At 47.2% G+C, this 115,343-nt stretch carries 111 protein-coding genes, 1 riboswitch and 1 other annotated feature (1 of these 113 running past the window's edge); of the genes, 74 read left to right on the top strand and 37 right to left on the bottom strand.

The genetic code is table 11. The features are described 5' to 3' along the window. From IEW26_RS19215 to IEW26_RS19180, 8 genes are all read left to right on the top strand, one after another. A protein-coding gene (locus IEW26_RS19215; protein WP_111273194.1) for a PspA/IM30 family protein crosses the window boundary here: on the top strand, positions 1 to 163 show its final stretch. It extends 545 nt beyond the left edge of the window; 163 of the gene's 708 nt are visible here — the last part of the coding sequence; its start codon lies off the left edge, out of view; it ends in the stop codon at positions 161 to 163. 148 nt (positions 164 to 311) lie between these two features. Further along, positions 312 to 959, top strand: a complete 648-nt coding sequence (gene liaF / locus IEW26_RS19210; RefSeq protein ID WP_188593493.1) for a cell wall-active antibiotics response protein LiaF — start codon at positions 312 to 314, stop codon at positions 957 to 959. A gap of 35 nt (positions 960 to 994) precedes the next feature. Next, entirely contained in the window at positions 995 to 2,110 is a 1,116-nt protein-coding gene (locus IEW26_RS19205; protein WP_111273192.1) for a sensor histidine kinase, read from the top strand. Next, positions 2,052 to 2,720, top strand: coding sequence for a response regulator (locus IEW26_RS19200; RefSeq protein ID WP_111273191.1), 669 nt, complete (start codon positions 2,052 to 2,054; stop codon positions 2,718 to 2,720). The genes IEW26_RS19205 and IEW26_RS19200 overlap by 59 nt, the downstream gene beginning before the upstream one ends. Positions 2,721 to 2,989: 269 nt before the next feature. Next, the gene (locus IEW26_RS19195) at positions 2,990 to 3,853 is read left to right on the top strand and encodes a YwmB family TATA-box binding protein (protein WP_188593492.1); all 864 of its coding nucleotides are present in this window, start codon (positions 2,990 to 2,992) and stop codon (positions 3,851 to 3,853) included. Positions 3,854 to 4,030: 177 nt separating this feature from the next. Continuing rightward, positions 4,031 to 5,581, top strand: a complete 1,551-nt coding sequence (zwf, locus tag IEW26_RS19190; RefSeq protein ID WP_188593491.1) for a glucose-6-phosphate dehydrogenase — start codon at positions 4,031 to 4,033, stop codon at positions 5,579 to 5,581. A gap of 477 nt (positions 5,582 to 6,058) precedes the next feature. Then, positions 6,059 to 6,457 carry a DoxX family protein gene (locus IEW26_RS19185; RefSeq protein ID WP_111273203.1) on the top strand — a complete coding sequence of 133 codons (399 nt, stop codon included), beginning with the start codon at positions 6,059 to 6,061 and terminating at the stop codon, positions 6,455 to 6,457. Positions 6,458 to 6,831: 374 nt separating this feature from the next. Then, positions 6,832 to 8,415, top strand: coding sequence for a peptide chain release factor 3 (locus tag IEW26_RS19180; RefSeq protein ID WP_188593490.1), 1,584 nt, complete (start codon positions 6,832 to 6,834; stop codon positions 8,413 to 8,415). Between the two features lie 197 nt (positions 8,416 to 8,612). On the opposite strand, the gene sspI is transcribed toward IEW26_RS19180, so the two are convergent. Continuing rightward, positions 8,613 to 8,846 (bottom strand): small acid-soluble spore protein SspI, encoded by a 234-nt coding sequence (sspI, locus tag IEW26_RS19175; protein WP_036673259.1) that lies wholly within the window; start codon positions 8,844 to 8,846, stop codon positions 8,613 to 8,615. A 168-nt stretch (positions 8,847 to 9,014) separates the two neighbouring features. Between sspI and IEW26_RS19170 the strand changes: the two genes are divergently transcribed. From IEW26_RS19170 to IEW26_RS19145, 5 genes are all read left to right on the top strand, one after another. Then, positions 9,015 to 9,677: a potassium channel family protein gene (locus tag IEW26_RS19170; RefSeq protein WP_145406545.1), complete on the top strand. Its 663-nt coding sequence runs from the start codon at positions 9,015 to 9,017 to the stop codon at positions 9,675 to 9,677. Between the two features lie 26 nt (positions 9,678 to 9,703). Then, positions 9,704 to 10,492, top strand: a complete 789-nt coding sequence (locus IEW26_RS19165; protein WP_188593489.1) for a TrmH family RNA methyltransferase — start codon at positions 9,704 to 9,706, stop codon at positions 10,490 to 10,492. A gap of 462 nt (positions 10,493 to 10,954) precedes the next feature. After that, positions 10,955 to 13,459 carry an S-layer homology domain-containing protein gene (locus tag IEW26_RS19155; RefSeq protein WP_188593487.1) on the top strand — a complete coding sequence of 835 codons (2,505 nt, stop codon included), beginning with the start codon at positions 10,955 to 10,957 and terminating at the stop codon, positions 13,457 to 13,459. Positions 13,460 to 13,634: 175 nt separating this feature from the next. Next, on the top strand, positions 13,635 to 14,228 hold the full coding sequence (locus IEW26_RS19150) for a sigma-70 family RNA polymerase sigma factor (RefSeq protein WP_188593486.1): 594 nt from the start codon (positions 13,635 to 13,637) through the stop codon (positions 14,226 to 14,228). Beyond that, on the top strand, positions 14,215 to 14,982 hold the full coding sequence (locus IEW26_RS19145; RefSeq protein WP_188593485.1) for a DUF3600 domain-containing protein: 768 nt from the start codon (positions 14,215 to 14,217) through the stop codon (positions 14,980 to 14,982). Before IEW26_RS19150 ends, IEW26_RS19145 begins: the two co-directional genes overlap by 14 nt. A gap of 94 nt (positions 14,983 to 15,076) precedes the next feature. On the opposite strand, the gene IEW26_RS19140 is transcribed toward IEW26_RS19145, so the two are convergent. Next, a complete protein-coding gene (locus IEW26_RS19140) occupies positions 15,077 to 15,958 on the bottom strand; it encodes an AraC family transcriptional regulator (RefSeq protein ID WP_188593484.1) in 882 nt (293 codons plus the stop codon). 112 nt (positions 15,959 to 16,070) lie between these two features. Here IEW26_RS19140 and IEW26_RS19135 point away from each other — a divergent pair, with 112 nt between their 5' ends. Next, positions 16,071 to 17,237, top strand: a complete 1,167-nt coding sequence (locus IEW26_RS19135) for a Gfo/Idh/MocA family protein (RefSeq protein ID WP_188593483.1) — start codon at positions 16,071 to 16,073, stop codon at positions 17,235 to 17,237. A 191-nt stretch (positions 17,238 to 17,428) separates the two neighbouring features. On the opposite strand, the gene IEW26_RS19130 is transcribed toward IEW26_RS19135, so the two are convergent. Beyond that, entirely contained in the window at positions 17,429 to 17,860 is a 432-nt protein-coding gene (locus IEW26_RS19130) for a hypothetical protein (protein WP_188593482.1), read from the bottom strand. A 313-nt stretch (positions 17,861 to 18,173) separates the two neighbouring features. Then, entirely contained in the window at positions 18,174 to 18,494 is a 321-nt protein-coding gene (locus IEW26_RS19125; protein WP_110897317.1) for a winged helix-turn-helix transcriptional regulator, read from the bottom strand. Between the two features lie 438 nt (positions 18,495 to 18,932). On the opposite strand from IEW26_RS19125, the gene zwf (IEW26_RS19120) reads away from it, so the two are divergent. Both zwf (IEW26_RS19120) and gnd read left to right on the top strand, forming a co-directional pair. After that, positions 18,933 to 20,387, top strand: a complete 1,455-nt coding sequence (gene zwf, locus IEW26_RS19120; RefSeq protein WP_188593481.1) for a glucose-6-phosphate dehydrogenase — start codon at positions 18,933 to 18,935, stop codon at positions 20,385 to 20,387. A gap of 385 nt (positions 20,388 to 20,772) precedes the next feature. Beyond that, entirely contained in the window at positions 20,773 to 21,666 is an 894-nt protein-coding gene (gene gnd, locus IEW26_RS19115) for a phosphogluconate dehydrogenase (NAD(+)-dependent, decarboxylating) (RefSeq protein ID WP_111269543.1), read from the top strand. Between the two features lie 124 nt (positions 21,667 to 21,790). On the opposite strand, the gene IEW26_RS19110 is transcribed toward gnd, so the two are convergent. Continuing rightward, positions 21,791 to 21,940, bottom strand: a complete 150-nt coding sequence (locus tag IEW26_RS19110; protein WP_188593480.1) for a hypothetical protein — start codon at positions 21,938 to 21,940, stop codon at positions 21,791 to 21,793. Between the two features lie 44 nt (positions 21,941 to 21,984). Here IEW26_RS19110 and yunB point away from each other — a divergent pair, with 44 nt between their 5' ends. Further along, a complete protein-coding gene (gene yunB / locus IEW26_RS19105; protein ID WP_188593479.1) occupies positions 21,985 to 22,923 on the top strand; it encodes a sporulation protein YunB in 939 nt (312 codons plus the stop codon). Between the two features lie 188 nt (positions 22,924 to 23,111). Here the strand turns inward: yunB and IEW26_RS19100 are convergent, their stop codons facing one another. Continuing rightward, positions 23,112 to 24,185, bottom strand: a complete 1,074-nt coding sequence (locus IEW26_RS19100) for a M23 family metallopeptidase (RefSeq protein ID WP_145405416.1) — start codon at positions 24,183 to 24,185, stop codon at positions 23,112 to 23,114. A gap of 201 nt (positions 24,186 to 24,386) precedes the next feature. Between IEW26_RS19100 and lipA the strand changes: the two genes are divergently transcribed. Together lipA and IEW26_RS19090 are read left to right on the top strand one after the other, a co-directional pair. Next, positions 24,387 to 25,286 carry a lipoyl synthase gene (lipA, locus tag IEW26_RS19095; protein ID WP_111269540.1) on the top strand — a complete coding sequence of 300 codons (900 nt, stop codon included), beginning with the start codon at positions 24,387 to 24,389 and terminating at the stop codon, positions 25,284 to 25,286. After that, on the top strand, positions 25,283 to 25,702 hold the full coding sequence (locus IEW26_RS19090; protein WP_229729928.1) for a YutD family protein: 420 nt from the start codon (positions 25,283 to 25,285) through the stop codon (positions 25,700 to 25,702). The genes lipA and IEW26_RS19090 overlap by 4 nt, the downstream gene beginning before the upstream one ends. A 70-nt stretch (positions 25,703 to 25,772) precedes the next feature. Here the strand turns inward: IEW26_RS19090 and IEW26_RS19085 are convergent, their stop codons facing one another. Together IEW26_RS19085 and spoVV are read right to left on the bottom strand one after the other, a co-directional pair. Beyond that, positions 25,773 to 26,576 carry an NAD kinase gene (locus tag IEW26_RS19085; protein WP_111269539.1) on the bottom strand — a complete coding sequence of 268 codons (804 nt, stop codon included), beginning with the start codon at positions 26,574 to 26,576 and terminating at the stop codon, positions 25,773 to 25,775. Between the two features lie 101 nt (positions 26,577 to 26,677). Next, entirely contained in the window at positions 26,678 to 27,916 is a 1,239-nt protein-coding gene (gene spoVV, locus IEW26_RS19080) for a dipicolinic acid transporter SpoVV (protein ID WP_188593520.1), read from the bottom strand. Positions 27,917 to 28,392: 476 nt separating this feature from the next. Here spoVV and IEW26_RS19075 point away from each other — a divergent pair, with 476 nt between their 5' ends. Further along, positions 28,393 to 28,770, top strand: a complete 378-nt coding sequence (locus IEW26_RS19075) for a globin domain-containing protein (RefSeq protein ID WP_145405414.1) — start codon at positions 28,393 to 28,395, stop codon at positions 28,768 to 28,770. Positions 28,771 to 28,812: 42 nt separating this feature from the next. Beyond that, positions 28,813 to 29,544, top strand: a complete 732-nt coding sequence (locus tag IEW26_RS19070) for a DUF2225 domain-containing protein (RefSeq protein WP_188593519.1) — start codon at positions 28,813 to 28,815, stop codon at positions 29,542 to 29,544. A 17-nt stretch (positions 29,545 to 29,561) separates the two neighbouring features. Here IEW26_RS19070 and IEW26_RS30405 read toward each other — a convergent pair whose 3' ends face one another. Both IEW26_RS30405 and IEW26_RS19065 read right to left on the bottom strand, forming a co-directional pair. Continuing rightward, the gene (locus IEW26_RS30405; protein WP_111269535.1) at positions 29,562 to 29,792 is read right to left on the bottom strand and encodes a hypothetical protein; all 231 of its coding nucleotides are present in this window, start codon (positions 29,790 to 29,792) and stop codon (positions 29,562 to 29,564) included. Next, positions 29,789 to 29,959, bottom strand: a complete 171-nt coding sequence (locus tag IEW26_RS19065) for a YycC family protein (RefSeq protein ID WP_188593478.1) — start codon at positions 29,957 to 29,959, stop codon at positions 29,789 to 29,791. The genes IEW26_RS30405 and IEW26_RS19065 overlap by 4 nt, the downstream gene beginning before the upstream one ends. Positions 29,960 to 30,078: 119 nt before the next feature. On the opposite strand from IEW26_RS19065, the gene IEW26_RS19060 reads away from it, so the two are divergent. Then, positions 30,079 to 31,878, top strand: a complete 1,800-nt coding sequence (locus IEW26_RS19060) for a M3 family oligoendopeptidase (RefSeq protein WP_188593477.1) — start codon at positions 30,079 to 30,081, stop codon at positions 31,876 to 31,878. Positions 31,879 to 32,158: 280 nt separating this feature from the next. After that, positions 32,159 to 32,569 (top strand): O-methyltransferase, encoded by a 411-nt coding sequence (locus tag IEW26_RS19055; protein WP_188593518.1) that lies wholly within the window; start codon positions 32,159 to 32,161, stop codon positions 32,567 to 32,569. Positions 32,570 to 32,646: 77 nt separating this feature from the next. On the opposite strand, the gene IEW26_RS19050 is transcribed toward IEW26_RS19055, so the two are convergent. Together IEW26_RS19050 and IEW26_RS19045 are read right to left on the bottom strand one after the other, a co-directional pair. Then, positions 32,647 to 32,880 (bottom strand): alpha/beta-type small acid-soluble spore protein, encoded by a 234-nt coding sequence (locus IEW26_RS19050; protein ID WP_111269531.1) that lies wholly within the window; start codon positions 32,878 to 32,880, stop codon positions 32,647 to 32,649. Positions 32,881 to 33,281: 401 nt separating this feature from the next. After that, positions 33,282 to 34,259, bottom strand: a complete 978-nt coding sequence (locus IEW26_RS19045) for an aldose 1-epimerase (protein ID WP_188593476.1) — start codon at positions 34,257 to 34,259, stop codon at positions 33,282 to 33,284. Between the two features lie 252 nt (positions 34,260 to 34,511). Further along, positions 34,512 to 34,772 (top strand) — a binding site (T-box leader). A 95-nt stretch (positions 34,773 to 34,867) separates the two neighbouring features. On the opposite strand from IEW26_RS19045, the gene trpS reads away from it, so the two are divergent. Continuing rightward, the gene (trpS, locus tag IEW26_RS19040) at positions 34,868 to 35,860 is read left to right on the top strand and encodes a tryptophan--tRNA ligase (RefSeq protein ID WP_188593475.1); all 993 of its coding nucleotides are present in this window, start codon (positions 34,868 to 34,870) and stop codon (positions 35,858 to 35,860) included. A 112-nt stretch (positions 35,861 to 35,972) separates the two neighbouring features. Here trpS and IEW26_RS19035 read toward each other — a convergent pair whose 3' ends face one another. Next, on the bottom strand, positions 35,973 to 36,170 hold the full coding sequence (locus tag IEW26_RS19035) for a hypothetical protein (RefSeq protein WP_188593474.1): 198 nt from the start codon (positions 36,168 to 36,170) through the stop codon (positions 35,973 to 35,975). A 119-nt stretch (positions 36,171 to 36,289) separates the two neighbouring features. Between IEW26_RS19035 and IEW26_RS19030 the strand changes: the two genes are divergently transcribed. Continuing rightward, complete coding sequence (locus IEW26_RS19030; protein ID WP_056702318.1) at positions 36,290 to 36,511, top strand: alpha/beta-type small acid-soluble spore protein; 222 nt, start codon at positions 36,290 to 36,292, stop codon at positions 36,509 to 36,511. 99 nt (positions 36,512 to 36,610) lie between these two features. Here IEW26_RS19030 and IEW26_RS19025 read toward each other — a convergent pair whose 3' ends face one another. Next, a complete protein-coding gene (locus tag IEW26_RS19025) occupies positions 36,611 to 37,591 on the bottom strand; it encodes a metal-dependent hydrolase (RefSeq protein ID WP_188593473.1) in 981 nt (326 codons plus the stop codon). A gap of 400 nt (positions 37,592 to 37,991) precedes the next feature. Between IEW26_RS19025 and IEW26_RS19020 the strand changes: the two genes are divergently transcribed. After that, positions 37,992 to 38,609, top strand: a complete 618-nt coding sequence (locus IEW26_RS19020) for an SCO family protein (RefSeq protein ID WP_188593472.1) — start codon at positions 37,992 to 37,994, stop codon at positions 38,607 to 38,609. Between the two features lie 104 nt (positions 38,610 to 38,713). Here IEW26_RS19020 and IEW26_RS19015 read toward each other — a convergent pair whose 3' ends face one another. Both IEW26_RS19015 and IEW26_RS19010 read right to left on the bottom strand, forming a co-directional pair. Then, positions 38,714 to 39,061 (bottom strand): toprim domain-containing protein, encoded by a 348-nt coding sequence (locus IEW26_RS19015; RefSeq protein ID WP_111269526.1) that lies wholly within the window; start codon positions 39,059 to 39,061, stop codon positions 38,714 to 38,716. Between the two features lie 343 nt (positions 39,062 to 39,404). Beyond that, complete coding sequence (locus IEW26_RS19010; protein WP_188593471.1) at positions 39,405 to 40,622, bottom strand: MFS transporter; 1,218 nt, start codon at positions 40,620 to 40,622, stop codon at positions 39,405 to 39,407. A gap of 215 nt (positions 40,623 to 40,837) precedes the next feature. Here IEW26_RS19010 and IEW26_RS19005 point away from each other — a divergent pair, with 215 nt between their 5' ends. From IEW26_RS19005 to IEW26_RS18955, 11 genes are all read left to right on the top strand, one after another. Beyond that, positions 40,838 to 41,293, top strand: coding sequence for an ATPase (locus IEW26_RS19005; RefSeq protein WP_111269524.1), 456 nt, complete (start codon positions 40,838 to 40,840; stop codon positions 41,291 to 41,293). 19 nt (positions 41,294 to 41,312) lie between these two features. Continuing rightward, positions 41,313 to 42,458: a transglutaminase domain-containing protein gene (locus IEW26_RS19000; RefSeq protein ID WP_188593470.1), complete on the top strand. Its 1,146-nt coding sequence runs from the start codon at positions 41,313 to 41,315 to the stop codon at positions 42,456 to 42,458. A 105-nt stretch (positions 42,459 to 42,563) separates the two neighbouring features. After that, on the top strand, positions 42,564 to 44,594 hold the full coding sequence (locus IEW26_RS18995) for a peptidoglycan D,D-transpeptidase FtsI family protein (protein ID WP_188593469.1): 2,031 nt from the start codon (positions 42,564 to 42,566) through the stop codon (positions 44,592 to 44,594). Between the two features lie 330 nt (positions 44,595 to 44,924). After that, positions 44,925 to 46,898 (top strand): peptidoglycan D,D-transpeptidase FtsI family protein, encoded by a 1,974-nt coding sequence (locus IEW26_RS18990; RefSeq protein ID WP_188593468.1) that lies wholly within the window; start codon positions 44,925 to 44,927, stop codon positions 46,896 to 46,898. Between the two features lie 289 nt (positions 46,899 to 47,187). After that, on the top strand, positions 47,188 to 48,105 hold the full coding sequence (locus IEW26_RS18985) for a metal ABC transporter solute-binding protein, Zn/Mn family (protein ID WP_188593517.1): 918 nt from the start codon (positions 47,188 to 47,190) through the stop codon (positions 48,103 to 48,105). A gap of 87 nt (positions 48,106 to 48,192) precedes the next feature. Further along, positions 48,193 to 48,987 carry a metal ABC transporter ATP-binding protein gene (locus IEW26_RS18980; RefSeq protein ID WP_188593516.1) on the top strand — a complete coding sequence of 265 codons (795 nt, stop codon included), beginning with the start codon at positions 48,193 to 48,195 and terminating at the stop codon, positions 48,985 to 48,987. A gap of 3 nt (positions 48,988 to 48,990) precedes the next feature. Beyond that, positions 48,991 to 49,950, top strand: a complete 960-nt coding sequence (locus IEW26_RS18975; RefSeq protein ID WP_111269520.1) for a metal ABC transporter permease — start codon at positions 48,991 to 48,993, stop codon at positions 49,948 to 49,950. Continuing rightward, a complete protein-coding gene (locus IEW26_RS18970) occupies positions 49,951 to 50,823 on the top strand; it encodes a metal ABC transporter permease (protein WP_188593467.1) in 873 nt (290 codons plus the stop codon). A 285-nt stretch (positions 50,824 to 51,108) separates the two neighbouring features. Next, positions 51,109 to 51,858: a Cof-type HAD-IIB family hydrolase gene (locus IEW26_RS18965; protein WP_184182858.1), complete on the top strand. Its 750-nt coding sequence runs from the start codon at positions 51,109 to 51,111 to the stop codon at positions 51,856 to 51,858. Positions 51,859 to 51,861: 3 nt separating this feature from the next. Next, complete coding sequence (locus IEW26_RS18960; RefSeq protein ID WP_505845731.1) at positions 51,862 to 52,353, top strand: DUF456 domain-containing protein; 492 nt, start codon at positions 51,862 to 51,864, stop codon at positions 52,351 to 52,353. Positions 52,354 to 52,419: 66 nt separating this feature from the next. Then, a complete protein-coding gene (locus IEW26_RS18955; RefSeq protein ID WP_188593466.1) occupies positions 52,420 to 54,048 on the top strand; it encodes a putative polysaccharide biosynthesis protein in 1,629 nt (542 codons plus the stop codon). Between the two features lie 157 nt (positions 54,049 to 54,205). On the opposite strand, the gene IEW26_RS18950 is transcribed toward IEW26_RS18955, so the two are convergent. Beyond that, complete coding sequence (locus tag IEW26_RS18950) at positions 54,206 to 55,495, bottom strand: DUF2515 family protein (RefSeq protein WP_188593465.1); 1,290 nt, start codon at positions 55,493 to 55,495, stop codon at positions 54,206 to 54,208. Between the two features lie 140 nt (positions 55,496 to 55,635). On the opposite strand from IEW26_RS18950, the gene IEW26_RS18945 reads away from it, so the two are divergent. The 6 genes from IEW26_RS18945 (at position 55,636) to IEW26_RS18920 (ending at position 62,207) form a co-directional block, all read left to right on the top strand. After that, positions 55,636 to 55,980: a thioredoxin family protein gene (locus tag IEW26_RS18945; RefSeq protein ID WP_188593464.1), complete on the top strand. Its 345-nt coding sequence runs from the start codon at positions 55,636 to 55,638 to the stop codon at positions 55,978 to 55,980. Positions 55,981 to 57,193: 1,213 nt separating this feature from the next. Beyond that, the gene (locus IEW26_RS18940; RefSeq protein ID WP_188593463.1) at positions 57,194 to 58,132 is read left to right on the top strand and encodes a COX15/CtaA family protein; all 939 of its coding nucleotides are present in this window, start codon (positions 57,194 to 57,196) and stop codon (positions 58,130 to 58,132) included. A 272-nt stretch (positions 58,133 to 58,404) separates the two neighbouring features. Further along, positions 58,405 to 59,124, top strand: coding sequence for a Cthe_2314 family HEPN domain-containing protein (locus IEW26_RS18935; RefSeq protein ID WP_188593462.1), 720 nt, complete (start codon positions 58,405 to 58,407; stop codon positions 59,122 to 59,124). Positions 59,125 to 59,376: 252 nt separating this feature from the next. Next, a riboswitch (SAM riboswitch) is annotated at positions 59,377 to 59,516 on the top strand. A 121-nt stretch (positions 59,517 to 59,637) separates the two neighbouring features. Then, positions 59,638 to 60,672 (top strand): methionine ABC transporter ATP-binding protein, encoded by a 1,035-nt coding sequence (locus tag IEW26_RS18930; protein WP_111269557.1) that lies wholly within the window; start codon positions 59,638 to 59,640, stop codon positions 60,670 to 60,672. Further along, positions 60,672 to 61,331, top strand: coding sequence for a methionine ABC transporter permease (locus IEW26_RS18925; protein WP_111269513.1), 660 nt, complete (start codon positions 60,672 to 60,674; stop codon positions 61,329 to 61,331). The genes IEW26_RS18930 and IEW26_RS18925 overlap by 1 nt, the downstream gene beginning before the upstream one ends. Before the next feature lie 39 nt (positions 61,332 to 61,370). Beyond that, positions 61,371 to 62,207 (top strand): MetQ/NlpA family ABC transporter substrate-binding protein, encoded by an 837-nt coding sequence (locus IEW26_RS18920; RefSeq protein WP_111269512.1) that lies wholly within the window; start codon positions 61,371 to 61,373, stop codon positions 62,205 to 62,207. Positions 62,208 to 62,361: 154 nt separating this feature from the next. On the opposite strand, the gene IEW26_RS18915 is transcribed toward IEW26_RS18920, so the two are convergent. After that, the gene (locus tag IEW26_RS18915) at positions 62,362 to 63,360 is read right to left on the bottom strand and encodes a DUF2167 domain-containing protein (RefSeq protein ID WP_188593461.1); all 999 of its coding nucleotides are present in this window, start codon (positions 63,358 to 63,360) and stop codon (positions 62,362 to 62,364) included. A gap of 319 nt (positions 63,361 to 63,679) precedes the next feature. Between IEW26_RS18915 and IEW26_RS18910 the strand changes: the two genes are divergently transcribed. Continuing rightward, positions 63,680 to 64,444: an SDR family oxidoreductase gene (locus IEW26_RS18910; RefSeq protein WP_145405392.1), complete on the top strand. Its 765-nt coding sequence runs from the start codon at positions 63,680 to 63,682 to the stop codon at positions 64,442 to 64,444. Positions 64,445 to 64,518: 74 nt separating this feature from the next. Here IEW26_RS18910 and IEW26_RS18905 read toward each other — a convergent pair whose 3' ends face one another. Next, a complete protein-coding gene (locus tag IEW26_RS18905) occupies positions 64,519 to 64,764 on the bottom strand; it encodes a NifU family protein (protein ID WP_053783253.1) in 246 nt (81 codons plus the stop codon). 79 nt (positions 64,765 to 64,843) lie between these two features. Between IEW26_RS18905 and IEW26_RS18900 the strand changes: the two genes are divergently transcribed. After that, a complete protein-coding gene (locus tag IEW26_RS18900; protein ID WP_111269509.1) occupies positions 64,844 to 65,098 on the top strand; it encodes a YuzB family protein in 255 nt (84 codons plus the stop codon). Here the strand turns inward: IEW26_RS18900 and IEW26_RS18895 are convergent. Continuing rightward, positions 65,095 to 66,156 carry an NAD(P)/FAD-dependent oxidoreductase gene (locus IEW26_RS18895; RefSeq protein ID WP_111269508.1) on the bottom strand — a complete coding sequence of 354 codons (1,062 nt, stop codon included), beginning with the start codon at positions 66,154 to 66,156 and terminating at the stop codon, positions 65,095 to 65,097. The two genes, IEW26_RS18900 and IEW26_RS18895, sit on opposite strands and share 4 nt — an antisense overlap. Before the next feature lie 269 nt (positions 66,157 to 66,425). Continuing rightward, positions 66,426 to 67,532 carry an aminofutalosine synthase MqnE gene (gene mqnE, locus IEW26_RS18890; RefSeq protein ID WP_111269507.1) on the bottom strand — a complete coding sequence of 369 codons (1,107 nt, stop codon included), beginning with the start codon at positions 67,530 to 67,532 and terminating at the stop codon, positions 66,426 to 66,428. A gap of 451 nt (positions 67,533 to 67,983) precedes the next feature. Between mqnE and IEW26_RS18885 the strand changes: the two genes are divergently transcribed. Then, entirely contained in the window at positions 67,984 to 68,340 is a 357-nt protein-coding gene (locus tag IEW26_RS18885; protein WP_123064700.1) for a HesB/IscA family protein, read from the top strand. Between the two features lie 185 nt (positions 68,341 to 68,525). On the opposite strand, the gene IEW26_RS18880 is transcribed toward IEW26_RS18885, so the two are convergent. Genes IEW26_RS18880 through IEW26_RS18870 form a run of 3 tightly spaced genes read right to left on the bottom strand, consistent with a single transcriptional unit; the run spans position 68,526 to position 70,617 of the window. Continuing rightward, entirely contained in the window at positions 68,526 to 69,545 is a 1,020-nt protein-coding gene (locus IEW26_RS18880; RefSeq protein ID WP_188593460.1) for an alpha/beta hydrolase, read from the bottom strand. A 56-nt stretch (positions 69,546 to 69,601) separates the two neighbouring features. Further along, the gene (locus IEW26_RS18875; RefSeq protein ID WP_188593459.1) at positions 69,602 to 69,979 is read right to left on the bottom strand and encodes a hypothetical protein; all 378 of its coding nucleotides are present in this window, start codon (positions 69,977 to 69,979) and stop codon (positions 69,602 to 69,604) included. Then, entirely contained in the window at positions 69,976 to 70,617 is a 642-nt protein-coding gene (locus IEW26_RS18870; RefSeq protein ID WP_188593458.1) for a PadR family transcriptional regulator, read from the bottom strand. Before IEW26_RS18870 ends, IEW26_RS18875 begins: the two co-directional genes overlap by 4 nt. Before the next feature lie 402 nt (positions 70,618 to 71,019). Here IEW26_RS18870 and IEW26_RS18865 point away from each other — a divergent pair, with 402 nt between their 5' ends. After that, the gene (locus tag IEW26_RS18865) at positions 71,020 to 71,661 is read left to right on the top strand and encodes an NAD(P)-dependent oxidoreductase (RefSeq protein ID WP_188593457.1); all 642 of its coding nucleotides are present in this window, start codon (positions 71,020 to 71,022) and stop codon (positions 71,659 to 71,661) included. 417 nt (positions 71,662 to 72,078) lie between these two features. Here the strand turns inward: IEW26_RS18865 and IEW26_RS30785 are convergent, their stop codons facing one another. Continuing rightward, a complete protein-coding gene (locus IEW26_RS30785; protein ID WP_373288506.1) occupies positions 72,079 to 72,162 on the bottom strand; it encodes a putative holin-like toxin in 84 nt (27 codons plus the stop codon). A gap of 342 nt (positions 72,163 to 72,504) precedes the next feature. Then, entirely contained in the window at positions 72,505 to 72,711 is a 207-nt protein-coding gene (locus IEW26_RS30650; RefSeq protein ID WP_308423500.1) for a hypothetical protein, read from the bottom strand. A gap of 234 nt (positions 72,712 to 72,945) precedes the next feature. Here IEW26_RS30650 and rarD point away from each other — a divergent pair, with 234 nt between their 5' ends. From rarD to IEW26_RS18840, 4 genes are all read left to right on the top strand, one after another. Then, positions 72,946 to 73,824, top strand: coding sequence for an EamA family transporter RarD (rarD, locus tag IEW26_RS18855; RefSeq protein WP_145405384.1), 879 nt, complete (start codon positions 72,946 to 72,948; stop codon positions 73,822 to 73,824). Between the two features lie 256 nt (positions 73,825 to 74,080). Further along, positions 74,081 to 74,536, top strand: a complete 456-nt coding sequence (locus IEW26_RS18850) for an NUDIX hydrolase (RefSeq protein ID WP_188593456.1) — start codon at positions 74,081 to 74,083, stop codon at positions 74,534 to 74,536. Between the two features lie 18 nt (positions 74,537 to 74,554). Then, complete coding sequence (locus tag IEW26_RS18845) at positions 74,555 to 75,835, top strand: MFS transporter (protein WP_188593455.1); 1,281 nt, start codon at positions 74,555 to 74,557, stop codon at positions 75,833 to 75,835. Positions 75,836 to 75,891: 56 nt separating this feature from the next. Beyond that, the gene (locus tag IEW26_RS18840; RefSeq protein ID WP_229729927.1) at positions 75,892 to 76,197 is read left to right on the top strand and encodes a hypothetical protein; all 306 of its coding nucleotides are present in this window, start codon (positions 75,892 to 75,894) and stop codon (positions 76,195 to 76,197) included. 42 nt (positions 76,198 to 76,239) lie between these two features. Here IEW26_RS18840 and IEW26_RS18835 read toward each other — a convergent pair whose 3' ends face one another. The 3 genes from IEW26_RS18835 to IEW26_RS18825 all read right to left on the bottom strand — a co-directional run bounded on the left by IEW26_RS18835 (position 76,240) and on the right by IEW26_RS18825 (position 78,801). After that, positions 76,240 to 76,734: a hypothetical protein gene (locus tag IEW26_RS18835; protein ID WP_188593453.1), complete on the bottom strand. Its 495-nt coding sequence runs from the start codon at positions 76,732 to 76,734 to the stop codon at positions 76,240 to 76,242. 389 nt (positions 76,735 to 77,123) lie between these two features. Next, positions 77,124 to 78,179 carry a glycoside hydrolase family 53 protein gene (locus IEW26_RS18830; protein ID WP_373288502.1) on the bottom strand — a complete coding sequence of 352 codons (1,056 nt, stop codon included), beginning with the start codon at positions 78,177 to 78,179 and terminating at the stop codon, positions 77,124 to 77,126. Between the two features lie 394 nt (positions 78,180 to 78,573). Continuing rightward, complete coding sequence (locus IEW26_RS18825) at positions 78,574 to 78,801, bottom strand: hypothetical protein (protein WP_111269498.1); 228 nt, start codon at positions 78,799 to 78,801, stop codon at positions 78,574 to 78,576. A gap of 247 nt (positions 78,802 to 79,048) precedes the next feature. On the opposite strand from IEW26_RS18825, the gene ppk1 reads away from it, so the two are divergent. Then, entirely contained in the window at positions 79,049 to 81,130 is a 2,082-nt protein-coding gene (gene ppk1 / locus IEW26_RS18820) for a polyphosphate kinase 1 (RefSeq protein ID WP_188593452.1), read from the top strand. Here ppk1 and IEW26_RS18815 read toward each other — a convergent pair. After that, complete coding sequence (locus IEW26_RS18815; RefSeq protein WP_188593451.1) at positions 81,090 to 82,616, bottom strand: Ppx/GppA phosphatase family protein; 1,527 nt, start codon at positions 82,614 to 82,616, stop codon at positions 81,090 to 81,092. The two genes, ppk1 and IEW26_RS18815, sit on opposite strands and share 41 nt — an antisense overlap. A gap of 26 nt (positions 82,617 to 82,642) precedes the next feature. After that, positions 82,643 to 82,897 (bottom strand): hypothetical protein, encoded by a 255-nt coding sequence (locus IEW26_RS18810; protein WP_111269495.1) that lies wholly within the window; start codon positions 82,895 to 82,897, stop codon positions 82,643 to 82,645. A gap of 235 nt (positions 82,898 to 83,132) precedes the next feature. Here IEW26_RS18810 and IEW26_RS18805 point away from each other — a divergent pair, with 235 nt between their 5' ends. Together IEW26_RS18805 and IEW26_RS18800 are read left to right on the top strand one after the other, a co-directional pair. Continuing rightward, positions 83,133 to 83,792: a YheC/YheD family protein gene (locus IEW26_RS18805; protein WP_188593450.1), complete on the top strand. Its 660-nt coding sequence runs from the start codon at positions 83,133 to 83,135 to the stop codon at positions 83,790 to 83,792. A 356-nt stretch (positions 83,793 to 84,148) separates the two neighbouring features. Next, positions 84,149 to 84,292 carry a sporulation histidine kinase inhibitor Sda gene (locus tag IEW26_RS18800; protein WP_111269493.1) on the top strand — a complete coding sequence of 48 codons (144 nt, stop codon included), beginning with the start codon at positions 84,149 to 84,151 and terminating at the stop codon, positions 84,290 to 84,292. 21 nt (positions 84,293 to 84,313) lie between these two features. Here IEW26_RS18800 and IEW26_RS18795 read toward each other — a convergent pair whose 3' ends face one another. After that, a complete protein-coding gene (locus IEW26_RS18795; RefSeq protein WP_188593449.1) occupies positions 84,314 to 84,565 on the bottom strand; it encodes a hypothetical protein in 252 nt (83 codons plus the stop codon). 100 nt (positions 84,566 to 84,665) lie between these two features. Next, positions 84,666 to 85,667, bottom strand: a complete 1,002-nt coding sequence (locus IEW26_RS18790) for an NAD(P)/FAD-dependent oxidoreductase (RefSeq protein WP_111269492.1) — start codon at positions 85,665 to 85,667, stop codon at positions 84,666 to 84,668. 518 nt (positions 85,668 to 86,185) lie between these two features. On the opposite strand from IEW26_RS18790, the gene IEW26_RS18785 reads away from it, so the two are divergent. Beyond that, a complete protein-coding gene (locus tag IEW26_RS18785; RefSeq protein WP_111269491.1) occupies positions 86,186 to 87,379 on the top strand; it encodes an NAD(P)/FAD-dependent oxidoreductase in 1,194 nt (397 codons plus the stop codon). Then, positions 87,376 to 87,630, top strand: coding sequence for a hypothetical protein (locus IEW26_RS18780; protein ID WP_111269490.1), 255 nt, complete (start codon positions 87,376 to 87,378; stop codon positions 87,628 to 87,630). Before IEW26_RS18785 ends, IEW26_RS18780 begins: the two co-directional genes overlap by 4 nt. A 370-nt stretch (positions 87,631 to 88,000) precedes the next feature. Here IEW26_RS18780 and hemQ read toward each other — a convergent pair whose 3' ends face one another. After that, positions 88,001 to 88,747, bottom strand: a complete 747-nt coding sequence (gene hemQ, locus IEW26_RS18775) for a hydrogen peroxide-dependent heme synthase (RefSeq protein ID WP_111269489.1) — start codon at positions 88,745 to 88,747, stop codon at positions 88,001 to 88,003. A gap of 227 nt (positions 88,748 to 88,974) precedes the next feature. Between hemQ and IEW26_RS18770 the strand changes: the two genes are divergently transcribed. The 9 genes from IEW26_RS18770 to dnaI all read left to right on the top strand — a co-directional run bounded on the left by IEW26_RS18770 (position 88,975) and on the right by dnaI (position 100,543). Beyond that, complete coding sequence (locus IEW26_RS18770) at positions 88,975 to 89,268, top strand: YuiB family protein (RefSeq protein ID WP_111269556.1); 294 nt, start codon at positions 88,975 to 88,977, stop codon at positions 89,266 to 89,268. 416 nt (positions 89,269 to 89,684) lie between these two features. Continuing rightward, positions 89,685 to 91,220, top strand: coding sequence for a replication initiation and membrane attachment family protein (locus tag IEW26_RS18765; protein ID WP_188593448.1), 1,536 nt, complete (start codon positions 89,685 to 89,687; stop codon positions 91,218 to 91,220). Positions 91,221 to 91,320: 100 nt separating this feature from the next. Then, entirely contained in the window at positions 91,321 to 92,235 is a 915-nt protein-coding gene (locus IEW26_RS18760; RefSeq protein ID WP_188593447.1) for a CDC27 family protein, read from the top strand. Between the two features lie 203 nt (positions 92,236 to 92,438). Beyond that, positions 92,439 to 94,262, top strand: a complete 1,824-nt coding sequence (locus IEW26_RS18755) for a sensor histidine kinase (protein WP_444543964.1) — start codon at positions 92,439 to 92,441, stop codon at positions 94,260 to 94,262. Positions 94,263 to 94,354: 92 nt separating this feature from the next. Beyond that, a complete protein-coding gene (locus IEW26_RS18750) occupies positions 94,355 to 95,887 on the top strand; it encodes a response regulator transcription factor (RefSeq protein WP_188593446.1) in 1,533 nt (510 codons plus the stop codon). Between the two features lie 146 nt (positions 95,888 to 96,033). Next, entirely contained in the window at positions 96,034 to 97,506 is a 1,473-nt protein-coding gene (locus IEW26_RS18745) for an ABC transporter substrate-binding protein (protein WP_188593445.1), read from the top strand. A gap of 79 nt (positions 97,507 to 97,585) precedes the next feature. Beyond that, positions 97,586 to 98,515: an ABC transporter permease gene (locus tag IEW26_RS18740; RefSeq protein WP_188593444.1), complete on the top strand. Its 930-nt coding sequence runs from the start codon at positions 97,586 to 97,588 to the stop codon at positions 98,513 to 98,515. A 25-nt stretch (positions 98,516 to 98,540) separates the two neighbouring features. Further along, positions 98,541 to 99,461 (top strand): carbohydrate ABC transporter permease, encoded by a 921-nt coding sequence (locus tag IEW26_RS18735; RefSeq protein ID WP_188593443.1) that lies wholly within the window; start codon positions 98,541 to 98,543, stop codon positions 99,459 to 99,461. Positions 99,462 to 99,592: 131 nt separating this feature from the next. Continuing rightward, the gene (dnaI, locus tag IEW26_RS18730) at positions 99,593 to 100,543 is read left to right on the top strand and encodes a primosomal protein DnaI (protein WP_111269482.1); all 951 of its coding nucleotides are present in this window, start codon (positions 99,593 to 99,595) and stop codon (positions 100,541 to 100,543) included. A 101-nt stretch (positions 100,544 to 100,644) separates the two neighbouring features. Here dnaI and IEW26_RS18725 read toward each other — a convergent pair whose 3' ends face one another. Next, positions 100,645 to 100,800, bottom strand: a complete 156-nt coding sequence (locus IEW26_RS18725; RefSeq protein ID WP_110897381.1) for a YqzM family protein — start codon at positions 100,798 to 100,800, stop codon at positions 100,645 to 100,647. Between the two features lie 267 nt (positions 100,801 to 101,067). Between IEW26_RS18725 and trxA the strand changes: the two genes are divergently transcribed. Both trxA and uvrC read left to right on the top strand, forming a co-directional pair. After that, on the top strand, positions 101,068 to 101,385 hold the full coding sequence (gene trxA, locus IEW26_RS18720) for a thioredoxin (protein WP_110897382.1): 318 nt from the start codon (positions 101,068 to 101,070) through the stop codon (positions 101,383 to 101,385). Positions 101,386 to 101,777: 392 nt separating this feature from the next. Continuing rightward, a complete protein-coding gene (gene uvrC / locus IEW26_RS18715) occupies positions 101,778 to 103,883 on the top strand; it encodes an excinuclease ABC subunit UvrC (RefSeq protein ID WP_188593442.1) in 2,106 nt (701 codons plus the stop codon). On the opposite strand, the gene IEW26_RS18710 is transcribed toward uvrC, so the two are convergent. Continuing rightward, a complete protein-coding gene (locus IEW26_RS18710; RefSeq protein ID WP_188593441.1) occupies positions 103,852 to 105,549 on the bottom strand; it encodes a CPBP family intramembrane glutamic endopeptidase in 1,698 nt (565 codons plus the stop codon). The two genes, uvrC and IEW26_RS18710, sit on opposite strands and share 32 nt — an antisense overlap. A 526-nt stretch (positions 105,550 to 106,075) precedes the next feature. Between IEW26_RS18710 and IEW26_RS18705 the strand changes: the two genes are divergently transcribed. Together IEW26_RS18705 and IEW26_RS18700 are read left to right on the top strand one after the other, a co-directional pair. Next, positions 106,076 to 107,395 carry a TrkH family potassium uptake protein gene (locus tag IEW26_RS18705; protein ID WP_373288505.1) on the top strand — a complete coding sequence of 440 codons (1,320 nt, stop codon included), beginning with the start codon at positions 106,076 to 106,078 and terminating at the stop codon, positions 107,393 to 107,395. 160 nt (positions 107,396 to 107,555) lie between these two features. Continuing rightward, positions 107,556 to 108,227: a potassium channel family protein gene (locus IEW26_RS18700; RefSeq protein ID WP_111269478.1), complete on the top strand. Its 672-nt coding sequence runs from the start codon at positions 107,556 to 107,558 to the stop codon at positions 108,225 to 108,227. A gap of 45 nt (positions 108,228 to 108,272) precedes the next feature. Here IEW26_RS18700 and IEW26_RS18695 read toward each other — a convergent pair whose 3' ends face one another. Then, the gene (locus IEW26_RS18695; RefSeq protein ID WP_145405364.1) at positions 108,273 to 109,196 is read right to left on the bottom strand and encodes a LysR family transcriptional regulator; all 924 of its coding nucleotides are present in this window, start codon (positions 109,194 to 109,196) and stop codon (positions 108,273 to 108,275) included. A 328-nt stretch (positions 109,197 to 109,524) separates the two neighbouring features. On the opposite strand from IEW26_RS18695, the gene IEW26_RS18690 reads away from it, so the two are divergent. The 5 genes from IEW26_RS18690 to IEW26_RS18670 all read left to right on the top strand — a co-directional run bounded on the left by IEW26_RS18690 (position 109,525) and on the right by IEW26_RS18670 (position 115,234). Further along, entirely contained in the window at positions 109,525 to 110,193 is a 669-nt protein-coding gene (locus IEW26_RS18690; RefSeq protein ID WP_111269476.1) for a succinate dehydrogenase cytochrome b558 subunit, read from the top strand. Positions 110,194 to 110,288: 95 nt separating this feature from the next. Beyond that, a complete protein-coding gene (gene sdhA, locus IEW26_RS18685; protein WP_111269475.1) occupies positions 110,289 to 112,031 on the top strand; it encodes a succinate dehydrogenase flavoprotein subunit in 1,743 nt (580 codons plus the stop codon). Positions 112,032 to 112,516: 485 nt separating this feature from the next. After that, positions 112,517 to 113,281 (top strand): succinate dehydrogenase iron-sulfur subunit, encoded by a 765-nt coding sequence (sdhB, locus tag IEW26_RS18680; protein ID WP_145405362.1) that lies wholly within the window; start codon positions 112,517 to 112,519, stop codon positions 113,279 to 113,281. Positions 113,282 to 113,475: 194 nt separating this feature from the next. Continuing rightward, positions 113,476 to 114,435, top strand: coding sequence for a metallophosphoesterase (locus IEW26_RS18675; protein ID WP_188593440.1), 960 nt, complete (start codon positions 113,476 to 113,478; stop codon positions 114,433 to 114,435). 67 nt (positions 114,436 to 114,502) lie between these two features. Further along, complete coding sequence (locus tag IEW26_RS18670) at positions 114,503 to 115,234, top strand: metallophosphoesterase family protein (protein ID WP_188593439.1); 732 nt, start codon at positions 114,503 to 114,505, stop codon at positions 115,232 to 115,234. The last annotated feature ends 109 nt before the right edge of the window (positions 115,235 to 115,343 follow it).

Here is a 115,343-nt window from a genome sequence, read left to right as displayed (position 1 = left end):
TGAAGCCGATGTAGCACGTGCACCATACCGCAACACAGGTTCTACGTATACCAATCCGGTTGATGTGGAAAAGCAATTCAAAGTAGATCAGCAATTGCAGGCTTTGAAAAACAAAATGGGTAATGCCGCCAAAAATGAATCGAGCAATTCTGCTAAAGAATAACTGTTCGCATGATGGACAATATGATATTCTATAGATCGTGTGTACTTTACGAATCGTAGAACAAAAGTTAAGCCATACAGGACTTGATTGCCTGCTATGGCTTTTCCGACGAAACAAGAAAAATGACTTGCAGAGGAGGTGCGGCAGCATGAACAGAAAAAGCCAGTGGCTTGCGATTATTATTATTATAGTGGGTATGCTGATGCTGTTTAATCGGCATATGAATTTGCTGACCGCTGCTGCACTGATCCTGTTAACAGTGGGTATGCTTCAAATTCGCAAAGGGGATACCCATAAAGGTTATCGTTATTTAGGAATAGGTGCAGCCCTGCTGCTGCTGGATAACTTGATGATTGTTTTTTTGATTGTACTTGCCTCATTAGCGTATTTTTATTCGAAAAATAAAAAGATTCATTTTCATGATTATGTATGGAAAAAACAGAATTTCATGGCACGTTACTACTGGGATCAATCCTCCTGGAGGCTGCGAAGCATGAGTCTGTGGCACGCTATTGGCGAAGTTAATGCCGATCTTTCTCTCTCGATTCCGGAGGAGAAGCAGACCATTGTGCTGCTGCAGGGTGTTATGGGGAATGTACGATTGACTCTGCCTGAGGATTATGGTGTCGAGATTGAAGCGTCAGTGCTGTTTGGCAGAATCAATCTGCTTGACGAGCAGGACAGCGGTATGATGAACAAATTAGTATGGAGAACCCCTGGGTACGAATCCAGTGAACATAAAGTAAAATTCGTTATTTCTTATATTGTTGGCGACTTAAACATTCGTAATCCGTAGTAAATAGAATAAATGAAGAAAAGGAGGAATCCCGATTGAAGAACAGAAAACATACTGACATGGTTACCCGAAGTATGCGCGAAGGGGTCCTCCTTGTTTTCATTGTGCTTGCTGTTGTTTTATATGTATTGTATACATATGGATATCTGGCTCCGTTTAAAGGCTGGAGTCATCTGATTCAATCCGGGCTCGCATTGCTGTTGCTGCTGATTGGCATTGGTGCCATTTTCGGATTTTATCAGAGCTACAGGGTCAAACGCAGGCTTGAATTGTTAACGGAAACCTTGCTGCAATGGGAAAAGGGATCACTATCCCGTACCGTGCCCGATCTCGGTGAGGATGATGTGGGGCGGCTAAGTGAGCAGCTTGGCCGGATCGGCAAAAAGTGGGAGGATCAGGTATCCTCCCTTCAAAGGTTGTCCACCAACAATGCGCAGCTGGCAGAACAGGCCAGAATTACAGCCATTGTAGAAGAGCGCCAGCGGCTCGCACGTGAGCTGCATGATGCGGTGTCACAGCAGTTATTTGCAATTTCGATGACAGCAACGGCGGTAGGCCGGAAGATGGAGAAGGATTTTGAAAGGGCACAGCGTCAGGTCGCTTTGATTGAAGAGATGGCTTCGGTTGCCCAATCCGAGATGAGAGCATTGCTGCTGCATCTGCGTCCGGTTTATCTGGAGGGGAAACATCTGGAACAGGGTCTGCGTGATCTCGTAATGGAGCTGAAAACCAAAGTGCCGATGGAGATTGTGCTGGAGATGGACGAAGATATCCACCTGGTTAAAGGAATCGAGAACCATCTGTTCCGAATCATTCAGGAAGCCATGTCGAATACACTGCGCCATGCGAAGGCTGAAAAAATGGAAATTCGTCTGCAGCGCAGAATGGATGCGGTTCGTGTGTTGATTCGGGATGACGGGCAGGGCTTTGATCTGGATGAGCAGAAGCAGGCTTCATATGGCTTGGCAAATATGCGGGAACGGGTGACAGAGATTGGTGGGGCTATCCAGTTTGTGACGGCTCCTGGCAAAGGAACACGAATTGAGATCACGATCCCTGTGATGAACGATGAAAGCGAGGTAGAAGATGTCAATGGAACCGGAAGTCGAAACGGAGACGGAATCGTCGATCAGAGTATTGCTCGTGGATGATCATGAGATGGTGCGTATCGGTCTTGCTGCTGTGCTTGATACCGAGGATGGCATCGAGGTCATCGGTGAAGCAGGAAGTGGAGAGGAAGGCATTCGGCTTGCACAGGAGTATAAGCCTGACGTAGTGCTGATGGACCTTGTCATGGAAGGCATGGATGGTATCGAAGCTACACGTCAGGTGCTCAAGATCAACCCGGAATGCAAGGTTATTGTGTTGACCAGTTATCTGGATGATGAAAAGATGTATCCGGTCATTGAAGCCGGAGCTTTCAGTTATTTGCTGAAAACGTCCAGAGCCAATGAAGTTGCTGACGCCATTCGTGCAGCTGCCCGCGGTCAGTCCGTGCTGGAGTCACAGGTAGCATCCAAAATGATGAATCGGTTTAGACAGCCACAAGCGGCTGCGCCTTTGCACGAGGAGCTTACCGATCGGGAGATGGATGTTCTGCGCCTGCTCGCTCAAGGCAAGTCCAATCAGGATATTGCGGATGAACTGATTATCGGCATCAAAACGGTGAAGTTTCATGTAACCAATTTGCTTGCCAAGCTTGGAGTAGACGACCGGACACAGGCAGCAATCTATGCGTACAAAAATGGTTTAGCCGAGTAAAACGCAGTATGTGAAATGGTAGGAGATTCATCCGTATCGGGAATGTTGGAATATGCAAAAGCAAGATGATCATGAAGCTTGATTATAACAGGAAGCTCAGTCTGCCTTTACGTGGCAGAGGGGCTTTTTTTGTTTTGCCATGGAAAATAAGATGCTAGGAGTGAAGGACAAAGGGGAAGTCCTCGCTCAGGCTGTATAATCCCGTCTGAAAGAGGGTATGCTGGTTGATAGATTCATAGAATGGGAAGAAAGAAACAGGGGGAATTCAATTGTTGAATCGTTGGATGACGACAGGCATTATTGCAGTGGCAATTATTATTTTAATCAGTGTTACACATGCACAGGTATATGCGGAAAATATGACGGCAGCAAAGCCTTTATCCGAAACAGCGGCTCTGGAGAAATTGCTGCATACAGCAGATTCGATGATCGATCGTACGGATCGCTTGGTGATCAAGTGGCAGGCTGGGGGGAAGGGGAACGCTCAGGAGCATGCGATGAAGCTGGCTCTGGAGCTCGGACTCGCGGCACCAGTACAGATGTGGCAAAACGGACATCAGGTGTATCGCAGTGAGGGTACAGTCGGAGCTGAAACATCCGGGCAAAGCACCCGGGTGCTGCTCAACGCAGTGAATACGGATGATGAAGGCTACTACATTATTGTGCAGCTGTCTGAAGGAAGGAAGCTGGACCGTGATGCATTGTTAACATGGCATGGGCAGATGGCAGAAGTGATGGAGAAGCTGGGCATGAAGGCGAGCTGGAATATGTCGGTGCAGGGTATGGTGAATGAAGCTCATTTAAAGGATACAAAGAACACAATGGACACAACTAATGCAACAGATGAAATAAATAAAACGAATGCAATGGATGTGTTCGTGACAGGCATGAACAAGACGACCGCACAACTCGCAGTGATGGAAGCCAAGCTTTCCCGTACAATGAAGATGAGGGCTGTGGAGCGGTATGAGGATGAAGCAACAGCAAGCATTTCCTATCAGGCGGCTGACTTGCCTCTGGAAATTCAAAGCGGTACACATCGATTAAATATGCAGCTTGCGGTGCATCAAGTGAGTGGGCAGCAGGCTGCTCGAGTTACGGTAGGTTTTCCACTCATCACGATTGAATATTGAATAGTGAAGGTAATGAAGTATAGTGCATCCGGCGAGGTGATATGCTAAAATGGCATCACATCCAGGAAGAAACTGGATGGTCGATGTCAGATGCCTGTCAGAAGCAGAGCAGATGAACACTATTACATAGCTCGGGAAGCAGACTAAGAAGAGTCCTCCCGGAAGAAAGAGGAGCCTATGGATAATAAACAGATGCAAAATGAAGTGCAGACACCAGGTGCAGTGTTTTTCATTTTTGGAGCGACGGGCGATCTGGCCCGCCGGAAGCTGTTTCCGGCCATCTATAGTTTATACCGTGAGGGCAAGCTTGCCGAGGATTTTGCGGTCATTGGCGTAGCCCGACGTCCGAGGTCACAGGAGCAGTTTCGGGACGATCTTCTTGAATCCATTCAGGAGTTCTGCCGTTATCCGGCAGAAGAGCCTGAGGAATGGAATGCTTTTGCCGAGCATTTTGAATACAAATCACTCGATATTAACAACGTAGACGGGTTTCGTGAGCTGCGGGAGCAGACGGAGCAGCTGGAAGCCAAATTCAAAACACCAGGCAACCGCTTGTTCTATCTGGCGCTGGCTCCTGAGCTGTTCGGTAGTGTGTCGTACAGCTTGAGAGATGGCGGAATGCTGGAGGGCAGAGGATGGAATCGTCTGGTGATTGAGAAGCCGTTTGGATACGATCTGCCATCAGCGGAGAAGCTGAACGAGCAGATTCGCGAAGTGTTCAAGGAAGAGGAAATCTACCGGATTGACCATTACCTGGGCAAGGAAATGGTGCAGAACATCGAGGTCATTCGCTTCGGCAATGCGTTCTTTGAGCCGCTGTGGAATAACAAACATATTGCTAACGTGCAGATTACGCTGGGTGAGACGGTAGGTGTGGAAGAGCGTGGCGGTTATTATGACCATTCTGGTGCTCTCCGCGATATGGGACAGAACCATATGCTGCAGATGCTGACGATGATTGCGATGGAGCCGCCAAGCCGTCTGTTCCCGGAGGATATCCGCGATGAGAAGGTGAAGGTGCTTCGTTCCCTGCGGGAGTTTACGTCAGATGAAGATGTACGAAACAATGTGGTGCGAGCTCAGTATACAGAAGGAGAGTACCGTGGGAAACAGCTTCCGGGGTATCGCCAGGAGGACAAGGTTGATCCGGAGTCCAATACAGAAACGTACTTTGCTGCGCGTGTATTTGTAGACAATTTCCGCTGGGCAGGTGTGCCGTTCTATATTCGGACAGGCAAACGCCTGCCGGTAAAAACGACGGAGATTGTCGTTGAGTTCAAATCAATGCCGAATAACGTATATCTCGGTAAAAAATATAAGCTGGAGCCGAATCTGCTGGTCATTCGGGTGAATCCGATGGAGGGCATTTATATCAAAATCAATGCCAAGAAACCGGGCTCGGATTCCGAGATTCAGCCGCTGGCAATGGACTTCTGCCAGAGCTGCATGATCGGAATCAACTCGCCCGAGGCTTATGAGCGCCTGCTGCACGATGCAGCAGAAGGCGATTCCACGTATTTCACCCGCTGGGATGAAGTGGCGACGGCCTGGTCTTTCGTGGATCGCATCGCTGCTGCGTGGGGGCGGAATCAGGGCGAGCTGCACACGTATCCGGCAGGCACTTGGGGACCAGAGGCGACAGGCAAGTTGCTGGAGCAGGATGGTTTCCATTGGTGGCCGGTGAACGGACAGGATGAGGACAGTGTCATTTGGCATGTAAATGGTTAAGGTCATGAGCATGTGAAGATAAGGATGTATATGTGATTAAACAGAGTTCAGCAGCTTGAGGGAAAGCAACTGGAATCAAATCAGTACAGGTTAGTGTCAAAGAGATGGTTATTCAAGCCCGGAAGATCGCAAGAAAGATGCGGTGTTTTCGGGCTTTTTTTTCGGTTGAGATCAAAGGGGAAAGAGGCGCAGAGAGGCAGCTCCATCATAAGGAAATAAATAATTAAAATTAAGTAGTTGACAAAAAGTAAGTATGTAACTTATACTCAACACATGAGTTAAAGAGTTACGCAAATGACCTGCTGCATTCGGGCCACACAAAAATACAATATTCCGAGTCAGGGGAGCATTCATGAGATAAAAGGTAAACCAGCTGAAGGGGTTTGCGGCACGACCAAATCATGAAAAAAATTTGGCATAATATCTTTAATCTAAGAATACTATTTTGTAATTATCGAATGGAGGAAAAAGAAGATGATGTTGGATCTAGGGTTGTTGTTAATTCGTTTGGTGATTGGTTTGTCGTTTATGGCCCATGGGGCACAAAAGCTGTTTGGATGGTTCGGAGGTTACGGTATTAAAGGGACTGGCGGCTGGTTTGAATCGATCGGCATGAAGCCGGGCGCACTGCTTGCTCTGCTCGCAGGACTTGCGGAATTTGGTGGCGGCTTGCTGCTGGCGCTGGGTCTGCTCACACCGGTAGGCGGCATTCTGATTGCACTGACTATGGTGATCGCTATTGTGAAAGTGCATGGTGCTAACGGCTACTGGTCTACACAGAACGGATTCGAATACAATCTGGCGATTCTCGTACTGGGCGTAGCCCTTGCTCTGACAGGCGGCGGGCAATATGCGCTGGATGCACTGATTTTCTAAAATCGAATAATCTGCAAGGAATGAGAGGACCCGGATGCCAGCAGTATGGCAGAAGGGTTCTTTTTTTGCGAAGAAAAGTGTAGAAGTTGGGGAAGGTAATCGGTTATTTTCGGCACAGATTATGGTACAATAGGAGAGTTGAATTGAGAACGAGTGAAGAAACAGGAATGGAAGCGCCCAATCTGAAAGGATGAACTCCATTGTAAATGTGTAAAATGAATTTATCGTGTACTTCCAATTATGAGGACGACATGTGAATGAATAGACAACCGGCTTCGCCGGGTGGCATAAGTTTACCAAGGTTTGGCTACTTGCAATAATGGACCGGCATATGCCGGATTAACGTGAATGAACGGACGAAAGGGATAGACGCTATGAGCAAAGCTGCAAACAACATTCTGCAACAGGAAGTGGACAAACGCCGGACGTTTGCCATTATCTCTCACCCGGATGCGGGTAAAACGACTTTAACGGAAAAGCTGCTGTTGTTCGGGGGCGCGATTCGTCTTGCGGGAACAGTAAAGGCTCGGAAAGCCAGCAAACACGCGACAAGTGACTGGATGGAAATTGAGAAACAGCGGGGGATCTCGGTCACATCCTCTGTGATGCAGTTCGACTACCTCGATCATCGGATTAACATTTTGGATACACCAGGTCACCAGGACTTCAGTGAAGATACGTATCGTACGCTGACGGCTGCCGACAGCGCGGTCATGCTGATTGACGTGGCAAAGGGTGTCGAGGCACAGACGATTAAATTGTTCCAGGTGTGTGCGAAGCGCGGCATTCCAATCTTTACGTTTATTAACAAGCTGGATCGTGAAGGACAAAGCCCGTTTGATCTGATGGAGGAGCTGGAGAACGTACTGGGTATCCGCTCTGTGCCAATGAACTGGCCGATCGGAACAGGACGCGATCTGTGCGGCGTATACGACCGGATGAAAAATCAGGTGGAGCTGTTCCAGGGTGACGATCACTCCACTATTAAAGTGCAGAAGGTTGAAAGCTACAAAGATCCGATTATCCGTGAGATGGCGGGTGAATACCTGCATGAGCAGCTGTGTCAGGAGCTTGAGCTTCTGGATGTCGCAGGTGATCCGTTTGATATGGAAAAGGTACAGCGTGGTGAACTGACGCCGATTTTCTTCGGCAGTGCGATTAACAATTTTGGTGTGCAGACGTTCCTGGAGAACTTTCTGGAGCTGGCTCCCAAGCCAGAGCCGCGCAGTAGTACAGCAGGTGAAATTGAACCGACCAATGAGAAATTCAGCGGATATGTATTCAAAATTCAAGCAAATATGAACCCGGCACACCGCGACCGTATTGCGTTCCTGCGCATTGTATCCGGCAAGTTCGAGCGCGGCATGAGCGTGAAGCATAATCGTGTGGGCAAAGAAATCAAGCTGTCCCAGCCGCAACAGTTTCTGGCACAGGATCGGGATATTGTCGAAGAGGCGTATGCAGGCGACATTATCGGTCTGTTTGACCCGGGGATTTTCCGAATTGGAGATTCCTTGAGCCAAGGCAGTGAAGTGGTATTTGACGAGCTGCCAACGTTCTCGCCAGAGATTTTTGCCAAAGTCACGGTTAAAAATGCGTTGAAGCACAAACAATATCAAAAAGGGATTGACCAGCTGACAGAGGAAGGCACGATCCAGGTATTTAACACGGTGAGCTTTGATGAGACCATTCTGGGCGTAGTGGGTCAGCTCCAGTTCGAGGTATTTGAATACCGGATGAAGGGTGAATACGGGGTAGATGTGCAGCTGCAGCGGATGCCGTATCAGTTTGCCCGCTGGATTGTAGATGAGAATCTGGACCCGAGCAAATTCCGGATTAACTCCGCGCTGGTTAAGGATAAAAAAGGAAACTACGTCGTTCTGTTCGAGAACGAATATGCGATGAGAACGGCTATCGACAAAAATCCGACCGCGAAGTTCCTCGAAACTGCGCCTTAATTGGAAAATAGATTGTCTGTGCGACGTATGAATAACGCATACAGGCTTAAATAATTCAATCCCTCCGCCGGTTTGGTGGAGGGATTGTTGCTTTACCCTTACCTTCAAGGCAGGTATGAAACTGCCGATCAGGGAGAGTTTTTTTCGCAGACAGAACAAACGGTTTGATGGTTTCCCTTCGTCCGCCAGTGCTTCGGTTAGCGAAGCGGCTGAACGGGAATGGTGTGCAGATGCTCCTGCGCGATCTGAATCAGTTCCTCCTGCTTGGCAGGTTCGGTGTTCTTCCAGATCATTTCGAAAATGGCGCCAAGTCCGGGCAGTGCTGCTTCAGGTCCGTCCACTGAACCTTCGATCATCTCTCGTAGTTGGTCATCACTTTTGTCATGAACCTTATGAACAATCGCTTCACGCAGGCTTAATGTAATGGGCATCGCATTTCCCTCCTCGTATTATTCGGCTGCTGTATTACTGTTCCCTGTGGAGGGTGAGCGCATTCAAGTTTCTCCGCCTTTGTGGTATACTACGAAGGATTATTTACGTTGGCATCGTACCGGAAGAGGTGCGTCATGCCGTAATGCAGCGGGAGGTTAAAGACCCTGATGGCAAAGAAACAATATGCTGTAATTGGCATGGGACGGTTCGGGTCCAGTGTGGCTAATGCACTGAGCGGTATGGGATTTGACGTGCTGGCGATTGATGCGAACGAGCAGCGGACGCAGGAAATGTCTAATGTGGTGACTCATGCGGTATCGGCAGACTCAACGGATGAAGAAGCGCTGCGTGCGCTGGGCATTCGCAATTTCGATGTAGTTGTTGTTGCGATTGGCGAGGATATTCAGGCCAGCATTCTGACAACGCTGATTTTGAAGGACATGGGTGTACCGGTGCTGATTGTAAAAGCTCAGAATGAGCTGCATGGCAAGGTGCTGCAGAAGATTGGTGCGGACAAGGTAATCTACCCGGAACGGGATATGGGGCTGCGTGTAGCGCATCACCTGACATCCCCGAACATTCTGGATTATATTGAGTTATCCGAGGATTACAGCATTCTGGAAATGAAGGCATCGGAGCAGATGATTGGCAAAAACCTGCTGGAGCTGAACATCCGGGCACGATTTGGCTGTAACGTCATGGCGATCAAGAGTGGGGGATCGATGAACATCTCTCCATATGCCGAGGATCGGATTGTAGATGGAGATGTGCTGGTTATTGTAGGGCACAAGGATCATCTCACCAAGCTGGAGCTGGCTTATCCGAAATGAAATGGGAATTCGGGAAGGATGGAACGATGGATATTGTATCACCGCAAAATACACGTGTAAAAGAATGGGCCCAGCTGCTGGAGAAAAAGCATCGGACCCGTCAGCATAAATATATTATCGAGGGCATTCATCTTGTACAGGAAGCGCTGCGCGCCGGAGCTGATCTGGAGTGCATCGTATACGATGGAGAGCAGGGGGTGCCGGTGGAGCTCGTTGGCTTGGAAAATCCGTTGAAACGAGTAGAGTGGATTAGTGTGTCTCCTGCGGTTATCGCTAAATGTACGGATACGATGACACCTCAGCCGGTATTTGCGATTGTGCGGAAAAGCACAGAGCCGCTGCAGAGTCTGATTGCGGAGCGTTCAGGTCTTGTTGTTGTTTTGGACGGGGTTCAGGACCCGGGCAACGTGGGTACCATTATTCGCAGTGCGGATGCCGCCGGAGCGGCAGGTGTCGTGCTTGGTGCTGGCTGTGCGGATGTATATAACCCCAAAACGATTCGTTCGACGATGGGTTCATTGTTCCATTTGCCTATTGTAGAGGGAGAGTTGGGGGCGCTGCTGCCTGAAGCGAAGTCCTCCGGTGTGAGGCTGGTCAGCACCTCGCTGCAAGCAGAATATTCGTGCTACAGCTATGATTTTACACAGCCTGTATGGCTTGTCATTGGAAACGAAGGCAAAGGCATCTCTGACACGACAGCACAGCTTGTAGATGACGCAATTACGATTCCCATGCAGGGCCAAGCCGAGTCCCTTAATGCTGCGATGGCGGCAACGATTTTGCTGTTTGAGGCGATGCGGCAGCGGATGGGCTGAATGAAAATCTGTCCAACAAATCTCGAATAATTGATCCATAGTCATAATAACTGTCCAGAAAGCTCAAGACTGAGAAATAAAGCGTATCTAAACGCTGATTTCCCAGTCTTTTTGTTCTCTTTTTTCGAGTTTCAATTAGGGAAAAGATATTACTTGTTAAAGTAAAGCAGATAATGAAATGCAATGCTCCAGAAGTAAAATAATGAAAATAAAAAATTGTAGTAATAGGAAGAAAACTCTGTCTTTATACAAGGAAGCAAGGAACAAGGCTGTAGCGAACCCTCAAAGTCTGGTGCAAGATGGATTAGGGGAATTATGGGTTGTAAAAGAAAGAATTCAAATCTATGAAAATATTGTCCGTTTATAACATATGTGATACTCTTTTAAGGGGTTAGAACCAAAGTATTAGGTCTTTGGAATCAATGGCTCACATACATACTGACATCGGAGGGAAAAAGTATCGTGAAGAAGTGGGGAAATTTATTTCTATCAGGAGTTTTATTATTTGGAGGCATGGCTTCGTCAGTACACGCTGAATCTGTAGCAGACCCAGCAGGAGATCATGGTGAAAAATCAAGTATTTCTGTAAAAACGTTCGAGGATGTAAAAGGAAACTGGGCTCAGGAGGTCATTGAAAAATGGGCTGGCCGAGGCATCGTGCAGGGGAATGAACAAGATCTGTTTAAGCCTAAGCAGGAAGTTACACGTGCCGAATGGGCATCAATGATTAATCGTATTTTCCAGTACGAACAAGCCGGTCATACGACATTTACGGATGTATCTGAATCTGACTGGTATGCTCAAGAAGTTGCCAAAGGCATCCAAGCGGGCTATATTCAAGGCTATACGGACGGTTCATTCCATCCCAATGATAGACTAACAAGGCAGGAAGCAGCAGCAATAATATCTCGAATCTTAAACCTGCAGGGCACTGGAGAAACTCGTTTTACAGACGATAAAGATATTCAGAAATGGAGTAAAGAGGCAGTTGGTGCAGCTGCTGATAAGAACATTATTGTAGGATATAGCAATGGGGATTTTAAACCGAATAATGCAGTTACAAGAGCCGAAGCAGTGCAGATTTTAGATCGGGCTTTTAGTACATATGGAAGCTGGTACGGGCAAGAAGGAGAATATGGTCCCAAAGAAAAGAAAGAAGAAATTCAAGGAAATGTCGTCATTGGAACTTCCGGAGTAACACTTCAGAATATGAATATTACGGGTGATTTGATTATCAGCAAAGCTGTTGGTCAAGGCGATGTATTCCTTAAAAACGTAACCGTTCAAGGCAAAACATACGTATACGGCGGTGGGGAAAACAGTGTGCATCTGGAAGACTCTGTTTTGTTGACGGTTATCGTCAATAAAAAGGATGGTACGGTGCGTTTAGTAGCGACTGGAAAGACCGAAGTGCATGAAATGACTGTGCAGACCGCTGCAAATATCGAATCAAGTGAAAATGCAACAATTGATAAGCTTACACTCTCTGAAGCTCTCCCAGAGAAATCAAGAGTGTATCTTAAAGGGAATTTTGAAACAGTAGATGTTGCTGCTAAAAGTATAAATATTCAAGTTCCTTCTGGAACTTTAAATCAGCTGAACTTCGCAGCTTCTGCAACAGGAGCAGAAATAGAAATTAGTCAGGAAGCAAAAGTCATAACAGCTATTCTTAATGCGGCCGTAAAGTTAATTGGAGCCGGAAAAGTGGAACAGGCGACAGTTAATGCTGTGGGTGTATCTATGGAAAAGGCGCCGAATAAATTAAATTTAGGGTCTGCTATGCCTTCAGATACAACAGTGCAAATCAATGGTACTAATAAAGCTGTAACTGCAGTTACACCTCCGATATCTGTGTCCCCTTCATCTTCAGCTGGAGCACCTTCTGGTTCAACAGCAAGCAATATTGACGGGAATTCTGGAAATTCAGGTTCCGGAAATAGCGATACTGGAACACCCGGCTCGGGGAGTGGTGGTGTAACACCGCCTGTAACGAATGCACCTGGCAGAGAATATGGCAGTTATGATGGTGGTTCTTATTACTTCGTTGGCATTGAATCCGAAGCAATTCCTGTTACAGATTCGGTATATATTTACAGCCCGCGCAGTGGGTATGCCTATGTTTCTAAAAGTATGATTAACGAAAAAGATCCCGTTATGCTAGAAGAAGCTATCAATCAGAAGACAGCATACAGAGTCAAGATTGAAGCGAATACTCGTACAGCGCTGCCTGTAGGGGAAATCGCATCAGAGTTCAGCAGTTATTATAAGGTGTTTGCTGTAGATAATGAAAACCGCGTATCTTATATTCGAAATATTATGGTTCTGGACGTACAAGGGAAACAACTTACGAAACAGGGAATGATCCTGTCATCAGGCGGTTGGATTGATGATAAGGAATCGTATTTCATTTACTTTAATAGATTGATTAAAGCTGTAGATCCTGCTAACTTGAGAAATAAAATTGAGATTTCAACCGATACGGAGGAAGCTATTTTCCGTCCATTGAATGATGAGGATCAGGTTGAAATTGTAGGTAATGGCATCGTTCTCACTCCGAAACAGAACTACGGTAAATCAACTTATATTCGTCTCAATGCTGATGCTGTAGAGACAATGGACGGGGAATACAAAAATAAAGTCTTCACATCGACAAAGTATTCAACATTTACACGTCCAGAATTTATTGATTACCCGGACAAATGGGAAATAACGGTACCCGTTGGAACGGTTATCAAGTTTAAAGCCAACTATGGTGGGGATACGTTCTACTTTATATATAAAGATACTTACGGAACTTCAGACAGCTACGATCAAGAAGTGACAGATGGTCATGGGTATAAGCTGGATATTCCTGTGGACGGTGCTGGCGAGACATTCGAATTTGATACCAAAAATTTGCAACCTGGGGACTACAAGCTAACCGCGTTCAGATCTATGTCTCTGTATATCAAGCTAACAGCAAATTAAATATATAAATACAACTTCATTCTAATACAAATACCTTCAAGATAATGGAACCTATCACAAGATGGGAGATTATTATCTTGGAGGTGTTTTACATTTAAAATGCAAATATAAAATCAAATCGAACGATATCTCCTGCTAAAACCAATTTATAGTGTAAGAAGAAAGGGGATGGAAAATGAGTGAGGAGAACGAGTGCATACGATTGGTGAAGCTGACCTTGGCTGGAAAACATGAGGCTTACGGAGAGTTATACGAGAAGACGGTAGCGGATGTGTATCGCACGGTTCGCTTTCTGATTCGTGATGCGGCGGACGCGGAGGATTTGGTACAGGAGATTTATATCCACGCGTATCGATCCTTGGAGAAATTTGATACTGGACGGGCTTTTCGGCCATGGTTAATGGGAGTCAGCATGCGGCAGGTCAAAAGTTATCGACGCAGGAAGCTGATGCAGTTTCGATTCAAGCAGCGGATTGAACAGATGAATACCGGTACAGGCATGGAAGCTGATTTCTCTTCTCATCTCATCCATAGACTGGCGAACCGTCAATTACTGGAGCAGATACAGCATTTGCCCTATAAGTTGCAGCAGGTCGTTACTTTACACTATTTGAACGAATATACCCAAGAAGAAGTCGCTGATATTTTAGATATCCCGCTAGGTACAGTGAAATCCCGAATTCATGCAGCACTCACCAAGCTGAGACAGAAACAGCAACGGCTTTCCGAAATTGCACGAAAGGTGGATCATGCGAATGAAATTGGATGAACAGTTACGAACGGCATATCAGGAGGAAACAAAGGATTGGATGATCTCAACTCGTGTCAAACATAACGTAATGAATAGGACTCAGAAGAAAGCATCTGGTGTACAACGAATCAGAACATGGCAGGTGACTATACTACTGGCCGCAGTGCTTCTAATTCCTACTGGAGCTTATGCGGGATATACATACTTGGCTGACAGCATATACGGTTCGAAAGATCGAATTACCTCATTAGGTGGGACAACAGCAGATTACGAACGATTGGAAGCAAAACTGCAGCAGGCCAAGGCTCATTTTACGGAAAAGGAATTCGAGTTGTACATGGGGCTGCTCAAACAATTTGGACAGACGGCATTAACTCATGCAGACGCACAAGGGAAATTGAATTCAGAGAGCTGGAGTACGGCAGAACAGGAAAAGTATAAAGAATTAGTGGCTGAGCTCCAGCCGTTCTTTGATAAGCTGGAAGGATTGGAGAGCGAGTCCTATAAGGGTATACGGGTTTCACCGAGACTCATGGACGAAGAAACGTTTTGGACGGAACAATTAACAAAGGCAGAAGAGATATTTACGAAGGAGCAATATGCTGACTTCAGGTCGGTATATGAACAGATGAATAAGTACAAAGCGCTAGTGGAAGACCCGGACGGAATTTATCACATGGATCGATTGTCCAAGGATCAGAGGTCTGATCTGGATCATTTAACAGAACGGATGGGTGTATATTTGGAAAAGCTAGGGCTGGATGTGCGCTGATGCACGATACACAGAAAGACAGCTTGGGTAGGCTCGGGAATCCGGGTACTCTCAAGCTTAATTTGCTAACTATTCGCTACTAGCTAATCTCTGGCTAATCCCTTCCTCTCATTCTCAAACGATATTGATGTGGTGTGGTGCCCGTTGCTTTTCGGAATACTTTACAAAAATAAGAGGTGCTGGACATGCCTACACGATGGCCGATCTCGGGAATGGACAAGATTGAACGGCTTAGCAGTACGCAGGCGTGACGAATACGGGTGGCTTGAGCATATGCAATGATGCTGTTGCCCGTTTCTTTTTTGAACAAATGAGATAAGTGATAGACGGATAGATGAAGTTCATCTGCTATATGCTCTATACGAAAAGGCTCTGCATAGTGCTGCTCAATCCACTGCATGGCTGCCTCGGCATGGGGATTCATAAAACCTGAGCGAATTGTTGTCTGATCTGAGAAGTGCAAATGAGGGGAATGGGCTTCATTTTTCCATAAATAGCGAAGTTGCGTCAGTATATTTAGTGTGAAAAGACAGGCATCCTCCGCCGCTTCATAAGGCAATAAGTCTGGATACTGCTTACCAAAATGCTCAAGAAGCTGAACAAGTGGAGCATCAGGCATCAGAGGTAGTGGGGGTATGGATATCTGCTCATTAAGATTGTGATATGTGAAATGGTGTGTAGTGATGAAGTGCGGCCAATATTCCTGCAGCAGGTCAAGCTCTACCATAAGCACTGTGCGAATGAACGGGTGCTTGCTCGATACCTGCATCTGTACATGGTGCAGCTGGAAGGGCCGGAAAATCATGAGCATCCCCGGTTCGAGTGGAAAGGCATGGCCCTCGGTAATCAACTGTCCGTAACCATCATGAATATAGGTTAATTCTAATTGGGAATGTGCATGAAAAACCTCACGATAGGCAGTATTAGTTGTACGCCGCCACATCAAGCGGAATTGTTCATGATCGATATGAGACAAAAAAGAGCAACCTCCCGTGGAACGCAAGATAGTTCTATTTTATCACAGGATCTGCGCATAAAAGCGCTTTATTCTGATGTATTGTGAAAGAACTAAGGGAGGAGTGGAACTGATGATCAACGTAGCTGTTATTGGTGCTGGTGCAATTAGCGGGGCGCATATTGAAGCGTATATGAAGTTTCCAGAGCGATGCCAGATTGTAGCTGTGGTGGATGTGTATGTGGAAAAAGCACAAAAGCGGATTAGTGAATACAGGCTCAAGGAGGCGGTGTCGGTGGCAACTGTTCAAGAGCTGCTGCACACCGACATCGACATTGATCTTGTATCGATCTGCACACCGCCATATACGCATGCTTCCATCACTTGTGATTTCATGCGGGCGGGCAAGCATGTATTGGTTGAAAAGCCGATGGCTTCATCACTCGAGGAAGCGGATCAGATGCTGAAAGCTGCGCGAGAGAGTGGCAAACTGCTGTCTGTTGTTGCGCAGAACCGGTTTACAACCCCGATGATGAAGCTTAAAGGTGTGCTTGACAGTAAGCTCATAGGCCCGATTCTCCATGTTCAGGTGGACTCTTACTGGTGGCGGGGGCATAACTATTATGATCTGTGGTGGCGTGGGACCTGGGAAAAGGAGGGCGGTGGATGTACGCTTAATCATGCCGTGCATCACATGGATGCGATGCTCTGGATGATGGGGAAGCCGATTGAAGTGCAGGCCATGATGGCGAACACGGCACATGATAATGCCGAGGTGGAGGATATATCAATGGCCATGCTTCGATTCGGCCAGGGGGCAGTCGGCATGATTACAAGTTCCGTGGTACATCACGGAGAGGAGCAGCAGTTAATTTTTCAAGGGAAAGAAGCTCGGGTGTCTGCACCCTGGAAAGTGGTTGCATCGACCTCGCGCAGCAATGGCTTCCCTGAACCTAATCGTGAGCTTGAACAGGAGCTGCAGCTGCAGTTTGACGAACTCCCTGAAGTCATATACTCAGGTCATACGGGACAGATTGAGAATGTACTTCATGCTGTAGAGACAGGAGCTCCACTTTTGGTTGATGGCGAGAGTGGGCGAGATACCTTGGAATTAATTATCGCCATTTATAAGTCAGCAAGTACGGGGGAGAAAGTGACGTTTCCAATACCATCGAATGATGCATTTTATTCCAGAGAAAGTATGATGAAGCAAACAGTTCATTTTTATGAGAAAAAATCATCGGTCGAGAATTTCGAGGATTTGGGTATTACGCTTGGACGCAAATTGGATGCAGAGTAAAAAGAGACATTCGCCGTGAGATGGTAGAAACAATTTTAAATCTGATCTTATTAAGCATTCTGGACACATCTATCAATATATCAATCCGTCATAACAAATCCCCCTGCTCGAATAACCGAAGGGGGATTTGTCCCTAAATATGTTACTAAGGTTGGATTTATTTGAGTCTAATCATTTATGATAGAAATAAGCTAAAATGCATCTTTTAATGATGATGTTACGATTATATCAAAGACTATTTGGGTTTCATCATCAACAATAAACGCGATCATACGCACATCTTCCATATTTGGTATGGGATCATAGATTGAAATATCCTGATATGTACCATCGTTCATCTTTTTATAGTAGTATTCTACGATTCCATGTCCTCTTACTCCAGCTGAACCATATTGGTTTATAACATCGAATAAAGTACTTTTGCCCAGTACAATTCCCTTTTTCGTAAGTAGTGAAAAATCTGTATAAGTGGAATCATCCGTGTATGAGTAAATACTCCAGCCATCTAACTCTCCACTTTGGTTAAAGTGTGCATTGAATAATGGATAGTTATCATAATCAAAAATATTCTTCCCTGTAGAGTCTCCAAATTTAAGTTCTGAACTAATGCCCTGAAATGACAAAATAAAAATCCTCATCAGTGACGGGAACTGTACTGAAATCAGGAATCACCTCAGAGGAAGTACCAACCAGATCAGGCAGAAGACTGAGGTCCGTAGGGATTTTCGGTCTTTGCTTTTCTGAATTTATTGTAGCCATAGTAATTTATCGGTTTATTGTCTTATAATGTAAAGAATAGAAGTGAAAAAGCATAGGTAAAGGAGTGGCAGTAACTCCTTTACCTATGCTTTTTTAATTTCTTTTTTCTGTCATAACCAATTAATCCAACCTGTTAAATTTTTAAGCTATTGATCTTTTGTTATTTAACATTCAAACTCACAACCACTTCTCCGCCCATCGCTCCACCGCGCTTAGCGCTCGTCCTAGCTCGGTTCCTTTGCGGGACAGCATATATTCAGTTCGAACGGGACGCTCAGTAATTACATGTCTGACGACCAGTCCCTCTTCCTCTAATTCCTTCATCCGCTCATTTAATACACGTTTGCTCAAATCAGGAATATAAGCATGAATTTCACTGAAGCGTTTGGGCTCCTCCATCAATGCATGGATAATCAGGGCTACCCATTTCCGGCCAATGATCTGATAAGATAGTTCCACCTTTTCGCATAATTGCTTGGCATTCTTATCATCGTTCATAACGGTGACTCCTTTGGTTTAGTATGGCTTGTATTATCATTAGTATACTTATTGTAACCTGAATGTCCACAAGATATATGTATAAAATATCACATGCCAATTGTTATTAAACTTACCACATAAAGCGTTAACATTCAATAAAATTGTCTTTAACCCTTGGTACAGCTGGAGTTCACAGCTTAGACAAGAATATTGACGAATTGTGACGACAGGTGTAATATGAGTAACGTTAATTATTAGTGGTTACAATTTATAACCTAAGTCAAATAGTGATTCAGGTTGTGGAGAGAAGGAATGTTCCCATGGTTGGATTCAGGTCATGTTTATAACGGAGGCAAGGCGGGCGATGTACCCACTTATTCCGTCTTTTGTCATGCTTGGATTTGAACATTTTGCAACATCATATACTATACTGCACAGATCATAGGAGGCACTCCAATGGACGCAATGACATTTGTCCTGTTCGGGGCAACAGGCGATTTAGCCAAACGCAAAATTTACCCTGCATTATACAATCTGTTTGTAGATCAGAAGATGCCTAAGGCATTCTCCGTAATTGGTTTGGGACGTCGCGAGCTGTCAGATGCGGATTTCCAGGCGAATGTGGAAAAGTCACTGCATGAATTTTCCCGTCAGAAACCGGAGGAAGCATCACAAGTACGTGATTTCATCGGTGCTTTCCGTTATTGCTCGCTGAACAACACCAAGCCTGAAGATTATACACGGCTTCTTCAATTGGTGCAGCAGCGGGAGCAGGAGCTTGATATTCCTGAAAATCGCATGTTCTACATGTCGGTTGCACCTGAGTTTTTTGAACCCATTGCATTAAACATTCAAGAGAGCGGCCTGGGTAACACCAAGGGCTGGAAGAAGCTCATCATCGAGAAGCCGTTTGGACATGATTTGCAATCTGCACGTGAGCTGAATGAGAAGCTGAGCAATACGTTTGCGGAGGAAGAAATTTATCGCATCGACCATTTCCTTGGCAAACCGATGGTGCAAAATATTGAAACGTTGACGTATGCCAATCCGGTTATTCAGGCGCTGTGGTCCAATCGCTACATTGCCAATGTACAGATTACAGCGAGTGAAACTGTAGGTGTTGAGGAACGTGCAGCGTATTATGACCAGAGCGGTGCGCTTCGCGACATGTTCCAGAACCATATGCTTCAGTTGCTGATGATGATCGCATTGCATCTGCCGAAGCGCTGTACACCACAGGAAATTCAATATAAAAAGAAAAAAATTGCTGAAGCTCTGCGGCCACTAACCAAAGAGAATGTCGCTTCTGAAGTCGTTCGCGCGCAATATGGTGCGGGAGAGCTGCAAGGCTCCGCTGTAGTCGGTTATCTAGACGAGCCGGGCATTCCGGCCGGATCGCAGAATGAGACATATGTGGCTGCAAGGCTGTGGCTGGATGACCCGTTCTGGAGCGAGGTTCCGTTCTATATTCGTACAGGCAAACGCATGGCTGAGAAATCAACCCGTATCGTCATTGAATTCAAGTCACCGCTCAAAACTGGGCATGAGTCTGAAAATACGATGGCTCCGAACCTGCTGACACTTGAAATCGGCCCGGGCGAAAGCCTGTCCCTTCAATTAAATGTGAAGAATCCGCTGAACAAGGGTGAGGTTGAGCCGATGAATATGACCTTCCAATCCGGGGAGCGCAACGTTCCAGAAGCGTATGAAAACCTGATCTTTGATGCGATGCGCGGTGACGCAACGTTCTTTGCTCACTGGAATGAAGTGGAGCTGGCTTGGCAGTGGGTACAGCCGATTCAGGAAGCTTTTGTAGCCGGTTCAATTCCACTGGACACGTACAAAGCAGGATCAGATGGACCGGAATCTGCTGACCGTCTGATTGCAGAAAATGGCTTTCGCTGGTGGTAAGCCGAGCTTATTGCTAGCCACAAATTATACAGTAAGCATTGCATCATTTTTTACTAAACATTATACCGTTTCAATTTTGCATAAGCCCTTTCGACTTTCGAAGCCGAAAGGCCGCAAACAATTTCTATATAGATGGTGTTTGTTAAAAATGTTTTCGCGTGGTAGCAAAGAGAAGTGTAGGGGACGAAATCGATTCCGAAGAAGCGAAGCGTGCGCCTTTATCACCGAATTTTCCCCTCGAAATAAGAGCATCAAAAAAATTCGGGGATAACAGCGCTCGAAGGAACGATTCGTAACCGGAACGAATCATTTTGCTAGATGGTTATGAACTGGTTTTTAATAATACACTTAACACTAAATATTTGCATAACAGGAGGATTTTAATATGAAACTCGGACTTATCGGACTTGGAAAAATGGGCTTGAACCTGGGCAGAAACCTCATTGATCACAAACACGAAGTGGTTGCCTTTGACCTGAATGCAGAAGCGGTTAAAGAAATGAAAGAATACGGAGCTCAAGGCGTTTCCTCATACAAAGAAATGGTTGAATCTCTGGAATCCCCACGCGTGCTGTGGATCATGGTTCCTCACAACGTTGTAGATGCTGTACTGGCTGAAGTAAGTCCGCTGCTGTCCAAAGGTGATATCATCATCGAAGCAGGAAACTCCCACTACAAAGAGTCCATTCGCCGTTACGAAGAGCTGAAGCCACAAGGTATTCACTACATGGATGCAGGAACTTCAGGCGGTATGGAAGGTGCGCGCAACGGGGCATGTTACATGATCGGTGGAGATCCGGAGGCTTGGGCGATTGTTGAGCCTGCATTCAAAGATACTTCTGTGGAGAACGGTTATCTGTATGCCGGTAAAGCAGGTAGCGGACACTTCCTCAAAATGGTACACAACGGGATTGAGTACGGCATGATGGCTTCCATCGGTGAAGGCTTCGACGTGCTGGAGAAAAGCGGCTTTGACTTCGACTTCGAGAAAGTAGCGCGTGTATGGAACAACGGTTCCGTTATCCGTTCCTGGCTGATGGAGTTGACAGAGCGTGCCTTCTCCAAAGATGCTAACCTGGACGAAATCAAAGGAGTAATGCACTCCTCCGGCGAAGGTCGCTGGACGGTTGAAACGGCATTTGATCTGCAAACGGCAACTCCGGTTATCGCGTTGTCCCTGCTGATGCGTTACCGCTCCCTTGAAACCGATACGTTCACAGGTAAAGTCGTTGCGGCATTGCGTAACGAATTCGGTGGACATGCTGTGGAGAAAAACTAATTCATTCCAAGTTCAGCTATTGTGAAAAGTAAACCTTTCGCCTGTGCAGATGACATATCTGCTGCGGGCGGAAGGTTTTTTTATGTTGGGGCATCCTGATTTGTTCATCCTGCGGATATCAAAATCAGGATACCCCAACCCGCTTGGCAGCAGAACCGTGCAATACACGGTAAGCCTCTCTGCGTGAGGCTGCCTTGTACCGCACCAGCAGCATCGCCAAGCCGAGCATCGCAGGGCGCTGTCCTTCTTTTTCGGGACAACGCTGCATAAGCATTACATATAAGCCTATGGCTCATCCCGCAGGGGAGGGACGCTTCGATGATGCGTAAGAGATGGCGAAGCCGAAAACGGCGGCCCAAGCCGCCCAGCGGCAGACGCAAGGTGTGGTTCATTGTTTTGCTCGTGGCAGCGTTTTGTTTAATGCAGGGATTTGCATATGTGGACAAAAAGATGAAACCTCCCATTATGCACCTCGCCAAAATTCGGGTGAAGCAGATTGCAACAGAGGCAATTAACAAAGCGATTACGGCTCAGGTCGCTGAAGGCAAGACAACAGAAGGGTTGATTGATTGGAAAACGGATACGAAGGGCAAAGTATCGGGGTTCATGCTGAACTATAATGAGCATATGCGAATTACGGCAAGCACGATGAATGTGGTACAGTCTACACTTCAGAATGTGCATATGTTGAAGGAAAAAATCCCGCTAGGTCAGGCTTTGGGCAGCCCTGTGCTGGCCTCGTTTGGCCCAAGTATTCCCGTTCGGATTGAACCGCAGGGTGCAGTGAAGGTGGATCTGAATACCCGCCAGCAGAATGCAGGCATTAACATGATTCTGGTGGAGGTATATATCCACATTATTGCTGAAGTTGCTGTGGTGGTGCCTTTTGACATGGAGCCGGAGACGGTAGATACCGAAATACCTATTTCTTATCTGCTCGTGGTTGGTGATGTGCCGATGTATTATTACGATAATCAGGGCAAGCCGGTTGGCAGCAACGGCAGCAATGCTCCAGCAATCGCGCTCCCGTCAGGTCAATCAGGGGTATCCAGCGGTGGAAGTGGTCATACGGGAACGGAGAATGGTACAGGTGCTAATGGCGGGAACAGCGCCGGTGGAACATCTGGACCACTTCAGGTTCAGCCTCAGGCCCCGCAGCAAGCACCAAGCAATAGTACGCAGTCGAACGGGCTGGAGCTTGAACTGGACCCGCCTGATCTGAACGGCAATTCCTCTGGTCAGAGCGGGCATCCATAAGTGAACGGCCATAAGCAAATAAAGCAAATAAAGCAAAAGAGCAAGAAGAGCCAATAAAACCAATAAAACCAATAAAATTAATAGTATGCAAAGAAGGCCTCTCGCATTGTGCGAAGGCCTTCTTTGCATGCGGTTTGCGTACCGAAATTTTATTTTGTATACGAAGATTTTGTTGTGTTCCGGGAGATCTATTTGCTTTTTTTATTTTTCTGACTGCGTTCATCCTGCTCCCAGTGTCTGAGCAGCGGATAGGGATCGAAGGACCATTCATGCAGGCCGCTGTCCCGATATATGCCATAATGAAGATGTGGAGGAAATTTGCCTTGCGTTCCCGGTTTGCCGTAGCCAGAGCTGCCTACCCAGCCTACGACCTGACCGGGAGTAACGACATCACCGATCTTGACCCCTTTATCAAAGCCACTCAGATGAGCGTAATAGTGATAATGGTTATTCAGATCCCGAATACCTATACGCCATCCTCCAAACGGATTCCAGCCTTTGATCTCCACCATACCATAACAGGTACTTCGAACGGGCAGACCGTGAGGAGCGAAGATATCCGTTCCTTCATGGATGCGGTAGCCGCCCCAGCTGCGCTTGGTTCCCCAGGTGCTGCGGTACGAATAGTTGGTGCCCAAAGGCACAGGGAAGGCGTGTCCAAATAAATCAAGCGTGTCAAAATGCTCATATAATTTCGCGAATTGCTGTATCCGTTGAACTGCCCTGGAATTATGGTAATACTCCCACAGACCAATGGCGAAATCCTCCTGCTTGCTGCCGTACTGCTGTATGATCGAGGCCATGCTGTACAACACATCCAGATCATTGTTGGGGTCTGCTACCCCGTCTCCAGAGCCATCCCGCCCGTTTCCGTTGAAAAAAAGAATGGAGGCCGGGTGCTGGTCCGTTTCATCCGGGTTCAGCCATCCTCTCCATGCCGGAGCAGTCATAAAAATGCCGGTTAACCGTTCGGGATGCTTGCGATCCTTCGGATGGGCACGTGTGATGGTTCGCTCATATTGATCAATAGCGGCGAGTCTGTACCACGGAATTTGTGTCATCTGCCCGATACTTTCATACAGATGGCGCCTTGCGGCGAAGATATCAGCAGGTTTAGGCTCGGTAGCTTGTGCAGCAGGCGCCGTTTGATGAACAGACTCACCGTGAACATCAGCAGGCAGGAATGGGAGAAGCAGCGCGCCTGCGAGTAGTGTTTTCAAGCAAAAGCCGTAGGTGTTGCGAGTTATCCAGTGCTGTTGCACAGGGAAGCAGCCCCTTTCCGTTAAGATGATGCACATGTGCCCGATAAATCAAGCTATACCCTAGCGTTCTTCAAAAGCTCTGATTTTATCCATGTCAGCTTGAAAGCACAAGATGTGACAAATGGGGGTTTTTCCAAGCCTTTCATGGTATAATATGTTCCGAGCAACAGCCTAACTTCAGGTAGAAAGAAGGTTTATGCATTGGCTAAACGTGTGAAAGAACCGAAACCGGACTGGATTCGGATTAAATTGACAACCGGAGACAACTATCAGGAAATTAAAAACATGATGCGTTCCAAAACATTGCATACCGTATGTGAGGAAGCACGGTGCCCGAATATTTATGAATGCTGGGCGAATCGAACAGCTACTTTTATGATTTTGGGGGATATTTGTACAAGAGCCTGCCGATTCTGCGCAGTTAATACCGGTTTGCCTACAGAGCTTGATTTGCAGGAGCCGGAGCGTGTAGCAGAAGCAGCTGAGCAGATGAACCTGCAGCATTGTGTTATTACAAGTGTAGCCCGGGATGACTTGAAGGACGGAGGGGCTTCCATCTTTGCAGAGACGGTGAAGGCTGTGCGCAGACGCTTGCCGCTGTGCAGTGTAGAGGTGCTTATCCCGGATTTCATGGGAGATCGGGATTCACTGCAGATCGTTATGGATGCCAAGCCGGATATTCTGAACCATAACATTGAGACGGTTGAGCGGTTGTCAGATAAAGTGCGTGCCAAAGCAAAGTATAAACGTTCTCTGGAACTGCTTGCCCGTGCAAAAGAGATGCAGCCTAACATCCCGACGAAATCAAGCATTATGCTCGGTGTCGGTGAGGAATATAATGAAATTTTGGCAACGATGGATGATCTTCGCGCGGTGAACTGTGATATTATGACGATTGGTCAATACTTGCAGCCATCCGAGAAACATTTGTTTGTTGAAAAGTACTACCCGCCTGAAGAATTCGCAGCATTGAAGCAGGAAGGGTTGAAGCGTGGATTCAGTCACGTGGAATCCGGTCCGATGGTTCGCAGTTCTTACCATGCACATGAACAGGTGAAATCAGCGAATCAGCATGCGGAACAGGCGGCAACACACGCATGATGGAGGAGTCCGGATTGGAACAGGATAAAAATAGGGAAGAACAGCAGGACCAGCAGCAGACGCAGGAGACTGTGCAGGAAACCGTTCAGGAAAAACCTAAAGCCCCTGTCATTGTACAGGTCGGCAGCAAAAATTATGAAATTGTTCAGAACCACAAAGAGGGCTGGAATCCTGAAGTGTTTCGTGACCGGTACAGTGAAGTGCTGGAGCGGTATGACTATATTATTGGGGACTGGGGTTACAGCCAGCTGAGACTCAAGGGTTTTTACCGGGACAATCATCCCAAAGCTACCAAAGATTCAACGATTTCTTATCTGGTGGATTACATTAACGAATACTGTAACTTTGGCTGTGCCTACTTTGTGCTTCAAAAGTGCAAAGAGCAGCCTCAAGCCAAAGCAAAAAGCGGTTCCTGAGAAGGACCGCTTTTTTAATGCTTTTTCTCCATATTCAATGATAATCTCTGTCAAGCATAGTTCAGCTGAATTAATCCAGGAAGGCTGTCCGAACCCGGTTCCAGAACGGATACGGGCGAAACCGCGCGAAGCTGACCTTCTGCTGCGACACCTGACAGCGTACCGAGATCAGATCCTCAACCATCACATTGACATGATCAATCGTTAGCAGCAGACGCTGATCTTTACGTGAGAAAATGTCGCAATGATGATGCTTGGGCAAAATGACAGGTGAACCTAGTGTTCGATACACACGGTTGTTGATCGAGGCAATCTCCGCAATCTGGATCGCATCAATCGTTGGATGCACCATGGCGCCGCCAAGCGCTTTGTTGTAAGCTGTACTGCCCGATGGTGTAGATACGCAGATGCCATCGCCCCGAAACATCTCAAATGTAACGTCGTTGATGTCCACCTGCGCCACGACGGTACCGTCTACCCCTTTTAACGTAAATTCATTCAGTGCGATGTAAGAGGCGTTGCCTGACTTTTTACGAATCTCCAGCTCCAATAGAGGGTACTGCACAATACGTGGCTTGAGGAGGTCAGGATCACCTTTACCGCTCATTAATCGCACCAATTCCCTTAATTCTTCCTTCTTCCAGTCGGCATAGAAGCCGAGATGGCCTGTATGAACCCCAACAAAAGCAATGTCCGGAATGCGGTCGATGAAATTGTGAAAAGCCTGAAGCATCGTACCATCGCCTCCGATGGAGATGACGATCTCCGGCGATTCTGCATCCAGTTTGAACCCTTCTTCCTTCGCCAGCGCATGAAACTGCTGACTGAGATCAATTGATAACTGGTCTCCGCGGTCTTGAACATAGTATCTCAAGATGAAAGCTCCTTTGTGGTCATTATACTACCGATGATAATCAATTCCGCGCCAGAACACAACGTTCGATTGAACTTCCGGACAAACTATTTGCACAAAACTTATTTTTTGCCTCGCTTGAACATGAGCTTTGAACCCATCCAGGCCAGGCATAACATTAGGAAAAGTATAGAACTGAACACGCTGATTCCCGTTAAGCCGATACGTTTCCATTCTGGTGAATAGGCAGAGTACGGAGGCATAAACGCATCATTCACAAAAGCAGGTGAAGCCATGCTGCCCATCAGGAGCGGCCATAACAAAACAACAAGCAGTGGTGCAATGGCTGCATGAATTGCTCTTGCCAGTAAGAACGGTCCGTACCGCATCGGGGTGCTGCTTAACACACTCATAATCTGCGCATGTACCGACAGTCCTCCCCAGGAGAGCACGAAGGAGGCAGCAGCGACTTTGAACACTAGAGGAACGGAGGCAGCGGCAGCTCCAGCTTCCTTGGCGCCAAGTGTTACTTCAAACAAACCTCCGACAAGACTGTGAGACAGCGAAGGAGGCAAAGCGGCGAGATGCAGCCCCTGTTCTGTCAGGTTATATAAGGCGCCAAGCCATCCGGTCTGAACCATTAATTCCATAATGACGGAAAAGAATACAACAAGCCCGCCTACGATAATAATAAGGCGAAGGGAAGAGGAGACAGCATGTCTCAGCAACTCACCCAATGTCCTTCCATCTGCCTGCCTTGCTTCGTGCATCGCGTATATGGCGCGCATGAAGCGGCTGCGATGTTTTTCGTATGCGACAGGGGGCGGGGCAGAGGAGACATCCGAGCGACCGTGAAAACGCATGAGCATGCCGACAAGCACAGCAGCGGCATAATGAGATGCCACAAGAATCGGAGCAATGGACGTGTTGTGGAAAAAACCGACCGATACCGCTCCAATCATAAAGATCGGATCAGAGGAGGTTGTGAATGCGACCAGACGCTCGCCTTCCTCTCGCGTAACCAGCTTCTGCTCCCACAGTTGTGCTGTCAGCTTGGCTCCGGTTGGATAACCTGAAGCGCAGCTTACTGCAAATACAAAGCCTCCGCTTCCCGGAACACGAAAAAGGGGGCGCATAAGTGGATTAAGCAGTGTGCCGAGAAAATGTACGATACCAAAGCCGAGCAGCAGCTCGGACAATACAAGAAAGGGGAACAGTGAAGGAAACAGCACGTCCCACCAGATGGCTAAACCTCTGACGCTTGCATGCCAGGTCTCTGCCGGATATAGCGCCATCAGGGTACAGAAGATCAGGAGAGCCAGTGTAATCAGCAAGGGTATGACGCGCTGAGCAGCAGTCATGAATTTTTCTCCTTTATGGTTGAAATGAATGATCTGCAGCCGATCACGGGCTTTTGCCATCAATATATGAGAAAAAGCGGACAAACAGTACAAAATATTATAAGAAAGCGTTTGCAAAAGTGGCTGTGTTTTTAAATGATGTATGCTAAAATAGGTAAAACGCCTGAACGTCACCTAATGGTCAATAAGGTGGAATCAATAAGGATGGAGTGATGATCATGAGTCTTGTCGCCGGAGTCCTGGTCTGTGCATTTGTGTATGTTATACGTGCCTCACTGGTACGTACCGAAGAGGAAGATTGGCGAAGTTATTAATGGAATATGCGGTGCGCCAGCCTTAGGGGTGGCGCTTTTTTTGTCTTTTTTTGATAGAATGGAGATGCTGGCTTTAAGGGCTAGGTAGTTGACTTGCTGTTTACCATGTTCATGTGACGTGTATTATATTGCAAAATTCGACATCAGGAAGAGGTGAGAACCATGAATCCCAGTTTAAGCATTTATGATAATCTTGGAGGTGCTGAAGGCGTTCGTGCATTGGTTGAGGCTTTTTATCCGATTGTATTGCAGAATGAACAGCTTGCACCTCTTTTCCCGGAAGATATTCAGCCGGTAATAGACAAACAGTACATGTTTCTGTCTCAATTTTTTGGAGGACCGGCGTTGTTCTCCGAGGCTTACGGACATCCGATGATGCGTGCCCGTCATATGCATTTTGAAGTAACGGTTGAGCGAGCAGAAGCATGGCTTGCCTGCATGAATCAGGCGTTAACACAAATTGGTGTAGAGGAGCCTCTGCATTCGTTTATTTTGCAGCGTTTATCAGGGCCGGCGCATCATTTCGTGAATACGCCATAGTTCCAAATACAAGACAAGCCTGACGGGAGAGGGATGGAACAAGTGGAATTAGAGCCGCTGTATAAGGTGAAGGTGAAGTGTCATTATTGCGAGACCGAATTTGAAACCTCACGGGTAAGACCTAGCTTGAAACGGCCTTACCGGACAGATTCTGATTTTTGTGCGTATTACAAACAGGAGAATCCTGATTTTTATGTCGTTCGGATCTGTCCTTCATGCGGATTCGCTTCAACAGAAAATTCAACGAGCAGCTTGAGTGATATGCAGCGCAAGGCGTTTATGGAGCAGATTGGTAACCGCTGGCTCAAGCGGGATTATAGTGGTGCAAGAAATTTGGAACAGGCACTCGCTACATACAAACTTGGCTTGTTGTGTGCTCAGGTGATACAGGAGAAGGACCGGGTTGTTGCTGGTCTGCTGCATCATATCGCCTGGCTGTACAGATATATGGAGGATCATACACAGGAACATCGTTTCCTTGAATTCAGTCTGGAAGCATACGTCAAGGTGTTCGAACGGGAAGGTACAGGCGGTAATGAAGCGAAGCTGCTGTATTTGCTCGGGGAGCTGAATCGCAGAGTTGGACGGTTTCATGAGGCGGTCCAATGGTTTGGACGAGTTATTCATGACAAGCGCATTACGGATGCAGCCATGATCCGGGCTTCAAGGGAACAGTGGGCGCTGCTGCGTGAGCAGATGTTATCCAGCAAGATGGAGCTGCCTGAAGAAATGCTGGAGGCAGACAAAGAGGCTGCGAAGCGCAGCCCCCTTTAGTCTGATCTCATATCAAATTAGCGTATAGGCCGACTGGCCAACAGATAATCGTTATCGGTGTCAATGACGGTTATGCTGCTGTTACAGCAAGGGAAAACAAGTAATTTCTTTTTTCCTTCACGGATACGGATGAGTTCCTTGGGTTTAAGGGGTAACAGAACATTGTTTGTGTCACAGAAGGGGCACTGCTGCACGTAAATATCCCCCATAATGATGTCATATGGCCAGCTGTTCTCAAAAGGAATCATTCCGCGCTGCCTTCTTTGTCCGCAGGTTTGCTCGCTTCTTCCTTTGCGAGTTCTGCAATCTTCTGCATGAGAATATGTTGAGGCATATGCATCAGATGCTCCAGAGGCACGCCGAGAGATGCTGCTAGTTTGACGGCAGTTTCAGCCGATACTTGTAAAGGTTTCATACACTGACCTCCTGAAAAGTTGTTGCATTATTTCTCTAGTATAGAGATACGTTGCGTATAAAACCAGTTTTTAATTCAAAGTGTTACATTGAATCTGCAGAAAGAGGTGCCTTAATTAGATGAAAATGCCATTACACCCTGTGTGGGATCTGGAGTCCATCTTTAGTGGAGGTTCTTCTTCCGAAGCATTCGCCTCATATCTTAACGATCTGGACAAGGATGTACGAACATTGCAGCAAACCCTTCAGCAGATGGCTGCTCCTGCCACGTTGGAAGATGCAGCTGCTTATAAGCCTGTTCTGGAATTGCTGCAAAGCTGTTATGTGCGGATATCGGAGGGCTCTGCCTTTGTATCCTGTCTGTCAGCACAAAATCAGCAGGACAAAAAAGCGGCCCAGCTTCAAGGTGCTGTCAGCTCCATTGCAGCAATGCTGAATAGCAGCAAGTCGAAGCTGGATAACATCTTTAGCGAGACACCGGATGTTGTATGGGATCAATGGCTTCCGCAAGCTGACATACAGCCGCTGTCCTTTGTATTAAACGAAAGCCGGGCTCAGGCTAGAGACAAAATGTCACCTGAACTGGAGGGACTGGCTCTCGATCTTGGTGTCGACGGTTATCATGGCTGGGGGAAATTTTATAATACCATCGTAAGCAAAGTGAACATTCCATTTGAGCAGGATGGAGAGACGGTTATGCTGTCTGCCGGACAAGCGGCCAACAAGTTAAGTGATAGTGAGCGTGAAGTTCGTGAGCGGGTATTCAGCTCATGGGAGCAGGCCTGGACCGAGGTCGAAGATTTCTGTGCAGACACATTGAATCATCTTGCCGGTTTCCGTCTGAAGCTTTACGAGAAACGTGGCTGGCAGGATATTTTGAAGGAGCCGCTGGCGATTAATCGGATGTCACGACAGACGCTGGATGCGATGTGGGATGTTATTAATGGAACCAAGCCGGTTCTTGTGAAGTATCTGGAACGAAAAGCCAAATTGCTTGGTGTGGATAAGCTGAGCTGGAGCGACGTAGATGCGCCGGTAGGAAAGTCTGTAGGGAAAGTAACGTATGACGAAGCGGCGTTGACGATTGTAGAGCAATTTGCGAGATTTAGTCCGAAGTTGTCCAGCTTTGCGGAGATGGCGTTTGAAAAACGCTGGATCGAGGCTGAGGATCGCCCGGGGAAACGTCCAGGAGGCTTTTGTACGTCACTGCCGCTGAGCAAAGCGACTCGCATTTTCATGACGTTCTCTGGTACTGCGTCGAATGTATCCACGCTGGCTCATGAGCTTGGACATGGCTACCATCAGCACATTATGGAAGAATTGCCTGCTCTGAATCAGCGCTATGCGATGAACGTGGCTGAGACAGCTTCGACATTTGCCGAGATGATTGTAGCCGATGCTCTGGTGCAAACAGCACGTGATGAGCAGGAAAAGCTGGCGCTGCTGGAGGATAAAATCCAGCGCAGTGTTGCCTTTTTTATGAACATCCATGCTCGTTTCCTGTTTGAAACCCGTTTCTATGAGCAGCGCAAGAAAGGCCTGGTAAGTGCCGACGAGCTCAGCAGATTAATGGTAGAGGCTCAGGAAGAAGCCTTCTGTGGCGTTCTTGCTTCCACTCACCCGCATTTCTGGGCATCCAAACTTCATTTTTATTTGACGGGTGTGCCGTTCTACAACTTCCCTTATACGTTCGGATATATGTTTAGTGCGGGAATCTATGCCCGGGCTCAGCAGGAAGGCACGGCTTTTGCCGATAAATATGATGATCTGCTTCGTGATACGGGTCGGATGACCGTGGAGCAATTGGCTCAGAAACATTTGGGTGCGGATCTGACCCAAGCTGATTTCTGGCAGGCTGCAGCGAATCTGGTTATTGCTGATATAGAGCAATTTATGGAAATGACGGAGAACGTAATGTAGTTAAACAGCGTTCCCTTCATCAATCAATGGTCGTAATTTGATGTCTAAGAGACATGAATTGCGGCCTTTTTGTTGTGAAATAGTCTTTTTTATTTTAAGTTATTTTGTCGTAAATCAAGGAAAAAACTCATTTTAAGGAATGCAAATGGCAATAAATCGCGCAAAATTTAGTAATAATTACCCAAAAATGTTTTATTTTGTTGAGTATTAACATATGTTGTCATATAATGAGCCGTAAGTCCTTGTTGTATAGGACTAAAAGCATAATAGGAGGAGTGTTATCATGAAAATGGAACAGCTTTCATTAGCAAGGCAGTTAGACTTGGTGTTTAAAGAGCTTGATCAGGAGTTGGCAGGGCTGGATTCAGGGGTGGTTTTTGTGCAAATACGAAACAATATTATCGGGAAGTTTGGTGTTCGACATAATCCGATAGCTGGGCGGGATGGACAGATGGAATTGGAGGGAGCTGGCCTCACACATGCACAACGAGCTTCCTTCCGTGCGATGGCCTTGGAGACGCTGAAGTTCAAGCGCAATTGGACTCACGGTGAAATAAGTTATGACTTTACAGTTCGGCAGAATATGATTCTGGTGGATGCAACGATGGAGTCCAATTATAATATGGCGAATCTGATGATTCGATATCCCAGAACGAATACATATCCGGACTCAAACAGGGAATCATCATAACAAAATAAAGCGGCACTTCCGAAGAAGGCCGCCTTTCCGTTCAAGCTCTACTCAGGGCAGAAGCAATAATTTCGAGCTTACGAACGACCCGATAATTGCTGCTCAGCGATTTGTACCAGACGTTTGGTGATATAACCACCCAGAGAACCTGTCTCACGGGATGTGTAGTTACCGTAGTAACCATCTTGCGGGATTGTTACACCCAGCTCTTGTGCAGCTTCCATTTTCAATTGTTGCAATGCTGCTGTCGCTTGAGGAACAACCAGGTTGTTAGAGCGGCTTCCGCTACCTTGGTTTTGGCTTCCGTACATATGTCTCACCTCCTTATAGGTTGGTGATGTTAGTATGGATCGAGAAAGCGGAAATATACATGATATGGCGTAAGGGAATATATGGATAATCAAAAGGGTTCATGTCAACTTAAACAGCCGATCCATTGCGGATCGGCTGCTTTTTGTACAGGAGCATATAGATAAGTTGAACTATTTATTTACACGTGAACGGAGAGGACAGAAAAAACCTGAAAAGCGGAGCGGTCGCCTTTGTCACCAGATTTTTCCCTTTGGAAAAGGGAATCAAAAAAATCTGGGGATAACAGCGATTGGAAGGTTGTTCTGTCATCGGAGTGGATTGTGTAAAATCTTTAGTTCAACTTATATAGTTATGAAAATATTAGCCGAATGAATGGATTCATATCATCATCCAGACTTCTTCATTTATTCGTTGAAACAACTTCAATTTTTGAGGTCAACTCGACGGGCTGTTCTGGCTCAAGCCGAATCAATCCTGTGATATCGTCGGTCATGGGCAGGTTCGGTGCATCTGGCAGCCAAGTGTAGGGTTCAATGCACAAAAATTGATCTGATTCACCCTTGGTATACAAAACCCAGTGTTTGAAATAACCTTCATCCACTGAATATTTCAGTGTATATCCATCTTTTCTGCGCAAATGAGCCACCGCCGGTTTGCCTTCCGCAGCACGAAGCAGTGTATCCCAGTTCCGGCCTTGCATGTTAATGCCTTCGCCGATGGAGGACCATTCATCATGTAAAGCTTCTATTTCGCCTGTAGGCAGCTGTTCTTTATTTTGTGCGTATAGTCCGGAGACCGGGAGCTGGAGCGTCCAGTCGGCAGGCTGTCCGTCGAGCAAGAACCATGTATGATATCCCATTCCGAAAGGAGCAGGTGTTGTGCTCAGGTTAGTGACACGCAATCGTTGGGTCAGCACAGCATTTTGCAGGCTGAACGTCATTTCAAGCTTCAACGGGATGGGGAATTGCTCCATCCAGTGCTCTTCGTTTTCGGTCAATAATTCGGTTGTGATCGTGCAGCCATCTTCATCTTCCTCAATATCACTGACACACCAGGCCTGGCTGCGATGGAGACCATGAATATGGTTGCCATGCTCCGTATTTTGATCGAACTGATAACGTACACCTTCATATTCGAATTGTCCCCGGTGAATGCGTCCAGGTGGTATAAGCAGAGGAACCCCGAAGTGATATGGCTTCTGCAAATAGAAGGCCAAATCATTCTCGTCTGGACGGCGAACAATATCCCGGTTATGCACCAGATCGCGAATCGAAATGATATTATTTCCCAGACGTGGCAGCAGGGTGATTTCCAATTCACGGCTATGTAGGATATACGTGTCGTAACCATTCCATTGACCTTTGGTCACTTGTTTCATATCGATGCTCCTTTTCCCACTTGAAATCTGTCTGCATCAGTATGTGTTGCTGCACTGCTGCAGGCGTGTCATTGTTGTGTTCATTCCAGCTTGTCGTGTAGCATCCTGCAGGCTGCTTCTAAAGACATGGCAGGACGGCACTACCATCATAACAGATTTTAAACGATCGGGAAAAAAAACGCATCCCATTTTGACATTCTGGCTCCCGCGCATTAAGATGGAATTCTGAACGTTATTTATGAATTGAATGATGTCAACGCGATGACAGGGACAAGTAGGTAAGGAATATTCTCTTCAGAAAGCCAGTGGTAGATGCGAACTGGTGTGAACTCTTTGCTGAATGGACCCTTGAGTGTATAACTGAACAGGCACTGCCACTGTAAGGCGGTCTCAGTAGGTATACCGGTTATTCCACGTTAAGGAAAAATGAAGGCTTTTCTTTTGTTATGCCGATTGTCAGTATAACAGGTGAACAAGCGAATAAGGGTGGCACCACGGTCTCACGTCCCTTGCGGATGTGGGGCCTTTTTGCGTTCACAGGATGAATTAGCAAGAGCCGCAGGCCGCGAGATTATTAGTTATTGATGAAATCAGGGAGGTTTTTGATGATGAAAACAGTATTATCAGGCATTCAGCCAAGCGGTAAGCTGACATTAGGGAATTACATCGGCGCAATTAAAAATTTTGTGAAATTGCAGCATGACTACAAGTGTCATTTTATGGTTGTAGATCTGCATGCCATTACCGTGCCGCAGGAGCCGGCAGCGCTTCGCGAGCAATCCGAGGCCGTTGCTGCCTTGTTCCTTGCAGCGGGCATTGATGCATCCAAGTCAAATGTATTTCTGCAGTCCCATGTGCCACAGCACGCGGAGCTTGGCTGGTTGATGACTACGCTCACTTCGATGGGTGAGCTGGAACGTATGACACAGTTTAAGGACAAATCCTCCGGTAAAGATTCCGTTGGTGCCGGTTTGTTTGTATATCCGTCTTTGATGGCTGCAGATATTTTGCTGTATAATGCCGATCTTGTGCCTGTCGGTGAGGATCAGAAGCAGCATCTGGAATTGACTCGTGATCTGGCTGGACGCTTTAACCATCGTTATGGAGAATACTTCACCATTCCTGAGCCATATATTCCACAGGTGGGTGCGCGTGTGATGTCGCTGGATGACGCTTCCTCGAAAATGAGCAAAAGTAATCCGAATGCCGGCAGTTATATCGCTCTGTTAGACCCGCCGGATGTCATTCGCAAAAAAATCAGCCGTGCTACAACAGATTCAGGCCGTGAAGTCGTTTACGATCCGGCCAATAAACCGGAAGTCAGCAATCTGATGAGCATTTATGCAGAATGTGCAGGTATGACGCTGAATGAGGTTGCCGAGCGTTACGAAGGAAAAATGTACGGTCCGTTCAAAAAGGAGCTGGCTGAAGTGGTTGTATCTGTCATTGAACCGCTGCAAACAAGATATAATGAAATTCGCGAGTCTGGTGAACTCACAGATGTATTAGAAACTTCGGCACGCCGTGCGGAAGAGGTTGCTCAGCAAACGTTGGATGCGGTGAAAGAGCGCATGGGCTTTGTTCCTAGACGCAAGCTGTAATGGGGCAAGCCAAGCTTGTAAATTGTTTATGATGTTAAAAAAGAGGAGGCGGATGATAATTCCGTCTCCTCTTTCCTTTGCGCTGGATGATATCGTTAACGAGCCGGGAACGTTAAGAGGCTGATTCGGAAGCCGAGCGGGCTTCCTGACGCTCTTTTTTGGCACGAATGATAAATCCCCATACGATATTAGCCATAGAGAGAACAAACAGTAATGTGGCAAGCCAGCCGTTGTAAGAAATCGTGATTGCTGTAACCGTTAACAAAACGATTGATGAGAATGCGAACCATAAGGATAAACCTTTGCTCATTGGGAAAAACCTCCATGTACAAATTTAATGAATTTTCGTATAACCTGAAGCGTGCGAGCCATAATAATCTTGCAAGCTTGCAATACATTACAGACACAGATTGAAAGGAGATTTTAAATATGGCTCAAGGATCTCGCTCTTCTAACAACTTGGTGGTACCTCAAGCGACAGCAGCACTGCAACAATTGAAAATGGAGGCTGCACAGGAACTGGGTGTAACTATTCCACAAGACGGATACTATGGCAACTACACTTCCCGTGAAACCGGATCTTTGGGTGGGTATATCACCAAACGTCTGGTACAAATCGCTGAGCAGTCTCTGGCTGGGTCTGGCAAATAATTATTATACCAAAGCAGCAAAGCCCGGAGCGGATAACGCTCCGGGCTTTTCCCGCGCAATCATTCCTATATCTGATTGTGCCCCGCAATCCACACCGCGTCAAGGGCGGGCGGATAAAAGTTTTTTATCCATCTTTTCATCACTCAGCCAGCCTACATACGTATCAATGGTTTCGAAATTGCGATCCATCACTACGACGGCGACAAAAGGATACTGTTTTCGGTGTCGATATCGGACATCTGCCCAGCGAACCTTATAACCTGCGGGCAGTTCCTCTACCTCTGCCACCGCATAAGAAGTAAAGTAGAGGAACGCACTTACTTCCGGTAATTTACGTGAAGCGGCTACCGCAGCATGAGTGGATGAAGTGGCATGCAGGCTCCAGGTCAGCTCGTTTCCGTCTATTTTGCCCAGTTCATAACTGCCATCCTTATTCGTTTTTACAACGTGCCAGCGGCTCCAGGAAATGGTGGGAATGACGATATATTTGGCTGGCTCCGGGCTGTTGTCCATCAGTTTCACTTTTCGGGCTACCAGTGCGCGTGTGATCGTGCGCCAGATATAATACACTCCAATCAGAATATACAGCGAAGTGAAGAGTGGAGCAGGCTGCACCAGATCAAAGGCCCATAGCAGAATAGCAATAACATGAGTGGTGAACAGGAACGGGTCGAAAATATGAATCACGTTCCAGGCAATCCAGCGTTCTGTAAAAGGCCGTGCGGCCTGGGTTCCATACGTATTAAACAAGTCAGTGAATACATGCACGCCAACAGCGACAGCCGTCCAGAGAACGACGTGTGCAAGGGGAATTCCCCGGAAGATCAATCCGATTACGCCTGTAATCATGAGCACCCAGAGCAATAGAAACGGCAGTGAGTGGGACATCCCCCGATGATTTCGAATGTAGAGTGAATTACTTTTGAAACGCAGAGCAGTATCAATGTCCGGTGCCTGGGAGCCTGCAATGGTGCCAACCATGACCGCGGCAGCGAGCATCGGATCAGCAGCAACCACAGGATCAATATAAGCGAGCCCGGCCAGACCAATGCCCATGACAAAATGTGTAGAGGTATCCATAAACGTCTCCTTTATGAGGTGTATCGTGTTCCAGCATTATACTTCTCTATCTAGGTGATACCCATATCTAGTGTATATTATCCGCCTGTATAGATGCAAAACAGGAATAACTTTGACAGGAATCTGTCCGATTTCCAACAAATGTACGAACATTGTCAAACTATTCAGTGAATTCCTGTGATAAAATTTATATCGGATGTGATCGACAAAAGGGTCACTATTTTATACATATGTACCACTGAACCATCGCGATAACGCAAAATTTAAAGGATATGTGCTGAATCGGTTGAATCATGTGACGTTGGAAAAACACCAGGAATGCGATCAAGCTGAAGAGTATTGGTATTGATTAAAGATGTATGCGTATTCACCTTTATATTGTTGGGAGGAAAAGAAGAGGATGCAGGTCATAAAGAAATACAAATGGACTTGGATATTGCTTGGAATTGCCCTGATTATGGCGGTGTATTTAATGTGGAATACGGCGTTTGCCAGCAAGGAGAAATTACCCGAGATTCGGGAGATCCAATCGTTCTCCATGGAAAATGTAGACGGGCGCACCGTATCCCTGGCGGATACGAAAGGTAAAGTGCGATTGTTCTACTTTTATTTTACCAGCTGCCCTGATGTGTGTCCGATTACGACATTTACACTGTCTCAGGTGCAGGACTTGCTGAAAGAGGACGGTACGTTTGGAGACAAGGCGTCCTTTGTATCCATCTCTTTTGATCCAAAAGTGGATACGAGAGAGAAGATCAAAACGTTTGCCGATCGTTTCCATGCGGACTATTCCGGCTGGTATTTCCTGCGAGGTGATATGGATAAAACAAAGCAGTTCGCCAAGGAATCCTTTCAGATTCTGATTGAAGGCGAGAACAAGGATGATTTTGCCCATATGAATATGATTGGTCTGGTCGATGAAAATAACCAGCTGCGCAAAGTATATAACGCATTTAACACAGAGGACGTGCAGCCAGAAGTCATTGCTGAGGACATTCGCAGGCTGATCAAGGAATAGAATGCCGAAAGTTTAAATTACAGATCAAGTTTCAAGATTAGCGATAGATGAAAGGCTGTCTCCAGTTGATTTAACCGGAAACAGCCTTTGTTGTCGTTGTTCATTTAATATGAAGGCTGCTCGGGATATTGAATATATTCCTCTAACCCGGCCTTCTCCAGTTGAGCAATGATGTATTCGTCAGGTGTGCCTTCTACCCCTGCGTACCCGCGTCTGGTATACATCTGCACGGCATCGGGAAAAGCATCGCGCAGCACCCCTCTTATTTTTTTGCCAGAGCTATCATTATCCATAAACAAATAAACCTCATCATATCCGACTTGCTTGCGTAGCGTCTCCAGTTTGAGGGAGTTCAGTGTGCCAAACGTGCATAAAATATTAATTTCTGGACCAACCAGACGTTTAAGCTTGCTGCGATCATTTTTACCTTCGACAATGACATGAATAGGCATCTTGTTCACCCCTGATTCGAGAGCTGATGTCGACATTCCCCGGGAAATGTTACAGCGAAAATCGACTGAATGTACCTATAGTGTATCTGGAAACGGGCGAATGATGCAAAGATTAAATGTTACTGTCTATTTAATTTAAACTATTCTTTTACACTTGAACGGAGAGGACAGAAAAAACCTGAAAAAGCGGAGCTAAAAGCTTTCTCAAAGAAAGCTGCATCGGAAGCATAAGCTTCGCCTTTATCACCGGATTTTTCCCTTTGGAAAGGGAAATCAAAAAATTCTGGGGATAACAGCTACTCTCCAGGTTATTCTGTCATCGGAGTGGATTGTGTAAAATAAATTACCCGAGCACACTTTTGGCATCTGAAGAAGAGAGGGACGCAGCAGGTCTGGATGTATAATACGGAAGCAGCAGGATGCCAATCATGAGTAAAATAAATGCGATAAAATAAGGAGACACTCCAGTGCGGAGCTGTCCTGCTGTAATTGGACCGATGAATGAGCCAATAGAGGTGGCGATGGATTGTAAAGAAAAGATGCGCCCAAGCTTGCTGCCGCCGCTTAAATGAATGAAGAGTGTAGCCATAGCAGGGAAAATAATACCTTTAGACATACCTAGCACAAATAACACAATGGATAACGAAATCTGAGGCATGGCTGCCATAACAAAAAAGCTCAAGGACATTAGCAGCACACCAGCGACTAAACGCAGTTTGGGTGAATAACGGTTAAGAAACAGCATGCTGAGTGTAAACAATGCACCGATGCTGATGATAGAGAACAGCAAACCGGTAGACATCATGGAAGAATGTCCGCCTCCCCGCAGAGGCAGTTCAAAGAACAGAATGCCCTGTGCACAGGCGATGACGAGTGGAAGCATAAAATAACGCCAGGATACGGGCAGGAATGCTTTGGATGACTCTGATGGTGTATGGCCGGATTTGGATTTAGAGAAACCAGAGGGTGCAGGTACAGACTTCGCGGGTTCGGTTGCCGGCTGCGGCTGGCGAATCAAACCTTTTGGCATAGTTAACAGTGCAATGACTCCTGTCAGGATCAGGAGGTATCCAAGACTGGAGAAGGTGGCAGAGAAGCCCATCGAACCTACAATAACTGCACCGGCAGCTGGTGATACGACAGAGGCTAGTGTGTGAACAACACCATGTCCGGACATATATTTTCCCTGTTTGACAGGATCATTGGAGAGCTGGGCGAGCAGAGCGAGACAGGCCGGTGACAAAAAGGCCAATACAAAACCGCTGATCGAGCGCAAGGCAAGCAGTTGCCAAGGGGTATGAATATGGGCCTGCAAGAGCAGGATGATGCCCGCACCCAGCAGGCTGAACACAATATATCTTCGGCTGCCGTGTTTATCAATCTGTGTTCCTGCGATCAGATTGCCAGGCAGATGCGTCAGGGAATAGATGCCCATCATCCAGCCGATGAAGGTTGGAGCTGCACCGAGCGATATGGCAAAAGGCGTCAGGATGGGATACTGGGCGTGCAGATCAAATACTGCCAGGAACAAAAACAGGTATAGCCAGATGGCCGTCTTCACAAAAGCCCCTCCTTGTTAGGCGATGCCTGTTTATACACAGGTCTGGAACGTATCCACGTTCGTCGGACGAATCCTCATGGTACTACTTGTACGCCCAGCAGGACGAACTTAGACCGTTTATTTTTGCCGGAAAGGGCTTAGCTGACAGCGGGTTCGGAAATCATGTATAATATTCGGGAAGTGTCCTGATCAACTCTAATACGGAAGGTGTAGCCATGAACATAGAAGTTATAAAGGAATTTGTAATGCAGAACTGGCTGGTGATCGTTGTTGCGCTGATCATTTTGTTCTTTGTTCTGAATGTAGTCAAAACGATGTTGAAATGGGCGATTGCTATTATCATTATTGCGGCTCTGCTGATATACAGCGGTATCTCCATGGAGCAGATCAAACAGACGGTCACTGATGTGCAGTCCAGTACGATGGACACACTCAAAAAAGAAGCGACAAGCATTATGCTGGAGGAGGCTTCGAAGGCAACCTATGCAGCGGGACAAAATGGTGAATTTACGATTACCAGTCCCAATGTAGAAATTAAGGGCAGCACGAAGTCTGATAAAGTGGACGTTACGTTTCGCGGCATTTCGGTAGGAGAATGGAAGCTCGACAACGAAACGATCCGAACATTTGTCGAACAGGCAAAAAAGAACAAAACAGCACCAGCTTCGTAGTCAAAGGAGGAATTAAAACGTGCTGCAAACTTGGCTGGACAGCCTGAGGGAGTTTAACGGCATAACGATATTGCTGCTGCTTATTGTAGCGGCTTCCTTATTGCAGGGATGGTCCAGAGGGGCTTCACGTTCTGCGGGGAGACTCTTTGGTTTCCTGATGGACGGTATTATGGCAGTGATCGGTATTTTGTTATCTATCGGTTTAACCTTGTGGCTTGCGCCATATGTACAGCAGTGGTTATCCGAGCATGCTTCAGCTATGCCTAATCGGGAGCTGAACCGATGGGAGCAGTTGTACTATACGCTGGTTACAGCGATTGCTGATTTTCCGCTGATGCGGTTCGCTGTACTATTTGTACTCAGCTATGGCATTATTCGTATGGTTCTTGGTTTGTTGTCCTCTTTGATCATCAGCAGAAGGCATGCGGAGCACGAATCAGGTGCACCCAAAGGGGTAATCAGCCGACTGACCGGTGCAGTGATTGGTACCATTATCGGTTCAGTTCGCGGAATGATTGTTATTGCTGTATTGTTCATGATCGTCAGTCTCTATCCGGGCAGCATGTTCAGCCGTTATGTGGAGGCGTCTCCGATCTATATGCAAGGGGCAAAATCGGTGATTGAACCGTTGTCCGGCACGTTTATCAAGGACAAACTCCCTGTATTTACACAAGCGGTTCAGAAGGAACTTGGAAGTATTCTGCAGCGGAAATATGAGGTCATTGATCACAACATTCCGGCAGATATTGAGCAGGCTGCGCAAGAGATTGTCAAAGGCAAATCTACGGATGAAGCAAAAGCGAAAGCTTTATATGACTGGGTAGGCACCCGCATTCAATACGATTACGGGAAAGTGGATGATTACGAGCAGAAGGGCATCTGGCATGAGCAGACCCCGCAGAATACGTTTGATACACGCAAAGGGGTATGTATTGACTACGCTCGTCTGTATGCGGTAATGGCTCGTTCTCAAGGGCTGGATGTCAAGGTTGTTACAGGTCTTGGTTATAACGGTCAGGGAGGCTATGGTCCCCACGCGTGGAATGAGGTATATGTATCAGATACCGAAAGCTGGATTCCGCTTGATCCGACATGGGCGATCAGTGGAGACTGGTTTAATCCACCGAACTTTGCGGATACTCACCTGAAGGATCAGTCCGCTTGAGTGTAGAACCGACAAGGTTCGCAATATGACGACGTTGCCAGGTAATTATGCCGGATATATTCAGTTTTCTGTGGTATGCATCAAGTCATGAAAGAGGTAGGAAGAATGAAAAAGCATTCTAATGAGAAGGATGAACTTGCGGACAAACGGCGTTTTAGCTACCGAATGAACGTATTTTTCTTCGCTTCCTTTATTATTTTTAGTGTAATTATTGTGCGTCTGGCCTATTTGCAGTTTGTCGAAGGGCCGGAGCTCAGCCAGGAAGAAGCGAGCAACATTACGAAGGATGTGCCGCTGGCCCCGGTAAGAGGAACGATCTATGATTCGACAGGTACGGTGAAGCTGGCCTATTCCAAGCCGATTCAGTCCCTGTATCTCACATTGTACAAAAACTATGGAGATGTGGATGGCCAGCCCAATCCGAAAATTGGTGAAGTGCAGGAGATGGCCGCACGATTGCATGACGTATTTGAAAAGTACAAAGCCCCTAATTCCGAATCCTTGACCGTGGATCAAATTATCGAGGAGATGGACCTGAATTCACGTAAGGCAAATGGTTTTATGCCACGTCTGATCAAGAGTGATCTGTCCGAAGGAGAGGTTGCCTATTTTCTCCAGCACAAGGATGAATTCAAGGGTATTCAGATCGTGGAGGAAAGTGTGCGGTACTATGATCCGGATACAGTTGCTGTACAGACGATTGGCTATTTGAAAAAATTCAAAAGCTCCAAAACGTTGAACAAATATAAAGAAGTGGATGAAGCTAACAAAACGCAAACCGATCCGGGCTTAGTCTACACGGAAAATGAGTTTGTCGGCTTTGATGGGCTGGAGCTCCAATATCAGGATAAGCTGCGGGGTAAAAGTGGTTATACGTCGGTTGACGTTGATTTGCGTAACTTGCCTGAGGGTGTAGCGGGCACTACGCCGCCGCAGAAAGGATATGACCTGATCTCCAGCATCAACAAAAATGTGCAGGTGAAAACCGAGCAGGCCATTATGGATCAGCTGAGCTGGCTGCATCGCAATCCGGTATCCGGCAAATTGCATCCGAACGCCAAAACAGGCTTTGCCGTTGCCATGGAAGTGGACACAGGTAAAATTGTAGCGGCTGCCAGCATGCCAGACTATGATACGAATGTTTGGAGAACAGGCAGCATCAGCACAGAAGATTACGATAAAATCAAATATATTTACCAGAATGGTACCATTCGGGGCTTCCCGCCGGATGATTCAAAGAAACGTGCAGAGTCGGTTGTCCTGCTTGGTTCAACGATCAAACCGCTCAGTGTTCTGATTGGCTTGAAAGAAGGCTTCTTTACGACCAACACGGTGTATATCGACCGTGGTTCAACTACATTCGGTGGAGACAACCGCCGGGTACAGAACTCATCAGGTCACGTATATGGTGCGATGCGCCCGCATGATGCCATACGTCATTCCTCCAACGTATTTATGATTGACGAGATTGGGAAGAAGCTCTATTCACAGTATGGTGCAAAAGGTGTGGACGTCTGGGACAAGTATATGGAGCAGTTTGGTCTTGGTGTGAAAACCGGGGTTGATTTGCCGAATGAATACCCAGGATATAAAGAGTATATCGAAAGTTCTGAAAGCTCTCTGACTAAACTGGCATATGCTTCCTTTGGACAACAAGGAAAATATACAACGATGCAGCTGGCACAGTATACGACCATGCTAGCGAATAAAGGAAAACGTATGGAGCCACAACTGGTGAAAGAGTTCCGGGATTCTGAGGGTAATGTGGTGGAAAAAGTGAAACCGAAGGTACTGAGCAAAGTAGACTTCAGTGATGCATACTGGAATGAGGTACAACGCGGTATGGCAACCGAGGTTTCTTCATTCAGCGGCTTCCCGTATGACTTTGCCAGAAAAACAGGTACTTCGACACAGAATGTTGGCGGCAAACTGGTGGATAACGGGGTATTTATCGCCTATGCACCACGTAACAATCCAAAGCTGGCTGTTGCTGTCGTCATCCCTGAAGGGGGCTTTGGTTCCAACAGTGCGGCTCCGGTTGCACGTGCCATCTTTGATGCTTATGATCAGGAATTTGGTCTGGATGGTATTCCGAAAAAAAATCAAAATAAAGAAACTGAAACAAATACGCCATAATCCGGTAGTGGAGATACTACAGGCAGAAGAAGGCCCTCAGCATGTTTTGCTGGGGCCTATTTTTGTTGCGTTTTTATGTAACCTATTCCCCGGTATAACGTTATATACAGAGGGGATTTTTCTCTTTTAAGCTGGAAACTGTGAGTTTGTGTATTATTTATCATATGAAGCTCATTACGAAAATGTAACCAAAAATAGAAAGACGTTACAGTGAGCTTTTGATAAACTTAAAAGATGTAGAATGACGCCATTTGCATCTGTAATGACATTTTGACGTGAATATACATTTTGTCTTTTACCATCTTACAAAGAACGGAGAGAACAGCATCTATGTTCAAACGATTCAAGAACAAACCGCCGAATGAAGACGAGCGCGCGGTTAACAAACCTTCCACAGCCAGACTGAACGTGTTTTTTTTCGCGGCATTTGTTATATTCAGTATCCTCATTTTCCGGCTGGCGTTTGTGCAGTTTGTCGAGGGGCCTGAGTTGACGTATATGGAGTCTACCCGCAATACAAAGGATATTCCGCTTGCTCCTGTACGTGGTCCGATCTATGATGCGACCGGTAAAGTGGCGCTTGCTTATTCGGAGCCAGTACAGTCCCTGTATGTTCTCTTATATGAGGACTATCGCAATGACGATCGCAGGCAGGAAGCCGAGGAACTGGCCCGTGAACTTGCAGATATATTCAAACGATTCAATCCAGGAGACGAGAAACAGCCAGATGCAGAGGAGATTATTAAACGACTGGATCTGGATCACCAGAAAACGTTTGGTTATGTGCCAAGGCTGGTCAAGTCCGATCTGTCGACCCGGGAAATTGCCTATTTTATGGAGAAAAAAGCAGATTATCCCGGCATCATGGTTCTGGAAGAAAATGTGCGCCGATATGACCCGGACCGGGTGGCTGTGCAGGTTATTGGTTACACACGGGAATTCAAGCGTGTTCCAACGACCATGAAGCAGTACCAGACCATTATCCAGGAGTCTGCCTCCCAACGTGATCCGGGCTTGGTATATTCTCAGGATGAGAGAGTGGGATTTGACGGGCTGGAGCTGCAGTATCAGCAGGAGCTTCGCGGGCGAAGCGGATATCAATCCATTGACATCGACTCTCGTAATTTGCCTACAGGCACAATGGAGCTGACTCCGCCGGAGAAGGGGTACAGTCTGATTTCCACGATCAACAAGGAAATTCAGCTGGCAACACAACAAGCGATTACCGATGAATTACGGAAGCTGCCGAAGGCAATTACCGGGTATGCTGTAGCTATGGAAGTTGATACAGGTAATATTGTAGCGATGGCCAGCATGCCGGACTATGATCCGAATGACTGGGATTATGACAAGATCAAGTTTGTATTCCGCAACGGCACAACAGAGTCTTTTCCTCCGAATGATAACAAGCCGCGTCACGCCGAATCCGTGGTGTTGCTGGGATCGGTTATTAAACCGCTCAGCGTGCTCATCGGGTTGAAGGAAGGATTGTTCACTGCAGGACAGACGTATCCTGATAAGGGTTATGCCGTACTTGGCAAAGACGGACGACAAGTGAGAAACTCACACTCGGCGTACAATGGAAATATTACTGCACGGAAAGCCATCGAGAAATCATCCAATGCATTCATGATTGATATGGTAGGCAAGCAGTTGTTAAGAAAATACGGTGGAGACAAGGGCATCGAGAAATGGGACGAATACATGAAGAGTTTTGGTTTGGGTGTGTCCACAGGCATTGATCTGCCCAATGAATTTCTTGGTCAGTTGGAATATAAAGCGGACAATGATGAATCTGCGCTGACACGTCTGGCGTTCGCGTCATTTGGACAGCAAGCCAAATATACGACGATGCAGCTGGCACAGTACACGACAATGCTGGCGAACAAGGGCAAACGGATGGAGCCCCATCTGGTGAAGGAAATTCGGGATGCAGATGGCAACGTGGTGAAGAAATTTACGCCGAAAGTGCTGAATGAGGTGCAGTTTGCGGATGCGCACTGGAACGAGGTGCATAAGGGCATGGTGACAAAGGTAAGTTCGTTTGAGGGTTTCCCTTATGATTTTGCCAGAAAAACAGGAACCTCCGAGCAGGGAACCGGGCCGAATAAAAAGGAGAACGGTGTGTTTATCGCTTTTGCACCAAGGGATAATCCCAAGCTGGCTGTAGCGGTAGTTGTACCCGAGGGTGGATTTGGTTCGGTCAGCGCTTCACCAATCGCACGCAAAATCTTTGATGCGTATGATGAGGTGTATGGCCTTGACGGCATCCCTAAGGGCAAGAAGGATCAGAAGCAGGAGTAAGAATACCGTTTGAAGCTTTTGTACGATTTTGTGTATATCCGCAAAGCTAAAAGACCTATTGATCTGGTCTGCAAATTTCAATCTCATATCCTTATGGACAGGCAAGGGAAATTATCCCTTGCCTTTTGTTTTGTCATCGGATAAAATTTGCACAAGGGAAACATTATTAGACATGTTTAAAAATTAGTGCCTTGTACAAGTTAATTAGTTATGGACAAATATTTTAGAGCAGGGAAAGGGGAGATGTAGCTTGATTAAGGTGAAGATGAGGGGGATACATCGAGGTTTGATGACATTGGCATGTGTTGTGCTAATAATCGTACTGACAGCTTGTTCTGGTACTACTGGTGGGGGTGAGAATGACGCAGGGAAGGTTCGGGTTACTGCGACTACAGGTATGATTGCGGATGTCGCACGAGAAGTAGGCGGAGCATATGTTGAGGTTACCGGTTTGATGGGGCCAGGGGTGGACCCGCATCTGTACAAAGCATCCCAAGGGGATATTCGCAAGCTGGAGCAAGCGGAGGTGATTTTCTATAACGGTCTGCATCTGGAAGGTAAAATGACCAGCATCCTGGAGAAAATGTCCAAAAGCAAGCTGGTGACCGCAGTGGCCGAGAGAATTCCGACAGAGGAGCTGCATTCCGGTCAAGCGACAGGCGGAACGGAGTATGACCCGCATGTCTGGTTCAACGTCAAACACTGGATGCGCGCAGCAGAAGCTGTCCGCGACACACTTATAGAAGCGGACCCGGACCATAAGGAGCAGTATACAGCTCAGGCTGAGCGTTATCTTGAGCAGCTGGATGCACTGGATACAGAAGTACGGGAGAAAATCGGACAGATTCCCGAGGCAAGCCGTGTGCTGGTTACAGCACATGACGCATTCGGCTATTTTGGTCAAGCCTACGGGATTAAAGTGATGGGGCTTCAGGGCATCAGTACTGCTGCTGAATACGGAGCCAAGGATGTAAGTGAACTGCGGGATTTCCTTGTAGAAAATCAGATCAAAGCGGTATTTATAGAATCCAGTGTACCTGCGAAAGCGATGGAAGCGATCATTGCCGGAGCCGCTGAGAAGGGCCATACCGTCAGCATTGGCGGGGAATTGTTCTCGGATGCAATGGGGCCTGAAGGAACGGAAGAGGGCACTTATATCGGAATGGTTCGGCATAATGTCGAAACTATTGCAGCGGCTTTGAAATAATATTTAATATTCAACCTGGGGAAGGGGAGTGAATGAATGATGAATGGCGTGAATGAAATGAATGCAGCAAATCTGGAGGCAGAGCGTATGGAACGTAAGTGGCATGGTGAACCCGTGAGGGAAACAAGCACGGCAACTATTCCTCTTCAAGTAAGGAACCTGGCGGTGGCTTATCATAAAAAACCGGTGCTCAGCAACGTATCCTTTGATGTGCCTGAAGGGCAGCTGATCGGTATTCTTGGACCGAACGGAGCGGGCAAGTCAACGCTGATCAAGGCCGTGCTGGGACTTGTGCCGAAGATGCACGGTGACGTAGAAATTTTCGGACGTTCTTACCGTGAATCACGGAGGCGTATCGGATATGTGCCGCAGAGGGAGTCTGTAGATTGGGATTTTCCGACTCACGCCCTGGATGTAGTTATGATGGGCAGATATGGACATCTGGGCTGGTTTCGCCGCCCGGGCAAAAAGGAGAAGGAACTGGCTGCCCATTGTCTTGAACAGGTGGGCATGGGAGATTACATGTACCGTCAGATCAGCCAACTGTCGGGTGGACAGCAGCAGCGTGTATTTCTCGCAAGAGCTTTGGTGCAGGATGCAGACCTGTATTTCATGGATGAACCGTTTGCAGGGGTGGACGCTACAACGGAGAAAGCCATCATCTCGCTGCTGGAACAGCTGAAAAAGCAGGGTAAAACGGTACTGGTTGTTCATCACGATCTGGCTACGGTAGAAGAATACTTCGATCATGTATTGCTGCTCAATGGGCGTCTGGTTGCGGCTGGACCAACCAATGAAGTATTTGTGCCGGATACTTTACAGGAGACCTATGGAGGCCGGATTGCAATGATCGGCAGCCGGACGGAGAAAGGACAGGTGTAAGTGATGGGGAACTGGCTGCTTTCCATTCTGTCTGATCCGAATACCCGCTGGATTTTGCTCGGCTGTATATTGCTTGGCTTCAGCAGCGGCATTATCGGCTCGTTCACCTTTCTTCGTCGTCAAAGTCTGATGGGGGATACACTTGCACACGCGGCACTGCCTGGAATCTGTATTGCATTTATGCTGACAGAAACCAAATCGATCGGATGGTTTCTGTTGGGTGCGCTGGTAGCGGGCATTGTGGCGACCTTCGGCATTTCATGGATCACCCGCTTCTCAAGGATCAAGCAGGATACGGCAATGGGCATCGTATTAACTGTATTTTTCGGAATCGGCGTGGTGATGCTGACACGAATCCAGCACAGTGCCAGCGGGAGTCAGAGCGGGCTCGACAAGTACCTGTTCGGGCAAGCCGCATCCATGGTGCAGACCGATGTGTATGTTATGGGCGGAGTATGTCTTGTACTGTTGATTGCCTGCCTTGTCTGGTTTAAAGAATTCAAGCTTGTCAGCTTTGATCCGGGCTTTGCAAGAGGTATGGGACTGCCTGTAGGAGCTCTGGAACAATTCATTCTGCTGCTCACGGTTATTGCTGTTGTCGCGGGCATTCAAGCGGTGGGGGTGGTGCTGGTTGCAGCGCTGCTAGTTACTCCAGCGGCAGCAGCAAGGTGCTGGACGGATTCGCTTGCGCTTATGGTGCTGTTGGCAGGACTGTTCGGTGCACTAAGCGGTGCCGCAGGCACATTGTTCAGCACACTTGTCCCGAACCTGCCAACAGGACCGGTCACAGTGCTCGCGGCTACGGTGCTCTTCGCCGGGTCAGCGCTGCTCGCACCAAGACGCGGACTGCTTGCTCGCAAGCTGCGCAGCATTCAGGCGAGATCTGAATATTTGCGCGAAGAGCATGCATCGCTTCAGACACTGTCCGCTCAGGGCAAGATGCAGGAACGGGGGGAGATGTAAATGGCCACATTCTGGATTATTTTAACGGCAGTATTAGTGTCCTCTGCTTGTGCCATTCTTGGATGTTTCCTGATCCTGCGGCGGATGGCTCTGGTCGGAGATGCCATCAGCCATGCGGTATTGCCCGGAATTGCGATTGCTTTTCTGTGGAGCGGCTCCAGAGACTCGCTGTGGATGCTGCTGGGTGCAACGGTGTTTGGGTTACTGACGGTATTTTTCATTCAAAGCCTTCAGGCGGGAGGGCTGTCCTCGGATGCTTCCATTGGCATTGTATTCACTGCACTCTTCGCTGCAGGTGTTATTCTGATCAGTCTGAACGCTCAGCATATTGATCTGGATCTGGACTGTGTATTATTTGGAGAGATTGCTTATGTACAATGGGATACGCTAACGCTGTGGGGGATGGATGTAGGGCCCAGAGCGGTGTGGATGCTGGGCATTACCCTGCTAGTCATTCTTGTCGTTGTGGGACTGTTCTATAAACAGTTCAAGCTGTGTGCGTTTGATCCGGCTCTGGCAGCGGCCTGCGGCATCCCGGTGGTACTGTTTCATTATGTGCTGATGGGGCTGGTGTCCATGACATCGGTGGCTTCATTTGAAAGTGTTGGCTCCATTCTTGTGGTTGGCATGTTGATTGTACCCGCGGCCGCCGCTTATCTGCTCACGGATCAGCTAGGCAAAATGATTGTGTACGCTGTCCTGATTGGAGTGGCTTCCTCTGTTGGCGGTTATCTGATGGCGTATGTGATGGATGCTTCGATAGCGGGATGCATGGTGGCGGTTGCAGGTATACTGTTTGTGCTTGCGCTGTTGTTATCACCGAAACATGGCATTGTGCTTCGTTATGTACGTCGTAAATATGTGGCAAGGTAAGGCGAGATGAACATAATTCGTCAAAGACCGTCTGCAGCAGTGAACTGCATCCCAATGAATAGAAACAACTACTCATTGGAGGTGCAGTTCACGGCAGGCGGTTTTTGATGTTTTATTTTTCGGAAACGAAGTGTCAAAGCGCCGAATACAGGTTACTTTGTTGCATATGCATGTTCTGTGGTAAAATGTCGTTAGCTGTGACGTCCGGGGGAGTCTGCCATTGGCAGGTACCGGGCGATCTTGTTGTTTTAATGGAGAGAGAAATACTGGAGGAGGATTTACAGCATGAGTGAACTGAAATACAAGCTGCTCGCCCTGGATATGGACGGTACGCTGCTGAATGATAATCATGAAATTACACAGGAGACGGCCAAATGGATACAGATTGCAATCCGTCGCGGGGTACATGTGTGCCTGTCTACAGGAAGAGCGGTATATCACGCCATGCCTTATGCGGTACAGCTTGCATTGGAGACTCCGATGGTAACGGTTAACGGCAGTGAGGTCTGGAAAGCGCCGCATGAGCTGCATATGCGCCATCTGATGGACCCGTCCTTGATTCGCAAGATGTATGAGATCGGGGAGAAATATAACAGCTGGTACTGGGCATACTCCGTGGAGGAACTGTTTAATCGTGATCGCTGGACGGATGATCTTGAAGGACGGGAATGGCTGAAGTTTGGCTTCACGACCGAGGATGATGAGATTCGTCATCAGATTATGATGGAGCTGCAGGAGATGGGTGGTCTGCAAATGACTAATTCCTCCCCTGTGAACATTGAGGTTAACCCGGCGAATGTATCCAAAGCGACCGGTGTAGCCGAAGTGTGCAAGCTGCTGGGCATCGACATGTCGGAAGTGGTTGCTGTAGGTGACAGTCTGAACGATCTTGCCGTGATTGAAGCGGTAGGTCTGGGGGTTGCCATGGGCAATGCACAGGAGCAGGTGAAGCAGGCAGCGGATATGATTATTGGAAGTAACAATGAAGACGGCATTGCCCACCTGATTCGTGAACATATATTGAAGGGGGAATAACCTTTGCTTGCAACCGTTGGCTGGATTTTAATTGTACTGCTCTTTGCAGTAGGCATGGCTGGCACGGTATATCCGATTCTGCCGGGTGCGATTGCGATTTTCTTCGCGTTTCTGGTCTACGGCTGGTTTTTCAGCTTTGATCCGTTCGGTGTATGGTTCTGGATTATTCAGGTTCTGATTGTTGTTGTACTGTTCGTGGCGGATTACGTGGTCAGTGCTTGGGGTGTAAAAAGGTTCGGCGGCTCCAAGCTATCCACAACGCTGAGTACAATCGGGGTCATTATCGGGCCATTTGTCATCCCGGCCTTTGGACTTGTTCTCGGCCCGTTTCTTGGCGCATTTATCGGGGAATTAATCGGAGGGTCTTCCCCCTCCAAGGCATCCAAGGTTGGATTCGGCTCTGTTGTCGGGCTGTTTACGAGCACAGTGATGAAGATTATTTTGCAGCTGGTGATGATTGTGTTATTCATTATTTGGGTGGTCCGATTCGCCTAGAATGTCAGGTTAGATAGCTTAGGGCCGGAGTGAGGTCCGGTGTGGGGGAAAGAAGGGGAATTCGTTTTGTCTAAGAAGGAAACATTTATTAAGGGTACGCTCATTTTGGCGGCCGCCGCACTGATTGCAAGGGTGCTTGGTCTGGTGCAGCGCGTGCCGCTGGAGCATATCCTCGGAGATATCGGTAACGCATCCTTTACGATCTCCAATACGGTGTATTTAATGCTGTTAACTGTTGCAACCGCAGGTATCCCGAGTACGCTGAGTAAAATGGTTTCGGAACGCTACGCGCTCGGACGTGCGGGGGAAGCGCAGCAGATTTACCGCGCTGCCTTGATCTTTGCGGCAGTGGCCGGTGTGGTCATGTCTGTGCTGTTATGGTTAGCGGCACCTTTCTATGCAACCAACATTTCCAAAGTGCCAGAATCTGTGAGTGCCATTCGGGCGCTGGCTCCGGCCTTGCTGCTCTTCCCGGCAATAGCCATGATGCGTGGGTACTTCCAGGGACGCGGCAATATGACCGCGGGCGGTATATCGCAGATTGTGGAGCAGTTCGCGCGTGTAGGTACAGCGATTGTAGTAGCATATTTAATGCTTCAGTGGAATTACGATGATCAGACCATTGCGGCTGGCGCGTCCTTCGGGGGTGTGTTTGGCAGTATCGGGGCGTTTGCCGTCATGCTGTATTTCACACTAAAGCTGCGCAAGAATGATCGTGCGGCACAGCTGAATTATGAGCGGGCAGAACAGCTGCCGATGCGGGGCATTTATGCTGATATTTTCAAATTATCGATTCCGATTGTGTTGTCCTCCCTTGCGGTTCCCGCAATCAACTTTATTGACTCCTCCCTTGTTGTTCCGCTGCTCAGTGGACGGATCGGGCTGGAGGAAGCGACTGGCGTACTGGCTATTCTGGGGGCGAAGGCACAAAGTATTGCAGGCATTCCGCCGATTCTGGCGATTGCACTGAGCCAGTCTCTGGTACCTGTGATTTCGGCGGCTTTTGCCCGTAAGGATGAGCTGCATCTGAAAAACCAGGTTACGCTGGCCATGCGTATTTCCATCTTGACGGGCATGCCCATTGTGATCGCGCTGTGTGCAGCTGCTTATTCGGTAAACGGTTTGCTGTTCACGAGCCCGGATGGAACGCCGATTATTGCGCTGCTGACGTTCGGCACCATCTTCCAGATTACGATGATGACTACTAACTCGATCCTGCTTGGGGTAGGTAAACCGCGGATTACCATGATCAGCGTAGCGGCGGGCATTATCGTCAAGCTGATTGCGAGTCTTATTCTGGCGCCGCTGTTTGGCATCTATGGCATCATCATTGCAACGGCCCTCTGTTTCCTGGTGATTACGTATCTGAATTTGCGCGTGCTGCGCAAAATTGTAGATTTCTCTATTATGGGCGATCGCTGGCTGGGCTTCATTGTTACGGTGCTTCTCGCGGCAGCGGTCGGTTTTGCAGCCAATTGGAGCGGAAATCAGATCTTTGGCGCGTTCCTGCCTGCACGTGTATCATTCCTGCTGACCTGTGTGGTTGTAGGCGTGCTGGTCGTTGTGGTGTACCTTGTTCTGATGGTGATGCTTCGCGTACTGCGCAAGGACGAGCTGGGCAGTTATCCACGGATTTTGCAAAAAATTCTCCGTCCGCTTATGCGTCTGCAACGCGGTGCAGGGCAACGGGGATGAGATAGAAAAGAAAAGATAAGATAAACAAAGCGCTGTTCGCTTCTGTAGCGAATTGCGCTTTGTTTTATTTTGTGCGTTTTGTTGGTTTGCAGAATTTTGTTTGTAGATTTTGTTGGTGCAGGTGAGAACCGAGAATGGCGCAAGGTCTAATGCAGAACTAGTGAGTGATCTGCTGTACATCATGAGCCAGGGCGGTTTTCAGCATGCCGTACCGATGCTCATGACTCATCTCGAACAGCCAGGGCCTGCGGGGCGCCGTCAGGTATCCGAGGCAATCTCTTGTCTGGAGCCAATCCTGTCTTGTAATCGGTTCATACGGTGTATCTCCCCAAACAGCAAGCAGCTCCGGCGAATACAAACGCTGTCCTTCCGGAAGCCATTCCTCGTTCAGCAAAGCTTCAGCATACAGCCTGTGATCCTGGGGTCCAGCATGGTGTGTCGTGAACAGTCCGGGCCAATATTCAGCGCGTGAACCTCTGTGGGGTATGGCGCGTGCGAATTCCAGTACCTGCTGAAGCACTTGTTCTACACCGAATAATAACGCATACAGGCCTTTGCCGAACTGGATACGCTCATTGATTTTACTGAAATGCTCAATGACCCGCCCGGCGAGTCCCGCTCCTTGTCCAAGAGGGAAAACGATGTGATTCAGTCCGGCCAGATTGTGCAGATGAAAAGCAGGCTTGGAGAGCACTACTTTTTGAAAATAGGGATGCTGTACGACTCTGCTCTCAATATAATTCTGCTCATTAATAATTAAGGCCACACTTAATATAGAGCTGCATCGTTCCAGCCAAAATCGCTCCCAGAACGGGGTCATAAACGCTGATACGTGAAAATGGGACAACAGATGAAAGCAGCTTCGTCCAAGCCGCCGACTGTGTATATAGAGTTGTAACTGGGGATAGGCATCCTGGAAAATAAGGGCATTGCATCGCTCCAGCAAGCGGTACATATGTTCACGATCCTCCTGATTCTGCAGGTTATGCATCAGGTCGCTGTGCAAATCCGTCATGTGATACCCGCCGTTGCGGGACACCATATGCGCCAGCAGTGCCCAGTGCAGTTCGGGGTACTGCTCGTAACATTCCAGATACGCAGCTGTGCGGGTCGCATTACTGCGATTATGCTGCTTTGTCAGCGTTTTGATGTCCTCAAGGATGATGCAATCCTCCTCGCACACCAGCGTACTGTTCGCCTGAATGCTGCGGGATGGCGATATGCCGCCAGTTCCCGGTAACAGCCGTTCAACCTCGGCTTGCAGAGCAGCCGCTGTATCCGAGTTCCAGCCCAGATCCCGCAGAGGATGTCGAAGCAGTGAGGATGCCTGCCAGGCGGCCTGTTTGCCGCGCCATACTTCACGGGCAGCTCCGGGAATTGATCGAACCATCTGCAAAAACGAAGCAGGGTGATGTGTTTCGGACGTGTCACTTCTGGTGGAAGTCATGAATGGAACATCCTTTCATGAAAAATGTGTTTGATAAGTCAGGACTTGTGGTTATTCTAAGTATGCGCTGAACATTTGACTTCCAATCGCCAATTTGCTTCACTAAGATGGAGACAAGGTACAGAAAGGGAGATGTGACTATGGAACAGATTACATCCAAGCCGGAATTTGATGTGGCGATTCAATCGCCGCGTTTGACGGTAGTCGTATTCAAGGCAGACTGGTGCGGGGATTGCAAATACATCGATCCGTTTATGCCAGAGGTAGAAACGAAGTATTCACGTGATCTGACACTGATTGAAGTCGACGTGGATCAGGTTGGCCCGGTAAGTCAGGAACAGAATATTTTGGGTATTCCGAGCTTTGTTGCCTATACGGATGGACGAGAACTGGTGCGTTATGTAAACAAGTTGCGCAAGTCGCGTGAAGAGATTGAGCAATTTCTGGATCGCGCCGTTGAGGTATACAACACGATTCACAAGTAAGGGTAGGCCGTGCTAATGTACTGCGTTTCGTTTCGTTGTCACATGATGCGAAGCCGCTATTAGGATAACCATTCCAACCATTCCAGCACGGGTGCCCTGTCTCATGACTAGTGGGCAGCAAGGAATTGATTTTTCAGATGCAGGGCATACTGTGAACAAGTTTCTCAAACTCAGGGCTGTCGGTTGAGCCGTAATCTGGCTTCAAGGCAGCCTTTTTTCTGCTTAGTTAGGCATGTTGTGCATGTTGTGGATGTGATTTGTAATTGATTTCCATGAAATCACAAGTTTGCGATTCAAACCATTTGGAGAACGGCACTAATGAGTTACTGGGGGAGGGCAATGGTGAGGGAATGGGTGAACGGTGTGGTGCAGCTTTTTAGGCAAGTTCCGTTACTCTAACGAATCCCAGAAACGCTATTTGGCCCAAATTACATGTTTTTATTTTGTAACGATCTCAGGAAAGCTTATTTCAAGAATTTCATGTGAAATGGGACATATTTAGCGGGTTTTAATTGAAATAAGGTTTCTGGGGATCGTTAGAATCTAAGGAAGCTCTATTTTGCTTACATAAGCTCATCTGGGATCGTTACAATAAGAGGGTGACAACTACCTGTGTTTTGTATCTGGTTTTACAAATGGGGGAAGCCGAGATACTTATGATCTGTTCTCATAAAGTTTCACCTCCAGAAAGCAGGAAAATCTTACACAAGAAACAAGAGAAGCGCTGCACAATTTAGCACTGAACAAGCAAAGCACTACGAAGAGCTGCATCATAACGCAACGAACAAGCATAGCACTGAACAAACAAAAACGACCATAAAGCAACCAAACTAACAAAGCACACCGCAGAAGCGCTGAACAAACAAAACTCCGTACATCATTGAAGAAACAAAGTACTGAAGAAACAAAAAAATGCACACCCAAGCGTTTACATAATAAAAACGAATATAAAAAAATTCTAAAGTAAGAAATACATAAATAAATTACACAACAAAGCTATTCATCCAATAGGATGGGCATAATATGACTATCGAGTCAAAATTTTAACAGACGTTAACATTTTGTCACAAAGCACGGAGTCAATGATGCTTTTATCCGTTATAATAAATTTAGTTGTGAAATTAGTGTCAAAGTACAGAATAAAATATCAAACGAACGATCATGAAGCGAAGATTTTCTTCGCCATCTTAAACTAACAGCGGGTGAGAAAAAATTGAAGCACTTAACATTGTTTAAATGGTTGACCGTATTAACCTGTCTTATTATGTTCTTGGCCACTTTTGGAGGCGGAATCGTAACCAAAACAGAATCAGGCCTTGGATGTGGTAACGAATGGCCTTTATGTAACGGGAAGCTCGTTCCTGCACATACTGTTGCCTCTCTCATTGAATACTCCCACCGTGCCGTGAGTGCATTGGCGGGCCTGCTGTCCATTGCTTCGTTTGTTGCCTTTTTGCGATTTGGCAAGCAGCGTCGTGATCTGCAGCTGTTTTCATTTCTGACCCTTGTATTTGTCATTATACAGGGGATCATGGGCGCTTTTGCCGTGGTATTCTCACAATCCTCTGCGGTCATGGCGCTTCACTTCGGATTTGCTTTAATTGCGTTTGCAAGCTCCTTAATGATGGCTCTCGGTATTCGGCAGGAATCCAGGTACGGCGGTCTGGAACGACTGAACAGATATCCACGTGTCAGCAAAGGCTTCCGCAATCTGGTCTGGTTCTCCACCATTTACACATATCTGGTCGTGTATACAGGGGCATTTGTGAGTCATACAAACTCTGCTGGAGGTTGTTCCGGGTTCCCGCTATGTAATGGACAGATCGTTCCTGAGCTTTCGGGAGGGGTAGCTGTAGCATTTGCTCACCGTCTTGCTGCGGCATCATTAGTGATTGTCATTGCAATTCTGGGACATTTTGCGTATCGCAAACATCCGGATAATCGGGAATTGCGTACGCTGGGTGTGTTATCGGTAATATTGATTTTGATGCAAGTAGTTATCGGTATGTTTATGATGTGGACGATGAGCCGCCCAGAGGTGTATATGTTTGTAGCACTCGCGCATATGCTGGATATCGCCATATTATTCGGTGTGCTGACGTATATGAGCTTCCTGGTGTACAAGCTGTATCGCCCGGTAAATCGCTTCTAAACTGAAGCAGTTGTCTAACTTAAATCCTTCACTTTTGACCCTGCACTTGCATCCAGGCTGCACTATAATTGGAAAGTCCACTCTTCGGTGATACAGATTACTGGAGCAGGTGGACTTTTGTTTTTTGTTTGATGTTTGAATCAACAGGGCAACCTAAACCGAGTTATAATGATTACAAGCATTTGCAGCCGTTATTGGGGAGAGGTAGTGACTGTCCAGCAGCTGTGACATCATACATTTTGCATCATCAGTGGACAAAGAGGAGGACATCTATGCTGCGTACGTTACTTGGTGAGAAGCCGCGGGTCAATCAGGGGATTCTGAAGGAAGCGATGGACACGATGGCACACACGCTGGATTCATTTGAACGCCAAATGCATGTGGACCATGACCCGGAACATGATTACAGGAAGCTTTATATCTGGACGCAAGGGCTGATATCGTCATTGGATGAATTGGAGCAGAGTTATTTTGCAGCAGCCCATTTTCGTAAAAAAGTAGTTGCCGGCTCAACCGAAGATATGACCTCTGCCGAAAAGGCGGAGTATGCGCGTTATGTTTATTTTTATAAGGATGCATTTATTCGCTGCTTTGCCATCCTGGACAAACTGGGAACCGTTTTGAATGAAATATTTCAGTTGAATACTTCCAAGACGAAGGTGCATTTCTCTTATTATACGGTACTTAGGCAATTTGATTATCATCGGGAACACCATGCACTTGCATTGCAATTAATCAAGATCAAGGAAGATTATCGTGAACCCATGAGCAGGCTCCGCAAGCGGCGTAATATGGAGATTCATTACATGAACTCTGAAATGCAGGACGATCTATGGCAGCTGCATCAGACGATGAAGGGGAAAGTCAAGCTGGAGGATCTGGATCAGCATCTGCTGGAGATGCAGCAGGGTGTGGATATGGTCTGTGAAACTCTGCACACGGCATATCGATATATAACTCGAATCTGGCGTAAACAAGGCATGAGGCGATAATGGCATCAAGCTTTTACTCGTTTACCACAGTAGCTTAATGAAATAATACCCTTTGACAAATCGGAATACTTGGACTATACTGAGTTGCAGATCAGAACTTACATGGATTTGTTATTTATCTAAAATGCACTATTTAATACAGTTTTGATATTGTAGCATTTAATGCAGTTTAAATATGTAATGTTTGATGCGGTTTGATCATTATACTTGATGAACTACAAGAACCTATATTATCCTACAAACAATATATTTCTCTTATCGAGAGTGGCGGAGGGACAGGCCCGATGAAGCCCGGCAACCGATCTGTGCTGATGACACGCATGTGTTTCATTACAGATGTTAGGTGCTAATTCCTACAGAATCATAGTCAATATGATTTTGGCAGATGAGAAGGTCATTTCACGTGAAGAGCCATCTTTGTATCTGCAAAGGGCTCTTTTTTTGCGTAGAAAGGGGAGTTTTCCCTTCCTTCGGGTAAAGATATATGTAGGTGATGGGGAAGGAGCCGAACTATTGATAGAACTGGTTGGATTAACCAAAACATATGGCAGGCGTGGCAAGACAACCACGGCGTTGTCAGAGCTCGATTTAAGCATTCAGAAGGGTGAAATATTCGGTGTTATTGGTCACTCTGGTGCGGGGAAAAGCACTTTGATTCGTTGCATTAACTTGCTGGAACGTCCGACAGCAGGCGAAGTATGGGTGGATGGAGTTAATCTGACGGAGCTTGGCAAAAGCGAACTTCAGCAGCAAAGACGCAAGATCGGCATGATTTTTCAGCATTTCAATCTGTTGTCTTCTGCGACAGTGTACGATAACGTTGCTTTTCCGTTAAAGCTGGTGAATACACCCAAGGATGCGATTGACCGCAAGGTGAAGGAGATGCTGGCTTTGGTCGGTCTGGAGCAGCACAGCAGCAAATATCCGGCACAGCTATCGGGTGGACAGAAACAGAGGGTTGGCATAGCAAGAGCGCTTGCAAGTGATCCAAGTGTGCTTCTCTGTGATGAGGCGACCTCTGCGCTAGACCCGCAGACAACGGATTCCATTCTGAAGCTGCTGCTGGATATCAACGAAAAGTATAATCTGACGATTGTGCTTATCACCCACGAGATGCATGTTATTCAGAACATCTGCGACCGGGTGGCAGTAATCCATCAAGGTGGCATTGTGGAGCAAGGGCCAGTAACTGAAGTGTTTCTGAAGCCGCAGCATGCGATTACTCGGGATTTCGTGAGTCGTGATCGTGAAGGTGGACTGGCGCTGGAAGAAATGGTGCTTGCAAATGCCGGAACGGAGCTCGGAACCGGTGTATCATCCAAACTGGTGAAAGTGTCGTTTCTGGGAAACAAAACGTATGAAGCGATTTTATCCCGAGCTGTTCGCAAAACAGGCGTGGATTTTGCCATTCTGCAGGGCACAATCTCTACCATCAAGCAAGTTCCCTATGGTCAATTAACTGTTAGGTTTGAGGGCGATGTTCAAGCCATCGAGCAGACGTTATCCGAGCTTGCCGCAGAAGGACTTGATATGGAGGTGCTTCGTTAATGGATTTTTCAAAAGTAAACTGGGATGAGGTTGGCACCGCCTCGATTGAGACGTTACAAATTTTGGGCGCATCCGGCTTGTTCACCGTTCTGCTTGGTCTGCCGCTTGGTGTAATTCTATTTATGACAGGGCGATCCGCATCGGCCAGATCTCGAGTAACTTATATTGTTTTGTCCGTCATTGTTAATATCTTACGTTCCGTACCTTTTATCATATTAATTGTTGCTCTGATTCCAGTTTCACGTGCGCTGGTGGGGACAGCTACCGGGGTGCTTGGTGTCATTCCACCTCTGGTTATCTCGGCTGCGCCGTACTTTGCGCGTCTCGTAGAGAATACGTTGCGAGAAGTGGATCGCGGCGTCATTGAAGCGGCACAGGCAATGGGGGCATCCACAGGACAGATTGTCAGACGTGTGCTGCTGCCAGAAGCGCTACCGGGTTTGCTTGCCGGCATTACCATCACGATTGTTACCCTGGTATCATACACGGCTATGGCGGGTATGGTTGGCGGCGGCGGATTGGGAACGTTGGCAATTAACTACGGATACTACCGTTATCAGAACGAGATCATGATTATATCCGTTATATCCATGATTATTCTGGTCCAGCTTCTGCAGATGCTTGGCGATCGTCTGGTCATTTATTTCACCAGGAAATAACACATAGATGAAAAAATATAAGGCGAAGGGGTTTTACAGATGAAAAAATGGTCTATTGTTCTACTCAGCTTGATGTTAATTGCAGTGCTTGCAGCTTGCGGCAACAACAAGAAATCGGACAGCGGTGCGGATAATTCAGCAGGCGCTCCGCGTACCGTTGAATTGAAAGTAGGGGCTTCACCTACACCTCATGCTGAAATTCTGGAAAGCATCAAGCCTGCGCTTGAAGCACAGGGCATCCGCTTGCAGGTGGTTACATTCAACGATTACGTACAGCCAAACCAGCAGCTGGAGGATGGCAAACTGGATGCGAACTTCTTCCAGCACCAGCCGTATCTGGATGTGCAAAATAAAGAGCGCGGATTCCATCTGGTTGCTGTAACGCCGGTTCATGTAGAACCTTTTGGCGGTTATTCCAAAAAGATTAAATCGCTGGATGAACTGAAGGACGGCGCAAAAGTAGCGATTCCCAATGACCCTTCCAATGGCGGACGTGCACTCCTGCTGTTGGCGAAGAAAGGTCTGATTACCCTCAAAGACAATACCAACATTACTTCTACGAAACAGGACATTACAGCGAATCCGAAAAATCTTGAAATTATCGAGCTCGATGCAGCGATGATGCCTCGTCAGCTGGACGAAGCCGATCTGGTGTTCATCAATTCAAACTATGCGCTTGAGGCTAATCTTAATCCGGCTAAAGATGCGCTGCTGATTGAAGACCTGCAAGGCAATCCATATGCAAACATTCTGGTATCCCGTGAGGATAATAAAGATGCAGATGCCATCAAAAAGCTGGCTGAAGCTCTTCACTCCGAAGATGTGAAAAAATTCATCAAAGAGCGTTACCAAGGTGCAGTTGAACCTGCGTTTTAAGGTAATAAAGAAATATGTTATTTAAATTTAAGGTTATAAAAGAATAGTTTAAATTAAAAGCCCCGCACATTTCTTATCTTGAAATGTACGGGGCTTTCTTTGAATGATCATGATATACGCTTATGAGCAAAGGGATAAAGGTTAGTAATGTATTCTACGATGATCTTTTATTTGGGTCGTCATCTGCTGCAGACGATAAAGACTCTTGTCCCGCTGCATGCTGCCGGTACGCTTCTTCTGCAGGAGAGAGTGTAGGAGCCTCCGGCGATTCCGTTGATGATGCGGCAAGAGTATTTTTTCTACCCGTTAGTTTACGGCGCAGCCATCCGAAAGCACCAGCGAGGGCTGCAACGATGAAAATCCAGCCTTTTTTGAGCAGGAGCAGCAGGCCAACCTTTTTGGCAACGGCAACCCCGGCTCCGCCCAGAATGAGGCCGGTTAGGCCAAGCTCCGATTTTTTATCCAGAGAAGCATCAAATTCACCGTATGTATAGCCGCTGTTAACCGTAAGATTATTCAGCACATGTTCTTCAAATTGCTTGCGATTTTGTTCAAAGTTAGCGCTGTCCGTGACAAGAATAACGCCGATATATCCTTCACGTGTCAACACATTTACGTTGTAATTCACAAGTGCTTCCTGCTGTGCATCCTCCAATGCTAATGAATATCGCAATTGATGCTTGCTGTTATCATAGGCGGGCTCGATATCCCAGCCCACAATGTTTAACTGATTCTCAGCACTTGTTTTTTGGTTTTGTTCTTCTGTGCCGCGTTTGTAGCTCTCAAGCAGTTCATCCGCATCCAGATCGTTTTTGTCACTATCATCAATATGACCTGTATGATTATACTCAAAAATAACATACCAATTGGATTGTTCACCAGCGCCGTATAGACTTCCAATCTCGCTTCCGTTCGGGAAAGATTCAGAATCCTCCATAAATTTCTTGGTATTATCTGCATCCAGAAACATCAGGTCTTCCGCTACTTTTAATGTAGCTTTATCATCAAGCGATACGGTTGCAGGTCCATCCTTCCATTCATAATCTGTGGTGATGGAACTGTCACTTTCTGCAAATACCTGCACGCATGATGTGAATTGCAATGTGGTAATTAGAAGCAGAGAGAATACGAGGTGCAGCCATTTCTTGTTCATTTCTTTGATCCTTTCAAGACATGTAATGCAGGCATGTACATGTTGATATGTATTATGTCGTTATCATCATAAGATAATAATGACTTTTCGAGGGTACCATAGCATTTTACATTTAATCAAGGCATTTGTGGGTTTTAAGGGTTTATTTTCCTACAAAAGTCCTGATATTCAAATCATGATTGTAATTTTTGATAAGGATATGGTCCCTGACATACACATTTTTGCAACTGGAATACATAGTAAAGAGTGGGCAAGTTGTGAGGGAAGCATAAATCTTTTATACTGGATGAGTGACTGCTCTTTGAAGAGGGGGATGAACGTGAAGGGAAAGATTGCCCTCATAACGGGAAGTGCCAAAGGCCTTGGGAAAATGACAGCACTTAGTCTGGCAGATCAAGGATGCCATATTGCCCTCAATTATGTGCACAGCCGATCAGAGGCTGAAGCGCTTCAAGCTCAGATTATTGCCAAAGGCGTGCGTTGTATTGCTGTACAGGCAGATATATCCAAAGCAGAAGAGATTCATGCGCTTGTAGCTGCCGTGGAAACGCAGCTGGGGCATATCGATATTTTAGTCAATAACGCGGGGCCATTCGTACGTGAGCGCCGGGTGTTTGCGGACTATTCCGAGGCAGAGGTGCAGATGTTGGTGCAGGGCAACCTGCTGGGACCGATGATTCTGGATCAGCTCGTCCTGCCGGAGATGCGCCGCAAGCAGTGGGGGCGGATTATTCATTTTGGCTTCAGTCATGCCGGTGAAGCGAGGTCGTGGCCTCACCGTGCCGTATATGCTGCTGCGAAGGTGGGGCTGGTTTCGTTTACAAAGACTCTTGCCGTGGAAGAAGCACCTTACGGGATTACAGTGAACATGGTATGCCCTGGAGATATTCGCGGTGCGAACAAAGAGAAAACCATTAATGACATTGCGAACATACCTGATAAGGAAACACCAAGAGGGCGCCCGGGCAGCGGGGAAGATATAGCAAGAGTGATTACCTATCTGTGCCTGGATCATTCGGATTTTATCACAGGTAACATTATGGATGTGTCTGGAGGGCTTGATCCGATCAGGCCAACAATATAACAGGGTACCAAAAAAGAGCCCTCCGCTTCTTGCGAAGCGAAAGGCTCTCTGAGGTTTATTTCGTGAAGGATTGATTAGAATACTTGTACGACTTCTTGTACACCCTCAACTTCTTCAAGAAGGGCGCGTTCAATCCCGGCTTTTAATGTAATGGTGGAGCTTGGGCAGCTGCCGCAGGCACCGACCAGTTTCAGCTTAATGATGCCGTCCTCCACGTCGACCAGTTCCACGTCACCGCCATCGCGCTGCAGGAACGGACGAAGTTTATCAAGCACATCAGATACCTCATCATACATGGTGCTTTGTGCGTTTTCGCTCATATTGTTCAACTCCTTTCCTCCTTATAGTATATTACAAACGACCACAAATTAAAATGGTCAAACAAAGCAGGTGAATGAAATGAGACCAATTATTGAATTTTGTGCTAACAATATGCATTTTGGCACAGATGAAGTCATGGACCAACTGGATGAAAATCCGGACTATGACGTTATCGAATATGGCTGTCTGACCAATTGCGGTCAATGCTATATGACCCCTTTTGCCTTGGTTAATGGTGAAGTGGTCACCACGGACAAAGTGGAGGATCTATACAGCGCCATTCTTGCCAAAATCGCCGAAGCGGATGCCTGGGATGCGCTGGATCTCGATTAACCGAGATGGCGCTTGGACATCCAGAGCACGCCGCTTTTCAAAATACGAGGCACACGTCCCATCATGGACGTTTTGCCCATTAGCCCAAATCCAGCCTTCTTGCCGAGTGCGCCTAATGTGCCGCGAAGCTTGAGCGGCTGCGGATTGGGCTTTTCGCCTTTCCAAAGCGCATGCTGAATATGAGCGATTTGCTCACCCTGAACCTCCGCAGCCTGACCACTTGGTGCATAAGGTACACTTGCACAGTCACCTACAACATACACGTCGGTATACTCCGGAATTTGATAATATTCGTTTAATACGACACGACCCTGCGGGTCCTTGGTTACATTGAGGTCCTGAACCACCTTCACCGGCTGGATACCCGCCGTCCATACAACGGCATCTGTCTGAATTAGTTCGTCGCGGTTATAAATGGCGTTAGGTTCAACGCGGGAGATGGCAATATGTCCACGCGCTTCCACCTGATGCTCGCTGAACCACTCATGAACATAAGAGGAGAGACGTTGAGGGAATGCGGAGAGTACCCGCTCACCACGATCCAGAATGGTGATATTCAGGTCAGGTCTGCTTTCACGGAGCTCCGCAGCCATCTCAACTCCGCTTAGACCGCCGCCCACGATGTGTACATGTCCATAAGCTTTGACCTCGTTAAGACGAAGATAGGTCTCGCGTGTTTTGCTGAAGCTTTGAATGGTACAGCTATATTCCTCGGCGCCGGGGGTGTTGTGAAAACGATCCGTACATCCGAGTCCAATCACAAGCTTGTCATATTCAAGCGGTTCTTGGCCTTCAAATTCAATCTGACGCTGCTCCAGGTTAATGGCCGTTACTTCACCGAAGCGGTGGGTGACTTTCTCATTGACCGGGAAATGAATGCGCAGGTCATAATCCGATACGGTTCCTGCTGCGAGTGCGTAGTATTCGGTCTTCAACCCCTGGAATGGGCTGCGATCCACAAGAATAATTTGTGTGTCTGCGGGGATTTTACCTTCCAGAAGTTCCTTGATGATGGTGAGGCCGCCATAGCCGCCTCCAAGAATGACGAAATTTTTCATGACTCGGCTTCCTTTCTGCATCAGTCCCAAGCCTTGGGGCTGTAACCTGCAGAACAGCTATGCATTGACATAGCTGCTCTGTGTGTTGTTTTAGTTTTAAAAAATAAATATTTCAGATTGAGAAATTGAAAATTTGAGATATGAGACCACAGTTAAGCATCACTCTGTATAAACGTGCCCCTGATTAGATAAGGTTTCGTTCCTGGATGAGTGATGCCCTTGCTGTTGTAATTATAGTTTCAGATTATTATTGATGTGGGGGAACAGAACTATTCGTAAACCTGGATTTCATTGTAGAACGTATCCCGTTCTACAGGAATACGACCTGCTCCTTTGACGAGCCAAATCAGCTCTTTGCGTGTCAGTCCTTCCGGTGTCAGTGCGCCAGCAGCATGACTAATTTTCTCCCGTACAATGGTACCATGCACGTCAGATGCGCCAAAGCTCAGCGCTACCTGTGTCAGCTGCGGACCAATATTAATGAAATAAGCCTTCACATGCTGAATGTTATCCAGCATCAGGCGGCTGATTGCAATCGTTTTGAGATCCTCATACGCAGAGTTACGGCGCATAATGCTTGCAGATTTGCTTTTTGGCTGCATGGACAGCGGAATGAACACCATAAATCCGTTGGTTTCATCCTGCAATTCACGAATCTGCGCCATATGGTTTACACGATCCTCGTAGGACTCGATGGAGCCATAAAGCATCGTAGTATGTGTACGCATGCCCAGATTATGAGCAGTACGGTGAACTTCGAGATAGCGATCTACGTTCGCTTTATCTACACGCATTTTTTTACGATATTCATCTGACAGAATCTCTGCGCCGCCGCCCGTCAGGGACTTCAGGCCAGCCTTTTGCAGCTCTTGCAGCACTTCCTTAATGCTCAGGCCGCTGATGCGGGTGAAGAAATCAATCTCTGCAGCAGTGTACGCCTTCAGCGTAACATCCGGATATTTTTCGTTTAAAGCACGCAGGGAATCGACATAATATTGAAAAGGAACATGGTTGTTATGTCCACCGACAATGTGGAATTCACGCACACCCGGATGAATATGCTGTTCCACGTAATCGATCATCTCAGGACCGGATAACGTATAAGAGCCTTCCTCACCCTGGTCTTTGCGGAAATTACAAAACGCGCAGCGAGCTTCGCATACGTTGGTGAAATAAAGGCTCATGTTCTCGATAAAATAAACTTTCTTGCCATTCTTCCGCAGATTGGCCTCATTGGCCAGCTGGCCCAAAGTCAGCAGATCATCTGTTTGGTACAGATAGACGCCGTCTTCTACGCTCAGCCTTACGCCGTTCTGCACTTTCTCAACGATTTCAGCCATTCTTTTGTCTGTGAACGGTGTTACCAATGTAGACATGCTGTTTCCTCCTGTTCTTTACCGGAATTCGAGTTGTGATGTGTAGGGCTTCTAAGCAGAACTACATAGCAAAGATGCGGTCAACTGCCGCCTTCTTTATAAAAGACTAACTCTTATTACCCGGTGCAGCGCTTGTGCTGCATGCGAAAGTTTCATTTTTCCAAAATGAGTCTGGCGACTCTCTATGCATTGGGGACTGCAGTACAGTCTCGAAATGTGAAAAAAATTACAACTCTATATATGACCATCATCCGAATAAGTCATGGCAAAATATTGACATTTTCAGAGTGACCACCTATCCATTATAAACCTCGCGTCCCGGGGGTTCAATACACTGGGAAGAAAAAGGAGTTCAGGGTGAACGCGGAAACGGGCAAACATGACTTGAGCCCCTTGACGGGGTGGAGTATAATTTAAAGGGAAGAGTCGATGAAAAGGAGAGTGACCTGGCATGATTAACATTAGCGAAACGGCTGCTGACCGATTGAAAGAGATGCTTGCACAGCAAGAGACACCCGGAATGTTCCTGCGTCTTGGCGTAGCACCGGGCGGTTGTACCGGATTTTCGTACGCCATGGGCTTTGACGATAAAGAGTCCGATGAGGATATATATATGGACATTCATGACATGAAGGTTGTTGTGGAGAAAGAAAATGTGAAATATTTGAATGGACTTGAAATTGACTTTGAAGAATCCGGCATGTCCGGCGGCTTCACCATTCATAACCCGAATGCAGTAGCCACATGTGGCTGCGGTTCATCGTTCCGTACGCGTGAAGAAGCGGGTGTACCGGATAAGGATTGTTAATCTGGCACGGGTTTAAGCGTGTTTTTTGAATAGTGATTTGCAAAAATAGCAGGACGCATTTCCAGCGAATAGTTTTCGCGAGGAAGTGTGTCCTTTTTTATTTGAAATGATGGGAAGTAAAAAAGAATCCAATATTCAAAAAAACTCCATAACCACTATGAAAGTGATTATGGAGGAGGTACGTATCAATGAGCTAACGCTTGTAATACCCAAGGGCCCATCAGCTTTGCGGCGTCGTTTAAAATCGTCAAATGTTTCTCGCCGGGCATGATTTCCGTTGATGATTGCTGACTTACCCGTGTCGCCAAGCCGGCGAATGCGGCTACTTTTTGCGGGTCCATAATTTCATCCTCAGCCCCGATCCATAACCCGAAAGGCTTGTCTATCCGGGCGACTTCCTGTGGCGGATGGGAAGGATTAAGCGCCAGCGCCATATTAACGGTGTTGTATTGGATGAGCCCGATGCTTGACTTCAATTGCTCCTCCGAGTAATTGTACCGAACACCGATTGCATGTCCTTTGAGCAGCCCACCTGTCAGGGCGTTGGCTATGAACGATTTGACACATACCGTTGCGAAATTTCCGTTGCCTTCCTGCATGGTGTCGGATTTTGGACCGAAATCCGGCGAGACGAACAGATAACCATTCACGGCTTCGGGATGCGGCGAATTGATATAATTGATCACTAGCCCTGCTCCCGCGGAATGCCCGCCCAAAAATACAGGCACGGAAGGAAATTGATGGTGCGCAGTGTCAATGATGCTTGTGACATCATCGTACACCTGCTGAACGTTTGGTGCGTCTCCACGGGGACCTTCGGACAAGCCGTGACCTCGAATGTCCGGCAAATACGTCGCTATTCCGAAACGCTGACTCAGTTCCTCCCCGATCGGCTGATACCCCGCTCCACTATTCGCGCCAGAACCGTGATAAAAAATGACAACGGCCTTCGGGCTAGTAGGAGCGTATGCCCGATAAGCCAGACGAGTATGGTCATTTGCGTTCGCATATTGTACATGATCTGCAGCGGACGGCTTACCGCCGCTTGAGTTCGATTGACCGAGACCACTTGTTGAGACATCGGAAACTACTTTTTCCGGAAACGAACAGGAAGAAAGAGGTGTAGCAGCGTAAGTGATTATGGCGAGCGAGGCGATCACGATAATAGCAAGCATAATTAGAAGCAGGCGCTTGATCAGTCTCATGGTTGTAAAAACTCCCCTTATGTGGCTTGGCTCTGAGCACGGCGATGGTCAAATTGTCATTTTAAGCTGAACCAGTTCTTTGCTTCAGTGCTGCTTAGCCTCCAAATAATGAGCACCGGCAAAATAACACCCAGCAAAAAACCGATACTCTGCCAGACGGCAAATTCGATGAGCCTTAGCACGATTATCACAACAGATAGTGAGATGGCTAAACTGCGCCGTGATGCGCGGGGAGCACTAAGACGGGCTCCGACCCATATAGAAGCGACACCGACGACGATCATGGCCAGGCATATCAATTTTTTAACCGTCCCTTGACTGCCAAGCGAGTAGATGCCGTTTACAATATTCACAGCCGCCGCTAAGTAAAACAAAATCTGGGTGAACGTAACTGCCGATGGTTTTTTGGCACTGGCCTGCAGTCCGTTTGTCATAGGGATTCCTCCTTGTCGTTAGAAGCTTTCTTGTTTTCCGGAGAGAGCAGGGATGCCTCAGCTTGGTCGCACCAATCCAGAACCGTCTCCGCAAACCCGATTCCATAGCGCTGCAGCAGAAGTGGTCCCGCAAGGGAAGGGTCTTCCTTCGAACTTTCCCATGTGCTGCCCGGCTGTGTCTCTTTAATTGTGTTCAGAAACCAGGTGAAGCTTTCCCGTCTTTCACGGATCAAATGCAGCAGCAGTTCTGGTCCCTCTTGGGCAGCAAATAAAAATTTGACAAGATTCTCATCGCGTATCTGCAGATGGGCTGACGGACTGACAAGCCATTTGCGTAGAGCTTTCCGACCCGTATCCGTTAGCTGCCATCGCTGGCGTGACCGGGGACTCTCCACACCGTTCGGTGCTTCGATCAGCCCCAGATCCTCAAGTATTTTCAATTGGGGATACAGTTGTCCGTCACTAATGCCCCAAAAAAAGCGAACCGACCGTTTCGCGGCTTCACGAATTTCGTATCCGCTCCTTGGCTGCAAAGAAAGAAAACCCAATATTGTCCATGCAGTCGAAGTAAGTTCAAAATCTTCAGTTGCAGACTGTGTTGAGACTGAATCCGGCTTGGCTGTGTCGCCATTTTTCACTAAAGTTCACCTGGCTTTCGTTGGATATCATATATCTCTTCAAGAGATATAGTATCGCTGCGAATTATCGCTGTCAAGCTTTCATAATTCATGCTAAAGTACAGCAAATATGGTGTGCCTGACCGTAAAATTTATACATATCTCATCACAAGAGGTTACTGTGAGCGAGGACTCTCTTCCAATGAATGTATTCCCAACGATTTCGGATTCCCCAGCGAGGAAAAAATGGTGATAAGCATCTGCTTTCAAAGTTTTACGAATCCACATATATTTTGCTTGTTGTGGTTAAAAAATAAGAAGAAGAACTGGTTGACAGAATTAGTTGTAACAATTATAGTTACATTATGAAATTCAAAAACAGCTATGATCTGAATAAACTTCATTTTAAAGGAGAGATTGTTGATGAAAATTGCAGTTATTGGAGCAACAGGCAAGGCAGGAAGTATCATTTTGAAAGAAGCGGCGGACCGGGGACATGAAGTAACCGCAATTGTGCGTAATGCATCCAAACTGCAAGACAAGAGTCTGAATGTATTGGAAAAAGACGTATTTGATCTCACGGCTTCAGACGTGCAAGGTTTTGATGTGGTTGTGAATGCGTTTGGAGCTCCGGCGGGGAAAGAAAACCTGCACGTTGAGGTGGGACAAGCTCTGATTAATCTTCTGAAAGAAGCACCGAACACCCGCTTGATCGTTGTGGGCGGCGCAGGAAGCCTGTTCACTGATGAATCCAAAACGATGCGCCTTGTTGACTCCCCAGGGTTCCCGGACGCGTATAAAGCAACTGCTTCGAATCAAGGGCAAAACCTGAAGGACCTGCAAGCTTCCTCCGGCATTCAGTGGACGTTCCTGAGCCCGGCAGCTTTCTTCAATCCGGAAGGCGTACGTACAGGTCAGTATAAGGCAGGTCAGGATGTTTTGATTGTGAACAGTGAAGGCAACAGCTACATCAGCTATGCCGATTATGCAATTGCGCTGGTGGATGAGATTGAGAAGCCGCAGCATCAAAATCAGCGCTTTACTGTGGTAGGCGAAGCGAAGTAACGGATTTCAACCTCTTAACAATTTTCTTACCGCTGTTTTGGCATGAGGTACAAGTTTTGCATCTGTGCTTACAGCGACAGCGACTACGCCAGTTGAGCAACCGACTGATCCCGAATCACAGCTGGCTCAGCGTTGAAGTAGAATAAATGAAGGGATTTGCATACTGCGGATTCCTTTTGTTTACAGCAAAAATTTGAGAAAAAAAGTGAAAACAATTGATGGCTGAGCGTTTTGAAAGTACCTTTTCCGCATTCTAATGGTTGTAAAGTCCACAGATGTTTAATAAAATGGAAGCAAGACAAAAATAAGAGTAGCCTGGCCGGGCTACTCCTGCACAGCTTTTATTTGTGGTGGGCTTCCTCCCGTAGTGTAACTTAGAAAGTGACCCGTCCCGTAAGGCCTTCAACCTGTGGCGAGTCACTTCTTCTTCTTGTCAATGTACGTCAGGAGCGCAATAACAAACATCGCGAACATGAGAACATCGGAAAAAGCGAAGTTCATAGACATCACCTCCCACTGGAGGCTTGTCTATACCCACCACAAATTGGCTGTACAAATTAAATTATACCAGCGTATGGACGCTCAGACGAGTGTCTTTTTATTTTTCTATAGACTGAGTTCCGAATTTCGAAAATGGTTCAGGACGAGAATTCGTCCCCTAGCTTCGTTTGCTCTCATCCATATACAACAGATTCCAGCGGTGGCCATCCAGATCGGCAAAGCCTGCACCATACATCCAGCCGTCGGTTTCACCCGGTCTGCCAAAGACACGTCCTCCGGCAAGCTCTACCTTTTGAATAAAGGCATCAACCTCTTCTCTGCTATCAGCACCAATAGAAAAGATTACTTCTCCACTCTGAGCTCTGTCGCTTTGGAGTCTGTAAATTTTTCAAAGGTTTCAATCGGAAAAAGAAGAATCTTCGTTTGACCTATCGAAATTTGGGCTCTCACATTGCCGACGTTCATGGCTTGCAAGCCAATCGAATTGAAAAAAGATGTTGACTCCTCAACATCTTTGACCGGCAGGTTAATCCAGATATCCTTTGACATGATGATTTCAGCCTCCTAAAGCTTTTTTTATACTATACATTATTTTGGTCAGCAAAATAGAGATATAACAAAAAATCATAAGACAATGTCGGCTGGCATCCATTCAGCTGCATATTGTTTTGTTTTTTTTTATAAGTATTTCTTTACTTATGCAAGTAGCCGGGCGTATAATCCGTTGAGACATCTGAGACACAAACAGAAAGAAAACAGAGATTAAAAAGAGAGGTAGGAATCATGAACAACGGATTAATTAATGCGATTATTGCTTATATCATGTGGGGCGTGCTCCCGCTATATTGGAAGCTGTTTAATGATGTGCCGGCAGGTGAAATTTTGTCACACCGTGTGGTGTGGTCATTTGTATTTATGGGAATATTAGTTGCGATTCAGCGCCGCTGGAGTGATGTCAAACGAATCTGGACCAGCCGCTCGCTTTTGCTTCCGCTTACGGCCAGCGGGCTTTTGATTGCGATCAACTGGCTGATCTTTATCTGGGCCGTTAACAACGGTCATGTGGTAGAGACCAGCCTCGGTTACTACTTGAACCCACTGCTGAACGTGCTGCTCGCCGTAGTGTTTCTTCATGAAAAACCAAACCGGGGACAATGGCTCGCCATCGCCATTGCAGCAGTTGCGGTGCTGATTATTGCCATCGATTATGGGCGTTTCCCGTGGATTGCCATATCTCTGGCGGCCTCCTTTGGTTTATACGGCCTGGCGAAGAAAAAAATTAAACAGGATGCATCGGTCGGTTTGTTGTCAGAGACCGCAATTGTCCTGCCCCTTGCGTTAGGATACTGGATTTATCTAGGTATTGCTGGTCAAACCACAGCCTGGACGCTACCTCCGACGATGTTTTTTGAATTGCTGCTCTCCGGTGTTGTGACGGCGCTGCCGCTGCTATTCTTCGCACGGGCAGCTGCGCGTATGTCGCTGTCTACGCTCGGGTTTGTTCAGTATATCGGTCCAACCATCATGCTGATTCTAAGCATATTTGTGTTTAAGGAATCTGTATCGCCCGTATTGCTCGGTGGTTTTGCTCTGATCTGGACAGCACTTATTGTTTATGCTGCTGCATCAATGCGTGCGGCCAAATTGGCGAAGGCATTGTAAATGCAGGTGTAGATGTAAATGTAAATGTAAATGAAGATGCAATGCTCACAGAGGTAACGACATGTTATTTCATTAGTCCTTTCCCAACTTTTAAAGTGTGCCTTTTTGCAAAGGACATTTGAGGATGGGGAGGACTTTTTTTTTACCTTTGGTACAGATGAAAGGGAGCTTGGATAATTCTTGTATTTACAATTTGAGGAACGTATGTTCTAATTATGAAAGTGGAAATTATAGGAATTTGGAGGATGTTTTTGGAATGAAAAATCAGCAAGGGATAGTACTCGTTGCAAGTGTTTCCATTCTACATAAAGGCAAGGTGCTTATTATTAAAGAAAATAAGCCATCTGTCCAGAATACATGGAATTTTCCCTCAGGCAGAGTGGAGTATGGGGAAACAATAATGGATGCGGCGCACCGGGAAGCGAGAGAAGAGACGGGATATGATGTTAGACTGACAGCGTCGACAGGAGTATACAATTTTATAAGCAGCTTGCAGCAGCAAGTGGTTTTATTTCATTTTCTCGGTGAAATTATCGGTGGTTCACTGAAGCTGAATGCAGCGGAAATTGCAGATGCGAAGTGGATCACATCTGTGGAACTATTCAATTCGGAATCACTGGAGCTGCGTGATCGGGATGTGATGAAGCAGATTACAGGCAATATGATATCTAATAAAGAGCATCCATTAACGCTTTTTCATAACCAGGTATAGAAACGGAGAAACATGTCCATGAAGTCTTCTTATTTAACACGTCCCTTTTATTATCTATGGACAACCCAGACGGCAGCAAATGCTGCTGATGTGTTATATATTATGGCCCTTACGGTGATGGTGCTGGACCGCACCAATTCACTTGTGTCTGCAGCCCTTTTACCCTTGATGCGCAGTGGAGCCCAGATGTTAAGCAGCCTTGTTGCACCGCTGCTCATTCAACGCTTTCAATTGTCCAGACTGCTTTTATTGTCACAAACAGGGCAGTTTCTGCTGTTTATTTGTCTCGCCTTGTATCTACAACTTAATGGGGATTCCTCCTCATTGATGCTGGTATTCTCGCTTATATTTGTGATGTCTTTTCTCGATGGATGGACAACTCCGGCTCGTAATGCGTTGATACCGCGGTTGGTGACACATGAGCAAGGATTACTCAAAGCAAATGGACTTATGAGTGTCAGCGACCAAGTTGTGCAGTTCGCCGGCTGGGGACTGAGCGGTGTAATTGTTGCGTGGATCGGGTCCAGCCCAACGCTGATGGTTACTGCTATAATTTATGGCTTGGCTGCAGCTTTTACCATTGGAGTCCAGGAGCCAAACCATGCAGACACGGTGGCGAAAAGTAAATTGCAAAAGTCAGCTGGGATTACTGCGGAAACGGGCACAAACAGGTGGCAGACATTAACGGAAGGCTGGAAAATGATCTGGCAAACACCACGTTTGCGTGTGCTTACGTTCATGGATATGATCGACATGCTGGGGGGTTCCATATGGGTTGGTGCTTTTACCCTAGCTTTTGTCCAGGTGGCACTTGGTCAAGGAGAAGAATGGTGGGGCTTCATTAATGCGGCTTATTTTGCCGGCACCATTGGCGGTGGATTGCTGGTGCTTGCTCTGGCCAAAGTTATTGGACGCCGATATTTCGGAGTGATGATGCTTGGCATGGCAGGGTATGGAGTGCTGACCGCAATTTATGCAATAAATTCACAACCGCTCGCTGCATTGATTCTGGTCATGCTTATGGGCCCATTTGCCGAGCTTGCCATGATTAATCGCCGTACTTTGATTCAAAGCAGTGTGGCAGCTCCAATGCTGCCCAAAGTGTTATCTGCTCAAGCCTCGATGATGCATCTCGTATTCTGCATTTCTTTACTGGGTATGGCCTGGCTTGCCGAATACATTGGAATTGTGAATCTCTATTTGTTTGCAGCTGCTTTGACGATTCTTGCAATCGTTGCGGGGGTGCTAAACTACAGGGCTTTTCAGGAGAAAACGTTTCTTCGTCAAACGGTGAAGTAAGAAGGGGCGGTGATTGTATAATGCGCGATAATTCGAGCCAAAAGAATGGTCCTTTCATGCAACAGAGAAAAGCAGTGCGTCTCTTATCTCCCTTCATATTTTCAATGATCATTGGTGCTCTTTATGCTGCGCTGATCTTTAATGAAAAAGCACTTATTTATATCAACAAAATACTCCCGAGCACGGATGGCCCGGATCTTTATCAGTATCTTCCGGTTGTGCTCCCCGCTTTTGTCTATTCATATGCTGTGCAGAGGAAACACATGATCTGGATTGAAAACCTGTCCTTCAGCTGCATTCAGGCAGTAATTGCTGTCCTGAGCTTTGCTGCATGTCTTTTGGTTGTTATGGTGATGATGTGAATGTTAATCTAATTAAGTTCGTTTATTGAAATGGAAGGAGTCTTAATGAGTGCCTTCATCCGGATCGATATCTGCACCATCTACAGCATCAGCAGCATCTGCACCGTCTACAGCATCCAGTACCCCGACAGCGAGCGTTGTCACGGCAGCAGCAGCAATGAGATGTTTGGCGCCAAGCTTGGCTCGATTTACGTCATCTTCTTTAATGCCCATGACAACATCCTTTCCGCCGTTATATACATATATTGCAGAGACAGCAACACCTTTGGCAGTATCATTAACGGCATTTCCCAGATCGGCAAAGCCTGCCTGGATCGCCCCGTCATCCTTTCGAATGACTCCACTGGCCAAATCATATGTGCCGCTGGCCAATTGTCCTACCGTTTTACCCGTATTAATCGTAGCTCTCTCTACACCGTTCCCGATATCTTTAATAAAGGAACTGCCCGTAACTTCACCAACAACCCTGACTCCTCCGCCAAGCACTCTCCCACTTACCTCTCCAGCAAACTGCCCTAATCCTTTTAGAAAGCTCATTCCTGTTTCCTCCTTAATGCAACTTGGATAACGCTATGTAATAATAAAACTATTATATTCTTCTGTGATGCAAACGGCTATTATGTCCAACCACGCTTTTCAACGCAAAAAAGCACTATCCTCAAAGGGCCAGAGCTTTTCGTCGCGCTTTACCCTGTTCCCGTGCCAAGCCAAAGCACGTTTTTGAAGCTTTACTCCAAGGAGCAGCGCGTAGTAGAGGGGGCGGGAGGGATTCTGTAGAAGCGAAGCGTGCGCGTTTGTCATCGGATTTTCCCCACACAAGGGGAATATAAGAAATCCGAGGACAACCAGCGATCGGAGGAACGCCCCGCCCCCGGAACGTCTACCCGCAGCTCCATCCCTCCTGTAAAGGCTTCTAACCCCGTGCCTTAGTCAATAAACCCTTCCATGACAGCCGTTGGCATCATATTGGACTGCCAAGCGCCTTTGCCGTATCCACCGTTATAGCCAGGTGTAGCCTGCGGCTCCCAGTAGAATACGCCTTTTCCTTTGCCATTTGGCAGATTGCGAATTTGATTTTTCATCGCAGCTACGAAGCTTTTGCCTGCTGCCGCCTGATTGTTGTCCATGCCAATTTCGGAGATCATAATTTCTTTACCATAACGATTGATCATATCCTTCGCATTGTTAACCGTGTTGGTCACAGCTGTATTCCAGCCGGAAGCGGAAGGGTAGAGAGACATGGCAATCATGTCGAAGTTAGCACCGTTGTTGATAAGGCCCCCAATATTCCAGACATACAGCGCATTGTCGTCGCCACCTGCCAGATGTACGATCGTTTTGGTGCCGCTGCTGATGGATTTTACAGCATTATGTCCTGTGTTCACGAGCCATGCATAGTTTTTCATGTTAACAGAGGCTTTTCCGTCATCCCATAACATGCCGTTGCTCGTTTCGTTACCGATCTGTACCCAATCCGGTGTAACGCCTTTGCTTTGCATCGCTGTCATTACTTCACGCGTATAGTTCCATACAGCGTCCATCAGCTGTTGGAAAGTGTAGTTTTTCCATGCAGCCGGTTTGGTTTGTTGACCTGGATCTGCCCAGGAATCGCTGTAGTGAAGCGTGAGCATAACACTCATGCCTGCATTTTTGGCACGCTGTGCAAGAGCGGCTGCACGATCCTTATTCATGTAACCGTTACCATAATCATTCGATGGATTAACGAATACCCGGATCCGAACGGAGTTGATCTGGTAATCATTTTTCAAAATATCAATAATATCACGTTGTACCCCGTTTTTATCCTTCCATTTGTACCCCTGAGCTTCCATACCGGGAACCCAGCTGATGTCAGCTCCCTTGGCAAAACTTGGCGCGGCGCTAGCATGCTGGCCTGCAGGCAGCAGAACAGCAGTAAATAACAAAACAAAAGCCAGCAAAATACTTGTTTTGATCTTGAAACCCCTTACATTTTTGAACATTACAACATGCCTCCTCGGTTATATGATGGACTGCATCCTCATTATAGCCGCCTGCATTCAAGGTGCTAAAGGGTCGGTTTGCAATATTTTGGTTGTTTTCTTAACCTCTATGCCCAAATTCTGCTCGGCTCACTTCCTGCATAACATTTGAAAAGAGTTCAAAAAGGGCAAAACAAAAAGCCGTCCGAAGACGGCTTTTCTACCCGTGGCGCTTTTTGAAACATTGATCCGTATCCCGCGCCTCCATCAGTCTCCTGTTAATTGGAGCTAGTGGATCGGGTAAGGGACACGTTCAACATGTGATTAGAAATGTTGACGCACCTCCTTTCCTTGTGGCAAGAGTATACAACACTCTGTTTCGGAAAGCTAGTCTTTTTTCATTATTACGCAAAAATTATTTCTCGGTTTGAAACATCGTTGTTTCGCGTGCGTAATGGCTCTTCGTACCATTCTCATTGCGGATTCGCACACTTTCATCACTGATGCGCTCCACGATGCCTCGGCCCACTTCACAATATACACCTGCCGGATCTTCCTGCCATGCGGTAACTACACATTGAGACAGGGCGGCGGTGAAAAACTCAATATTTTTTTGTAGCGTTCTAGGTTTGTTCGATTTCATGGGAGACTCCTTTAAAATGACTTTAATATGGAATAATAACAACAGCCGATCAAATCACACTGTAGTTCACTTTACCTTGTCTACTGCCCTTTGTAAAGGGATGGAAAAAGTTGCGGTCATGAGTTATCATTTACATAAATTTAACACCCCGTTAACATTCCGATGACGCTTGGAGTCGATTACGAATAGTACAATTATAAAAGAAGTTCGAATAAGAATTGACATGCATCACATTCGGAGGCCAGACATGCATAAGGACATTAAAACAGGCAATTATGTTAACCGTGATTTGAGCTGGGTTGAATTTAACAGACGTGTACTTCAGGAGGCTCAGGACTCTACAACGCCGATGCTGGAGCGCATGAGGTTTCTTGGCATCGTAGCCAGCAATCTGGATGAGTTTGTCAGTGTCAGATTGGCGGAGACCAAAGAGAAGATCAAGGCTGGATTTACGCAAAAAGACTTCACAGGCTACACCCCTTCGGGCTTATACCGCAGATTGATTAAACGAACCGGGGCCATGGTCGCGGAGCAATATAAAACATATCGTGAACTCGTTCGCCTTCTCGCCAAGAAGGGCGTGCTTATTCAGGAGTATGTCGATCTTAACGTGACACAGCAGCGAGCGATGGATCAATATTATCATGATATTATTTTTCCGGTGCTGACCCCGATGGCGATAGACCAGAGCCGTCCGTTCCCGCTGGTACACAATAAGTCTGTTTATCTATCCGTTATGCTGCAAAAGGAAGAAGAGCAGGATGGCGAGCCCTTTATGGCAATTGTGCAGGTGCCTTCCAATCTTCCTCGTATTGTGACGGTTCCCCTGCGGGCGAACAGCAAGAAGAAAACATTCATTCTGATCGAGGATCTGATCAAACAGCATGTTCATACGCTTTTTAGCGGATATGTGTCGCTGGCTGTGCAGGAATTCAGAGTGACGCGTAACGCTGACCTTTCGATTAACGAGGAGGAAGCTGAAGATCTGCTTGAGGCGATTGAAAAAGAGCTGCGGCGAAGACGTCGCGGAGCGCCTGTCAGGCTGGAAGTATGCAAAGACTTCCGCAGTGACGCACTGCAGGAGCTGCAGGATGAATTTGAGATTCAGGACCCGATTTTTGAAATTGACGGACCACTGGATCTCAGCTTCCTCGCTGGATTTGTAGATAGTCTAGACGGCTTCTCTCATCTCAAGTACAGTGCGGTGCAGCCCGTTTACCCGCCGGAGTTTGTGCCAAGAGAGAGTCATTTTGAACTGCTGCGCAGAAGAGACGTGCTGGTGCATCATCCTTACGAATCGTTCGAGCCGGTAACAGATTTCATTCTGGAGGCTTCGGAGGACCCTCAGGTTCTGGCGATAAAAATGACGCTGTATCGGGTAAATGGCGATTCGAGACTTATTCCCGCACTAGCTCTTGCAGCTGAGAGCGGCAAGCAGGTCACGGTGGTGGTGGAGCTGAAAGCCCGGTTTGATGAAGAGCGCAACATCGCTTGGGCACGCAAGCTGGAGAAGGCCGGTTGTCATGTCGTTTACGGCTTGGTGGGCCTGAAAACACATGCCAAAATCATTCTCGTTGTACGCCGGGAGCAGCAGGGGCTGCGTCGTTATGTTCACGTTGGCACAGGGAATTATAACGAGAGCACGGCCAAAGTGTATACGGACGTTGGGCTGTTCACTTCTAACCCTGTAATCGGGGAAGATGCATCCGAGCTATTTAACGAGATTACCGGATACTCCGGACCCAAGGCGCTGCAGGCCTTCCGTGTTGCACCGGACGGGATGAAGGACGAGTTGTTTGCTCTGATCCAGCGTGAGACCGAGCATGCCTTGAAAGGCAAGCGTTCAAGAATTATTGCGAAGATCAACTCCTTATCCCATCAGGATATCATCGATCAGCTATATGCTGCCTCCCAGGCTGGAGTGCAGATTGATCTGATTGTGCGCGGAGTGTGCTGCCTGCGTCCAGGCGTAGAAGGACTGAGCGAGAACATTCGTGTCATCAGCATCGTGGATCGTTTCCTTGAGCATTCACGTTTGTTTTATTTTGAAAATGATGGCAATCCAGATGTTTTCATCTCAAGTGCAGACTGGATGTCCCGGAACTTGAACCGGCGCATTGAACTGATGTGTCCTGTATTTGATCCGACATTGAAGAAGATGCTGGTGGATATACTGAATCTGTCTCTGAACGACAATGTGAAGGCAAGACAGCTTATGCCAAACGGCAATTATGTATTTGTAAAAAATGAAAAGCCCCCGCTGAGAAGTCAGACGGAGGCGATGGGAATTATCCCTTGGAAGCCTGCTGAATGGAGTGTTTTAACGTAATTCCCCAAGCTTCCTGCACATCTTTGACGGCATCTTCCAGGCCGTTCAATTCCAGAAGAGGCTCGTCTGTACAGGTCAACGTGACCAGCAGCGAGTCTTTTTCTACGTGTGCATGTATGGCGGCGATGCTCTCAGCGCGGTTTATCGCTTCGGCTGTACGCAGCACCGAGCCGATCCGATGAGCGCGCCGTACATCCGAATCGTTCAGAATGTCCTCATGCTTCTGAATGAGCTGAGGTGTTCTTTTTTTCGGGTGATAGTCGGCGGCAATGGCACTAAGAATGGTTTCCCGATGAGAGAGTCCGTAAATGCTGGCGTTCATAATCCAGTATGCCGAGTGCTGTGTGTAACGGAAAAAGTTAATCTGCTTGCCAGCCATATGCAGCATGGAGGCAGTATACAGAACATGATCTTCCGATGCATCAGGAGCAGCTCCCTGCAGCGCTGTGTACAAGGTAAGCATATCCTTATAAATACGCTGCAGACGCTTCTGTGGAATCGGTGGGCCGAAGTGAAGGAAATTACGAATGCTGTCTTTCAGAGCATCCGGAGCTGCAGGTTGACCGGAAGCCAAATAATCTCTCAGCAGTCCATCCCGCAACCCGGCTCCGCTTACGACATAACGATCTCCTTGAATGAGACGGAAGATGGTGCGCAGTATCAGTACACCCGGCACAATGATATCTGCACGATCTTTGGCAAGGCCAGGCACCTTTTTCCGTTGAGCGGAAGTCAGGTAGGGCAAGGTACGAGCGATATTTTCCATCGCTTCCTCACCAATTTCATAGTGATGCGTAATCGGCAGCGAGTATTGAATTCGTTTCTGCTCTACTTTTGCCAGAGTACGCATCGTGCCGCCTAATCCGATTAGCGGCAGCCCCGGATGCTTTCCGATCCAGTCCTGATTCTGCAATGCAGCAATGACCTCATTGCATAACGCCTGTTCATTTTCTTCGGTCCATTCATCCTCGCCACCGTAACGCGCATGCGAATTTACAGCACCGATGGGCAGGGAGACGCTGTGCAATCTTTGGCGATTGCGGAACACCGTAATTTCTGTACTTCCGCCCCCGATATCTACCACAAATCCGTCTGTCAGCTCAATGGACTGAATGACACCCAAAAATCCGTAGTAGGCTTCCCGGTCGCCGGAGACACATTCAATCGTAAGTCCCGTTTCACTCTCGAGCCACTGGATAATCTGTGCCGCATTGACCGCATTACGAATGGCAGCTGTAGCAGCGGCGCGAATGTCCACGGTCTGGTATGACTCGCAGGTCGCCCTGAATTGACGCAGAATTGTTATGGCCGTATTCAGTGAAGAACGCTGGATTGTACCGTCCGGTTCGACAACTCCACTGAGCCTGGCAGCATACTTGTCTTCATGAATAATGCGGTAGGCTCCTTCATCATGTAACTCATAGATGACCAGTCGAATGGAGTTGGAGCCGATATCAACAATGCCAAGTGTTTTATGTTGTGTCATAAATGTCTCCTTCTACAGAGGTTCAGTTACCCGTAACGGTACAGGGCAGCCATCGCTTCCGGCGAGCCTGGAGGCGTGGCAGAGAAGGGCGTGGTCAGCATAACAACGATGATAAAGACGATGAAACAGGCAAACAATATGCAGCTCAGGGCAAAGCCTCGATTGCGTTTTTTGATAAAAAGACGAATACCGATGACAAAGAGAAGTATCGTCACCGCAACCAGAACGATAGACATTGCGAAATAGGCTACACCGTACAGTGATTTGAAAAATGCTTCCATGTCTTCTGAACGCTCCTTAAATCCTCATTTTTCCTTTACAAGTCCATTCTTTAGTAGCATACGACAGATTGAAGCGTTTGAAAAGCAAAGCGGCTGTTGTCCCGTATTCCTCGAATCCAAGCGGGACAGGTTCCCTGGAAAAGGGGCCCCTGCCTTGGACAATCATCCAAGAAAACCGATCATGGGTTGAGTATGTATAAGGTAGGACCATTGTTTGGAGAGAGGAGATCAACCTATGTCGAGACAGTTAGCAAGCAAATGGCGCAAGACGGCGCTTTTAATGAAATATCCGGTCGCTGCTGCCCATATTCCGCAGACAAAGACATTTAATTCAGGCAATCTGCTTCACATGCTGCACCGTTATGGAATGGTATATATTAAACCGATTGTTGGCGGTGGTGGATATGGTGTTATCAGAGTGTCCCGAAGCGGCGGAGTTTACAGGTATACACATATGAACGTTAACCGTTCATTTAATAATTTCGGGCAGATGTATCGTTCCCTCTTGCGAGTGAAGGCGAGACGTAAATATTTGATTCAGCAAGGCATTCATCTTGCCACGATCCACGGAAGACCTGTGGACTATCGAGTTAAGGTAGTCAAGACCGAACAGGGCTGGGTATTTCGTTCTTTGGTCGGGAGATGGGCTCGTCCCGGTCTGTGCGTAACCAATCTGAGCAGGGGAGGTACGATGTTGTCCGGCAAAAGGGCGCTGGCATTGTCACTGCCTCATATTGCGAATCGGTACAAACGTCGGGAGATGCGTTCTTTGACGTTGGCTTGTACACATATTATGGAAAGTCAGCTGCCAGGCATAGGCCAGCTGGGTTTTGACTACGGGCTGGATCACTCAGGGAAAATATGGATTTTGGAAGTGAATACCAGACCTCGATGAAAATAGGTAAAAAGACTAAAGGAAATTCAGGAAAAACCGATAGTATATACAAGAGGAATGGTAAGAAAAGCGTTTGAAAATTTTCAATCTTGGGTAATACATTCCGAGAAACGCTGGAAAATATGAAAATAGTTCTAAATTTTTGTTTATTCGTAGTTCTAATAGGGTACTCATATGTCCTGTGTATAAATAATGTCCACATTATCCACTGTTATATATTCTATGTTTTTTCCAATTATCAACAATCTATACACAGGATTTCCACATGTTATTGTGGATAACAGGAACGCTTGTTCTCTTTGGGAATCTCTGATATGATAGTTTTGAGGAAAATAAAGGAAAGGTTGTGGCGGGAAATGGCTATGTTATCCGATGAGATGTTGTTGGATTCCTACCATAAAGCGATCGAACTGGATCTCGAACGAGATTTCATCGCGCTGCTATTGGCAGAAATCCATAAGCGCAAACTGGATACCAACGTATCTGCCATTCTTCACTAGAGATCCTCATTGCAGGCAATGTTACAGGTTTCCGGACAAGTCCCATAAAGAGACAGGCTGTACGATGCTTGTCTGACAATGGTGACAATACATCAGGTGATTGCAAACGCTCTTGGTTTCGTCTGCCATGTCAGAGGAAGCCTGAAGTTCGTAGGGGCTGTACGGTCCGGTGTAGTCGTCCAATTTGCCGCATTCTGACAGTCCCTGGAGGCAGTGGGGACAAGCCTGCTCCGGTACAACCAGACCGTTACACAGCGGGCATATATAAGACAAGGGTATCCCTCCTGATTATGGAATCGTTCAGGAGTAAGATACCCTTTTTTGTACCAATTATACGATTGGTTTTACCACATAAGATGTGGTTATCGTTCAATTAACGTTTCATATTACTGCTGTGTCCTGGAGAAAGCTTCGCCTCAGGATCGAAGTATACCTTGGCATTGTTCACTGCCGTAGGCGCCTCACCGAAGCCGACAGCAATCAGTTTCAGCTTGCCTGGATAAGTCGTAATATCACCCGCAGCAAAAATGCCAGGAATTGATGTTTCCATACGGGAGTCTACAACGATAGAATTGCTGTCAATCTCGATTCCCCATTCTGCGATCGGGCCAAGGGAGGAAACAAAGCCGAAGTTAACGATGACATCATCCACTTCAATCTCTTGAGTTTCTTTGGTTTTGACATGAGCAAGAGTGACCTTTGTAATCGTGTCATCCCCATGAAGCTCGGTAATTTCGGTCGGTGTTACTACGTTAACCTTGGAATTCATCAGGTTTTCCACACTATGCTCATGGGCACGGAACTTGTCCCGCCGGTGAATCAGTGTAACCTGCTCAGCGATGGGCTCTAGCATAAGCGCCCAGTCTACAGCGGAATCTCCGCCGCCGCTGATCAAAACTTTTTTACCTGCAAAAGCGTTTAAATCACTGATGAAGTAATGCAGATTTGTTTTTTCAAACTTGGCTGCACCTTCGAGTTCAAGGCGACGAGGTTCGAATGCACCGACACCAGCCGTAATGATAACCGCTTTGGCATGATATTCATTCTCATCTGTCTTTACGATGAAATGCTGTTCTTCTTTTTTCTCGACCGAAACCACTTTTTCTTCCAGGCGGATATTCGGGTTAAAATGGCTCATTTGCTCAATCAGGTTATTCACCAGCTCCTGAGCTGTTACTTTCGGGAAGCCGGCTACATCATAAATGTATTTTTCCGGATAGAGAGCTGCAAGCTGTCCGCCAAGCTGAGGCATGCTTTCAACGAGTGTAACGGATGCCTGACGCATACCTCCGTAAAATGCAGCGAATAGGCCAGCAGGACCGCCGCCGATAATAAGCAGATCGGTCATTTCATGACCGGAAGTTTGTGCAGTCAAAAATCAACAACACCTTTCTTATTTTAATAGGTAAGGAACAGGTTTTATTTTTGCAAATTACGTCACATAATCTGCATGGGTGTCAAACTGTCCTTCCTATTATAAACGGTGGAATCCGGGTTGCAAAGTTAGCTGCATCACGAATCTGAGAATAATTGATGAAGATCAGATGAGAATAGGGTGAAATTGGAAATGAAAGGTTATGAAAAATAACAAAAAAAACCTTGATCTTTACGAGAAATACAGATATCCTTGACCTGTACTATGTGTTTTTTTGTCAAAATTAGAGTGATGATGTCAGGTCGGAACAATCTCGCGTTTTGTGGAAACTTGTGGTCAATTTCACAACTCAAATCGATGATATGCGTATAGAATTTCAAATACATTCACGAAGTTTACATTTCTCGTCATAATGGATAAGACCTCATCAATACTTGTAAGTAAGAGCATTTTAAGGAAGTGTATTGCATTCCACCTGTTGAAGGGAGGGTGCGAGCAAAACCGGAAGGGGTACAGACATGAGCAGCATTCCCAAAATCGTCATTCTCGGAGCGGGATATGGCGGAATTCTGACAGCCCAGCGGCTGCAGAAGGAACTGAACTATAACGAAGCTGACGTCACATTAGTGAATCGGCATGATTATCATTATATTACTACACATCTACATATGCCGGCAGCCGGCACAGATAAAATTGAACACGCGAGAGTTTCTATTTCTAAGCTGATTGACGAGTTCAAGATTGATCTGGTGAAATCCTCCGTGAAGGAGATTCGGCTTCAGGATCGCAAGGTCATTCTGGAAGACGGCACCTTGTCTTACGATTATCTGATTATTGCACTTGGCGGAGAGCCGGAAACGTTCGGCATACCAGGTATGCTTGAGCATGCCATGACTATTCGCAGCATCAACTCGGTAAGGCTGATCCGTGAACATATCGAATATCAATTTGCCATGTACAAAAACGATAACAAACGAAACCGTATTCGGTTCGTTGTGGGCGGAGCGGGCTTTAGTGGCGTTGAATTCGTTGCCGAGCTGGCAGATCGTATCCCGCAGCTATGCAAGGAGTTTGACGTTGATCCCAAGCATGTACACATCTATAACGTGGAAGCGGCTCCATCTGCCCTGCCGGGGTTTGATCCCGAACTGGTCGAGCATGCCATGAATGTGCTGAAGAAAAAAGGGGTTACGTTTAAAATCGGAGTCCCGATTAAACAATGTCTGCCTGACGGTGTTATCGTCGGAGAAGGCGAGAAGATTGATGCGGCTACTGTGGTATGGACGGGTGGAATTCGGGGCAATTCCTTACTTGAACAGGCTGGGCTTGAAGTGATGCGTGGACGTGTGAAAGTGGACGAATACTTGCGCGCTCCCGGTCATGAACATGTGTATGTGATCGGGGACAACTCTCTTGTATTTAACAAAGAGGGCAGACCCTATCCGCCAACAGCACAGATTGCGATGCAGCAGGGTGTAAACTGTGCGAAAAATATTGTCGCAGCCATTCGCAGCAAACAGCCTCAGCCTTTTGAATTTACCAGCAAAGGTACGGTTGCTTCCTTGGGTAAGGGAGAAGCGATTGCAGTTGTTGGGGATAAAAAATACAAGGGCTGGAAGGCAGCGCAATTGAAGAAGCTGGTGGATCTGCGCTATTTGTTCATCATCGGAGGTATTCCGTTGGTTCTGAGGAAAGGACGGTTTTTCGGATGAGACATTGCAGTGTGCAGGTTCGCGGTCTGTTAACGCGGGATGAACTGGATCGGTACAACGGACTGATGCAGGTTGGCGGTTATCTGGAGGAACAGAACCAGTATGATCTCGCCTATATCGTGCAGAAGGAAGTGGATATTCTCATCCTGCCAGCTATCGAGCGCCTGAAGGAAAAAAGCCGTGATCGTGATCGTGCGACCGCCGAGTTTCTGGAATCTCTGAAAGCTGTGGATGAAGAGGAGCAGGATTGAGACTTCAGTTAAGTTGAAAGAGATTAATTTACACGAAGCACTCCGATGACAGAATAACCTTCCAATCGCTGTTATCCCCAGATTTTTTGGATTCCCTTTTCTTAAAGGGAAAATCCGGTGATAAAGGCGACCGCTCTGCTTTTCCAGGTTTTTTCTGTCCTCTCCGTTTTTTGTGTAAACATTAAACAATTCAAATTATACAGATCCCAATCAAGCTTGAAGTGCGTAATAGGTATGCAAAAAAGCACCGCGGAGCGATCCTTAAAGGATATATCCGCGGTGCTTTTTATGCTGTCCTGAAATTAAAAAGAATCGTTCAGCCTGCCTCAGTAGAAGGCAAGTTGCACGATTCTTGCATGTATGGAACAAATTACAGCTTCAGCATTTCTTCCAATGAGCCTTCATTCAGCAGACTTCCTACATAGAATGAACCAAATTCGCCGTAACGTGCACTTACTTCATCAAAACGCATCTCGTAAACGAGCTTTTTGAATTGCAGCGCATCATCCGCGAACAAGGTAACGCCCCATTCCCAATCATCAAAACCGACAGAGCCGGTAATAATTTGTTTCACTTTGCCCGCATAGCTGCGACCAATCATGCCATGACTGCGCATCATGCTGCGTCGCTCGTCCATAGACAGCATGTACCAGTTGTCGTTCAGCTCACGCTTTTTGTTCATCGGGTAGAAGCAGATATATTGGCGCTGCGGCAACACCGGCTTGAGACGAGCAACAATCTCCGGATTTTGCATCGGATCCTCGCCCTCTTTACCGAGGTAGTTGCTCAGTTCAACCACGCTGACATACGAGTAAGCTTTAGTTGTGTACTTGGCAAACGTTGTTTTGTTAAAAGCATTCTCAACAGCTTTCAGGTCTTCCAGCGTTTCACGCAGATGCATCATGACAAAGTCTGCCTTCTGGCCAATCACCGTATAAACAACGGTACTGCCTTGGGAAGCTTGCTCCACGTTTTTCCATTCGTTCCAAAACTCCTGAAGCTCGTCCAGGGCAACAGCACGCTCTTCATCATCTGCTGCTTTCCAAGCGGTCCAGTTCATGGAGCGAAAATCATGCAGGGCATACCAGCCCTCCAGAGTTGATGCTGCTTCGTTCATGGGTTTTGTTCCTCCTGCAGGTTATATTTCCAAATCCCGGTAAGGGATGGTTCAGTGCTTTATCGTTATATTGTATCCCATCATGAAGCAGAAGGGCAAATGATCTTCTCGTGAAAATCGGCAGATTTGTCCAGAAAGTTCGTTGCTTCGCCACATTTTTTGCGGTAAACTTACTACTATCCCGAAGAGAAAACCGAATGGGTGAAAGAAGAGGTGAACGTCAGCCAATGCAATTTATACCGGTGCTTGTACTAATGGTGTTATTTTTTGTGATGATGTTTGGTATCGGTTTCATTTTGAATATGCTTATGAAGACCACCTGGTTTCCTTCCTATTTGTTTGTTATCGTCATTTTACCTGTGGTTGTATATTCCTTATGGGATCACTCGTCCACCCTCATGTCACATCTGGCATCATTCCAGCTGGTAGATTATATGACGGGAGTTGCCGGACTGGCGGGGGCCATTATTAGCGGCTGGACGATTCAGAAGCTGCGCCTGGGCGGATATCGCATGTTCTGATGGCTGGAAAGCGAAGGCAGCTGCCGCACTGAATTGAAGAAAGCCTTATCTTTGGCGCATAGGCATACGCGTGCAAAGGAAAGGCTTTTTTTGCATGCTCGATTAGAAAAAGCTTTTTCCCTATACTATGAAGTATGGGAATGTCTGTCCGCCTTTTCTCATATATATGAAGTAAATAATGGACTATATTTTCACTTGTATTCCGGGACTACAGCTTTTATAGTAATCTAGCGCGGCTTTATGGAGTGAATCAGTTTATTTGAAAATTCGCCCAATTCTGCGAAAACGTGAACGATGTCGACCTAGGACGAAACGGAGTGAGAACGAGTCTGTTTTTTACCTGTTTTTGAGCATTTGAGGATCGGACTTTTATGATAGAATAGAAAAACAGTCTTTGGGAAAGAGGAGATCAGGTTATGCGCATGAAGAATTTGCATCATTATACCGAACATCATCGCTACTGCGTATACAGGGAGTTTGGACTAAGCGCCCTGGACGACCGCATGCTTACAGGAGCTTACCAGCCTATGGTAGGTGCTTTTGCGGTCGGCTTGTATCGGCTGTTATTTCAGCATCTTCCCGGAGAACAGGTTGGTTATTCCCCGCTGGAGCAGCAGCGCAGGTTATTTATGACCCTGGGGCTGGAGCCTAGTGAGAAGGGGCGTAAATATCTGGTTGAGCAGGCGTCCAAGCTGGAGGCTGTGGGCCTTCTTCAGACGTCGCGGGTGTACACTCCCGAAAATGACGATTACATCTACGAGTATGAGCTGCAGCCGCCGCTCTCGCCGGCAGAGTTTTTCCGTACACAGCATTTGACACTGCTGCTTCGAGATAAAATTGGCAAGTTCGCAGTGCTCTCCCTGCGAGCCGGATTCTCGGCTGCCGAGAATGGGGAAGCACCCTACTCCGCTGCTAATAAAGAAAATATTTCTGTTCCCTTCTACGATATATTTGAATTGAACACCCACGTCATTGATTATGAGCTGGAACAGGCCTTGTCCGAAGTATCCAGCTCCGCGCAGCGAACAGGCACCAATGATGCAGCAGAAGAGATGACGCTGAATTATGCCGACATCATTTTACGATTCCCGCGGGAGTCGGTGAACCGTCGTTATGTGGAGCAGCTGCGCTTTGATCATGAACAGCTTGGCATTGTCAATTATGTTGTGAACAAGTTTAATCTCAGTGTGCAGGATGTATGTCGGCTGCTGGATGAGGACGATATCTTTAATCCGCAGGGCCAGCTGCTTTTGGATGAGCTGCAGCACAAAGCGAGCATGCAATTCAGACAGACAAAGAAACGTCAGGAGCAGCAGACAGTCCAAGCCGCCAAAGTGGTTGCACTTCGGCAGCACATGGAGGAGCCACAGCCTTATGCCGATGCAGGTGAGCCGCCGGTAGAGCATGTGGTGCAGATGGAGTATTATGTCGAGGTTCCGCCGCAGTTTGCGACCAAGTGTGATATTCACCAGTACAACATGATGCTGCGCAACGAGCCGTACACTCGTCTGCTTCAGACGTTCTTCCCGGGAGCTGTGCCGGATAATCTGATTGATATTTTTGCAAAAATTGATCTGAGCTACAAGCTGCCCGGAGAAGTGATCAACGTTTTGATTCACTATTTGATGGCCCTGCTTGTTTCTGGCGGAGAGCAGCGAATTAACCGTAATTTTGTAGAGGCTATTGCTTCTAATATGCTGCTAAAGCAAGTCAATACGTATGAGAAGGCTGTGCAATATATTCGTGATCAGGCGAAGGTAAAAGGCAAGCAGGCTGCAGGAGCAGCTGGAACCCGCACCCGTACATACGGCAAAGGAACCAAAGCCAAACCCGAAATTCCGATTGTACAAGACATAAGCCATGATGATGACAGCGTATCGGAGGAAGAGTTTGAAGAGATGATGCGTTTTGCCCAGCAGATGCAGGCCAGCAAGCAAAAAGGAACTTTATAATCATTTATACAGGCGGGTCCCCTATAGATAGGTGGCTCGCTTTTTTCAAAGGTATGGCGTACACAGGTCACACATATGCAAGGAGGGGGGGGCGTACCGCTTGAGTAAAAATCAAAGAGCCATCGAGTGTTATGAAAATAATGAGTATGATGAGGCGTTAGCGCTGTTCAGAGCAGCATTAAGCGAATCGAGAAATGTTCAGTCGTTGACGAATCTGGCCTGGATGTATTATCACGAAGAAGGCGAAGTAGAAGCGGCTATGGAGCTGTTGCAAGAAGCACTGAATTTGAATCCAACCTCGCACTTTCCTTACAGTTTGCTGGGTGAGATCTTGGTTCGGGAGGAAAGATGGGCTGAGGGGAAGGCTGTATTATTGCGTTCGATTGCCATTGAGACCTCCAAAGAAGCCGTCAACAATCTTGCCGTCGCCAAATACCATCTGGGAGAATGGGATCAGGCTGCGGCGTTGTTTTTGCAAAGTGCGGAGCCTTCGGATTATGCGATGTACAGTCACATCTACTGTTTGATTAAATTGGGGCGAATGAATGATGCCAGGCACAAGCTGCATGCTTTTTCAGAAGAGGATGAGCATTTTGCCGGGGAAGTGCATGTGGCCGAGCTGTATGTGGAGTTGCAATGCTTCTCAGAAGCGGTTCACTGGTTTAAAAAGTCATGGAGCACGTACTACAAGTCACCTGACTGGGTGTGCAGATATATTTATGCCCTGGTGCAAATGAATGCAAGGCAAGCTGCGATTGAAATCACGGAGCAGTGTATTCAATTAAAACAGGATGATATCGAGGAAGAGCAGGCGGAGCTGTGTGATGAGGAATGGACAGAAAGTGACAAAGCCGTGTACCTCAAGCAGCTGGAAATGGAGAAGCAGGAGTATATGCAAATTTTGGCCAAAATCTCCGAAGGGTACGTACCACCGCTTGATTTCATGACATCCGTAAACTCAGCATGTTACTTGTTCGGCTGCTCCAGACATGGTCATTCGGAATATCAGGATTGAATGAATTATCAAATGATCAATAGATCAGCAGATCAACAGCCCTCTCCATTCCCTTCAGGGAAGAGACAGGGTTGTTTTTGTTCTGCAGGCCAAATTAAAGATTTCGAGGTATAAATTAAAGAATAGTTGTGCGTGACAAGGATATGTCGGAGGGCGGGTGATATAATGCAAGACAGAAAACGAGCAGCAAAGGGGGAGCCAGCTTGAGAATTGTTAGCGTTTACAATAATTTTTTCAAAAATAACATGTTTATGAAAATGCTGCTGATCTTTTCGCTGATCTCGATCGTTACGATAATTACGCTGTCCTACCTTATTTTTCTGTCCGTATCGGATTCCACCATCCGTCGGGAATTGGCCATTCAGAAGGCCGCGATGGAACATGTAGACCGCTACATGCATCAACAATATGAATTGGTGCAGAACATGGTGCGGGATATGCATCAGAATGAGGCCTTATCGGCCAACATCATTTATCTGATGAACCACTCGTATGCCGAGTATGCTCAGCATATGACGAACGGTTATTATGCCAATCGGGACGACTATTCGGCCGAGGTGCTCAGGCATTTTCAGAACATGATCGACCGCAATTCGGACATTCATCAGTTGATGCTGTACAGTGCCGAGAAGCAGAGCTTGCTCACCTTCAATCAGTACAAGCAGTTCCGCAGGCTGGACGCCAACGTAGCGAGATCTTATATTCCCGATGCAATGGCTATGGAGATGCCAAATATCAATGCACCTAATTACTGGATTCGCAAAGCGATCAATCTATGGGATCCTGAGCTGTATGCCATTCGTGTACCCATTAACAATACACAGACCTTGCGCAATATGGGCCAGCTTCTCATTTATTTTGACTCAAAGGGCATCGAGAACGCACTGGATAACTATGAGGGGAATCTGAAGGGGGATATCGCAGTGCTGTCTGCCAAAGGCACAGTATTATTCGATTCCAGCGGCAGGTACTACGGGAAGAAGTATCCTTATGTCGAAGCGGTCGATTCACTGTTTGACCAGACCGATATGGATGCGATCAAGAAGGAACAGAACATGTATGTGAACCGATTTGTGTCTGCTGATCAGGGGTATGTCGTCATTGGCACAGTACCTGTGCAGGAGATGGCAGAAGCGTATGCAGGGATTCGAAATACCATTATTTCCATTAGCTTGATTTCTCTGCTGTTTGCCGTGTTTGTTCCGGCCTTTTTCATTATTAACTTTGCCAAGCGTACTCGCAGAATCATTCGTTTCACCCAAAAAGTAAAATACGGCAATTTGTCAGCACGCATTGATGATGCAAGAGAAGATGAACTGGGACAAATATCGCACAGTTTTAACGATATGCTGGATGAATTGAATCTGTACATTGAACGAGTATACAAAGCAGAGATCAGGCAAAAGGAGACCGAGCTGGTAGCACTTCAGGCACGAATCAATCCGCACTTTCTGTACAATACACTCGAAGTGATCCGTATGAGGGCCATTTCGCAGGGGGCAAGAGATGTAGGGGAGATGATCTACAGCCTGTCGGTGCTTTTCAAAAGCCTAGTGCAGCAAAAGCCCGATTACACGCTGAAAGATGAGATGGAGGCCTGCCGTTTGTATCTGGAGCTGTTCCGTATCCGGTACAAGGATATTTTTATATATACGATACAGATGGATAACAAATATTACGAACACCCTGTGGTGAAGCTTTCGCTGCAGCCCATTATTGAAAATTATGTGGTGCATGGTATGCGTACAGAGTGTAGTGACAATAAACTGTCGATCAAGGTGCACGAGGCCGGGGACATGCTGCAGATCGAGGTGCGTGACAATGGCAAAGGCATTGATGCTTCCCGGCTTGCAGAAATTCAGGAGGAACTGGAACGTGCAGAAGAATCCGGCCAGATGTTTGGATTGCGGAGTGTACACAGTCGCTTGAAATATTTGTTCGGTCCACAGTTCGGAATCACGATTGAGAGCACTCTTGGAAAAGGGACTATGATCAGAGTGAGATTTCCTTATCAATTGCGTTCTTGAGATCTCCTTATCATTTCTGTTCTTGAGACTTTCTTATCAATACCATTCGTAAAATTTTTTATAATACCATTCGGAAAGGAAGGGTGTATGACATGTACAAGGTTTTTATTGTGGACGATGAGCCGTTCATCATTGAGGGGTTATACGACATTGTGGATTGGGCTGCGTTCGGGATGGAAATTGTAAACCATGCGAGCAATGGACAAGCCGCTCTGCAAGCTCTTCCCTGTCAGCCGGTGGATATTCTGATAACGGATATTTCCATGCCCTTGATGAACGGACTTGAGCTCATTCGGGAAGCCCGGCGGCTGCAGCCGGAGCTGAAGGTGATTATTCTCAGTGGATTTAATGAATTTGAATATTTAAAAGAAGGCATGAAGCTCGGCATCGAAAACTATTTGCTCAAACCGATTAACATAGATGAACTGGAATCCACCCTTCGTAACACAGAAGCGAAGCTGGATCAGCTTGTTACACCGCGTCTGGAAGAGAAATACGGTATTCAGATACTAAAGGACAATATTCTGCATCGATGGCTTACCGGGCAGATTGCGGCAGCGGAATTTGAGGAGCGTGCCCGTTTCATGAATCTTTCACTGGCTGCACCTTATGTCACTGTTGCCGTGCTGCGTGATCAGGGTCCTAAAGGTCAGGTTCCAAGGTCAGAGCTACTGTTTGCACAAGTTGAACAACTGCTTGCAGGACAATTCCATCTGAACCTCTTTCGGGATATGGATGGAGATATCGTGCTTGTAGCCAATACAGGAGATGATGCGGGGGAAACGGACAGACTGATGTCAGATTTGCAGGAGCTGGCAGAAGGGCTAGCGGGGACGTATCCCGATCTGCATATTGGTGCAGGCCGCTTGGTGCATGGAATTTATCAGGCGCCTGCCAGTTACGAGCAAGCGAAAAAGGCACTCCAGTATGTGATGATCTATCCTGATCGGCGGGTGATCGATTATACGATGCTGGACCAGAGAGGTTATGCTGGGGGACCTTTTTTTATAGATTGGAGAGACTACGCCAAGCTCATTTTGTCTCGCAGTACGGAGCAGCTCGCTGCGCAAATTCGAACCGATTTTGAACAGTACCGTCATCAACTAACACCTGAGCAGCTGCAGAATACAGCGCTGGAAGTCATAATCCGTTTCAAGATGGAGCTGGAGAGCATCAAACATGTAGAGGAAACAGCAATCTATCAGCAGGGGCTTCGTCTGGTGCTGGATAGTATATCCTTTGAGGAACTGGTACATGCCTTGCAGCAGGTGGCAGCCCGGACGGTGGAGTCCCTTATTCAGGACTTGAGAAATCCCGTTGTGAGTCAGGTGCTGCAGCACATTGAAAAGCATTATGCTGAAGAGCTTTCCTTGAAGCTGCTTGGTGCACAGTATCATCTGCACCCGGTTTATTTGGGGCAGCTATTCCACAAAGAGACCGGCGAGACATTTGCCGAATATCTCAACAAGTATCGAATTGAGCGTGCCAAAGAGCAATTACGCACCTCCAATCTCAAAGTACATGAGATTGCCCGGAATGTAGGGTACTGGGAGATGGGATATTTCTATAAACAGTTCCGCAAATATGTGGGCATCTCACCGACGGACTATAGAGTGTTTGGGTGAACCGATGGACATTTCTCTTTAATTTGTACCTCGAAACCTTAAGTTTACCTTCTTTTTGCAAGCGGTTTCATCGGATAAGGTTAAAGCAGATAGTTGATGACAGCAAGAGAACGAAAGAGGGAATATGAAAAGGGAGGATCACGTAAATGAGTAAAAGCCAAAAACGTTTCTCGCTCGTTCTTTCATTGATCATGACCGTTACGTTTGTTCTTAGCGCATGCGGTGACAGCAGAGAGGCTTCGGAATCCGGCGGAGCAGGGAACGATACGGTGCAGTTGATCTGGTACACCATCGGTACCCCGCAGAAGGATGTCAATAAAGTTATGGAGACAGTTAGCCAATACACCAAAGAGAAAATTAACGCCACCGTGACCATGAAAATGCTGGATTGGGGTGATTATGCTCAGAAAATGCAGGTGAACGTAGCATCCGGTGAACCGATGGACATTATCTTTACTTCTGCTGGAGGTTTTGACTATGTGCAAAATGCCCGAAAGGGTGCATTTCTGGAACTGGATGAATTGCTTCCCAAATACGGCCAGGACCTCATCAAAACGATAAATCCTGCTTTCCTGAGCGGTTCCAAGGTAGACGGTCATAACTACGGTATTCCTGCCAACAAGGAGCTGCCGCAGCAGGAGGTTTGGCGTTTCAACAAAACGCTGCTGGATAAATACAAACTCGACACTTCGGGTGTTCGAACGTTAGACAGTCTGGAGCCTTTGCTCAAAACGATCAAGGAAAATGAGCCAGGTGTTACCCCTTTCGCCATGGATAAAAACTACGTGCCTTATGTGCCGTACGATTACGTGATCCAGAACCTGCCGATGGCAGTGAAGCTGGACACAACCGATTTCAAGATCGTTAACATTCTGGAGACACCGGAGATGAAGGAAGCACTGACCACCATGAACAAATATTACAAAGCGGGTTATATTTCTTCAGAAGCTGCAACAACAGGCTCTACCAACGATCTGACAACATCGGGCAACTGGTTCCTGGATCGAGCCCAGACGCAGCCGCTCGCGGATAATCAATGGTCGGCAAGTTATGGTTATCCTGTCGTATCTACCCCGGCAAGTGATGCTGTTATTACAAACACATCCGTACAAGGCTCCATCATGGCGATATCGGCCAACTCGGAATATCCAGAGAAAGCAATGGAATTTCTGAATTTGCTGAATACAGACCCCGTGCTGCGTAATATGGTGGACTCAGGCATTGAGGGTACACACTACAAAAAAGTGGATGACACTCATATGGAAAATCTGCCTGAATCGAAAAACTACGATATGCCTTCCTACTCCCTCGGAAATAACATGCTGCTCTATCTCAACAGCAATGATCCGGATAACAAATGGGAGGAGTTCAAAAAATTCAATGCAGAAGGCGTGGATTCGCCAATCCTCAGCTTTAACTTTGATGCAAGCAAAGTATCCGCTGAACTGACAGCGGTACAGAACGTGAAAGAGCAGTATTGGGCAGCATTGATGACAGGCACAATCGACCCGGCAACCAATCTGGATCAAGTGATTGAGAAATTCAATCAGGCTGGACTGGAGAGAGTGATGGCTGAAGCCCAAAGCCAGCTGGATGCCTGGAGAGTAGAGAACAAGTAAGGATACGAGAGATGGGGTCGGGCGGCTGCTTGTAGCGTTCGATCCTTTTTTATTCACAGCCTGAAGGAGGATATCCGCAATGAGTACATTTTTGAAAAATCTGATCAAAAATCGAGTCATGCTGCTCATGGTGCTGCCCGGTGCCATCTGGTTTTTCTTCTTCTCTTATCTGCCGCTGGCAGGCACCGTCGCAGCCTTCAAGCAGTACCGCTTCAGTCGTGAAGGTTTCTGGGCCAGCCTCATGAAGAGTGAGTGGGTGGGATGGGACAATTTCAAGTTCCTGTTCAGTACGAATGATGCCTGGCTGATTACACGCAATACACTGCTTTATAACATTGCGATCATTGTTCTTGGTCTGTTTTTTGCGGTTGGACTGGCAATACTGCTCTCCGAACTGATTAACAAACGTCTTGCGAAGCTGTACCAAACCGGGATGTTTCTGCCGTACTTTCTATCCTGGGTTATCGTGGGTTACTTTGTATTCAGCTTCCTGAGCGCGGATCGCGGCATGCTGAACCAGAAGATTGGCTGGTTCGGTTTCGAACCGATTCAGTGGTACTCGGAGCCCAAGTATTGGCCGTATATTCTGATTTTTGTGGCGTTGTGGAAAACGACCGGATACAGCAGTATCGTCTATCTCGCCTCCATTTTGGGTATAGACAAGTCGCTGTATGAAGCCGCCATGATTGACGGTGCGAGCAAATGGCAGCAGATTCGCAACATTACGATACCGCTGCTGTCTCCAATTATAACGATCATGACTCTGCTCGCTGTTGGCCGCATTTTCTATGCTGACTTTGGTCTCTTCTATCAAGTGCCGAGAGACTCGGGAACATTGTATTCCGTTACGAATGTCATTGATACGTATGTCTATCGGGGACTGAAAACAAGCGGTGAGATCGGCATGAGCACAGCAGCAGGTTTGTATCAATCAGTTGTGGGGTTTGTGCTCGTCATCATCTCGAACTACGTGGTTCGCAAAATCGATAAAGACAGCAGCTTATTCTAGGATTACGAGAAAGGAGTGAACCTCTGTGGCTCAAGTCAGGCTTGTCAAAAAACGTGACTTCCACCACGTATCCGTTGCCTGGAACGTGTTGATGAATATCATCGCCGGACTGTTTGCATTGATCTGTGTATTTCCCTTTATTTTTGTCGTGATTATCTCTTTTACGGACGAAAAAGTGCTGGCTCGCGACGGATATCGTCTGATTCCGTCGGAATGGAGCCTCGCGGCCTATCGGTTTGTCTGGCAAAGTGGTGATACCTTGCTGCGAGCGTACGGGGTGACCCTTCTTGTCACCGTGCTGGGGACCATCATCAGTCTGATTCTGATGTCACTCTATGCCTATGCAATCTCTCGCAAGAGCTTTCGTTATCGGAGATTTTTCTCTATCTTTGCCATTCTGACGATGCTGTTCAATGGAGGCATGATCCCGACGTATATGGTTGTATCCCAATTGCTGGGTATGAAGGATACCATCTGGGCATTAATTCTGCCGCTGGCGATGAATGCCTTTTACATTATGATTTTGCGTACCTTTTATTCGACCAGTGTACCGGATGCCATTATTGAATCGGCGAGAATAGATGGTGCAGGAGAATTTCATACCTTTCTGAAAATCGTCATTCCGTTGTGCCTGCCAGGTCTGGCAACGATCGGTTTGTTCAGTACGCTGAGTTATTGGAACGACTGGTTTAATGCGTTGTTATATATTGATAATCCAAATCTGGTACCACTGCAATCAATGCTGATGCGGATCGAGTCGAGCATTCAATTCATCCAGCAGAACTCAGCCAACAGCTCGATGAGCCTGGCAGCTATGCAGTCTATTCCCCAGGATACATCCCGAATGGCCATGGTTGTACTGGCCACGCTGCCGATTATATTCGCATATCCGTTCTTCCAGCGTTATTTTGTTCAGGGTTTGACGGTGGGGGCTGTAAAAGAATAAGGCGATTTCTCTACAGGATGGGAGAGAGCCCCTTATCTCACCAGAGCAATTTTCCAGATGTATCAGTTGAGTTATTGGTGGCTTTTCTATAGAATGAACTGTATGAATACCACCAAAGGGGGCTTGAAGCCATGGAATCCTTGGGAGGACTGCTTCAGCAGCTGAACCCTTCCTTTCGTGAGCAGTCGCGGCGAATTATGGCGGATTTGTTGGAGGACCCGTATGTGCGTGAGTTCCGCGCAGGTCATCCTGAACTGAAAGATGCACAGCTCATGCCTGATCTGAGCAAGCTGTATCAGTATGCCAAAGATTCGAAGAACTGCGCGAATTGTCCTGGACTGGACAACTGCCCCAACGATTTTCAGGGTCATTTTTGCAAACTGGAAGTAGAGAACTTCAACGGTAAACCCGAAATTATAGATATCAAGGCACCATGCTCGAAACAGATTGCCCGACAGAACGAGCACATGATCAAGCAGCGGATTCGCAGCTTCTATGTGGACGAACGTGCTTTAAGTGCGGGATATAATGATGTGGAGATTATGGGTAAGGATCGCCTGCGTGCACCAGCGGTGAACCGGGTGCTGCGTTATATCAGTGAAACGAAGGCGAACGGACTTTCAACGCAGGGGCTGTATCTGGAAGGCTCATTCGGAACCGGCAAAACGTTCCTGATGTGTTATCTGCTGCATGAACTCGCAGTTGCGGGACATACAGGTGTCATCATCTATATGCCTGATTTTGTTGAGGATTTGAAGTCCATGATCAGTGAGGGGCAGAAGCTGAAGGAAATGACGGACATTTTGAAAAGCTGTGATCTGCTCATCTTTGATGATATTGGTGCAGAGAACCTCAATCCATGGGTACGTGATCATGTCATGGGCTCCATTCTTAATTATAGGATGAATCGCAAGCCAACCTTCTATACGTCCAACTACAACCTGGAAGGGCTTGAGAAACATCTGAGCTTCACCAATCGGGATGGCGAGGAAACGAATAAAGGTCAGCGTCTGATGGACCGGATTCGTCCATTTGTAGATGTCATTCAGGTGCGGGGCGAGAATCAGCGGGGCAAGAGCTGAGCTCGTTGAATAACATTAGTGCAAACTCAAAAAAGCCTGGTTTCGCAACATGCGAGAACCGGGCTTTTCTGCTTTTGGCTGCCTGAATTACTCTGTACATTCTACTCGGTCAGGAATTTGAAAATGACCATACCAAAGAAGATGACAGTCATCAGACCACCCATGCCGACAACGCCCATAATTAGATCGAAGAGATCGTTTCGGGGCTCCTCGTTCACATGCTCGCGCGGGTCGGTCATCCGAATATTAGCGTCCATCGTATTGCCTCCTTATGAGGATTGACAGCTTGGCCGCTGTAGGCAGGGCTGCAACCCGGAGTAATTTTAGTATACTTGGAAAAGAAAGCGTTTGTAAAGAATTTGCAGATGGTGTGCTGCACCTGTAATTGTGAAGATTTCATGTTGGGAAGATGAACATTAGTCGTTCATTTCACAAGTTTAACGCACATGTGTTATACTGGAAGTGTCGTTCACGACGTTACAGGTTAAAATAAAACCGTAAGTATATATAAGGAGGACAATTTCATGGCTATTGTTAACGTATCCGATCAATCCTTTAACACGGAAGTCGAAGGAGAAGGAACGGTTCTGGTTGATTTCTGGGCGCCTTGGTGTGGTCCTTGCAAAATGCTCGCACCAATCCTGGAAGAGCTGTCCGCAGAAGTTGGCGATTCCGTTAAAATTGCGAAAGTCAACGTAGATGAAAACCCGGAATCTGCTTCCCGCTTTGGCGTAATGAGCATTCCAACGTTGATCTTCTTCAAAGATGGTCAACCGGTAGATAAAGTGGTTGGTCTGAACTCGAAGGACGCGCTCAAAGGCATTATCGAAAAACATCAATAATCAGTACAGCAACAAAATATGTGCAGGCTGACCCATCGCCTCCGGTTTACATGCCGGGGGCGTTTTGCGTCGAAATGCGGTATACATGACAATATAAGTAATATTTAAATGATGTGATAAATTATTTATATTATATAATTGAATATAAAATGAAACTGGAAATTTACATGATTAACGGAGAAGACAGAAAAGAACTGGAAAAGCGGAGCTAAAAGCTTTCTGAAAGAAAGCTGCATGGGAAGCATCTGCTGTAGTGTTTATCACCGGATTTTCCCCTTTGGAAAGGGATTAGAAAATCTGGGGATAACAGCGATCGAAGGTTCATTCTTTCATCAAAAGTGAACATGTAAGGTGAAGGCTTCAATTTTTCGGAAGGGAGGACCCACCGAATTATGGACCCATTTATGCAGCAGTTAGAAGAGCAGGAGCAGGCACTGGAGCAGATTCGTCACAAGCTCGCACTGCTTCCGGATATGCCGGGATGTTATCTGATGAAGAATAGTGAAGGGACCATCATCTACGTTGGTAAAGCCAAAGTGCTCAAAAACCGTGTGCGCTCTTATTTTATTGGCAGCCATAACGGAAAAACGCAGCGTCTGGTTTCTGAAATTCGTGATTTCGAGTACATCGTGACAGGCAGCAATATGGAAGCACTCATTCTGGAATGTAACCTGATCAAAAAGCATATGCCTCGTTATAACGTTTTGCTCAAAGACGACAAGACCTTTCCGTATCTTAAAATAACAAATGAAAAGCATCCGCGGCTCGAAGTCACCCGCCGTGTGCTGAAAGATAAAGCCAAATACTTCGGTCCTTACCCGAACTCGTATGCGGCACATCAAACGAAAAAACTGCTGGATCGCATGTATCCGCTGCGCAAATGTGGTGTTATGCCGAAGGAAGTCTGCCTGTATTATCACATGGGCCAATGCCTTGCCCCTTGCGTGAAGGAGATTGGCAAAGAGCAGTATGACGAGATTTCACAGGAGATCGGATCATTTCTGAGCGGTGGTCATGAAGAGATCAAAAAGGATTTGCAGCGTAAAATGCAGGAAGCGGCCGAAGATTTGTACTTCGAACGTGCCAAAGAGCTGCGTGATCAGGTGATTGCGATTGATGCAATCATGGAAAAGCAGAAAATTACGATGGCAGATGCAAGAGACCGCGATGTCTTTGGGTTTGCGATTGATAAGGGCTGGATGTGCGTCCAGATTCTATATATGCGTCAGGGAAAAATGATCGAACGTCACGTGTCCACCTTCCCGTTTTACGGCGAGGCTTATAGTGATTTCATGTCCTATGTTACACAGTATTACAGCGACAATCCGGCCTTGCCGCAGGAAATCTTGTTGCCAGAGATGCCGAAGGAGCTTCTCATTGGCGAGCATGATACCGATTCGGCACATTTGCACGATGTAAATACGCCAGAGCATGGGCAGGCTGCGGTAACGTCCGAATCCACGCAGGAGGAGCAGCCGTTAGAAGCCAACCCTGTGATGGCTGCTGAGTCGCTCGTTGCCGAGACTCGAGTAGCTTACGAGGCGAGTACTGCAGAGGAGACAAAGAGCGATGCTGCCGATGAGCTGCATAGCGAAGCCGAAACCGAAGCAGCCAATGCCAAGCTGCCATCCGAGCAGGAGGACCCGTCCCAGATGGCGGCTGCTCTTCAGGAATGGCTGGAGATCAAGGTGCACATTCCGCAGCGCGGGTTGAAACGTCAGATGATTACGATGGCACTGGACAATGCGCGAGTGGCGCTCGAAGAGAAATTCCGTCTGATCGAACGCAACGAAGAACGCACTTCGAAAGCATCTGAAGGTTTGGGACGCTGGATCGGTCTTGAGCAGCTGCGCCGGATTGAAGCGTTTGATAACTCAAACATTCAGGGAACCAACCCGGTATCGGCCATGATTGTATTTACGGATGGCAAGCCGGATAAGAAGGAATATCGCAAGTATAAAGTGCGTTCTGTGGAAGGCCCGGATGATTATGAAACGATGCGGGAAGTCATTCGCCGCCGCTATGAGCGTGTGCTTAAAGAAAATCTGACCCAGCCTGACCTCATCGTGGTCGATGGGGGTAAAGGGCAGATCTCGGCCGCAGTAGATGTACTTGAAAACGAGCTGGGCTTGTTTATTCCGGTCTGCGGATTGGTGAAGGATGCGAAACACAAAACATCCCAGCTGATGATCGGCAACCCGCCGGAGGTTATCGCCTTGCCTCGGGATAGCCAGGAGTTCTATCTGCTGCAGCGAATTCAGGAAGAGGTACACCGTTTTGCCATTTCGTTCCACCGCGAGCAGCGCGGCAAATCCATGGTTACATCCAGGCTGGATGCCATTCCGGGCATTGGAGAGAAGCGGCGTAAGCTGCTGCTCAAGCATTTCGGCTCTTTACGCAAAATTAAAGAGGCCAGCGTCGAAGACTTCCGGCCTCTATCTATTGGTGACAAGCTGGCAAATCAGATTATTGCAGCACTTCGTGATGAGGAGTCGTAACATACGGCTTCTCTTTTTGTTTGGGATTAAAACGATAAATTACATATCCCACGATAGCCGGAAGTACAATCCAGAAGATACCGGCACCGATGTTCAATGCATCTCCCATGAAAATCAGACTGAGTCCCATCAACAGGCTGTCGAAGATGACATGAGCGAATACAACGGCAATGAAACCGTGGCGCAGCATAATCAGGCTGAACAGCAAGCCGATAACGGTTAGCTCGATCGGGCGTGTAATGACAGGATAGATCGGATACAGCGTATGTCCCAGTGCCCATATAATCGTAGGGATCAAGCAGGCGATAAACGTATTACGCACCACCTTTTGCATCATACGTATCCCGAACAAGCGATATACCGCTTCTTCACCAATCCCGGCCATCCAGGCCATAATCGGGAAAACCCAGGCGTATGTCATGTTATAGGTGGATTGATCCGCTGACGTTGTGGACCATGTGCCAATGCTCCGCTCCAGAATAAAGAACAGCACCGATTGTACACCCAATAAAATGAATGCCCATAGATATCCAGTGTACATGCTGTGGAGCACGTATTTGCCGTAACCCGGCTCTTTGGCGCGAGGCCATGGATTCCAGCCGATTTTGCGCCACATGCCGTCTCCTGCCACAAGGGACAGATAGATGGTAACACTCATCACAATCGTAAGTCCTGTTTGAATGAGCATGAGGAACGCCAGCATGAAGCTGGAAAGTCCTTGTGCCTGAAACAGCGGCAGCATGTTCAGTGTACCGATCATGGAAGCCGCGAAGTACACAATTGACAATATCACTCCTCGTTTGAACGACGTGTTCGCACGAGCCAGAATGCTGTAGATGATAGCAAGCACCCCGAGCACAAATGTCAAAAAGGCGTAACCACCGTAGGTTAACCAGTTCGCAAGTTGGGTCTGGTCCTTCACATAATCCGTATGTGCCTTCGGTACCGAGAATCCGGGATCAAAGGAACGTACGGCACCATTTTCAAACGTAAACTTCAGCTCCAGCCTGGAATCTCCGATTGTTTTACTCGCATCGGTGTACTTCAGACCCGGTTCGCCATCTCGTGTATCCAGTTGAAGCGCTGGCACATCATAACCGAATTCTTTCAGGATTCCAGCGGCAAGAGTTTCCTTCTCGTTCAGAGGCATGTGGCCTTCTGCAACCGATTCCGAGGTGGTGGGTATGCCCTGTTCCTGTTGGGATTCAATGGCTGTATACATGGAGGAAGGCAGCACATGTTTGAACGCGACCACCTTTCCGGTTTTCATATGTACGTCAACGTTAAGGTAACCGCCTTTGTCCTGATCTATCAAGCGCACGCGATACACATCATAAGGGTAGGTTTTTTCCCACTGCTTATTATAGGTATCGAGCTGCTTGGTCTTCGCCATGTATCCGTAAATATCAGAATGGGTCTGATAGGTTACAAGAGGTCTATTGGCGCTGCTTGGCAGTGTATAGTCATCCACCGACGCTGCGAATGATCGTGCCGCTTGTACTGCTTGCTCCTTGCTGATGTAGGCTGCAGACGAAATTTCTGTCGTTTGTGAAGAGGTTGCAGGGAAGATCTGAAACACAAAAAATAAAATCAGGCCAATCACCGCAAGCAACCCCAAACGCATGAAGTTAGCCTTGAACTGCAAAGGCTGCCCTAAGGGATTCATAAAAGCAAGTTCCTCCTTATATTCAATTCCATATTAATGTAAAGATAGCACAGGGCCAGTGCCCAATGCCAATGACATAACGAAAACGGGTGCAAAACTTTGAAAATGAATGAAAATGATCGAAACACTTCGATTCAGTTGTCCCGATATGCGGGTTTTTGCCGTTTTGGTCAAATTCGAAGGTATTTACACAAAAATCGTTTTGTCTGCATGGCCTGCAGCGCGTATAATTTTGAAGCAATATGCTGGAATCCGCATGTCTCGGGTCGAACAAGGGAACGAATAGAACAATAGAGGACGAATCATATCTCTTGGAAGGCAAAGAGATATGAACAGGTTAGATGCCGATTCCGATGATATATAACAATTTTATTTGATATATACCGATTTAAATGATGTGTTGCGTGTACCAATTCAAATGATATGTTGCCCGTTTATATTTCATACATGTGCTCCACCGAATGGAGTTTATTTTTTATTTGTGCAGAGGTGGGTTGATACTAAAGTGAAAGTGAATGTTCAATGGATGCGATTATCGCCACCCCGTATTCTGGTATTAGGATTTGCCAGCATTATTATGCTCGGCACGCTGCTGCTCATGCTGCCGGTTTCCAGCCGCAACGGGGAAAGTCTGGCCTTTATTGATGCGCTCTTTACGGCAACGTCGGCTGTTTGTGTAACAGGGCTGGTAGTTGTTGATACAGGAACCTATTTTTCAGTGCTGGGACAGGTGATTATTGCTATTCTGATACAGATTGGCGGTCTCGGCTTCATGACGATGTCAACGCTGGTGGCGATTGCATTCAAACGGAAAATATCACTGAAAGAACGGTTGATTTTGCAGGAAGCGATGAACCAAAGCACGATGGAGGGCATTGTGCGGCTGATTCGCAAGGTAGTCATTTACTCGCTTATTCTGGAGGGGATCTGCGGTACTTTGTTTGCCTTACGCTGGTCATTGGATATGCCGATTGGCCGGGCGATTTATTATGGATACTGGCATGCCATCTCGATGTTTAACAATGCCGGGTTCGACATGTTCGGTGATTTTCGCAGTCTGACCGGGTATGTCTACGATCCGTTTGTCAATTTTACCGCTATGTTTCTGATTGTTTCCGGCGGTATCGGTTTTGTGGTGCTCTCCGATCTGGTGGATTATCACAAGACAAAGAAGCTGTCGCTGCATTCCAAAGTGGTTCTGCTGATGACGACTTTGCTAATTGTGTTTGGGGCCCTGGTTATCTTTGTATTTGAATTCAGCAACCCGCGAACGCTGGGCGGTCTGAACTGGGGCGGTAAAATACTCGGCTCGTTCTTCCAATCGGTAACACCGCGCACAGCCGGAGCGAATACGGTGGACATTGCCGGGCTGCGGCAGGCCACGCAATTTTTTATGATTATTCTGATGTTTATCGGCGCGTCTCCAGGATCGACCGGGGGCGGCATCAAAACTACCACTTTTCTGATTATGGCAGGGGCCGTCATTGCGATGATGCGGGGGAGGGAAGATATCGTTTTTTTCCGGTATCGGCTTGTGCAGGAACGCATTTTCAAGGCACTCACCATTACACTGCTGGCACTGTTATTTATTATTACGGTTACGATGGTGCTGAGTACAACAGAGGACAGTAACTTTTTGATGATTTTATTTGAAACCACGTCCGCTTTCGGGACTGTAGGACTTTCTCTCGGGCTTACGCTGAAGCTGACCACCTTTGGCAAGCTAATGATCTGTTTTACGATGTTCGCAGGACGACTTGGACCAATTACGCTGGCGTACGCTCTGGGGCAGAAAAACAAAAAAGAGCTGTACAGGTATCCCGAAGGCAAGATGATTATTGGTTAATAATGAATAGACTGATGCATGAGGATCAGGCTAATAGATGAGAATCTAGGTTGATCGAAAAGGATTAGTTATGTTGATGGATGACGATAAGGTTATTAGGTTGGTTACTGATGATGGGGTTGCTTGATGATTATTTGGATAGAAGGGTTCGTGAAGAACGATGAAAAAACAGCAGTTTGCGGTGATTGGACTTGGGCGCTTCGGCTCCAGTCTGGCGCAGGAGTTGATGGAGCTCGGTTACGAGGTGCTTGGTATTGATAAAAATGAAGAGCTTGTCGAAGACATGAGTGATCTGGTCACTCACGCAGTCGTTGCGGATGCGACGGATGAGGAAGTACTGCGCTCTTTGGGCATTCGTAATTTTGACTGCGGCATCGTTGCCATTGGTGACGATATCCAGACGAGTATCCTTACCGCCATCCTGCTCAAGGAACTGGGAGTCAAAACGGTTGTGGCTAAAGCCATCTCTGTTCTGCACGGACGGGCGCTCGACAAGCTGGGCATTGACCGCGTTGTGTACCCGGAACGGGATATGGGCATCCGGGTCGCTCACCAGCTGGTGACACCCAACCTGCTGGATTACATCGAATTGTCCAATGATTACAGCATTGTGGAGATGAAGGTACCTGCCTGTCTGCACAATAAAACACTGTCCACTCTTAACGCCAGGGTACGATTTAACTGCAGCATCGTAGCTCTGCAAAAGGAAGCTGGCGTTATCATTGCTCCGACAGCGATGGATTCATTGCAAATGGGGGATATTATGGTCATTATTGGCAATAATGATGATATCGACCGGTTTGAGGAAGAGGTCATTAGTCAGGAGAGCTGAACAGGCGGGGGACTATGGCATCCCCCGTGTGTTCTCTTCTTTTCATCAAGGCGCTGTTGTTCTCCGTGAGGGCAATGGCGCTTTTGTGGTAAAAAATGCAGCTGTCTCCCGGACCCACTGTCTGGAGGTTTCGCTGAGGTCCTCCTTTTCCCCGTAAATCATGCAGGTTGTTCTTCGGGTCTGCCTGAGCTGTGGCAAATGCACGGCGGCCAGATCATTGTCAGCCAGCAGCTGCGGACGAAGGTAGGATTTGGGCAGCAGGGCAGCGGCCTTACAGGTTGGCAACAGGCGGATAATCGCCTCAAAGGAGTCGATCTCCATGCGAATGTCAGGCATCACGGTGCAGCGCTGAAACAGATCATCGGTCAACTTGCGGTACCATGTTCCCTTGGAGAACGTAATCATCGGCAGATCCTGCAAATGCTCCATCCCGGCTTCTTTGCCCGCCAGCGGGTGCGTCAGGGGCACGACCAGTTCCAGATGATCATCAAACAGAGGCACACAGTTCAGCCCTGCTTCACTGATGGAGGAGGCAACGATGCCGACATCGGCTTTTTTATCACGCACAAAAGAAACGATCTCATGCGTTTTGCCTGTTAACAGCTTCAATTCGGCATGGGGATGCTTCTCCATAAAAGCGTTGACCAGCGGAGGCAGAGTCGTCTGAAGAGTCGTCAGGCTGGCGCCGAGTGTAATAATGCTCTGTTCTTCATCTTTATATTGAGATAGCATGGTGAGAAATTTCTGCTGCTGTTGTTTCTGTTCCACGGCGAAGGTGTATGCGAGCTGACCTACACTTGTTAATTCCAGCCGTTTGCCCCGGCGGTGAAAGAGGGATACCCCCAGTTCATCCTCCAGCTTGGAGATTTTACGGGAGAGTGCGGGCTGGGACAGGTTCAGTAATTTGGAAGCGCGGTTCAGGCTGGACTGCTCTACAACCGCGGCAAATGCGTTTAATTCTTCGAACATGAACACAAACCTCTCTTCTTCGTGAGTGTGATTCTTGCCCTTGATTCATTTTTTGTTTTATTGTAAGGCTTTTACACTCGTTGTTTTAAGATTGTATAGCCTTTAAGTCGGTTGTTTAGAGCTTATACCTATAGGTTATAACATTTAATAATTATATTGCAATTCCCTTATAAGAAAAAAAGGAGTAACATGAATTGTGACACAAGTTGTTCACACCTGAACAAATCGGAACAATTTGTCGAACTTTCCTGCTCTGGAAGGATTCGTGTCATGATATGCGAATGTATTTATGAAAACGTTGTATTTAGCGAAAGGGGATCGACATTTTATGAAAGGGTTTTACTCCAGAAAGCTGCACTCCTTGCTTGGCGTCATTCCGCTCAGTTTGTTTTTTGTTGAGCATCTGGTGACGAACTTCTCGGCAGTTGAAGGCGGCAAAGAAGCTTTTAACGGTGCGGTTGCCTTCCTGAACAGTCTGCCGCTCGTCATCGTTTTGGAAACATTTCTGATCTGGCTGCCGCTGTTCTATCACGGTGTATATGGTCTGTACATTGCTTATCAGGCCAAGCCGAACGTGGGTCGTTACGGCAATGAGCGTAACTGGCGCTACACGCTCCAGCGCGTCAGTGGTGTCATCACATTTGTATTTGTGATCTGGCACGTGTGGGAGACCCGTGTGCAAGTGGCTCTCGGTAATGTAACACACGAACAGCTTGGCGGTGTGATCCATGACATCGTGATGAATCCGGTAACGTTTATTTTATATCTGATCAGTGTTGTGGCGGCATCCTATCACTTTGCCAATGGGCTCTGGTCATTCCTCGTTAGCTGGGGAATCACAGTCGGACCTCGTGCACAGCGCGTATCCTCGTATGTGTGCATGAGCTTGTTCGCTATTATTTCCATCATGTTCATCGCTTCATTGTTTGCTTTCCGGAACGTAGATTTCCAGACAGCTACTTCAATGATTGATGCGGTAAAATCAGTTCTGGTTTAATTTTGTAAACGAGTGCTTGTCTCTATTTTTGTATGTGAATTAACATTCTCTGGTCTGAATTTCGAAAGACGCTGATAATAAGGAGTGAACTAGCAATGGCATCATCGAATGTAATTATTGTGGGCGGCGGTCTCGCGGGATTGATGGCGGCGATCAAATCGGCTGAAGCCGGAGTCCATGTTCATTTATTTTCATTAGTTCCTGTGAAAAGATCACACTCCGTGTGTGCCCAAGGCGGCATCAACGGAGCGGTAAATACCAAAGGGGAAGGCGACTCTCCATGGGTACACTTTGATGATACGGTATATGGCGGTGACTTCCTTGCCAACCAGCCGCCAGTTAAAGCGATGTGCGAAGCAGCACCTGGCATTATTCACCTGATGGACCGGATGGGCGTCATGTTCAACCGTACACCGGAAGGTTTGCTTGATTTCCGCCGTTTCGGTGGTACGAAGCATCACCGTACGGCATTTGCCGGAGCGACAACAGGGCAGCAGCTGCTGTACGCACTGGATGAGCAAGTACGTCGCTGGGAAGCAGCAGGCCTCGTAACCAAGTATGAAAACTGGGAGTTCCTGCAAGCCGTTATTGATGACGAAGGCGTGTGCCGCGGTATTGTGGCACAGGATTTGAAATCCATGAAGGTGCAGACCTTCCCGGCTGAAGCTGTTATTCTGGCGAGCGGTGGACCTGGTATCATTTTCGGTAAAACGACGAACTCTGTCATCAACACAGGTACTGCTGCAAGTGCGGTGTACCAGCAGGGTGTGAACTATGCTAACGGTGAGTTCATTCAGATTCACCCGACAGCCATTCCAGGGGACGACAAGCTGCGTCTCATGTCTGAATCCGCGCGTGGTGAAGGCGGTCGGATCTGGACATATAAAGACGGCAAGCCTTGGTATTTCCTTGAGGAAAAATATCCTTCTTACGGTAACCTTGTACCGCGTGATATCGCGACGCGCGAAATCTTCAGTGTCTGCGTAGACATGGGACTGGGTGTAAACGGCGAGAACATGGTGTATCTTGACCTTTCTCATAAAGATCCGAAGGAGCTGGATGTCAAGCTGGGCGGAATTATCGAAATCTATGAAAAATTCATGGGTGACGATCCACGTAAAATTCCGATGAAAATCTTCCCGGCAGTCCACTATTCCATGGGCGGCATGTGGGTAGACTACAACCAAATGACAAACATTCCGGGGCTGTTCGCAGCTGGCGAATGCGAATATCAATATCACGGTGCGAACCGTCTTGGAGCAAACTCCCTCGTATCCGCGATTTACGGCGGTATGGTAGCTGGACCGAAAGCGGCTGAATATATCAAAGGACTCAAAAAATCGTCCGCAGATATTTCTTCTTCCGTGTTCGACGGGTATACGAAGCGTCAGACCGAAAAATACGAAGGTATCTTGAAAATGCAAGGTACCGAGAATGCTTATGTAATCCACAAAGAGCTGGGCGAGTGGATGACAGCGAACATGACGGTGGTGCGTTACAACGACAAGCTGGAAGCGACCATCGGCAAAATCAAGGAATTGAAAGAGCGTTATGGCAAAATCAACATGTACGACAACTCGGGCTGGAACAATCCGGGCGCGGCGTTTACCCGCCAATTGTGGAACATGCTTGAGCTTGCTGAAGCAATGACACTGGGTGCACTGCTTCGTAACGAGAGCCGCGGAGCGCACTACAAGCCGGAATTCACGGAGCGTAACGATGAGGAGTTCCTGAAAACAACGATCGCAAGCTGGACGAAGGAAGGTCCACAAATCTCGTACGAGCCAGTGGACGTATCCCTGATTCCGCCGCGTATCCGTGACTACTCGAAGGACTAATCTGTACGATTCAGCTTAATCATTCAATAGGTGAACTATTAAGCTGCTGTTAATATTTACAGCAAAGCAACATCCAAGGTGCAAGGGCACAGCGGAGGAAGCGGAAATGGCCGAAAGAAGCGAAGCGTTCGCGTTTATCATCGAATTTTCATCCTATATAAGTTGAACTATTCATTTACACGTTAACGGAGGGGACAGAAAAAAACTGAAAAAGCGGAGCGGTCGCCTTTATCACCGGATTTTCCCCTTTGGAAAAGGGTGTCGAAAAAATCTGGGGATAACAGCGATTGGAAGGTTATTCTGTCATCGGAGTGGCTTGTGTAAATTCTTTGGTTCAACTTATATAGTAAGGGTGGATCAAAAAATTCGAGGGTAATGGCGATTGAAAGGGCATTCCGCGACCGGAGCGTGCCACCCGAGCACCAACATAAGAAGCTTTGCGCACCAGCAATACAATCATCGTCACCAGAGGAGGGGACAACGATATGGCGGAACAAGCAACAGCAAGCAAAACCGTCAAGTTTATTATCACCCGTCAAGACAGCCCGGAGTCATCTTCGTATACAGAGGAGTTTGAGCTTCCGTATCGTCCGAATATGAACGTGATCAGCGCCCTGATGGAGATTCAGCGGAATCCGGTGAACAAGGATGGCAAGTCCATCGCTCCGGTATGCTGGGAATCCAACTGTCTTGAAGAAGTGTGCGGTGCCTGCTCCATGATTATCAATGGCAAACCGCGTCAAGCGTGTGCAGCTCTGATCGACAAGCTGGAGCAGCCGGTTCGGATCGAACCGATGAAAACATTCCCGGTAGTACGGGACCTGGTCATTGACCGTTCACGGATGTTTAATGCACTGAAACGTGTGAAGGCATGGATTCCAATTGATGGAACCTATGACCTCGGTCCGGGACCACGGATGCCTGAGAAGAAGCGTCAGTGGGCTTACGAGCTGTCCAAGTGTATGACTTGCGGTGTATGTCTAGAAGCTTGTCCTAACGTGAATGAGAAAACGGACTTTATCGGTCCGGCTGCGCTGTCCCAGGTTCGTCTGTTTAATGCTCACCCTACAGGTGAGATGAATGCAGAAGAGCGCTTGGAGGCGCTGATGGAAGATGGCGGTATTGAAGGCTGCGGTAACTCGCAGAACTGTGTGCGTTCATGTCCGAAAGGCATCCCGCTCACAACGTCTATTGCCGAAATGAATAAACAGACAACCAAGCATATGTTCAAACGCTGGTTGGGTGTATAAACAAGTGAAACGCTGATACAGCGTTCTGCTCTGTATTTTGAAGAAGTCGTGATTCCGCGTAGTAATCGCCGGGATTACGGCTTCTTTTGCCATGCACCAAAGGAACCGGGTGTTTCGTGCAGAATATGGTATACTACAGGGATGAATACGGCCGTTAACGGTCTTGAAGAAGCCCGATGCGAGGAGGGGGAGAGATGGGACAGACACCGCGTTCACACAGCAGCAGCTCGCCGTCCCGGCGCTTGAGCAGAACGGACAGTTCGAAGGAACCTCTTTTTCCCGGAGAAGAAAAGGATCATGACCCTTCTCGTCGAAGTTTTCAACTGCGGAAAATCATTATGACCCTGGGAGCAAGTGTGCTGACACTAGGATACGCACTATGGGAGCCGCGATTATTACAGATTAGCCATATTAATCTCAAGCTCCCGTCGTTCCCGGTATCGTTCAACGGATTGCGCATCGTTCATTTCAGTGATGCACATCTGGGCTTCCACACCGGGATGAAGGAATTGAGCAAGCTGGCAGCACGAATAAAGGAGCAGCAGCCTGACTTGATCTGTTTTACCGGGGATATGGTGGAGAGGCAGGCCGCACCAATGCGCGAATGTGTACCCGTTCTCGCCTCGATGACAGCGAAATACGGAAAGTTTGCGGTTTTGGGTAATCATGATTATCGAGGGCAGCAGCAGCAGGATGTGAAGAATATGTTTCAGGAAGCGGGCTTTACACTGCTTTGCAATGAGCATGTCATTATAGAAAAAGACGGAGACCAGCTTGCTGTTACAGGTCTGGATGATGCCTTAACGGGCAGCCCTGACCCGGAAACAGCTGTTGCCGGGCTGAAGCAGCATGTCTGGAAAATGCTGCTTATGCATGAACCGGATTATGCCGATTATGCAGCTCCGTATGGATTTGGATTGCAGCTGTCGGGTCACAGCCATGGGGGTCAGGTTCGTTTTCCCTGGTTTGGTGCAATGACGACCCCGCGGGGTTCACGTAAATATATACAAGGGCTGCACTACACCTCCCGGCATCAGATGCCCGTGTATGTGAATCGTGGGTTTGGCATGACACTGCTGCCCATTCGTTTTCTGTGCCGGCCTGAGTTGACGGTGCTTCACTTGCATTCGGACAATGAAAGCAATCATTCTTAGGAAAAATGCCAAGATATCAGATGGAATTGGAATATAGAACCATATGGACATGAATGGAGGGGAAGTAATGGAGCGAATTGCAATTGTATCCGACATTCATGGCAACATGACTGCCTGGGAAGCTGTGTGGAAAGATATACAGCAGCGCGGCATAGAGAGAATTTTCTGTCTCGGTGACCTTGTAGGCAAGGGACCGCAGCCAGCTGAAGCCGTGGATCAGATCAGAGCGGCATGTGAAGTGGTTGTTCGCGGCAACTGGGATGAGCTTGTTGCTGTGAATCAGGATGTGATTGATTTTACGTGGCAGGCTGAACGGCTGGGCGCAGATCGAGTGGCTTATTTGGCGAGTCTTCCCTTTAGTTATGAATTGAAGCTGAGTGGACGTAACGTAAGGTTCGTGCACGCTTCACCACAGAGTGTGTATCATCGTGTTCAGCCTTGGGATGAGATGAATAAGAGACTTGCAATGTTTGAGCCTCCAGCTGACGAGGCAGGCTCAGGAATGGCTGATGTGGTCGGTTATGGTGATGTGCATAATGCCTTTTTGCAGTATTTGGATGGAAGAATGCTGTTTAATACAGGAAGCGTGGGCAATCCGCTGGATGTTCCACAAGCCTCGTACTGCATTCTTGAAGGAGAAGAGGGCGAAGACAAACAGAAGCCGTTTAACCTGCAGTTTGTTCGGGTTCCGTATGATATTGAGCAGGAAGTGCAGATTGCACAGCAGCATCAAGTTCCGGCACTGGATGCTTATATTCGTGAACTGCGTTCAGGCATTTATCGTGGATTACAGGGGTAGGGGAAATTGCAGTATAACCTTCATTATAAAGATGACATACTATAGTGAATGAATCAGATTGTGATAGGATGCCGGATCATCGTCAGAGCATGCTTGTCTTACCGGACTA

The sequence above is a fragment of the Paenibacillus silvae genome (genome assembly GCF_014639235.1).
Lineage (GTDB): Bacteria > Bacillota > Bacilli > Paenibacillales > Paenibacillaceae > Paenibacillus > Paenibacillus silvae.
This window is presented reverse-complemented; position numbering and strand designations above follow the sequence as displayed.

What these genes read in the sequence shown, in the direction of transcription:
- IEW26_RS18845 (WP_188593455.1), top strand. Translation starts at nt 74,555, where the DNA reads ATGAAGTCTTCTTATTTAACACGTCCCTTTTATTATCTATGGACAACC.
- IEW26_RS18975 (WP_111269520.1), top strand. Translation starts at nt 48,991, where the DNA reads ATGGGGAACTGGCTGCTTTCCATTCTGTCTGATCCGAATACCCGCTGG.
- sdhB (WP_145405362.1), top strand. Translation starts at nt 112,517, where the DNA reads ATGGCGGAACAAGCAACAGCAAGCAAAACCGTCAAGTTTATTATCACC.
- mqnE (WP_111269507.1), bottom strand. Translation starts at nt 67,532, where the DNA reads ATGTCTACATTGGTAACACCGTTCACAGACAAAAGAATGGCTGAAATC.
- IEW26_RS19145 (WP_188593485.1), top strand. Translation starts at nt 14,215, where the DNA reads ATGAAATTGGATGAACAGTTACGAACGGCATATCAGGAGGAAACAAAG.
- IEW26_RS18850 (WP_188593456.1), top strand. Translation starts at nt 74,081, where the DNA reads ATGAAAAATCAGCAAGGGATAGTACTCGTTGCAAGTGTTTCCATTCTA.
- IEW26_RS19165 (WP_188593489.1), top strand. Translation starts at nt 9,704, where the DNA reads ATGGATATTGTATCACCGCAAAATACACGTGTAAAAGAATGGGCCCAG.
- IEW26_RS19125 (WP_110897317.1), bottom strand. Translation starts at nt 18,494, where the DNA reads ATGAACGATGATAAGAATGCCAAGCAATTATGCGAAAAGGTGGAACTA.
- IEW26_RS18825 (WP_111269498.1), bottom strand. Translation starts at nt 78,801, where the DNA reads ATGAAATCGAACAAACCTAGAACGCTACAAAAAAATATTGAGTTTTTC.
- IEW26_RS18925 (WP_111269513.1), top strand. Translation starts at nt 60,672, where the DNA reads ATGGATTTTTCAAAAGTAAACTGGGATGAGGTTGGCACCGCCTCGATT.
- IEW26_RS19015 (WP_111269526.1), bottom strand. Translation starts at nt 39,061, where the DNA reads ATGCCTATTCATGTCATTGTCGAAGGTAAAAATGATCGCAGCAAGCTT.
- IEW26_RS19025 (WP_188593473.1), bottom strand. Translation starts at nt 37,591, where the DNA reads ATGGATACCTCTACACATTTTGTCATGGGCATTGGTCTGGCCGGGCTC.
- IEW26_RS18905 (WP_053783253.1), bottom strand. Translation starts at nt 64,764, where the DNA reads ATGAGCGAAAACGCACAAAGCACCATGTATGATGAGGTATCTGATGTG.
- IEW26_RS18705 (WP_373288505.1), top strand. Translation starts at nt 106,076, where the DNA reads ATGCGATTATCGCCACCCCGTATTCTGGTATTAGGATTTGCCAGCATT.
- IEW26_RS18980 (WP_188593516.1), top strand. Translation starts at nt 48,193, where the DNA reads ATGGAACGTAAGTGGCATGGTGAACCCGTGAGGGAAACAAGCACGGCA.
- IEW26_RS19090 (WP_229729928.1), top strand. Translation starts at nt 25,283, where the DNA reads ATGATGGAGGAGTCCGGATTGGAACAGGATAAAAATAGGGAAGAACAG.
- IEW26_RS18985 (WP_188593517.1), top strand. Translation starts at nt 47,188, where the DNA reads ATGACATTGGCATGTGTTGTGCTAATAATCGTACTGACAGCTTGTTCT.
- IEW26_RS18800 (WP_111269493.1), top strand. Translation starts at nt 84,149, where the DNA reads ATGGCTATGTTATCCGATGAGATGTTGTTGGATTCCTACCATAAAGCG.
- dnaI (WP_111269482.1), top strand. Translation starts at nt 99,593, where the DNA reads ATGGAATCCTTGGGAGGACTGCTTCAGCAGCTGAACCCTTCCTTTCGT.
- IEW26_RS19075 (WP_145405414.1), top strand. Translation starts at nt 28,393, where the DNA reads ATGAATCCCAGTTTAAGCATTTATGATAATCTTGGAGGTGCTGAAGGC.
- IEW26_RS19050 (WP_111269531.1), bottom strand. Translation starts at nt 32,880, where the DNA reads ATGTACGGAAGCCAAAACCAAGGTAGCGGAAGCCGCTCTAACAACCTG.
- IEW26_RS19110 (WP_188593480.1), bottom strand. Translation starts at nt 21,940, where the DNA reads ATGCTTATGCAGCGTTGTCCCGAAAAAGAAGGACAGCGCCCTGCGATG.
- IEW26_RS18815 (WP_188593451.1), bottom strand. Translation starts at nt 82,616, where the DNA reads ATGACACAACATAAAACACTTGGCATTGTTGATATCGGCTCCAACTCC.
- IEW26_RS19200 (WP_111273191.1), top strand. Translation starts at nt 2,052, where the DNA reads ATGGAACCGGAAGTCGAAACGGAGACGGAATCGTCGATCAGAGTATTG.
- IEW26_RS18805 (WP_188593450.1), top strand. Translation starts at nt 83,133, where the DNA reads ATGTCGAGACAGTTAGCAAGCAAATGGCGCAAGACGGCGCTTTTAATG.
- IEW26_RS18725 (WP_110897381.1), bottom strand. Translation starts at nt 100,800, where the DNA reads ATGGACGCTAATATTCGGATGACCGACCCGCGCGAGCATGTGAACGAG.
- IEW26_RS18700 (WP_111269478.1), top strand. Translation starts at nt 107,556, where the DNA reads ATGAAAAAACAGCAGTTTGCGGTGATTGGACTTGGGCGCTTCGGCTCC.
- IEW26_RS18865 (WP_188593457.1), top strand. Translation starts at nt 71,020, where the DNA reads ATGAAAATTGCAGTTATTGGAGCAACAGGCAAGGCAGGAAGTATCATT.
- IEW26_RS18990 (WP_188593468.1), top strand. Translation starts at nt 44,925, where the DNA reads ATGTTCAAACGATTCAAGAACAAACCGCCGAATGAAGACGAGCGCGCG.
- IEW26_RS19170 (WP_145406545.1), top strand. Translation starts at nt 9,015, where the DNA reads ATGGCAAAGAAACAATATGCTGTAATTGGCATGGGACGGTTCGGGTCC.
- IEW26_RS19005 (WP_111269524.1), top strand. Translation starts at nt 40,838, where the DNA reads ATGAACATAGAAGTTATAAAGGAATTTGTAATGCAGAACTGGCTGGTG.
- IEW26_RS18945 (WP_188593464.1), top strand. Translation starts at nt 55,636, where the DNA reads ATGGAACAGATTACATCCAAGCCGGAATTTGATGTGGCGATTCAATCG.
- IEW26_RS19185 (WP_111273203.1), top strand. Translation starts at nt 6,059, where the DNA reads ATGTTGGATCTAGGGTTGTTGTTAATTCGTTTGGTGATTGGTTTGTCG.
- IEW26_RS18875 (WP_188593459.1), bottom strand. Translation starts at nt 69,979, where the DNA reads ATGACAAACGGACTGCAGGCCAGTGCCAAAAAACCATCGGCAGTTACG.
- gnd (WP_111269543.1), top strand. Translation starts at nt 20,773, where the DNA reads ATGAAACTCGGACTTATCGGACTTGGAAAAATGGGCTTGAACCTGGGC.
- IEW26_RS18895 (WP_111269508.1), bottom strand. Translation starts at nt 66,156, where the DNA reads ATGAAAAATTTCGTCATTCTTGGAGGCGGCTATGGCGGCCTCACCATC.
- IEW26_RS18840 (WP_229729927.1), top strand. Translation starts at nt 75,892, where the DNA reads ATGCAACAGAGAAAAGCAGTGCGTCTCTTATCTCCCTTCATATTTTCA.
- hemQ (WP_111269489.1), bottom strand. Translation starts at nt 88,747, where the DNA reads ATGAACGAAGCAGCATCAACTCTGGAGGGCTGGTATGCCCTGCATGAT.
- yunB (WP_188593479.1), top strand. Translation starts at nt 21,985, where the DNA reads ATGATGCGTAAGAGATGGCGAAGCCGAAAACGGCGGCCCAAGCCGCCC.
- spoVV (WP_188593520.1), bottom strand. Translation starts at nt 27,916, where the DNA reads ATGACTGCTGCTCAGCGCGTCATACCCTTGCTGATTACACTGGCTCTC.
- IEW26_RS18915 (WP_188593461.1), bottom strand. Translation starts at nt 63,360, where the DNA reads ATGAACAAGAAATGGCTGCACCTCGTATTCTCTCTGCTTCTAATTACC.
- IEW26_RS19020 (WP_188593472.1), top strand. Translation starts at nt 37,992, where the DNA reads ATGCAGGTCATAAAGAAATACAAATGGACTTGGATATTGCTTGGAATT.
- IEW26_RS18810 (WP_111269495.1), bottom strand. Translation starts at nt 82,897, where the DNA reads ATGGAAGCATTTTTCAAATCACTGTACGGTGTAGCCTATTTCGCAATG.
- zwf (WP_188593481.1), top strand. Translation starts at nt 18,933, where the DNA reads ATGGACGCAATGACATTTGTCCTGTTCGGGGCAACAGGCGATTTAGCC.
- ppk1 (WP_188593452.1), top strand. Translation starts at nt 79,049, where the DNA reads ATGCATAAGGACATTAAAACAGGCAATTATGTTAACCGTGATTTGAGC.
- IEW26_RS18885 (WP_123064700.1), top strand. Translation starts at nt 67,984, where the DNA reads ATGATTAACATTAGCGAAACGGCTGCTGACCGATTGAAAGAGATGCTT.
- IEW26_RS19180 (WP_188593490.1), top strand. Translation starts at nt 6,832, where the DNA reads ATGAGCAAAGCTGCAAACAACATTCTGCAACAGGAAGTGGACAAACGC.
- IEW26_RS30650 (WP_308423500.1), bottom strand. Translation starts at nt 72,711, where the DNA reads ATGTCAAAGGATATCTGGATTAACCTGCCGGTCAAAGATGTTGAGGAG.
- trxA (WP_110897382.1), top strand. Translation starts at nt 101,068, where the DNA reads ATGGCTATTGTTAACGTATCCGATCAATCCTTTAACACGGAAGTCGAA.
- trpS (WP_188593475.1), top strand. Translation starts at nt 34,868, where the DNA reads ATGAAAACAGTATTATCAGGCATTCAGCCAAGCGGTAAGCTGACATTA.
- IEW26_RS19030 (WP_056702318.1), top strand. Translation starts at nt 36,290, where the DNA reads ATGGCTCAAGGATCTCGCTCTTCTAACAACTTGGTGGTACCTCAAGCG.
- IEW26_RS18675 (WP_188593440.1), top strand. Translation starts at nt 113,476, where the DNA reads ATGGGACAGACACCGCGTTCACACAGCAGCAGCTCGCCGTCCCGGCGC.
- IEW26_RS18830 (WP_373288502.1), bottom strand. Translation starts at nt 78,179, where the DNA reads ATGTTCAAAAATGTAAGGGGTTTCAAGATCAAAACAAGTATTTTGCTG.
- IEW26_RS18950 (WP_188593465.1), bottom strand. Translation starts at nt 55,495, where the DNA reads ATGACTTCCACCAGAAGTGACACGTCCGAAACACATCACCCTGCTTCG.
- IEW26_RS18900 (WP_111269509.1), top strand. Translation starts at nt 64,844, where the DNA reads ATGAGACCAATTATTGAATTTTGTGCTAACAATATGCATTTTGGCACA.
- IEW26_RS30785 (WP_373288506.1), bottom strand. Translation starts at nt 72,162, where the DNA reads ATGAACTTCGCTTTTTCCGATGTTCTCATGTTCGCGATGTTTGTTATT.
- IEW26_RS18745 (WP_188593445.1), top strand. Translation starts at nt 96,034, where the DNA reads ATGAGTAAAAGCCAAAAACGTTTCTCGCTCGTTCTTTCATTGATCATG.
- IEW26_RS18770 (WP_111269556.1), top strand. Translation starts at nt 88,975, where the DNA reads ATGCAATTTATACCGGTGCTTGTACTAATGGTGTTATTTTTTGTGATG.
- IEW26_RS19035 (WP_188593474.1), bottom strand. Translation starts at nt 36,170, where the DNA reads ATGAGCAAAGGTTTATCCTTATGGTTCGCATTCTCATCAATCGTTTTG.
- IEW26_RS18780 (WP_111269490.1), top strand. Translation starts at nt 87,376, where the DNA reads ATGAGACATTGCAGTGTGCAGGTTCGCGGTCTGTTAACGCGGGATGAA.
- sspI (WP_036673259.1), bottom strand. Translation starts at nt 8,846, where the DNA reads ATGCCCATTACATTAAGCCTGCGTGAAGCGATTGTTCATAAGGTTCAT.
- IEW26_RS18965 (WP_184182858.1), top strand. Translation starts at nt 51,109, where the DNA reads ATGAGTGAACTGAAATACAAGCTGCTCGCCCTGGATATGGACGGTACG.
- IEW26_RS18670 (WP_188593439.1), top strand. Translation starts at nt 114,503, where the DNA reads ATGGAGCGAATTGCAATTGTATCCGACATTCATGGCAACATGACTGCC.
- uvrC (WP_188593442.1), top strand. Translation starts at nt 101,778, where the DNA reads ATGGACCCATTTATGCAGCAGTTAGAAGAGCAGGAGCAGGCACTGGAG.
- sdhA (WP_111269475.1), top strand. Translation starts at nt 110,289, where the DNA reads ATGGCATCATCGAATGTAATTATTGTGGGCGGCGGTCTCGCGGGATTG.
- IEW26_RS30405 (WP_111269535.1), bottom strand. Translation starts at nt 29,792, where the DNA reads ATGATTCCTTTTGAGAACAGCTGGCCATATGACATCATTATGGGGGAT.
- IEW26_RS18785 (WP_111269491.1), top strand. Translation starts at nt 86,186, where the DNA reads ATGAGCAGCATTCCCAAAATCGTCATTCTCGGAGCGGGATATGGCGGA.
- IEW26_RS18750 (WP_188593446.1), top strand. Translation starts at nt 94,355, where the DNA reads ATGTACAAGGTTTTTATTGTGGACGATGAGCCGTTCATCATTGAGGGG.
- IEW26_RS19045 (WP_188593476.1), bottom strand. Translation starts at nt 34,259, where the DNA reads ATGAAACAAGTGACCAAAGGTCAATGGAATGGTTACGACACGTATATC.
- IEW26_RS19135 (WP_188593483.1), top strand. Translation starts at nt 16,071, where the DNA reads ATGATCAACGTAGCTGTTATTGGTGCTGGTGCAATTAGCGGGGCGCAT.
- IEW26_RS18935 (WP_188593462.1), top strand. Translation starts at nt 58,405, where the DNA reads ATGCTGCGTACGTTACTTGGTGAGAAGCCGCGGGTCAATCAGGGGATT.
- IEW26_RS18995 (WP_188593469.1), top strand. Translation starts at nt 42,564, where the DNA reads ATGAAAAAGCATTCTAATGAGAAGGATGAACTTGCGGACAAACGGCGT.
- IEW26_RS18690 (WP_111269476.1), top strand. Translation starts at nt 109,525, where the DNA reads ATGAAAGGGTTTTACTCCAGAAAGCTGCACTCCTTGCTTGGCGTCATT.
- IEW26_RS18695 (WP_145405364.1), bottom strand. Translation starts at nt 109,196, where the DNA reads ATGTTCGAAGAATTAAACGCATTTGCCGCGGTTGTAGAGCAGTCCAGC.
- zwf (WP_188593491.1), top strand. Translation starts at nt 4,031, where the DNA reads ATGGATAATAAACAGATGCAAAATGAAGTGCAGACACCAGGTGCAGTG.
- IEW26_RS18740 (WP_188593444.1), top strand. Translation starts at nt 97,586, where the DNA reads ATGAGTACATTTTTGAAAAATCTGATCAAAAATCGAGTCATGCTGCTC.
- IEW26_RS18920 (WP_111269512.1), top strand. Translation starts at nt 61,371, where the DNA reads ATGAAAAAATGGTCTATTGTTCTACTCAGCTTGATGTTAATTGCAGTG.
- IEW26_RS19060 (WP_188593477.1), top strand. Translation starts at nt 30,079, where the DNA reads ATGAAAATGCCATTACACCCTGTGTGGGATCTGGAGTCCATCTTTAGT.
- IEW26_RS18970 (WP_188593467.1), top strand. Translation starts at nt 49,951, where the DNA reads ATGGCCACATTCTGGATTATTTTAACGGCAGTATTAGTGTCCTCTGCT.
- rarD (WP_145405384.1), top strand. Translation starts at nt 72,946, where the DNA reads ATGAACAACGGATTAATTAATGCGATTATTGCTTATATCATGTGGGGC.
- IEW26_RS19150 (WP_188593486.1), top strand. Translation starts at nt 13,635, where the DNA reads ATGAGTGAGGAGAACGAGTGCATACGATTGGTGAAGCTGACCTTGGCT.
- liaF (WP_188593493.1), top strand. Translation starts at nt 312, where the DNA reads ATGAACAGAAAAAGCCAGTGGCTTGCGATTATTATTATTATAGTGGGT.
- IEW26_RS18835 (WP_188593453.1), bottom strand. Translation starts at nt 76,734, where the DNA reads ATGAGCTTTCTAAAAGGATTAGGGCAGTTTGCTGGAGAGGTAAGTGGG.
- IEW26_RS18765 (WP_188593448.1), top strand. Translation starts at nt 89,685, where the DNA reads ATGCGCATGAAGAATTTGCATCATTATACCGAACATCATCGCTACTGC.
- IEW26_RS18880 (WP_188593460.1), bottom strand. Translation starts at nt 69,545, where the DNA reads ATGAGACTGATCAAGCGCCTGCTTCTAATTATGCTTGCTATTATCGTG.
- IEW26_RS18710 (WP_188593441.1), bottom strand. Translation starts at nt 105,549, where the DNA reads ATGAATCCCTTAGGGCAGCCTTTGCAGTTCAAGGCTAACTTCATGCGT.
- IEW26_RS19065 (WP_188593478.1), bottom strand. Translation starts at nt 29,959, where the DNA reads ATGAAACCTTTACAAGTATCGGCTGAAACTGCCGTCAAACTAGCAGCA.